The following is a 110347-nucleotide window of genomic DNA, read 5'->3' as shown; positions in this document are numbered from 1 at the left end:
CCACGTTGCCGCCATGGCGAGGTTCACGCTGCTGCTCGATGAAAGCCAACACATCCGCCGTGCCCACCCCAACCGGTGGCTTGCCCACCACCGTGAAGAAGACCTTCAAGTCGAAGGCCTGCGCCAACACCGAATTGGGTCGCAGACGCGCCGCGGTGAACCTCAGATACTCGTCCACCCACTGCTCACCCAACCTGGGTGGCTGCCCCTCCACGAAGACCAGCTGTGGCACGAACCCATCCATCACTGGCCCCCAGCCACTCGAAGACACCACCATCGTCACCGCCGCATCGACGGCCTGCTTCTTCGGGGTCCAGATCACCTACATATCAAGCCCTTCTTCGCGGCGAAGAACACTCCCGGCAGGAGTGCTTCGAGATGATCGATGCGGAGAAGGCGAACTACACGATCACCCGCATGTGCCGGCTGTTGGAGGTGGACCGGCGCCGCTACTACGAGTGGCGCCGACGCCAGGCTGCCGGCCCGACCGCGCGGGAGCAGCGGCTGGCCGAGTTGACCGTGCGGATCAAGGCCCATCACAAGGCCTCGGACGGCACCTACGGGGCGCCCAGGATCCTGCACGACCTGCGCGAGGAGGGTGAGACGGTGTCGGTCAAGACGGTCGCGAAATGCATGCGGCAAGCCGAGATAGCCGGGATCAGCCCGCGTACCTGGCATCCGCCGACCACCACTGTCGGGCCGAACCCTGACCCGGCACCGGACCGGGTCCAGCGGGTCTTCGATCAGGGCCTGCCGAACATCGTGTGGCACTCTGACATCACCTACCTGGCCACCGGCGAGGGCTGGGCCTACCTGTGCACGATCCGGGACGGTCACACCCGCCGGGTCCTGGGCAGGACAGTCGCCGACCACCTCCGCGCCGATCTGGTCGAGGATGCCCTACGCCAAGCTGTCGCCCTGCGCGGTCACCTGCCCGGCAACGTCATTTTCCACGCCGACAGGGGCTGTCAATACACCAGCGAGCAGATCGCCAAGGCCGCCGGCGAGTTGGGCCTGCTGCGGTCGATGGGACGCACCGGCGTGTGCTGGGACAACGCCGCCGCGGAATCGTTCTGGTCCACGTTCAAGAACGAGTACTACCACCGGCACGTGTTCCCCACGATCGCCGCCGCCCGGCAGGGCGCCTACACCTGGATCGACTCCTGGTACAACGCCCGCCGACGCCACTCAGCGATCGGCTACATCAGCCCGCTACAGTACGAACACCACCTGGCCCGACAGGCCAACCAGACGGCTCCCAAGGCCGCCTGACCAAACAACCACCTGTCCGGAATCCGGGGTCAACCTCACAAGGGATTTGCTACGCGTCGTGGTTGGCGAACTCCAGCCAGATGTCGGCGTGGCAGGCGACGTCGAGGGAGCAGGTGCAGGCCAGGTTCAGACCCCGCAATTGCATGCTGCCTTGTTCGGCCAACAGCGGGTTCCGTTCGAGGTAGCAGCGGAAGTGCGCCACCGCCGAGGCGTGGCCGGCCGGAGACCGTGAGGCAACCGGGTAAGGGTTGGCCCACCTGGTTGGGGTGGACACGTTGACCGTCGCCCCCACCAGGACATGGAGCTCCCCGCGTGGAGTGCGGATCCGGGTCGGGGTGTTTGGCCTGGGTTGAGTCCTAGCGGCATCCACCAGGCGATCGGCGAAGGCTGCCGCGTCGAGCCGTACCTGCCTGAGGTCGAAGGGAACCTGCAGCCGGCGGGCGTCGACCAACAGGTTCACCTCGGTCAAGGTCAACACGGTCACGTCCTCGGTTGCTTGGAGGGTGCGTCGCTGTCGTTGGGTGAGTTCGACGATGCGGTCAGCAGGCGTGCCGGCGGCCAGACGCTGCCGATGGCTTGCTCCCAGGCGGATCCCCGCGGTCTGCAGTTCCCCGGGGGTGTCGGCAAACAGGTCGGGTCCTCCCATGTAGAGCATTCAGCGGTCCGCTTGCTCGAGCAGCAGGGACGGCTGTGCGGGGTGGCGTAACCAGCGTCCTGCTCGGTAGTTGGCGAGGCGCCAGTCGTTTCGCTCGCTCAGCCAAGGGGTGATGTGCTGATCGCAGCACCACATGACGCCGTCGACATACTCGCATCCGCACCGCTGTCTGCGAACATGAGCCCCCGCATAGTAGCCGGTCATCGCGTCGTGGGGACGATAGCCGGTGCCCACCTCGGTGTGGGTGCACCAGGGGCAGCGCACCGTCACGTCGACGTCCTGGCTCATCATGCGAACCTCCAGTCAGTGGTGATGGTCTTGAGTGCGGCACGCGATCGCGGGGGTTCAGGACGCAATGGGTTCGACGGCGTCCGGCTCGCGGACGTCGGGGTCCTTGGGTGACCTGGTCAGGCGGACACGTTCGGTGTCGGAGACCTCGTAGCCCAACTGCTCCAGCAGCCCGTAGAAGTCGGCCAGGTCGAGGTCAATGTCGGGCCACGCGTACGGGTTGCGTTCGCTCGCGTGAAGTTGCACCAGCAGGACGTGCTCGGGCGTGGCCCTGGGGAACCGGGCCCGCCACTGGTCGATCGTCGGTTGACCGGTGTCGAAACCCATGAGGCGATCGAGGTCCCAAGTTGACCAGTGACTGCGCCGCAGGGTGGCGTCCGCGAACGCCGCGGTAATGATGGCCCGTTCCGGTGCGGTCAACTTGCGGGTGAGGGTGTCGAGCACGAACTGGTCACGCAGGGCGAGGGCCTGTTCGCCTTCGGCCTGGTGGGCGTCGCGCTGGGCTCGTTCGCGGGCGCGTTCGGCAGCATCCTCTGCTTCCTGGGCGGCGAACTCGTCGGCGTCCGGCTTCGGCTGCCACAGCGACACTGAAGCGCTGTAGCGTCCGGCCTCGAACACGGCGTCGGCGGGGTACTCGTCGGCGTCCCCGATCTCGTCGGTCTTCTGGAACTGTGCGACCAGCTGGTAGTCCCGCCACGTTGTCGCCTCCGGTGGGAGGGGATCGAACCCGAGCGCGGCCAGCTTGTCGACGACCGGCTGCTGGGCCTTGCGCTTGTTGCGGAGGTCGCGTGCGTTCGCGAGTTGCCAGCCCCAGTTCGACGTGCCGGCGGCGTGCATCAGGAGGGTCACGGTTTCGACGTCGTCGAACTCCCCGATCGCTGCAGCGTCCTCGAGCGAGAGTAGGCGGGCGTGGACCTTCTCGCGGGCCGGTTCGGGCAGGGCGAGGAGCTTCAGGCGGCTGTCGATCGTCTTCCGGGTGCGGCCGGTGCGTCGGGCGATCGCGGTGCCCTTCACGCCGAGGTCGAGGAGCTGCTGGTAGCCCTCTGCCTCCTCGATCGCGCTGAGGTCGCAGCGTTGCAAGTTCTCGATGAGCATCAACTCGACCTGGGCAGTGGCGGTGAGGTCGGGGTCGACGGCGGCGGGGACCTCATTGAGGCCAGCCAGGGAGGAGGCTGCCAGACGGCGGTGGCCCATCACGGCCCGGTAGCGGTCGGCGCCGGCGGGGACCAGGAGAAGGTTCTGACGAATGCCCTGGGCGCGGATGCTGTCGGCGAGTTCGGTGAGGTCACCAAGATCTCGGCGCGGGTTCCGTGGATGGGGATCGATCAGGTGGACGGGGATCAACTGGATGTCAAGCATGAGCAAGCCTTCCGGGGGGCAGGGACTCGCTCCGCCGCCACCCGGCGAGCGGAGCCGGTGATCGCAAGGGCGGCCTCTGAGGCGAGCAGGAGCAGGCCGGGCACGGCCCAGCCCCAGAGCGGCGAGAGCAGGGCCCCGGTGAGGCACAGCGTCGCCACCATGATCCATCCGATCCACTGCCGGATCTTGGTGGGCCGCTGGCTCACATAGCGGATCCACAACAGGAGCGGTGCGGCCACCAAGACGGCGGGTATGAGGGCGGACGTCACGGCATCCCACACGCCGAACTGGGCGAGGGTGCCTAGCAGGGCGAGTGCCGCGAACGCGGCCGGCACCCCGAACACGAGGTAGCCGGTCCACGTGTTGATGTGGGTCCAGGCCTTCATCAGGTGGCGCCCTCTCCGGAGGGGACCAGGTCGGCGACCTCGTTGGCGTCGCAGCGCTTGCAGAAGTGGATGATCAGGGCGGGTTCCCCCAAGAAGTCCAGAGGCTTCCAGTTCCCCCACCGATGGCCCTGCTCCTCACAGATCGCTGCTGCGCGGCAGCCAGGGCAGGTGGCGTGATCGGGGGTGAGGTGCCAAGGTTCGGGCCTGCCGCTCAGGTCATGGATGGCGGCCTCAATGGACGGCCAGTAGTGGAGGCGGCCCGCAGCGTCCTGGACGACCACAGGGCAGTGATCGCAGCGAACCGAAACACACAGCTCGAGGTCGATCGCCATGGTCAGGCTTCCCATCGGCGGGAACTCTGGGAGGCAGCGGGAGCCACGCTCAGGCCGCCGCCCCCCAGACGTGCCGGGTTGCTGGTGATGAGGGGTTTGTGGTGGGTCATCTCGAGCTCACTTCCGGGACGGCTGCTTTCGTCCACCAGAAGGTGCCAGACGAGGGGGCGCGGTGACGCGTGCGGGCTCAGCGGCCCGAACACCCGCGGGGCCGGGCACCGATACCACTCGGTGTGATTCCCGGTCCCATCGGGTGACAGGTCAGGCAGCTCACGGGCACCACCCCGCTGCGCCGGCCTGGCCTGGGGGGCCAGACGAATCCGGCCGCGACCAGTGTAGGGGCCCACCACTGGCGCGGTCATGCTCCGAACCGGTCGTCATGGTGCCGGTACTCGGTGAACTCACGATCAGGCGAGTTCAATTGGTCGAGCAGCCAGGGCTCGCAGGCGGGCCACAGCAGCACCAGCGCCTGCATGTCCAGGGTCACCAAGGCGTTCCACACCGACTCCTGGTCGTCGCCGTCGGACAGGACGAACACGCCGGCGCGAGGCTTCAGTGCGGGTGGCGCCTCCAGTGCGGCGGGAACGGTGAAGATGACGACCGGCGCGGCTTCCCAGTGCGCGGCGATCGCCTGCGGTTCGACCCAGCGCAGGCCGGGGATCGTGGGGTGCTGGTCGCCGAGTGCCACACCGATCGGGTCACCGGAGCGCAGCAGCGGACGGGTCCACAGCCACGGCGCCTCGGCGTAACCGTCGATGCGCAGGATTGCCGCCCTCAGCACAGCGTCGATGAGCCTCTTGACGGGGCTTCCCGCCCAGCTGGGGCTGGGTTCGCATGCCGAGGTGGCAGCGTGGGCGGCCTTGACCACCTCGACGGGGTCCAGGTGTTCGACCGGTTGGAACCGGTAGGGGGCGGGCTGGTGGCGGTCGACGAGCTTGGTGCGGCCGTGCTCGGCCAGCCATCCCAGTGCATGGGTGTTCTCCTGGCGGATGAGGTTGCCGACCTCGTTGGCCGCCCCGATCACGAAGTGCTCCTGCAGCAGGCCCTCGTTGAAGGCTGCCATGGTGCGCGGGATCAGGACTCGCCACTCGCGTGCGGCGGTGACGAGCAGATCGAGGTGGTCATCGGTGAGGAGGGTGGCGTCGGTCATCAGGATCAGCTCCTGTGCTCGGGGCGGTGGTGAGTCGCCCGCAGGGGTTGGTGTGTTGTTCTGCTGCTCCTCAGTCCAGCAGCCCGTTCTTGGCCGGTCCATCGCATGTGGGGCAGCCCCGGGGTGAGGTGTCAGCTGGCGAGTTTGCGGGGCGGATGCCCGGGGACCCAGTGCGGGGATCTTTCTTTACCATCCGACCACGCCGTGCCGGCGGCAATCCCGGTGTAGGAGTCGGCGCGTGCCCAGGCGCGGCACTCGGCGGTGATTGGGCACCAGCTGCATACCCGCAGCAGCGGGGCGGCGGCCTGTTCGGCTTCGGCTTGGTCGCTGGCTTGGGTGTGCAGCTGCTCCTGGGTGTCCCACAGGTGCTTCATGCCGCGGCATGCGGCGGCCACCAGGTGCCAGGCGGCCGCTTGTGCTTGGGCCTCCCTGCCCTTGGCCGGCGCCACGATCAGACCACCTCGGCGTGCCGGAACCAGGATCGCCGCACGGCGCTGATGGCCGCAGCAAGCCCGATCAACCCGGCGCCGGCCAGGATCGCTAGGCGGGGCAGATCCAGGCCTGCGCCGTCCGCACCGGGGATGGCCAGCAGCGGGTGGTTAGCGGCGGCCACCAAGATTCCGTGGTCGACCAGGTAGGAGGCGCCCATGAGCCACAGGCTGCCGGCGCTGGCGGCGGCCGCGCCGAAGGCCACCGCCCCGACGATCACCAGGATCACCTCTTCCTCGGGGCTGTCGGCCCAGCCGTGACTGCTTGGTGCGGTGCTCACAGGTCCTCCTCGGGTCGTCTTACCAGTAGGCGTTCGTCATCGGATACGGACAGGGATCCGCTCTCGTCGCCGTCGCCGCGCCAGGACAGCGCGACACAGCCGGGGGCGGCCAGGTCGTCGTCGGGCATCTCGTCGATAACCGCCCAAGATCCGCTGCCCTCGTCGACTTCGATGAGGTCTCCGACCATCAGGTCGCGCGGTGAGCAGTGGACGGGCTCTCCGTAGCCCAGATAGTCATCCTGCGCCTCCGGCGTGTAGCCGGCTGCCGTCAGCGGGCCATCGCCGTCGGGGGTGTCCAGTCCGGTCAGGTCGGGATGCCGAACCCTCCGCCCGCCGCCGTCCGGGGTGGTGATGCCCAGGGACGCCATGGCAGAGGCGAGCTCACGTCCGTCAGGCCGTTCTTGGTCGGGGTCGAAAGCAAGCGGGTCCAGGTCGGGCCGCTCCGACGCCAGAGCGAACTCGGCCCCCAGGTAGTCGGTGAACGTCGGGGGCGTGCCCTCATCGTTGGGCTCGGGAGGGACGATGACCAGACGTGGCCACTTCGCGCGGGGGGGCCGGATCTGCTGCAGCAGCGTGTACTCCTCGGATCCTTCCTCGGCGTCCATGTCGGGGAACCGGTAGCACTGGACCTCGACGGCGCGCCCCTCTGCGTTGGTGGCGATCGCCCGGCCGGTGCGATCGCGGGGCAGGGAGACGCCGGTGGCCGGGTTCTCCCACATCATCATGGCGCCCTGAGGGCTGAGCCGGCCCATGCTGACCCGGAAGCCGAAGTTGTCCCGCATCTCCCCGCCCAAGAACTCAGCGTCGGGTCGTTGGGTGAACACCACCAGGTGGATCCGGGCGGTGCGCCCCTTACGGGCCAGGCTGGCGACCTGTTCGAACGTGACCGGCTTGGTCGGGTCGCCCTTGACCTTGATGCGCTGGTACCAGGCCAGCAGGTTGGCGCGGAAGTCGGTGTATTCGTCAACGAAGACGAACAGCGGCTCGAAGTCGTTGACGGTCGCCAGGCCGTCCTCGATGAGCTGGTAGCGGTATTCCATCAGCTCCCACGCGCGATGGATCACCGCAACCTGTTGCGTGACCGCGCCGGCGATGATCTGCACATTGGGCCAGTCCCGGAACGCCAGGAACTCCACACGCTTGCCGTCGACCACCCACACCGGCCAGGCGCGGCGGGTGATCTCCCCCAGCATGCCGTGGCCGGTGCTGGTCTTGCCGGTACCCGTGCCGCCGATCACCAGAGCCTGCGGGACGATCGCGGGACGCCACTTGATCACCTCGCCGTCCTCGTCGATGGCCAGGGGGATCCACGCGTTGCGGTAGTTCTTCAGCACCTCGTCGGGATCATCCAGGGGTGTGGGTTGCAGCCACACGCTCTGCGGGAGGGTGGGGCGGATTTCGAAGCGGACGGTGTCGTTCTCCAGGTCCCATCGGGCGCGCCACCGACCCGGCATCATCGTCGAGATCGTCCGCTCGATCCGGTTGCGGTACCCCGACGCTGCCAGCTTCGGTCCGGCCTCATGGGTGACCGTGATGGCCGACAGCGTGTCCCCGTCGAGCTCGGCGTCGATCGTCTTGGCCGTGGGGCCCATCAGCTCCTTGATGGCTCGCTCACACCGCACCTGCGAGTACGGCGGTTCGTCGACTTCCAAGTCTGCGTTGGTGGCCCGGCGCAGCTCCAGCAACCCCTTGGCGCGGCGATGCTGGCGGACCACGTACGGCGCCAGCAGGTTCGCCTCGACCACGGCCAGTACCTCGGACACCCACAGCGGGTCATCGGCAGGCGCCGCTGGCGCGTACTGCAGTTGGATGCGAATCGGGGCACCCAGCCAGCCACCCTTCCACCGGGACGTGCGCAACACGCGACGATCAAGTTGCCGGATCCTCAACAGGGGTGCCAACGCCTCCAGCAGTCGGTCCTCCAACTTGCGTCGCTGGTGGGTCCTCTCCCCCACCACGCCGGTCCCCATTCCGGCAAACGCCGCTGCGACGAGTGCCGGCACTGCCAGATGGTCGGCCGCAACCAGGGGAGCAGCCCCGAACGCGGCCACCCCGCAGCCGGCCACGACCATCGAGTCTCGCCAGTGCGTCGCCGGCCGGGGCGGAACGCGCACCGCCGGCTCTGCCGGCGTCACCGGCCTACGGGCGGGTGGTCGCCGGGTCATGGCCATAGGGTTCCTCACCTCGGTTGTTCTGGTCTCACCACGAAGAAGGTGCCCCTCAGCTGCCTCTGGTGACACGCCGGTGCCGAAGTGGTGTGCTCTCGGTGGGACATCGTGAGGGGTGCGTTGGCAGTCAACAGCCGCAGTGTGCCGAGCCTGCTGGTCCGCACCTGTCCGTCCGTAGCATGCGAGCTCGGGGGCAAGGGACCGCTACTTGGCGCCTTGACACCCCACCTAGAGTCGCCCTCGACGGGTTCTCGGAGAGGTTCGGACGAGGGCGCCCCTAGATGAGGCGCGGCAGGGCAACGATGCTGCTGCCTGCAAGGTTCTCGCGCAATTTGTCAGTGTCTCGCCTTCTTGTCAGCGCGATTGACAGGCTCTTGGCACCTTTTACGAGGCTGCCCGCGCGACTCGGATCCCCGAGCGATTGGATTGGCGGGCCCGCAGTTTCGCGCTCAGCTGGCCACTTGCCAAAGCGCCTGGAACGGCTGCGGTGATCGCGGGCAGGTGCTGACCCGGCCACGTCTGGCAGGCGGTCCGGCTTCGCCAGTTGTTGTCCTGAGACACCGTTGCGTGCCCGGCTGGGATGCCTTGCCAGACATCGGGCTAGGTCAGGGCTCACGCACGAAGATCCTGACAGCTCGGATGAGAAGGTTCATTCGGGCGGCTCGATCCCCTCCGGCTTGGGGGTCTCGTCAGCACGCCCGACCCAGCTAGCCAACCGGGGAAACATGAATGCGAGCATCACCACGATGACTTCCAGCGTCACTACCTAAGAGGACACCTCCACGACGAACTGGGCGATATCACGAGGGATCTCGGTTCCCCCCACGAACGCCGTCAAGACCGTTACGATCTCAATCTCCGCAAAAGCTGCGGCACCGAAAACAAGAACATGCAGCGTCGCCACCAACCAGTCGGTGACGTCCGGTCTGTAGGCGCGACGCCGCGGGATTGTGGTGAAAGCGAGAACCAGCCAGATGGTCGCGATGATCTGAGCCATGTTGAGCAGGAACGTGTACTGATCGGGCGTCACCGCCGCAACCCCGTGATGCGACCCACCGGCGGCTGGAAGTCGGTCGTCGACGTCGAGATCGCCGTCGCCGAGTACGTCGACTGGTACAACCACCGACGCCTCCACGGCGAAATCGGACTCGTCCCACCCGCCGAGTACGAGACCCACCACTGGGCAACAACCACGATCCAGCACTACCGTAAGAACCAGGTCCTCACCGAGGCCGGAACCAACTAACCGAGCCTCCACGAAACCCGGGGCGATTCATCAGAACCGACTCAAGGAGCGTCAGATCCTCGTGTGCCAACGCATCGACCAGCGGAGCGGCCGGGCAGGCTGACGGTGGCCGGCGGCGGCCCAAAGCTCCTGCAATCAGGTCTAGCAACCTCCTAGCCTGCTCGCTGACGTGTACCCGCGGGTCCACGCATGGGAATGCCGAGAGGGGTGACGAAGAGCGGCTCAGCCGGCCGGATCACCGGCAGGTCCAGCCAGGCGGTAAACACCTCTGCAGCGTGGGGGAAAGAACTCGAGCCGCCGACCAGATAGACCACCGGGACGTCCTGTCCACCCAGCACAGACGCCGCGATCGACGCCATCTTCTGCAGGGTCGGCCGAATCAGGCTGAGCACACCGTCGTACTCCGCGGCATCCTTCTTCACCGCCTCAGCCGCGTCGTAGTCGATCTTGCGGCGGCCGGCGACGACGAGGGTCATGTGGTGGCCACCGGTGGCCTCGTCCATTGAGCGGACCACCTCGCCTCCGGCCAGGATGGACACCCCAGTGGTGCCGTGGCCGATGTCGATCACACAGCCGTCGGTGATCCCGAGCGCCCGGGCAGCCGCCACCGGCTCGTCCACGACACACTCGACGTCGAGGTCGGCAGCCTCCGCAACATTGCGGAAGACCTGGATATCGCCCTGGCTGATGCCCGGTGGGATCGATAGCGATGCCCTCGTGAACCGAAAGCCCAGCCGATGCTCGACCTCTGCGGCGAGGCTCCTGACCGCACTGGTCGCACCAACCCAGTCCACCACGACGCCGTCCCGGACGACGGTGGAGTGGAGCCAGGCTCCGGTAACCGGGCGGTCGAGTTGGTCAACGACGGACGCCACGATGTTCGCGGTGCCGAGGTCGATGCCCAGCCTGGGTTCGCCGCGCGGCTCATCAACCGCCCCAGTGCGGGTCAGCTCCGCGAAGCGACGAATGGCCGCTTCCGGCTCGCTGGCCACAGGGATTGACGACTCCATACTCACCGACACTCCTTGACTCCTCACCTGACCCTTCGTTCGGCCACCCGTAACCGGATGCCGGGCACTCTGGCGGAGCCCCTTCCCGATCGGAACGCGCCCGCTGACCGATCGCACCGCAGAGAGCCCGGCATCCGGCGTCCGAGGCGATCCCGCGCCCGCGGCGCATCAGCGCACGTTGAGGTCTCCGATCAGGACGCACCGGCGCACCCTTGCGAAGTTGCGGGTCCGGGTCAGTCCCTCGCCGGTCGGGCCTGCGATGGTGAAGGTCGGGAAGCCCTCGCCGCCGATACCGAGGCCGTTGAACGAGGGTCCGTTCTTCACGAAGATCGTGGTCTGTATCTCTCGTCCCATCCGGGTGAGGGCCTTGACGTCCCTCGAATGCATGACCGCGGTGTGCCGGTAGCCGTGCTCCAACTCGACAGCGAGCGCGATGGCCGCGTCCACATCTGGCACCCGGACCAGCCCAATCACCGGCATCATTAGTTCGTGGACCACGAACGGGTGACTGGCGTCCACCTCGCACACGATCAACCGCACGCCTGCCGGCGGCTCGACGCCGATGGCGCGGAGGATCTCGGCCGCGGGCTTTCCCACCCAGTCGGTGTCCGGACCGGTTCGCTTCTGGTTCAGGACGAGCGCCTCAATACGGCGCACCTCCTCGGCAGAGGCCTCATAGGCACCTCGCTTGACCATCTCGAACTTGAGCAGGTCAGCCACCGCGTCGACGGCCACGATCTCCTTCTCGGCGGTACACGGCACGTTGTTGTCGAAGCTCGCACCATCGACGATGCACTTGGCCGCGTACCCGATGTCGGCGGTGGCGTCGACCACGACCGGCGGATTGCCGGCGCCCGCGCCGATCGCCTTCTTGCCGGAACTGAGCACCGTCTTCACGATCCCCGGTCCACCGGTTGCCACCAGCATCTTCACGCCCGGGTGGGCGATCATCTTGTTCGTGTTCTCGATCGACGGTTCGGAGACGGTGACGATCAGGTTCTCCGGCGCACCGGCGGCGCGCAGCGCCTGATTCAACTGCCGGACCTGCCACAGAGTCAGGTTCTTGGCCCGGGGATGGGGGCTGAACACCACGGCGTTGCCTGCCGCGAGCATGCCGATCGAGTTGCAGGTGACCGTCTCCGTCGGGTTGGTGGTCGGGGTGATCGCGCCGATCACGCCGTAGGCGGAGTACTCCACGGTGGTGAGGCCTTCGTCGCCTGACCATGCCGTCGTCTCCAGATCCTCGACCCCGGGGGTTCCCTCTGCGGCGGCCTTGTTCTTCAGGTACTTATGTTCGGCGTTGCCCATTCCGGTCTCGATCACGGCCTGGACCGACATGTAGTCGAGGTTCTCCGGCTTGAGCATGACCTCGCGAATGGCAGAGACGAAGCGTCTCCGGTCGGCCATCGTGCACCGGCGATACGCCTGGGCAGCCGCCGCCGCAGCGTTGACAGCGCCGTCCATGTCGGCGAACACACCGTCGCCCTCGACGCCGGGCCGCGGCGCGGACGGCGCAGCGGCGTGGAGTGGCCCGCCGTCGTGTTCGGCCAGCACCTCTCGGATAACTGCAACGAGCTGAGCAGTGTCAATCGTCATTCCTGTACTCCCATCACGCTGTTGATTGCTTCGTTCATCACGGCGATGTCCTCTTCGACGGTGCCGCCGGAGATGCCCAGGGCGCCCACGATCGCGCCCTGGGTAACCAGGGGCGCACCGCCGCCGAAGAGGACGACCCGGCCCGAGTTGCCACTGGCAAGGCCCGGCAACGGCCCACCCTGTGCGGCGAGCGCACCGACGGCCGCACTGCTCTGTTTGAAGGCATTCGCGGTCCATGCCTTGTTCGGTGCGAGTTCCAGGCTCGCCAGCAGCGAGCCGGGCATGCGGTGGAGAAGGACAAGGTTCCCCGAAGTGTCGACGACGGCGATCACCATCGGAACCCCACGAGCCTGGGCCGCCTGCTCGGCGGCGGCGGCAAGCCGCTGGGCCAGGTCGAGCGTGAGCCCGGCTGTCGCCGGCTCCGGGTCACCCGCCGGCGGGGCCTCGCCAGGCAGCAGCTTGGCTACGGCATCGCGGACTGCCCGCTCGACCCGGGCGCGATCGTGCCAGGTCTCGGCCAGCCGGGCCAAGGCATAGACCGCGTCCGAAAGCCGGTTGAGGTAGGTCACCAGCTCGGGTCGCACCGGCTCCTGCTCGGCCAACGTCAAGGTGCGGCGCTCAGCACGACGCACGATGGTGCGCGCCAGGTGAAGCCGGGCGGACAGCGGGTCGCGTCCGGGCACCACGAAGGCCCGCTGCGGGCCGGTGATCTCCAGACACTCGTCGATGAGCCGCTCAAGGCCGGCGACGTCGGCGGCGGAGATCGTGTTGCCCAACTGGCCCGCGCCCTGGGCGTCGGAGGCCAGTTCGGCGGCCACCACGAACAGGCGTAGCTGGATGGCATGCAGATGGTTCCGCCAGCGACCGGGCTCGAACACCGCCCTCGCTTCGCCGAGCGCGGCGTTCGCCTCGTCCACGGTGCCGTAGGCCTCCACGCGGAGGCTCTGCTTGGCCACTCGTGAACCGCCGAACAGGCCGGTGTCACCCTTGTCACCGGTGCGGGTGTAGACCGCGGGCATGGCTAGGCCTCTATCTCTACGGTGTCCACGATCCCGACGATCGTGGAGTCGATGGGGCTGCTCTGGCGGTCCGCGGCGAACCGGGCGGAGGATCCCTTCGTGACGATGACCGTCTCGCCACTGCCGGCACCGACGGTGTCGACGCAGACCTCGGGCACCCCGACTAGCTCGTGGAGTTCGTTCAGCCGCCTCACCAGCAGGAGCTTGAAGCCCACCAGCCGTTCATCCTTGCTGGTGGAGACAACATTGCCGATCACCTTGGCCAGATACATCGTCAGCTCACTCTCTCAAAGGCGATACTTCGCGCGGCTGCGGTCTCCCGAGCCAGCGGCGTGATCAGCGCGGCCGGCGCGAGACGCACTACGGTGCCCGGTGGGACCGCGCGGAGCAGGGCTTCATGTACCACCGGCTCGGTGCACCTGATTACGGGATTCTCCTGTTTGGCGTCACTGGGCAGCGAAGCTGTCTTCGTCAGCTGCCGCCGCACTGCCCGATCCAGCTGTTCGGCCGAGGTCAACCGGACCCCGAACGACCGCACCCGCTCCAGGTTCCCCCGCAACAGATCCCGGTAGCCCGGGGGAATGTCCGGGAACCAGCCCCGCTTGTCGGCGCTGTCCGGGCAGGCCGCGTTCACGGCCACCACGACCGGCTTGTTGCTCATGATGAACTCCGCCATCACATTCGACGCCAGACAGTCACAGACACCGTGGGCGACCTTTGCCAGCAGGTTGACTGTCGCGGTGGGCACAATCAGCACGTCATGCGCCTGCACCAGCGACTGGCTGGCCGGGGTCATCCCCGAGGCGGCGATCGCGTCCTGATCCAGGATGTGCTCGGCGGCCGGGGTCTGGATCCAGTCGAGACCCATCTCCGGAGCGAGTCGCGCCAGGGAGCCCAACGCCGCCTCGAAGCCGAGCGAGGCACCGCTGAACAGCACCAGCGCGTTCGGACCGCGCCGCGGCTGCAGCATGTCCGACACAATCTGGCGGATCAGCCCGCGCAGTTCCCGCTCGTCCACTGTCACGCCTACGGTGAGGTCCGCCGGGGCACGTCGCAGATCGTCACGTAGTCCCCCGTCCGGGCGCCGATCGCATTTCCCTCGTCGGTGTCGAGGTGCAACTCCAGCAGGAAGCTCTCCTTCACTCGCACCAGGAACTGGTCGAGCCGACCGCCGCGCTCGCCGCCGAAGACAACGCTGACCCGGTCCTGGTCCTTGACGCCCAGCCTGGCGGCATCGTCCGGGCCCATGTGGATGTGACGGCCGGCGACGATCGCCGCATGGGCCTTCACCACCCGGCCGACCGGGCCCTCGATCTCGATCGGCCCGGCCTCGGCCAGATTCCCCGACTGCGCCATCGGTGCTGCCACGCCGAGCGCGAAGCAGTCGGTACGGCTGAGTTCCACCTGGGTGGCCGGACGGTTCGGGCCCATCACCCGAACCCGGTCCATGTGGCCCCGGGGTCCGTGCAGGGTTACTGTCTCCTCTGCGGCGAACTCGCCGCGCTGGCGCACGTACTTCTTCACCGTCGGCTTGGCGTAGCCGAAGAGGGTGTGGAAGTCGGCATCGTCGAGGTGGACGTGCCGGTTGGAGATCCCGACGATGGTCTGGGCGGGGTCCGCCTCGGCGATTCTCTGCAGAACTCGCTCGACGATCTCATCGATCAGAAGTGTCCCGGGCATGGTCATCACCTCGGCAGGAGCTTCTCGACATCGCGGTGCGGCCGCGGGATGACGTGGCGAGCCACGACGGTACCGACCCGTTCCGCCGCTGCGGCACCCGCGTCCACGGCCGCCCTGACCGCTCCGACATCGCCGCGGACCAGCACCGTGACGAGCGCGGAGCCGATCCGGACCGACCCGATCAGGCTGACATTCGCAGCCTTGGCCATGGCGTCGGCAGCCTCAACGGCGCCGACGAAGCCCCTGGTCTCGATAATGCCGAGCGCCTGGCTCATGCTTGGTCTCCTTTCTGGGTGGGTGCCGGTCGCGCGCCAGCCTTCGGTGCAGCGCTTCGTGCGGCGCCCCTGCGGGGCGTCTCCACATCCGGCGTGTCGGCGGCATCCTCAACTTCGGTGTCGGGCGGAGGGGCAGTCTCCGCCGGAGTGGCTGTCTCCGACGGAGCTGCCGGCTCCGGCGGCGGCGCCGCTTCCTCCGGGGTATCGACCACCGGGACCGGGTCGAACCCGATCGTCGCGGCATTCCGGACCAGAGACCCCACTCCCGAGGCCGGCCGCGGGATGACCAGTGAACTCACCACCTGGTTGAGTCGTCCCGCCGCGGAGACAGCGGCTGCGACAGCGGCGTTGACCGCTCCGACCTGGCCGAGCACTTTGATGGTGACGTAGCCGCTGCCCCTGGCCAGCTCGTAGCCGACCAACTCCACATCTGCGGTCTTGCACGCGACGTCGGCCGCCTCAAGGCCAGCGGTCAGCCCCACAACCTCAATCAGCCCCAAGGCTTGCATGGTGATTCCCTTCTCTGGTGGTGGCGCGCAGCGGGATGCGCTTGACGATTCGAGCGGCGTTGGATCCGACGATGCGGTCACTGACCCCCAGCCATTCCGCGATGTACGGCCGCCCTTCAGGGAGCTTCTCGGTGGTGACCACGGCGTAGTCGAGCGCGACACCGACCCCGATTCCCAGCCTGGACTCGAGGGAAGCAGCGTGGGCGAGCGCGAGCGGGTTGAGTTCGTCGCGGCGGGTCACCTCCGCGGGCACTCCTTCCTCTTCCATGCCGAGCAGCAGACCGGTCAGCGCGGTCTCGGGCACGTCCAGGTGAACGTGCAGTGCGATGGCCGGAGGCGTCGGCTTGGTCATGACTGCTCCTGCCAACTGAGAGCAAGCCCGGTCGCGACCGCGTTACGCGGACCTTCGGTGCCCCGCACGTTGGCGCGCCCGGCGACGACTCGGTACTCGGCCAGTGCCGCGGTGACCAACTGCGGGATCTCGAAATCGAGCGCCGAGCCACCGACCAAGACGACGAAGTCGATGTCGCGTACGTTGTCGGTCGGGCTCACCCGGCGGAGCGCACGAATGGCGTTGGTGACGAAGACGCGTTCCTTCGCCCGGATCCGCACCTGACGAATGGTCTCCACCGGCAGATCAAGATCGAGCGGCACCATTCCCTCAGGTTTGAGGATGACCACCCGCGCGTAGACCTCAGGCGGAAGCGGCTCCTCGAAGAACTGCACCGTGCCGTCTTCGTGCCGGATGTTGAACACCGTCTCGACCTTGGCCAGCGGGTGGCGTTTGAGATCCTCGGCGAGTTCGAAGTTCTCCAGGCCCAACTCCGACTGAATCATCAGCGTCACCATGTTGCCGGCCCCGGCCAGGTGGATCGACTCACCGGTTCCGTCGGCCCGCATCACGGAAGCGTCGGTGGAACCGGCTCCCATATCGAGGATCGCGATCGGCGCGGCGGTGCCCGGCGTGGTCAGCGCACCGCGGATGGCCATGTCGGCCTCGACCCCGCCCACCTCGATCGCGACAGCCAGCTTGGCTTCGAGTCCGGCCGCGATCCGCTGCATCTGCAGCCGGTCGGTCTTGACCATGACCGCGATGCCGACCGCAGCCTCCATCGAGAATTCGTTGGCGATTCCGCCGGCCACCCGCCGGGGTACCTGGGTATCGACCGCTAGCAGATCGGTGACATTCACGTCCCGCGGCTGAAGGTTGGTCAGCTGCGCCATGGTGACGCGCACCTTCTCCATCATGCCGCCCACGTTGGTGCCGGGTTCGCCGGTGACGTCGTTGACCTGGCGCACCCGACCAACCGCCGACATGATCTCCTCGGCGCCTCGTTCGACATCCACTTCCAGCCGGCTCGCAGCGCCGTGCACGGTCAGCTTGCCGGCCGGGATGCGCCGCTCCTGGACGTCCCCCTGGGGAGTCTTGATCACTACCGCGGATCGATTGCCCACCAGCGAGCGGGCGAGCGGCACGACCTGCTTGGTGTCCTCGGCGTCCAGCCCGAACAGGGTCGCGATGCCGAACGGGTTCGCCAGGGTCTCGACGATTCGTCCGGCCTCGGCGACCTCGATGGCCGCGAGCATGCCCAGCGGGACCTTCTCGATCAGGTGCACCTCATCGACGATCGGGATCTTGCGGTTGAGCCGGTTGTGGACCAGGACGCCGTCGTCGGACTGCAGGATCGCACCGGCCACCTCGGCGGTAGCCTCGTTGAGCCGGCGGGCGATGTCGTCGTAGGGGTGGGTCCGGCCGGCCACGACGATGCACGAGCCCGGCGGCGCCGCGGACAGTTCGTCGATGGGAACGGTTACGCCCACACCGATCCCCAGCCCTCCCGGCGTCGCCGGATTGTGTCCGATCATGGTCGACTCGGTGATGATGGTTTCGGTGATCGTCTCCATCGCGACGTCGCCGATCACCGGGGCCGCCTCGTTGATCCGGACGAGTTCAAGGTCCGAGAGCGAGCGCCCGGCCGCCTTCACCGCATCCTGCAGGGCGTGAAAGATACCGGTCAGATTGGCATCGGTGCCCTTGATGCCCGTTGTCGGGATGGTGCCGCTGGCCACGAACCGTAGGTCCGCGCCGTCAACCTCGGCAAGTGCGACCTCAGTGGTCGCATTGCCGATGTCGATCCCGGCGATCAGCTTCACGGGTTCCTCTCTGGTGCGGTCGGTCATCAATGGGGAACCTCCCCGGCCACGGCGGCAGGTTGGTTCCTGGGAGGACGGGCGTGGCGGCGGGTATCCGCCTCCACGCCCGTCAGCACGTGCTCAGTCGACTCGCAGCCGGCCACGCGCCTGGTAGACCTCGGCGGCCTCGCGGACGAATATCCCCGCGGCCTTCGCGTCGTAGGTACCTTCGAGTTCGGCGGCGATATCCAGCAGCTCCTTCTTGGTGGACCGGTATGGCCGAAGGGCGTCGTAGATGGCCAGCAGCCGATCGTCCGGCACCGCAACCAACTCCGCCGCGCGGCGCAGGTTGCGAGCCAGCGAACCGCGTCCGACATCGTCGGCCACCTGCGCTTGCAGCTCGAGCGTGTCAGCCGAGATCTTGAAATCCGACGGCTTCAGGTCCCCCGACTTCAGCCGCTCGAACGTCAGCTCGGCCAGTCGCGCGCCGCTGTCGGTGCGCACCAGCTCAGGGCGTCGTTCGGCCAGCGGATAGTCGGCTACGCCCACCGTGGCTCCGGCCGGCACCGGCTTCTTCTCGAACGCAACCTGGTTCTCGCTGCCGAGATTCTTCATGACCTCGGTCATGATCTGACGAATCAGTTCCTCTTGATCCATGACCTTGCCCTCCTAGCCGATGGTTACCTGAAGCGCTTGCGGCTTCTTGGACGGATCACACAACGTCGTCTCCTTGTTGTGCAGGAGCGCCGCGATGGCCTGGTACTTCGGTCGGGTGCTCGGATCGTTGCGGACCGGGACCGGCTCGGGGTTCTCCCCCTTGGCGTACCGGGCCGCGTTCTTGCCGATCGCCCTGAAGGTGGCCTCGTCGATCAGCGGCGACTGACTGAACAACTCGACATTCGACAACGGCGGCAGATCCTTCTGATGAATCACCGTCGTCCCGCGGGACTGGATTCCGACCCCGATGCCGGAGCCGGACAACTTGGCCGCTTCGTGCGCCACGAAACCGACATCGGCCGTCTTGTAGATACGCACGAAGCGGTACCTCATGCCCTCCTCCTCCAGGCCGGCACAGAGCTCCTTGAGCGCCGTGGCGTGCGGAATCCCGATGATGGTCCGGTGGATCCCAGTGCTGAACGCCGGCGAGAGCGCGATGACGACCTCCTTCGGGTCGGTTCCGCGCTGAGCGTCTCCGGCTTCCACGATCCGCAGTTCGCCGACGTTCGCCGCAGGTGCCGCGGTGCCAGCAGCCGTCACGGGGTTCGGTGCCGACGCCGTCCCACCAACGACCTCACGGATGACCTGCTCGACCAGACTCTTGAGTGTGGCTTGATCCATGACTGTCACCTCAGATGCTTTCCGGGCTGACGGCCTGACGGATCGTCTTGATCTGATCCCAGCGTTCCGGCGACATCTGGTAGCCGGTCATCGGGCCCGCGTAGTCGTTGGGGTTGTTCACTGCCGAATCGATCCGGAAATCACCATCGAAGATGGCCGCGGTCTGCAGGTAGTCGCCTGCCATGCGGTGCTTGATCAGGTTGAACACTGCCTCAGCTACGTCATCGAAGCCGCTGCGGATCAGCGCCTGCACCACATCGAGACCGGTGATCTCGCGCTTCATCAGGTCGTCGGCCGCCACCAGGTCCTCCACCACATTGCGGGCGGGGAGATCTCGAGAGCCGTGTCCGTAGGTCGCCGCCTCCACCTCGGCGTCGGTGATCTCGGGCAACCCCAGTTCCTTGAAGACTGCCTGGATGGCGCGGGTCGCCTTCCGGCGGATCGCGATCACGTCCTCTTCCGACACCGGGGACAACGCACCGTCCACCCGCATGTCACGCTGCAGGATGAGCCAGTCGTCGAAGTCCTCGGCGTCCCAGTGCCCGCCACCGAACATGTTGTCGTAGTTCGGCACCGTCGAGTAGCCGGAGCAGATGAAGTCAGTGCCGGGCACGAACTGCATCAGCGACCGCGCAACCCGCCGCAGATCGGACTGCGACATCGACTGGTCGTTGGCGGAGGCGCACTCCAGGTCCAGCATCATCGCGATCAGGTTCTCTGCGAGGAAGGCACGGACGCCCTGTGGCACTCCTCCGACCACACCCACGCAGGAGACCGAGCCGTTCTGAGTGCCCTGCGAACCGGCCGCCCGGGTGATGAACTGACAGCGGGATTCGAGATAGAGCATGCTCATGCCCTCGGCGAATCCCATCTGCACCTCGGAGCCGGTGCCGGAGGTGAACCGCATCTTCAGGCCACGGGAGGCGTAGCAGGAAGCCAGGAACGCCTTCGACCACGGGGTGTCGTCGCCATCCATGAATACCGCTTCGGTGCCGTAGACCGAGACCGTCTCCGCGTAGGACGTGAGCCCGCGCATCCCGAGCTGGAGTTCGGTGGCTTCCTCCACCGCGCACTGGGAGAGGATTCCCGGCCTGCCGGTCTGCGAACCGACCAGAACAGCGAGCGCGTTGAGCGGCGCGTAGCGCACGATCCCGACGGTGGTCTCCTCCTCGGCGAAGCCGCGGATTCCGGCCTCAGCCGCATCCGCGGCCAACTGCACCGGGTTGTCCGTCACGCTGGTGACGTGCCCCTGCATGGCCGGCCGTTTGCGGGCACGCAGCTTGGTCACCGCGGCCATCATCTCCAGCACGCTCATCCTGGAGACCACCTCGGCGGCCTTCGCGGGCGTCAGGGCCGTGGTCAACGGGATCAACTCATGGCGTGGGATGTTGATGTCGCACAGCATGTGGGCCAGGCGCACCGAGTCGATCGCGTTCGCCTCCACCGCTCGCTCCAGGTTGATGCCGTAGCTGGCGATGAAGGTGTCGAGCATGTCGAAGTCGGCACGTTGCCTGCCGTCGAGTTCGACGATCTCCCCGTTCTCGATCCTGATCGACGGCTTGGGATCGTTCGGACCGTCCATGGCGATCAGGCCCACCTCGGGCCATTCGCTGACGTAGCCGTCCTGGTTGACTGGACGCGCGTCCAGTATTTCGAATCTCTTTGACCTCATGGCTCGTCCTAGATGTAGGGGGTGGAGGCCGACTCGGGCTGTGTCCCGAGCGCCGCGAGTAGTGGCATGCCGACCTCTCGGGCCGCGATGATCGCCTGCCGGACGGCACCGGAGTCACCGGAGAACGCGGCGATCACCTCGTTGGTGAGGCTGGTTCCCCGCGCCGGGCTGGAGTAGCCGATCAGGTCGATGGTCGATGCCTTGACGGCCGTATCGGCGAGCACGACGCCGATCGCGGCCGGAGCCCCGACGGTGATACCGAACGCCTTGCCCAGCGGGGCGCCGAATGCCTTCTGCAACGCATAGCTGGCACGCGCGGTGTACTGGAATTCCAGGTGGCCCGCGTCGTTGGCATAGATGTCACCAAAGGTACGGTCCAGTTCGGTGAGCGCGACCTCAACGGCCCTGCGGGCATCGGAGACGTCCTCAGCCCCGAACACCACCAGCGAGCCGTGACCGGCCCCGCCCTTGGTGTCACGGGCCATTTCGATGCTCAGCACCTCGGCATTGGTCGCCTTGACGGCTTCATCGGCGGCAAAGATCTGCGGGCCGGCACCCGTCCGGGCGCCCAGGATCCCGAGAGACTTGTACTCCCGCTCCAGCTTCATCATCGCGAGAAGGTCGGAGTCGACGTTCGCAATGACGAGGCCGATGGAATCACCGAGTCGGTTCGTACCGACGAACTCGGTGACGGCGGGCTGTGCTGACAGCGCGCCCTCTCCCAACCGAGGCGACACCTTCTTCATGACTTCCGCCATGACCTTGTCGACCAGGTCCTCAGACATCGTTCAGCTCACTTCGCGCCGGGAAGGATCTTCTCGACATCGGTGTGCGGGCGCGGGATCACGTGGACGGAGACCAGCTCGCCCACCTTTGCCGCTGCCGCCGCGCCGGCGTCGGTGGCCGCCTTCACCGCACCGACGTCGCCCCGGACCATGACCGTCACCAAGCCGGCTCCGACCTTCTCGTTGCCGATCAGCTGCACGTTCGCCGACTTGACCATCGCGTCAGCGGCCTCGACCGCGCCCACGAACCCCTTGGTCTCGACCATGCCCAGTGCATCCTGCATGTTGGACTCCTTCGTCTAGCGAGGCCGGTTGATGACCTCCCGGCAAGGGTAGCAGCATCGAGGGACACGATTTGCGCAAGCGGCTACACAAAGCCGCCCTCAGTATCTGCCGCCCCTAGAGATGGGAGGCAAGGTCTGCCTAAGATGGCGACAAAGTTCCGGGGTCCGGGACCAGGTGTACCGCTGTCACCGTCGGGCCAGCGTACGCCTGCGAATTGTCACCGCCGCATTGCCGGTGTCAACAAGAGAATCTGAGAACGCCAAGATCAAAGGGGGATGAGCATTGTCGAACATCGTTCTGGGCGACGGTGACTACGGCGCTCTCGATCTCCGTCACCTCGTCGACGTCGAACGCCTCCAGAAGATACAGGACGAGTTCGCGGCGGACACCGGGCTCGGTGTCATCACCGTGGACTCCACCGGCGCCCCGGTAACCGACCCGTCCCATTTCACCGACTTGTGCCAGTTCCTGAGGAACAACCCGGCGACCAGGCAACTCTGCTACGGCTGCGACGCGCACGGTGGGTTCCAGAGCTCGCTCGAAGGTAAGCCTGTGGTGTACCAGTGCCACGCCGGGCTGGTCGACTTCTCGGTCTCCATCATCATGGGCAACCAGTTCCTCGGCGCGGTAGCAGCCGGACAGGTGCTCCTGACCAGGGGCCAGTACGACCTACGGCAACTGCTGGCTGCTCATTCCACACCGAGCGCGGACCCTGGACTGCAGCATCTGGCCAGCGAGATCAGGACGATCGACGTAGACAAGCTGCACCGAGCCGCCAATGCGATTGCGCAGCTCGTGAACGAGACCCTGTCCAAGCGGTCGCACACCTTCGGCGGCCTGGTCACGACGGGGCCCAACCTGGGGAGGCTGCCGGTCGCAGCCACGGCCGATCTGGTTCCGCTGGTCGACGGCCTTTCCAGGCCGATCCCACTGATCCCGGCCCGACGGCGAGACCAGCTTGACGTGGTAGCCATCAGGCGCAATCTGCACGCCCAGAACGTAGGCGGCAATCTCGAACTACTCGGCTCCTACCTGGACGGTCTGCTGCCCCGATGGAGCCAGAAAGTACCCCGCGACGACCTGCGGAGCCTTGAGGACGCGTTGATCGCGGTTGCCCAGCGCGAGGGCGCGCAGTACGGACGGGAGATGACGATCGCGGTGGCGAGCCGCAATGGGAATCGCCGGGCTGCGATGAACCGCTACGAGTGCCAAGTTCACTGCGAGCGGCTGCTGATCCAGCTGCACGACCTGGTCGAACCGAAACTGGCGGTGAAGGACCGCACGATGGCGAGTCTCCTCAACGAGATCGAAAAGGACCCGACGGTGTTCCTTTCTATTTCCTCAGCGGCACAGTACCTGGCGATATCCGAATCTCACTATTCTCGCCAGTTCAAACAGCACACCGGCCGGAGCCACACCGCCTATGTGACGGCCAAGCGGCTGGAGCGGGCAAAGCTGATGCTGACACACACCGTCAAGCCCATCATGCGCATCGCCACCGAACTCGAGTTCCAGCCTCCCAACTATTTCTCTCGAACGTTCAAGAAGCATGTCGGTCTCACGCCGGGTGAATATCGGCAGCAACAACGTGCCGAACGGCTCGCCGCTGCCGGTTGACCAACGTGGCCCGTCGACGCGCCTCCGCCTCTGATGAATCGTAAGGATCTTCACAATGACCACATTCCAGCTCGACACGTCGATCCGCTTCGGGGCCAACGCCCTCGAAGCGCTGGACAAGCACCGCGATCAACGGGTGTTCCTGGTGACGGACCCCTTCCTGGCGTCCACCGACCTGTTCCGCAAGGCCCGCGCCAGGCTCGGCTCCCAGGTCACCGTGTTCGATGAGGTCGAACCGAACCCGACAGTCGCGCTGGTCGGAAGAGGGACGACGTGCTACCTGAAGGCCGACCCCGAGGTCGTGGTGGCGCTGGGCGGTGGGTCGCCAATCGATGCGGCCAAGGCGATGCATCAGGCTGCGCTTGAAGTCGGCCGTGCCGCGCAGCACGGTTTGGTGGTCGTGCCCACGACGAGCGGATCGGGCTCGGAGGTGACCTCGTTCTCGGTGATCACCGACGAAGTGACGCACGCCAAGATCGCCATGGTGTCGCCAGCCATGCGCCCAGCTGTCGCCATTCTCGACCCGCGCGCGGTCTTGGGCGTTCCGCCCAAGGTCACCGCGGACGCGGGCATGGATGTGCTCACCCACGGTCTCGAGGCCTATGTGGCCACGAACGCCAGCGACTTCTCCGACGCCTTCGCCGAGAAGTCCGTTCGGATGGTGTTCGAGAGCCTCGCCCGCTGCTACGGTCACGGCTCCGATCTCGATGCGCGCGAGCGCATGCACAACGCGTCAACGCTGGCGGCTCTCGCCTTTGACCACGCCGGCCTCGGCATCGTGCACAGCCTGTCCCACGCGCTCGGTGGCCGATACCCGGTGGCGCACGGACGGATCAACGCACTGTTGCTGCCTCATGTGATGGCGTTCAACGCAGCGGAATCGCCAAAGGTCGCGGCGAGGTACGCCCGGCTGGCACGCCTGATGGGCATGGCCAGCGGCAGCACCAAGGCGGGGGTCCTGTCGCTCATCGGCGCTGTCGAACGACTTCGCTCCGAACTGGACATGCCCGCTCGGATCAGCGAAGCCGGCGTCTCGGTCGCCGATCTCCAGGCTTCGACTGACGACATCGCAACCACAGCGCTGAACGACCGCTGCACACCAACCAATCCGGTTCAGCCGACAACAGCTCAACTGACCGCGATCCTGCGTCAGATCCTGTGATGGAACCACTTCCGTTGTGAGCATGTGGGCAACCTCTCCGCCCTACCCGCAGCGGGCCGAAGGAAGGCTAATGATCGACACCGAGAAGACCCGGATCATCCAGGAGTTCGTGCCCGGTAAACAGGTGACACTGGCACACATCATGGCCAATGCCGATCCGCAGCTCCTGCCGAAGATCGGCATTCAGGACAAGGCCTCCGGTTCCGTCGCGGTGATGACACTCACCCCTGGCGAGGCAGCGATCATCGGTGGGGACATCGCCGCGAAGGCTGCGGACGTGGAACTCGCCTACGTCGATCGCTTCTCGGGCTCGCTACTCCTGGTTGGACAACTCGCCGACATCGAGGCCGGTGTGCAGGCCGTGGTAGAGACGCTGGTCGGCGTGCTCGGCTTCACGCCCTGCCCGATCACCCGGACGTAAGGCCCTGGCGTGCGCTCGATTCTGCTGATTGGGAGCGTCGGTGTCGGGAAGACCACCCTGCGACAGCGGCTGCATGGCCACAAACTCAGCTACGCCAAGACCCAGGCTCTCGAGACCGAGCACGGAGTGGTTGACACTCCCGGGGAGTTCCTCGAGTCCCGCATCTACAAGAGCGCACTGATCAACGCCTCATACGCGGTTGATCTCGTTGTCCTGGTGCAAGCCGCGGACGTGCGCGGCACCCGCTTTCCGCCGGGCTTCTCCTCAGCTTTCAACCGTGAGGTCATCGGGGTCGTCACAAAATGCGGGCTGGCGAAGGGACGCCGCGACGACGCCGTCTGGCATCTCAGGCTCGCCGGCGCCAGCAAGGTGTTCTGCGTCGACTCGCTGACCGGTGACGGTCTCGAAGAACTGATAGCCGAACTCCATCGTGACGATGGGACTGCCCACGACCTGGCTCCGACTAAGCCCCGTGCTGGTAGGTGATCCGTCCTTAGCGGTCCGCCGCCGCAGCCCAATTGCGCGACGCGCGCCGGGCCACGAGAGGGTCGGCGCGCGTAGCTGGGCAGGCTGCGCCATCACTCGAGGTTGGCGTGGCGTTCGATGAGTTCGTCATTGGACTGGCCCGTCCGTTCGCGCAACAGCACGACGAGGGAGTCGCAGGCCAACCAAGCCAGCTGCTCAAAGAGAGTGCCGACCGGCTGAATCGACCTGGCCGCAGTTGGCTGGTTGTCTGCGCCGAGGCGGGTCTGGCCGGGCAAGGCGAGATGGGCCGAGGCAATCCGGCTCTTCGTACTTGCGGTGGGTGTGGGCGACACGCCGGGTGAGGCTGGTGGGCTGAGGTAGGGGTCGAGGCCCTCAGGATCAGGAGTTACCACACTCCCTGCCCACGAGGACCTCGACGATGAACCAGCCTACGGGCTGCACGACGTGCTGCCACGCGTCCGATGCCTACTGTGACCGCTGCGACCTGTTGGTGGGCCTTCCCGGCCTCCATGTCATCGGGGTCGAGCGCGACCCGGGCCGATTGCAGATCACCGTCGAGTCGCCGTCCACGGTGATGGGCTGTCCCTCGTGCGGGGTCGTGGCCGGCTCCCACGGTCGACGGACCGTGCGTCTGATCGACACACCCTGCTTCGGCGCACCGAACCGACCGTGGTGTGGTGGCGCAAGCGCACCTGGTCGTGTCCCGAGCCGTCGTGTCCGGTGGGGGTGTTCACCGAGCAGGACGAGCAGGTCGCCCAGCCCCGCGCGATGCTCACCACCCGGGCCTGCCGCTGGGCGACCGAACAAGTCCGACGCGAGCACGCCAGCATCGCCGGGCTGGCCCGCCAGTTGGGCACCACCTGGCGAACGGTGTGGACCAGCATCGAGCCGATCCTGGCCCGTGCCGCCGCCGATGAGTCGCGGTTCGCGGGCGTGACCACCCTCGGCGTGGATGAGCACCTGTGGCACCACGTCAGCCCCCGCCGGCGCGGCCCGAAGGAACTCACCGGCATGGTCGACCTGACCCGTGACAAGGACGGACGCGTCCACGCGCGACTGTTGGACCTCGTGCCGGGCCGCTCGGGCACGGTGTACAAGACGTGGCTCGACCAACGCGGCAAGACGTTCAAGGCTGGGGTGGAAGTCGCCACGTTGGATCCGTTCCGGGGCTACAAGAACGCCATCGACGACAAACTCGCCGACGCCACCGCAGTGCTCGACGCCTTTCATGTGGTCGCTCTCGCCGGCCGGGCTGTCGATGAAGTCCGCCGCCGCGTCCAGCAGGAGATCCACGGCCACCGCGGCCGGTCCGGCAACCCCTTGTACGGGATCCGGAACATCCTCCGCTGTGCGGCCGAGCGGCTCACCGACAAGCAACACGCCCGCCTCACTGCAGCCATCGGCGCTGATGAACGGCACGACGCCGTCTACGTTGCTTGGCAGTGCGCCCAGAAGGTGCGGGCCGCGTACGCCCACCCCGACCCGGCTCGAGGACGCGAGCTCGCCGAGCAAGTCGTCGCCGGCTTCCCCACCTGTCCCATCCCCGCGGCGCAGCGGGAGGCACGACCAGATCGCGCGGCTGGGTCGGACCCTGCGCCAGTGGAAGGACGCCTTCCTGGCCTACTTCGACACCGGCCGAGCATCCAACGGCGGCACCGAAAGCATCAACGGTTTGATCGAGCTCCACCGCCGCATCGCCCGCGGCTTCCGCAACCACAACAACTACCGGCTACGGATGCTCCTCATCGGCGGCGGACTCACCCTCGACCCACCGCAGGTATGAAGAGCCGGCAATCCGTCCGATCGGCCCCGCCGGGTCCGTGGTGATGGTCGCCACCGCAGCACCAGCAGTGTTTGCCTTCTCCGCCATGTTGACCAGGCCGGCGGTGCGTCCGGATCCGGAGATCACCACCAGTAGATCGCCCGTCCTGATTGGTGGAGTGGTTGGTTCACCGACGTAACTGACAGTCTGAATCGCCCCGGGTCTGATGGAGGCTCTCGAACCTGTGAAGGATGATGAGAGTCAAGGGAGCACCGAGGAAGTACAGCGTGGAGTTGCAGCAGCGGGCCACGCGGATGGCGGTCGACGCGCGGAAGGACCCGGAGTCGTCGCGTGGGGCGATCAAACGGGTCGCTGATCAGTTGGGGGTGCATCCGGAGGCGTTGAGGAACTGGGTGCGCCAGGCCGAGGTCGACGGCGGGCTGCGGCCCGGCACGACGACCGATGACTCGCAGCGGCTGGCCGAACTCGAACGTGAGGTTCGCGAGTTGCGCCGGGCCAACGAGATCCTGAAGACGTCGGCCGCTTATGTGGGTGATGTCTGTCAAGCGGGGGTTTGATCGAGGCGTTCGAGGAGGTTGGTGTAGACCTCGGCGCGGCGGGTTTGGCCTTTGGCGCAGGCGTCGTCGCGTTGGGCTTGCAGGGTGGGGCGGTGTTCGATGGTGGTGAAGAACATGGTGCAGGACTCGCAGATGGTTTCGTAGCGGCAGTCGAGCTCGATCGGGCGGGCGCAGTAGCCGTTGCCGAGTAGACGCTTGCTTACCTCAGCGTGCAGGCTGGTCATGGCTGGTCCGGCCGCGTCGGCGGGTAGGCGCACACCTGTTGCGCGCTTGGTGCCGGTGGCGCTCTTTGCGACATCTGTCGTGGTGGGTGTGGTCGTGGCGTAGAGGGACTCGATCTTGCGGGTGACGTTGAAGTATTGGTCGGCGACGGTGCGGTCCCCGATCCGGGCGTAGACCATGGTCATGGACAGGTCAGCGTGTCCGAGCAGAGCGGCGATGGCTTCCAGGCTCATGCCGCGGTTGATGGCTTGGGTGGCAAGGGTGTGACGCAGTTGGTGGGGGTGGACGTGGCCGAGCCCGGCACCGGATGCGGCCTTCGCGACGGCCTTGTCGATGCGGGTCGGTGGGATCGGGCGGCCCCGGTCGAGTAGGAGCAGGTCGCTGGCCTGCCAGTCGGGACGGTCGGCGAGCCAGTCGTCGATCAGGGTCTTCAGCTGCGGGTCCAAGGGGATGTACCGGTCGTTGTGGAGCTTGCCGATGGGGGTGCGCAGCCAATAGCCGGTGCCGATCTGGACGACGGCGTCGATGGTGAGGCCGAGCAGTTCACCGCGCCGCATCCCGGTACGGGCCAGGGTCTGCACGATGAGCCGGTCGAGTCGGTTCGGCAGTGCTCGGGCGGCAGCCATGAACGCGGCTGCCTGGGCGTCGTCGAGGAACTTCGGAAGTGGCTTGTCCAGGCGGGGACGGTCGTCGCGGTACACGGGTACCCGGGCGGGGACGTCGTCGTAGCCCCACTCGATGATCCGGGTGAAGAACGAGCGCAGGTGGCCCATGCGCATGGCCAGGGTCGTCTTGGTCAGCGGCTTGCCTCGGTGTCCCGGCCGTGCTGCGAGCCAGGTCTTGTAGCCCTCGACGTGTGCGCGATCGATGTCCGCGACCCGCACCACCAGGTGAACGTCGCCGTCGCCGCCGGGATCGGTGCCGTGCTGGTCGGCGCTGTGGTGGTGGATGAGGTAACCGGCGAACTGGCGGAGCGTGGTGTCGAACAAGGTGACCGACGCCGGGCGTAGTGACAGGGAGCATTGATGCAGGTAGCGACGCATTGTTGCGGTCATGACCGGGGCGTGGGCTTCGAGGTGGTCCCAGTCGACTTCGGCGACGGGCCGGTGAATCCAGCGTCGTCGCTTGTCCGGGGAGGGTGCTTGGCCACGGTGATGCATGAGCGCGTCGAGCCCGAACAGTGGGGTGGACAGTGACTTGTGCGGGATGGCGTCCTTGCCTGCGGTCACGGACTCGAAGAACACTGTTCGTGCCCGCTGGTAGGCGGCGGGGGTGAGCGCGTCGGGACCCGTACCGGCGATCACGGCAATGCGGGACAGGTGGGTCCACATGCGGCCGATCTCTTTGTCGCAGAACCCGAGCTGAGCGGCCTGGCCGTTGAACCGGTCGTACTGGTCGGGATAGGCGGTACGCAGGTAGACGCCCCAGCGGCATCCAGACCCCGTCACGAAGGCAGGATCGACACACAGGCCAGTCGCCACAGCAGCGTGGGCGGCAAACGACATGACCTCGCTTCGTACGGCCCGCCGGGTCATGACGTCGGCCGCGTTCCAAGCGGCAAGAGTGGTGAAACGCCGGTCGAACCCAGCCACGCCCTGGCGGCGGGTCTGGCGGGCTGCGGGCGTCGCGCCGGCCGCGATGTACGCGTCCGCGAACCAGCGCAGCACGTCGACCGCCTCAGCCACAGCACGGTCCGGCGATGACGTCGGCGCCGGGGACGCACTCACTGGGCCTGTAGAGGGGGTCACGACACCGCTCCGTTGTTGTCGTAGATGTCGGCGAGCACGGTCATGGCGTCGCGATACTGGTCGGCGAGCCAGTCGTTGGACAAGTGCAGGTAAAGGCGAGTCGTGTCGAGGTTCGCGTGCCCCGCCTGGGCCTGGATTGCTTCCAGGCTCATCCCAGCCTCACGCAGGCGAGTGAAGCACGTATGACGCAACTCGTGGCACGTCGCATGAGCGAGCCCGGCTCGGCGGCGGGCTCCGGCGAGGACCTCGTCAAGCCCCGCCGCCGTGAGCGGACGACCCCGGTTGGGGCCCTTCAACACCACGAACACGCGCTCGCCGTCGCCGTCGCGTGGCCGCTCGAGGGACAGGTAGGCGTGTAGGTGAGTGAAGAACAACGGATCGACCGGGACGATCCGTTCGTGACCGCCCTTGCCCGCACAGATGAACACGCGCTGGTCGCCTGGCTGGATATCGGTGAACCGCACGCCGAGGACTTCGCAACGCCGTAGCCCGGCGCGCAGCATGAGCGTGACCATCGCCAGGTCCCGTTGCGTGCGCAGCGCGTTCGTCAGCGCGACGGCCTCACCCGGAGCGAGGATGCGCGGCAGACGCTTCGGGGCCCGGACCAGCGGTGCCCCTCGCAGCGACCGTGTCCTAGGGGTGATCGATCGCGGGACGGGCTGGCGCTCGCACACGCCACGCGCGATGAGGTAGTCGAACAACGAGGTCACCGTCGCCAACCGGCGCTTGATCGTGGAGGCCGCCAACCCCTGCTCGCCATCGGACAGGCGCACCACGTTCCCACCACGTCGTGGCTGGCGTTGTGCCTCGATGAACGCCAACACGTCCGCAGTCCCCACGGCCAGCGGCCGCTTACCCACCACGGTAAAGAAGACCTTCAAGTCGAAAGCCTGCGCCGTCACCGAGTTCGGACGCAGCCGCGCCGCAGTGAACCGCAGATACTCATCCAACAGCGCGTCACCCAACTCGGGAGCGGCGCCGCGCGAGCGGGCAAGGACAGGCACGAACAACTCCATCAACAGCTCCAGCCACGAGAACGACGACCACATCGTCGACCCCGTCACGAACCGCCATCCACCCGGAGTCGAGATCACCTACATATCAAGCCTTTCTTCGCGGCGGAGCTCGACCGCCCCTCACCACGCTGATCGACTACATCGACCAGCACAAGGACCGTTTCGGGGTCGAGCCGATCTGCACCGTCCTGACCCAGGCCGGCGCTCAGATCGCCCCGAGCACCTACTACGCGGCGAAGACGCGCCCGCCCTCGCAGCGGGCGCTGGCCGACGCAGCGTTGGATGAGCGCATCAAGGCGACCTACCAGTCGAACTACCAGGTCTACGGGGTGATGAAGATGTGGAAGGTCCTCAACCGCCAGGAGGTCCGAGACGAGCACGGCCAGCCCACGGGAGTGCGCTACCCACCGGTCGCGCGCTGCACCGTGGCGCGCAGGATGAAGGCGCTGACCGGCGCGATCGCCGGTGACCACAAGCGACCCCGCACGACCCTGCCGGCGAAGGACGTACACCCTGCCGATCAACTCAACCGTGACTTCACCGCCCCAGCGCCGGACAACCGTTGGGTGGCCGACATCACCTACGTCCCTACCTGGGCCGGGTTCGTCTACGTGGCGTTCGTGATGGACCTGTTCTCCCGCAGGATCGTCGGATGGCGGGTCGCCGGCTCACTCCACACCGACCTGGCCCTCGACGCGCTTGAGCAGGCCATCTGGCAACGTCAGCGCGACGGGCGCGTGCTGACCGGTCTGGTCCACCACGCCGACCGCGGCGTTCAGGGCGGATTCAACTGGTCGTCGCAACGCGTTGTTGTGTGAGTGATTCTAGATGTTGGTTCCAGACTTCGGCGGGTGTGCGCCAGCCGAGTCTCTTGCGGGGGCGTGTGTTGAGAGCGTGGGCGACGGCGGTGAGGTCCTCTGGTCCCCACCTAGCCAGGTCGGTTCCTTTGGGGAAGTACTGGCGCAAGAGCCCGTTGGTGTTCTCGTTCGTGCCTCGTTGCCAGGGGCTTCGGGGGTCGGCGAAGTAGACCTTGAGGCCGGTGTCGATGGTGAACTGGGCATGGGCCGACATCTCCTTGCCGCGGTCCCAGGTCAGCGACCGTTTGAGCTCGTCGGGCATGGATGCCAGCGCCGCCGCGAGCGCCTTGTTCATCGAGGTGGCCCCGTAGCCTGACAGAGCGGCCCCGTTCTTGACGATTGGCTGTTCGCGCCATCCGTCTTCTCGCGGGAGATGGACCAGGGTCGTGAAGCCCGTGGTGCGCTCGACGACGGTGCCGATCGCTGACCTGTTGGTCCCGATGATCAGATCCCCCTCATGGTGGCCTGGGATCGCCCGGTCCTCGGCCTCTGCAGGGCGCTCGCTGATCAAGACTTCCTGGGTTACGTGGGCCCAGGCCACACGTTTCGATCTGGCCCGGGGCATCCGCAGGGCCCGCCCGGTGCGCAGGCAGAGGATGAGTTCCCGGTTCAGCGCGCCCCTGGCCTGGATGAACAAGGCCTGGTAGATCGCCTCGTGGCTGATCCGCATGGACTCATCATCGGGGAAGTCGACCTTGAGCCGGTTGGAGATCTGCTCGGGGCTCCACGCTCTGACCCATCGACGATCTTCACGGTGTGGCTTGTTCAAGCCCTTCCATTCCCGCTCCGTGGGGCCAGCGACGGTCACGCCGCTCGGCAAGCGGATCTGACCGGAGAGCCGATCTTCGACGTAGCGAAGCAGCCGCTGATTGCTCACGAGTTTCGCGGTCTTGGGCCGGCGGGCGTACAGCTCCGCCTTCCACTGAGCCACCGAGGCCCGGTACTCGAGCTTCCCGCTTCTGGTCGCCGCGTTCCGGCGCAACTCCCTTGAGATCGTCGACGGACTCCTCCTGAGCGTGGCGGCGATCTCGCGGACGCCTTTGCCGAGCGCTCTCAGGATCGCGATCTCCTCTCGCTCCGCGAACGACAGGTACCTGCCTGACGGGGCAGGCCAGGAGTACGGCGTCATCCCGCCAGCATGACGGAACCACCGCTGCCCCACGGCCTGAGCCACGCCCACCGCCTCGGCGGCCTCCCGCGGCAACTTCCCCGTGGCCACCTCGTCCCAGAACTCACGCTCCTTCGCGCGGTGGTGACCCGGATGCCCCGGTGACCGCATCGGCCCACGCTTGGCAACCTCCGTCTCCCACATCGACGGTCGACCCACGACACCCTCCTGACCTCAGGTGTTGCGACGACCGGTTGAACCTGCGCAGTACCGAGCTATCCGCTACACCGAACGCCTTGAGGAACTCGGCATCGTCGCTTCCGTCGGATCCAAGGGCGACTCCTACGACAACGCCGCCGCCGAGGCGCTCAACAGGGTCTTCAAGACCGAACTGATCCGTCGCCAAGGCCCGTGGCGCACCCTCGAGCATGTCGAGCTCGAGGTCCTGAGATGGGTCGACTGGTACAACACGACCCGACCTCACACCTGGTGCGACTACCTCGCACCCGCCGCATACGAGCACGCCTACGATGCTGCCCAGAACCCTTCGACAGCGACTGCCGCCGAAGCACACACGACTCTCCACTGAACCCGGGGTGGTTCAGATGGTGGACCTGGATGAACTGGACGAGCTCGTGGTTGCGAGCGCCGGCGGCCTCAAGACCCTGGCTGGGTGACCGCATTGCAGGTGTCGGCTTCGTGGGCACAGACCCGTCAGATCGAGGGATGCTCGGTGCCGAAGATGGGGTCAAGGAGTGCTGCGACCAAGGCGATCTGATCGTCGAGCAGCGCCTCCGAGACTGCTTCGAGCCGCTGTCTGCGTCGCCAGGCGGCCCATTTGACCTGGCCGATGGCGCCGTAGCCCTCGAGGTGCTGGCTGATGGGTTCAAGGGTGACCTGGCGGTACTGGGCGACGGCTTCCGCAGCCCGGCGCAGTTCGGCTACATCGACGCCGGCCTGAGCGAGTTGCACAATGTCGATGTAGTCGCGCCAACGAGTGCTGGTGATACCTCTCTCGAGAATGGTCACGCCCTTCTCTGCAATGGATGTCTCGGCCGCGTAGCCCAGCACTTCGATGGGTTCGCCGATGACGCGGGGAATCTTGACGAGCTGAGGTGGGGGAACCACCGGGTCGCCTGTGGACACATCCCAGGTGAGGCTCCCAGCCCAGGATGCGATAGATGCTTGGGCTCGGATGCGGAAGCCGGGGTAGTCGCCCTCTTCGCGGATCTCCTGGATCGTGATCGTGTCAGGGTGGATTTCGACTCCGTCGGGCACGTCAGCGGCTGCGGCGTCCCTGAGGACGGTGGATAGGTGCTCTGCTGTGACGTCGGCGCTGACCGCGTTGGCGTCGATGTCCTTGGTGGGGCGACGCGCGCCATAGGCGGTGAGCAGGATGCCGCCCTTCAGGATGAAGTCTGGAGCGTGCTCGGTCCGGCTGAGCCGGTCGAGGAATGATTCAAGGAGATGCCGAGTCAGAAGCTCCTGCGTGGGCGCCGACTGGCCAGTCTTGTCCGCCGTCGAACGAGCTGCAGCTCTCAGCTTCCGCAGCACATCTTGGCCGGTGGTCATGTCAGCGTCTCCAAGGCCGCGATGAGGGGGCCCTGCGAGCGGGGGAGTTGCCTCGCGAGTGCGATGAGGCGGTTGGGCTTGCCTCCGCGGCGTAGCCACTCTTTGAGGGCTTCGAGGGGGAGCTCGTAGCCGATCGTGCCCCTCAGTCGGAACGCGTCGACGATGGATCGCTCGGGGGTGTAGAGCCCGATCGTCTGGTCTGTGCCGGGGATGGGTACCTCGTCTCGACCCAGATCGAAGGTTGCCGTGTGGAAGCGGTGCCAGGTGATTGCCGAGGTGCCGGCTGGGATGCGTGCTTCCCGGTGGATGGCCACATTGAGCGTGGCGGGGATTTCGTCTGTGAGGTCATGGCGGGCCAAGGCAGAGGTGAGGCAGATCGTGGCCTCTGGGCGCCGGCTGGCGGCTTCGATCCATTCCCAGTCCGCGTTGTTGGCGTCGGCGGGCAGGTAGATTCCACGTGCGATGCGTTCCAGTGTGCCGTCGCGGGCGGCACGGTGGAGGGTGCTTCGGGACATCCCCTGCTGCCGCGCGGTGGCGGGTGTGAGTGGTGCCATGCCCGGCGCCCTCCTTATCTGAAACAAAACGTATCCCGATAAGTCTATGTGAGGACGGTTTGTTTCACCACGTCTCAGGGGTGCCCACGGCGACGTATGGGCGCTCTGACGGTGCGGGCCGTCATCGACGGGGACCTGCGGAGTGTCGTGATGGACGTCGTAGGAGTTCGGGCCGCGGCCGGGATGTTGGCTGATCGACGTGCGGCTCGACGGCGTAGGCCACCGACGGCTCGGCGTCCGCCTGGCGCTGCAGGATCCGCCAGTAGAGGGCCGCGGCGGGTCGCTCTGCGGGGAGTGGTCCCTCTGCCAGCGCGTTGGCGACGAGGGCCCCAGCTGGGATCCCGCGTCCGCCGAGCAGAGCGAGGTGCCTGGCCAGCCCGGTGACGCCGGGGTCGTGGTCCAGGCCCTGGCCCAGGGCGCGCAGTTGCGCGACGTCCAGGCTCGGCATCGCGGTCAGGAGTTCCCTGTCGAGCTGGTCCTGGTAGTGCCGCGCGGCTCCGGCCTGCGCGCGTCCTCCGGTGGGGTGGCGGTCCTCCGGGTCGACGTCCGCGGCGGCTCGCCACACGGCCACATCGCCGAGCAGGTGCTCTGGGAGTTCCGTGTCGCTGGGTGCCCAGCTCGGGGTCGGGGCCTGCAGCGCGTCGAGGCGGACCTGTGCGGCGATGGTGGTCACGTGCTGGGCGCGTGCGGTGAGGTAGGGACCCCAGCGTTCGTCGTCGGCAACGGAGGCAGGGATGCGGGGGAGCCAGGGGAGGGGCCCTCCCGTGCGTTCGGGGATGAGCGTGGCCAGGAAAGCTGCAGGGTCTGCAATGTCCTCGAAGCGGTGGCCGGCTGCGATCCGGCGCAGCTCATCGAGCGGCGCTTTACCGTCGGTGGCCGCGAGGAGCCGGTGCCGCAGAGTTGGCCAGGCGTTGGCGTCGGTGAGCCCTGGTACGACATCGTCGGCTCCATGCTCGAGGATCTCCAGCTCGGGGGCGTGGCGATGCTCGAGGGCGACGGTCAGCGCGTCGCGGTACCGGTTGACTGCGTCCGCGAGCCGCACGGCCGCGTCGTGGGCGTGCGCAATTTCGCTGGTGACGGAGCGGGCGGCGCCGTCCCGGGCGAGTACGGATTCGAGGATCTCGACGGCGGTGGGCGGCCGCAGCGTCTCCGGCACGAAGGCGGAGTGTGAGTCACCGTGCCCGACGGTGGTGACGTAGCTGTGGTTCGCCTGCCGCCCTCGGGTCATGGCGACGTAGAGAAGTTGGCGGGTCTCCGTGCCGCTGAGGACGGTGTGGGCGGTGTCGACCGTCGAGCCCTGGGCGGTATGGGTGGTGGTGGCGTAGCCGAGTTCCGTTTGGTCGGCGACGTAGGCAGCCGGTAGCCACGCGCGGTGCCCGGTGGTGCGGTGCCGAACCAGGAGCCCACCGTCGCGGTTGACGGTCTGGACGATCCAGCGGTCGCCGTTCATGACGAAGCCAGTGGTGGAGGTCCGGAGGCGTCGATCGTTGCGCCTGGTGAGGATCACATCGCCGACGCCTGCCAAGTTTCCGTCGGACAACGGCACGCCGCCGGCATCCTCGCCCGCGAGCACCTGGCGGGCACGGCGGTTGAGTTCCGCGACGTCCTGCCGGGTGCTGGCCAGCATCAGCGAGTCGAGGCCACGGTCGGTGTCGGCCTTCCACGCTTGAAGCGCGCCGTCCAGCGCCGTGTCGGAGCTGCCCGCATGGATACGGCCATGGTCGAGGTACCAGCCCAGCGCGGTGGGGTCCCCCTGCCGGAGGGCGAGGGAGGCGGCCTTCTCCCCATCGTTGACGAAGCGCAGCACCTCGTCGAGCTCGACGGCGCCGTGCACGCGGCGCAGGTCGCGCAGCACGCCGCCGGCGCCGATGGCGGATAGCTGCCGGTCGTCGCCGATCAGGCGGACGGAGGCGCCTCGGGGGAGGGCGAAGTCGAGGAGCTCGGCGAGGGAGAGAGTGTCGGCCATTCCTGCCTCGTCCACGATGATCAGTGTCGCCACATCCACCTCGTCGGTATCGCCGTGGTGGAGGTCCCAGAGCAGTTTGGCGATGGTGGTGGCGTCACCCGTCGCCTCTGCGAGGACCGCGGCCGCGGCAGCCGACGGCGCCAGGCCCAGGACTCTGCCGCCGGACTCCTCCCAGGCCCGGGTGAGGACACGCATCGCGGTCGTCTTCCCCGTGCCCGCGGCGGCCAATCCGAGCTGCAGTTGGGCCCCGCTGGTGGCCATGGCCCGCACCAAGCGTGCCTGTCCGTCGTTCAGAGAGACGCCGTTGGCGGTCGACTCCAGCAACGCGATCTCCACCGCGAAATCGGGAGCCCGACGGCCCGCGGAGAGCGAGCCGGCTGCCACGATTCGCCGCTCCGCGTCGAGCACGGCCTGCGAGGTGTAGAGGCGAGATCCTGCGACCTCGTACATTGAGGAGCCGTCGACTCGGCGCAGCTCTGGGGGCTCTTCGATCCCGTCCCCGACGACGGTCAAGGGAACCGAGATGGCGAGTGCTCGGTCGAGGAGTTCCGTGGTGAGGAGTTCAGCCTGACCCGAGGTGGTGGCGAGTTCGCGGGACCGCCGGGACGCCTCACCGCGCAGGTGCCAGACCTGCCACGAAGCCCGCGACCGGGCGACCCGGTCCACCACTTCACCCGCCACGCGGTCCAACAGGACCTCCGTGATGTCGACGCGCGACGTAGTGGCGCGACCAAGCGAGTGGGTGAGGGTGCGCCCGATCCCTTCCACGCCGATCGCTGCTTCTGCCTGTGCCCGCCAGGTTCTGCGTTGCTCCACATGCGAGCGGGGTGGGTGCTTCGCTTCCCTGGTTTCGAGGGTGGCCTGCTGGGCCAGCCGGATCGCTTCCGCCGGCGTGGGAGGACGATCATGGCGCGTCTGAAACTCAGCCGCAAGCTCCGACTGACGAGACTCGATCAGCGCTCTGCGTGAGGACCACAGTTCCACCAGCTCGGAGGGAATCCCGACAACCTCCCGGACCGCTCGTCGCTCCAACGTTCCGGGCTCGCGTTCGACGAACTCGAGCCCGAGCGCCTCACGCAGGTGCGCCTCCAGCTGCGTGTTGTACGTCTCGCTCACGGCCACCCGGGCCTGGTAGATGAGGCGGCCATCGATGGAGCGCCACTTCCCGTCCAACCCCTGCACCTTGTTCGCAATCGCGACGTGGGTGTGAAGGTTCGGATCGCCGGCGCGGGAATCGCGATGTGTGAATGAGGCTGCGATGAGGCCGCGGACATCGATCTGCCGCACACCCGCGTGACCGGCGCGCGAGTACAACGCCTCGTCCTCCAGGAAGCGCAGCGCGTCGTCGACCGCTGCGTCGTGGGCCCGTTCGATCGCCTCGGCGACGTCACGCGGGGCGATCGCCCAGAGTGCCGAGACCGACTTCACCGGAGTGAACGTCATGTCGAATCCGGCGCACGCAGTCGACGGTTGCCGGCTCAACCGGGACACCTCCGCGGCCAGTTCTGGGGCCGTTGGCAGGCGGCCGATGCGCGCCTCGAACGTCTCCCTCGCGACGTGATTCACGATGTCGGCTCGGACGTCGGTGGGCACCGTTGCCGTTGTCGGCACCCCCTCCGAGACGCGCCATGCTGCGGTGCGCTTCTCCACCTCCAGGCGGAACTCGTTGACCGCCCCGTGCACAGGGAAGGGCTGGCCGAGGCGGGCAGCCTCGGTGACCATCGCCTTTGTCGCGTCGCTCGGCAATGCGGACAGGCGGGCCTGCATGTTCGGGTGGAAGCCGGCGCCGAACAGGGCACTCATCTGCTCCGCTGTGACGACGTCACCGACGGAAAGGTCGCCGAGGCCCGCGAGCCCACGGCCGCGCCACGACCCGGGTGCCTCGCCGCGTTCCGAGTAGTAGGAGGCCAGCGTCGCGTGGCCCTTCTCCGTCGTGTCGTGCGCAGCAACTTGCCGGGTCAGGTAGTCATACCCCGACCCAGCGGTGAGCTTGTGCAACGACACAACCATGCCCACTAGAACCCCGGACTCGGCCGCCTAACGCGCACAGACCCTCCGAAGGTGCAGTGGGTGTGTGCGACTTCACAGCGGGGTACGTGGCTGAGCGGGCGGGAGACCGGACTCCGCACGAGTCTCGAGGGGTGAGGTGGGGCCGGCTCAGCGTGGATGGGTGGAACTGGCTCCGGGAAGGGACCCGGACTCTAGGGGCCGTCCGCGAGCCTGCATCATGACGATGAGGACCCAGAGAGTGGAGCCGCCCTGCGTCACGGCTGCTCGAAGTCGTGGCCCCTCGCATCATGACCTTCAATGCCCCGGTGTCTGGATCGCACGTGGTGTCGATAGGCTCAACTCCAACAGTAAAGGGGGCTCACTTGTTCAAGAATTTCGCCGCGCCAATCGCGACACTACTCACGCTCGGCCTCACGGCCTGCAGCGCCAACGGTTCACCCGAACCAGCCCCGACGGTGACGGTAACTGCAACAGCCACAGTCACGCAGACTGTCGCTCCATCGGTGCAGCCAGCGTCTACCTTGGAAGAGACTCCCCCGAGCTCCACCGCCCAGATTGGGATGGTGTGGGCGTCTCGGGTGGACCCGGGGCGCATCAACCAACCCATCGATAGCCAGCCGACCTTCGACGGCGGTGATGGGATAGCGGTTCGCATCGAGAACCTTCTCTACGTTGACACAGCGGTCTCCGGCGACTTGGCGGATGAGTGTGCCGACGAGATCAGACTCTTTGGTACGGCCAGTGACACACACTGCCTCTACGTTCAATGGTCGTTCGATGTGCCGGCAGACTATGAGGGTGATGCAGCAGGGTTGACGCCTGGACCACTTCTCACGCCCGCTGGGCGCCAGATTGACCAAGCCAGCATCACAGAAGGCGTGCCAGGTGCGAAGAACGTAGTCATGAGCGCTTACTACCCCGGAGGCGAGCCCGGGTCCACCCTCCGGTGGGAGATTGGCAGCAACGAGGGAGAGTGGGAACCCCTCCAGTATGAGGTTCCGGACTCGGACGGCTTCCTCCCCCTCAACTTCGACTGAGTCACAGAGGGCTTCCGCAGTACGAATGGCCAGGGCGGAAGATCCTGCTGGGGTTTCCCGCTACTGGATCATCTCTCGACGATCGGTTTCGGCGAGTTTCGAGCCCCTGAGGGCAGCCTCGAAGACTATGTGTCCGGAGCAGGCATAGCAGCCCGCTACGAAGCGCTCACCGGACAAGCCACAACCGCCCGAGAAGTGGCCGCCCGAGCCCAGGGCGGGGCACAAGTAGCGCTCAACCTGCTGCAAACAGCCGGCGAGGCACTCGGCGACGCATTGGCAGACCTTGCGGCCGTCCTCGACCCCGAACGAATCATCATCGGCGGAGGATGGGGCGCCGCCGACACACCCTTAGCGAGCACCGCACACGCGGTCTATGCACGCCGCACCGGGCGCAGAGCCGACGCGGCCCGCCTTGTCCCCGCGTTGCTCGGACAGCGATCAGGCCTCCTCGGCGGCGGCGCGGCAGGAATTCGCGCTCTCACCCAGACTGGATCTGGGTGCGTGGACTCCGCCCGGATCCACTGGAGCTGAGTCGCTGAGGCCTGTTGGCCCTGCGCCGCAAAGATCCCGTAGGCGCCAGCCTCCGTGCCGCGGATAGCGGCATCACCGGATGTTGGTGGGCGCCGCTTTCGGCGCGTCGCTGGAATGAATGGCCCGGCGGATCCCGCATCCCAGCGCCAGGCACTTCGGAGGCGAGGCTGATGCGGCCGCCGCCGACCTGACCCACCTCCGTGGGAGAGTCGATCACTATCAGGTCGAAGGCATCGGCTGAACAGACCCCATCGAGAGGACCGGGCGCGAGCAGAACCATGACTGAGTATGCAGAGACATCACCCGGCCTTGCGATAGTCGCTCTGCTGCTGCTCCCCACGCTGGTCATCGCTTGCACAGTGGCTGGCATGGTGTCCCTGCGGCGCGTTGGCCTAGGCCTACGGCGGTGGCGACTCGCCCTGGCAGGAGGCCTCCTCGGGCTCACGGTCTTCGTGATCATGCTCTGGGCTCCTGTAGTGCCGCAGGAAACGGGCGTCGACCTGTACTGCGATCAAGCCTTCCTGGCCATCACCCTGCACGGTTCATCAGGCAATGCCTTCCCGAAGTGGGCCGTCATGTGCCGATCGGCCGCCGTTGGGCACCTGGTTGTCAGCTCCGGACTTACCGTCGCGTGGTTGGCATGGTGCCTACTTCAGACGGTCAGTGGTCGGAGGCGCTGAGCGGATTCCTGATGTCCCGCGTGAGTGCCCGCACCAGCTAGAAGGCTTGTGCTGTGCCGCCTCGACCGCCAAGTCCGCGGCATGACCGGATGTTGATGGGCGCCGGTTTCGGCGCGTCGCTGGAATGAATGGCCCGGGGGCCAGCCGATCCCGCATCCCAGCGCCCGGCGCTTCGGAGGCGGAGATGATGCGGCCACCGCAGACCTGACCCACCTCCGTGAGAGAGTCGATCACTATCAAGTCGAAGGCACCGACTGAACAGACCCCATCGAGAGGACCCTGCGCGAGCACAACCATGACTGAGTGTGCGGATACATCACCCGGCATTGCGATAGTCGCACTGCTGCTGCTCCCCACCCTGGTCATCGCTTCTACGGCGGCCAGCCTGGTGTCCCTGCGGCGCGTGGGTCAGACCCGACGGCGGTGGCGGCTCGCCGTGATGGGAGGTCTGCTGGGGCTGATCGTCTTCGCCATCATGCTCTGGGCTCCTGTGGTCCCGCAGGAAACGGGCGTCGACCTGTACTGCGATCAAGCGTTCAGGGCCATCACCCGAAATGGTTCATCCGGCAATGCCGTTCCGCAGTGGGCCGTCATGTGCAGATCAGCCGCAGGTGAGCACCTAGTTGCCGGTGCCGGACTTACCGTCGCGTGGTTGGCATGGTGCCTAGTTCAGACAGTCCGCGGTCGGAGGCGCTGAGCGGATTCTGGTGTCCCGCGTGAGTCCCCGCATCAGATAGAAGGCTTGTGCTGTGCGGCCTCGACGACTCCTCTGAGCGTGGGTTTTCCAGGCAGGTTCACTACCAGACAGCCGCGCCAACAATCGCTCTAGCTCCGCTGGCTGGGTTCGTACGCACTCCATTTCGGGCGCTTGAGTCAAGTTGTTGAGTTGGCCTGCTCCACGTTCCCGCTCAGATGCCTGCGATGCTCGGGCCCGTGCGTCCAGGCTCCCAGAGCTCCCAGCCGACCTTCGTCCCGAGTTCCCCGAGGCATCCCTGGACGCCCAGCCGGTGCACACAGAACCACCAGGTCTCCAGCTCGCCTGCGATGCGGCGGCGCAGGCGAGATTGGTATCGCTCGTGGGCCTCGTTGTCGTTGAAGGGGACGCCGTTGAACTCCGGCTCCGTGTCCCGGAGCCTCTGTTCGACACGCTCCCAGTACTGGGCAGGCGCCACATCCTCTTGGGGCGAGTCGGTCGCGAGGATGTCGAGGTGGTGGAAGCGTCCTGACTTGCCGTACCGAGAGAACGTCTCGAAGATCAGCGGCAGCGTCTGGCTGTCGCGGATGCGAGTAGCGAGCGTCGCGGCGTAGCCGCCGCTCTTCGCCTTCGACAGGCCGCCTTGGAGCGCTGCGGACAGGCGCTGATCGAGCGTCTCGAGGTCGTGTCCCCAGCCCCTCAGTGTGGCCTGGGTCGGCCACGCGCCGACGAGCTCGACCTCAGCGCAGCCGAGCATGATCTTCATAGCCTTCTCGACGCCGATGCTGCCCAGCGTGAACACTGCGTCACCCTGCAGTGAGATGTAGCGCATCCCTCGGATGGCCTCGATGCAGTCTCTCAGAAGGTTACGAGCCGACGATGCCTCTGCCAGCAGGGCGAACCCCTGTTGCTGGGATAAGGCTGGGTGCAGACCCGGAGGGCGTATGGGCGAGGCGCTGGTCATGTGTGGGTTTATCCCTGAGCGTCGGGTGGATCAATTGAAGTGGAAGGTGCGGTAGGACGACCCCACATTAAAACGACGCCCTTCCTTCCGGCGCTGCAGGTAGCCCGAGATGGTGTCGACGTCCTCTCCGCGCATGCCCAGGTCATGGCACCTGGCACGGATCTGCTCCACCGTGACTGACACCCAGCGGTCGGGCCGGTTCATCATGTCAGCCTTGAGCTTGTCCTCCTCATTCCACTTGAGCCCCGCGGAATAGCCGGCGGCCATCGCCGCAATATGCCTGAGGATGGCATCAACGTCCTCGGGAAGCGGGGCAACTGCAGGACGCTGCGGTGACGACGGCTCGATCCTGTTCCCCGGAAGCAGCTGCACCGGGTTCATGTGGGAGATCCATTCGGCGGTCTCATCAACGCTCCACTCGATCACAGCGATCGCATCGGCGTCCACGTTCCAGACGTCATTCAGATGCTTGCGATCGGGCCACGCCTGGAGGACCCGGTGGCCGCTGTAGTAGCCGCCGTGGTGCCCGCGCCAAGCGTGGTGTTGCACACCGGGTTGAGCGATCAGCCGAGCGATGCTAGCACTCTCCACAGCTCGCTGTGGGGTTACGACTACCACAGGCCCGCCAGGTTGGGAGAGCAGCCACTTCACAGCCCGCAGGTTCTGGGCTTCGCGGGAATCATCCTCGCCGAGTCGCGAGATCGCGACGGGAACGTCAGGCACGGCCACTTCTCCTTGCGTTGCATTCGTTATCGCAGCATATCGAGGAGGTCCGACAAGTCGGCTCGAGCGGAACCCGGGAGGCGACGGTCGCGACCACGAGCGCTCGCACGGCCAGGCCTTCACCGAGCTCCTCAACACCAAGCTGGTATACCTGTCCCGCAGGGGCGGGTTCCTGGTGCTCGACGAGCCCGAGGCCGGGCTCTCGTTCATGACCCAGATCAAGCCGGCCAACCTCCTGGCGGAACTACGCCACGACGCCATCCAGGTGCTGATGGCCACCCCCTCCCCGAATCCTCCGCCACCCAGGCGCCCGAATCATCGAACTAGACGAGGACGGACTACAGATCCGTGCCTGGAAGGACCTGATGACCGTGGCGCTGTACCGGCGGTTCCTCGCCGACCCCGGCTACTTCGGCATGGAATGAGCACGCGCCACCGCGGAGGAGCCATCCGCTCCAATCGCGGCAGTTGCGGATGTTCGGCAATTGCTCAGTTCTCTGCCTCTGCGGCAGGAGACTTCAGGGCGGCGTGGTGGCCCTCATCCTCGGCCCGGCGCCACTCGTGAAATGGGGTCAATGAGACCTTGCCGCGCGTCGGTGACAATTTCCCGCTTGCCAACTGACGCACGACGTAGTCCAAGTAGGTGATGCTGATGTCCCACCAATATGGGTCGTGGGGGGAACGGGGTTCGTCCCTCAGGTGAGGGCTGAGAGCGTAGCCCGCTGCACCACCGAGGTAGTTACCCGCGGCTTCCCGCACGGAGTGGCCGACGGCTCCAAGGGCAGGGATGGTGCCGGCGTACCGCCTGCACTCACGGTCGACGCTAGAGATCCGTTCCGAGATCGCCTCGGGATCCGGATCTTGGCGAGCAGCAGCCCAAACCGCAGTACGCAGGTCTTGGATGGCGTCAACGACTGCATCGGTCGCCTCTGCTGTCCGGTCCAAACGCCTGGCCCAAAGATGCTGGCGCGCGGACACGATGAGGGAGCCGAGAGAAACGACGGCCGAGAAGGCCGAGACGGCTAGTGAGAGATCCACGTCTCTAGCGTGCCCCCGGGGACTGACAATCCTCGCAATCGGGGGGCGCGCTGCGCCTCTAAGGGCGGCAGATGAGTGCGTTACGAGCAGATTAGAGGACGCCGCCGAGACTCTGCACCAAGGAATCTTGTCCTCACTAGAGCGGCGTACTCGCGTCTCGCGGACCAACCGTTGAGAGGAAGCCTCCGACTGGAGAACACTCTCTTCTGATGACCTGGCCTTGAACGAGAGCTTGGACAGAATTCAACAACTGGCATGACCATCGGGCACGTTGGCCGAGCTCACTGAGCCATTGGCGCCGATTCTCGTACCACGACCTCAAGGCCTGTACCCCCTCCATCGATGACTTTACTCGTCGTCGCTTGTGGGAGAGCAGGTGATGTCTCCGATTGGTTGATCGGGTTGTCCTTGGTGCAGTGCATCGGCGGTGAATTCCTCGGTGACCAGGACGTCGACGATGGCGTCGTTCCGGCTCAGCTCGCCGCCACCACCACCAAACCAAGTGCCCACCAGTTCTATCTCCCGGTGCTGATTGCTGCCGCGAAGGATGATTGGGCCACCGAGGCTCTTAAGCGCCTTCTCGCCGGTCACCGTTACCGCGAAGCCTGCTTGTCGCAAATGCGCCGCGGCGGCGGCAACGGCCGTATCGTCGCCGCCCGCGGAATAGACATGCACCTGGACATCTGCGGTGGTCTGTCGCGGCGGCCGGACGCAGTGGCCCGTGGCGACGATCTCGGACCGCATCCGTTCGAGCAGCTCGGGGCTCGGTCGCCACTCCATCAGTCCCTCGCCCGTCGGCTCGTACCAGTTGAACCTGCCGTCTTCGACCGAGCCGACGAGTGAACGGACATCCCCAGCAGCAGTGCGCAACGCGAGGCCATGCGCGTTCGTGGCCGAGATGCCTGGTAGCAGTCCGAGAAGAAAGGCATTCATCTGCAGCTCTGACACAATGTCGACAGTCAGGTCACTTGAGAAGGCCACCTGCACAAACGAGGTGCCGCCGGGGTTCTCCGAGACACAGAAGAACGCGCCGGTGACATCAGGTAGCACTGCTACCGTCTGCTTCCACTCCACGCGGTCAGCGCAGGCGGTGACCGACGGCTCTGAGGTCGGCGTCGCTTCGGCCGGTTCAGTGGTGGACTCGGCGGGGGTGGCCAGGATCGTCGGCTGAGGGACATTGAGGAGGAGCATTCCTACGCCGACCACTGCTACCGCAGCCGCGCCCGCTACGACACCGGATGTCCGCACGCGACGACGACGGTGCTCCGTTCGCACCTTCGGGCCCCACCCCGACGCCTCGGGCGGCGTTGGCACCAGCCCGTCCAGCTCATCGGCAAGGTTGTCTCTGGTCATGAGTGCATGTCCTGTTCCAGTAGGTGTGGTGACCGCCGGAGGGCCACGAGGCCCCGACGTGCGTGGGATTTGACGGTGGACGTGGGCATCTGGAGGAGTTCCCCCACCTCGATCACCGTCATGTCTTCGAAGTAGCGCAGGACCAGTACCGCTCGCTGAGAGCGTGGCAGGCTGAACAGCGCCCGGCGGAGGTCCGACGCCTGCATCGGGGGGTCGTCGCCGACGTCGGCAACAGTGTCCGGTTCAAGCACGCTGGGCATCTCACTGCGCCAGTGGCGCCGCCGCCGCCAGGAGACGAACGTGCGGAAGAGCGTGGTCCGCACATAAGCCTCGAAATGCCGTTCGCTGTCGAAGGCCGCAAACCGGCCATACGTGCGGAGCAAGGCGGCCTGAACCAGATCCTCAGCATGGTGGACATCCCCAGTCAGCAACCATGCGGAACGCCAGAGCTCGCCGCCGCGTTCAGTGACATACGCGTCGAAACGTGCGGCGGCATCACTCGAAGGGGGCCCATTGTCTGCCTGCATGCTTACCTAGACGCTTTCATGACACCGAAGGGTTGCACGCGAACGCGTTCAGCGCACGCCACGCGTGGTCAGTGGGCTACCGCCGATCAATCGGAGTCACGTCGCCACGCCGCGGCGACCGGCCTATGCCGGCCCTCAGCGCCTTCGCGGATGTGGAGGCAGAAGCCAAGTCAAAAGAGTGCACAGGAGGGCAAGTCGATGTTGCTTGCGTCATGCTCTTGGTACACCAAAGCGATAGCTCGCAGGCATTGCTCCGTCTTCAACAGCCGGGTCTGCTGCGTGGACAGATAACAACCTCAACTGGCCCGCGCGAGCTGTCCCAACAACCTTGGCGTCTGCCGCTCGCGCACTCGGTGTCGAGATTCTGCACCATCCGCAGATCGGCATGAGCGCGCGAGCCGGCTCATGGCTCTCGGCTGGCGCGGGCGGTTCTTGAGGCTAACCGAGCCCGCGAGGGTGGTGTGGTCAGGGGCTACAAGGATCTGCTGGAGCCCATGGGCCGCTCAGCAGCAGTTCGGGTCGCGGGACAGAGCGGATCGGGACGCTGCGCGCGTGGAGGAGGAGAAGTGCCAGAGCCGGTTGTGTGGTGCCGGGAGTCCGCGAATCGTCTGGCTCGTAGCACACTCGCAGCACGGCGCTGCCTTCTCCTCGGTAAGCTCCTAGTCAGCAGCGTTTAGACAGGGGTTCGAGTCCCCTATGCTCCACTCCTCATCCGCCCTTGTCAGGCCCTTTTCTCGAGGACTTCGGTTGGCGTTTCGGGAGCGACCTGGGTCCCGTCATCACCCACCCTGGTGACTCGCATTGCGCACGATGTGGCCACCCGGGGGCGAGTGCCGGCCGTGAGTGACGACCAGGAGTTAACAGGCTCATCACAATCCAGGGTGTAGTCGGGGTCTGAATCCGCCGGTCTCGAGCAGTGATCTGGCGATGTAGTTGGTGAGGTTCCGGAAGCCGAGTGCTGATCCGCGGAGATGTTCCAGGCGGCCGTTGAGGGCCTCGGTGGGACCGTTCGAGGTGCCGGGCCGGTCGAAATAGGCCAGCACGTCGTCGGCTCGCTTCTTCAGCGTTCGGCCGAGTGTGATCACCTCGCTCAACGCGGCGGGGACGCCCTGGCTGACCGAGGCGATCAGGCTGGTCATCAGGGCCCGGCCTCTGGTCCGATCGGGTTCGCGGTAGGCGGCGATCATGCGTTGGTAGATGCCCCAGGTGGCTTCGACCTCGACATGGTCATCGCCGGCGAACAGGGCGGTGAGCCGGTCCTTCTGTCGGTCGGTGAGGAGGTCGGTGCCGGTGTGGAGGGTGCGGCGCGCCGAGTAGAGCGGGTCGCTGGTGCGGCCTCGGTGTCCGTGGATGGCTTGTTGGACGCGTCGGCGGCATCGGTCGAGGGCGTCGCCGGCGAGGCGGACCACGTGGAAGGGATCCATGACGGCGGTCGCGTCGGGCAGCTCTTCGGCGGTGGCGGTCTTGAACCCGGTGAACCCGTCCATCGCGACGACCTCAACTCTGTCGCGCCATGCCTGGTCGCGTTCGGACAGCCACTGCTTGAACGCCTGCTTGGAGCGCCCTTCGACCATGTCGAGCAGCCTGGCAGGCCCTGTCCGGGTGCGGATGCCGGTCAGGTCGATGATGACGGTGACGTACTTGTCACCGCGGCGGGTGTGGCGCCACACGTGCTCGTCCACGCCGATGGCCGTCACCCCGTCGAACCTGGTCGGGTCGTCGATCAGGACCCGCTTGCCTTCGGCCAGGACCGCCGTGTTGGCGGTGTTCCACGACACCCCCAGCCCTTCGGCGACCCGGGCGACGGTGAGGTGCTGCACGACCAGACCCTCCAACGCCCACCGCAGCCCGCGGCGTGACAGCTTCGCCCGCGGCTCCGCGGCGAGGCTGGTGTCTTGCCGCCACACATGCCCGCAGCCGGTGCAGCGGTAGCGACGGATCGTGACCAGCAACGTGGTCGGCCGCCAGCCGAACGGCTCGTGCGCCAACGCCCGCGTCACGGTGTCACGGGCCACGCCTTCGCAGCCGCAGCGTCGGCACCACTGATCCGGCTCCACCACCCGGCAGGCGAGCACCGCACGGCCAGGCTCCAGCAGTTGGCCGGTGACCTCCAGGCCGAGCTCATCGAGCCGACAGAACGAGGTCAGGTCAGGGCAGGCGAACCCCGCCCCAGGGGTAGCATCAGACACGTCGAGGTCTTCCAGATGGGCAGCGTGAGAACTTCCATCATCGGGAGACCTCGACCCCTACCCGGCCCGACGCGCCGAACAGCCTCCTACACCCTCATCTGTGATGAGCCAGTTAACAGGCGGATCTGGTACCGACTACGCAACCAGATCTGCCGCCGAAGCGCATCGCCCACGCTCGGAGCTCCATGACGACGCCGCCGTGCCCGATCGTGACGAGACTCGTGGCTGCCGGGCAGCTGTGGCCCGTCTCCGCGCTTGAGGAGTAACGTCCCGGTTGTTACTTTCTCAGTGGAGGGGGTGCCGGTGATGGCTTCGGTGGATGTGCTGGAGACATGGGAGCCGGTGGGTTCCACTCAGCGCGGTCTGGTCTCCACGGCTCAGGCCCGGGAGGCGGGGGTGTCCCGCGACATCGACCTGTTGTACACGCTCGCCCCTGGTGCGCGTCTGGGTTGGGAGATCGAGGACCTGTCGGACGAGCTGGCTGTCGTGTTCGGGCGCAGGGTGGATCTGGTCGCGCGAAGGGCTCTACACCCTGCGTTGCGAGAACACGTACTGCTGGAGGCGGAGCCGGTCCATGCCGCGGCGTGAACTGCTGCTCCTCGGAGAGATGATCGACGCGGCCGAGCAGGCGACACGACTTGTGGCGGACTGGAAGTCGAGTCGCTCACGCATGACCGTCAGCGCCGCGACGCTTTGCTGTGGAACTTCACTGTGCTCGGCGAGGCGGCGTCGCAGCTCCCGGAGTCAGTGAAGCAGGCGCACCCCGAGGTGAGGTGGTCGAGGCCCAGCCAGCTTCGGAATCGGATTGTCCATGGCTACTGGTCGGTCGACCTGGAGGTGTTGATCGCTACCGCCGTCGACGACCTCCCGGGGTTTGTCGCCGAGCTGCGTAAGGTGGCGGCCGAAATCAGCGACGGATGACGGCGTGATCGAGTGCAGACCGTAGATCCGTAGATTCGCGGTCCGGTATTCGTACCTTCGCGAGTCTCGCCTCCGCCTGGCCCAGTAGTGCCGAAGAACCGGTGATGACCAGCCCTGGTTCGGCGGATCTGGTGCCGACTACGCCATCAGATCCGCCCCCGAAGCACGCATCGTCTAGGCCCAGACCTCAATGACGACGCCGGCCCCGATCGGGCACACGGGCTCGGCAGGCTCAGGTGTTTTGTGAGATGCCTTGCCGCAAGGCTTTGAGTTGCTCCGCGACGAGCGAGCTTGGGGTGGTCGCCGTCTCGATGCAGGGTTGGCAAACCTATTCGTTTATGCGAAGCTCTCTGTTGTGGGGTTGATGATGGTTTCCGAGGCGGCTGAGCGTCTTGGGGTGTCCACACGACAGGTGCAGCATCTGGTCGCGCAGGGAGAGCTGCGCCAATTGGCGCGAGGGGTCGTGGACGGGACCTCGGTTGAGCGGCTGGTGGCGGTGCGTGGTGGATCACATCAGCGGGCATGGTCAGAGTCCACGGCGTGGGCGGCGGTGTCGCTGCTGTCGGGTGGGCATGGGCCATGGTTGGGGCTGACGCAGCGGTCGCGTCTGAGGTCGCGGCTTCGGGGACTGACTGCGTCCGAGTTCGTGGAGCGTGCGCGCGGTCGTGCTGTCGTGAGGCGGTATCGGGCGCATTCGAGCGCGGGTCAGTACCTTATCAGCGTGCTCGTGTGCGCCACGGATGCCGGGAGGCAGCTTGGGCTGGCCGAGACCACCAGTGTCGACGGCTATCTGGCGATCGACGAGGTCGAGGACGTGGTCCGTACTCATGGGTTGATCCGTGACGACGAGGGTCGAGTAACTCTGCGCGCCACGGGGATGGGGCTCGATATTGTCCGCGACCTCGCACAGCGCGGTGTTGTGTTGGCTGCCCTTGACTTGGCGGAGTCGCTCGATGTGCGGGAGAGGCGGGCCGGCCTGGGGGCCCTCGACAATGCGCTGGGATCCTTCCGTGATTGAGCGTCGGATCATCGATGTGCCGAGTCCGCCTGGTGGGTGGGGTGCCCCGTGGCCGAACGTTGCGGAGATCGAGGCGGTCCTGCCGCATGGGAAGTGGACGCTGGTTGGCGGGTTGATGGCCCAGCTGCATGGCGTCTACCGAGGTATCGACGCCCTTCGCCCCACTGATGATGTCGACATCGTGGTCCACGTCGAGACAACCCGGGGTGTCGCGGCTGAGACCGCCCGGGCGCTGGAGTCGCTGGGGTACAGGTTCACGCCCTCGATCGATGAGCGAAGCAACACCGCGCACAGATTCAGACGCGGGCAGTCGAAGATCGATGTGGTGATCGGGGAGGATGTGGTCGATGTCCTGATCGCAGACCATCCGGCACCGCGGGTGGTGGAGACGCTGCACGGCAAGACGATGGTCGCAATCGAAGGCGGCACCCAGGCCCTGAGGCGAACGATCAGCGCCCGGCTTGAGATCGTGCCCGGGGAGAACACCACAGTCAGTGTTCCTTCTCCTTTCGGAGCGGTGATCCTCAAGGCCGCGGCCTATCAGAGCGACACGCGCGACAGGGAGCGCCACCTTCAGGACGCCGCGCTGCTGCTGGCCGTGATTGAGGACCCGCTCGCGGAGCGGGCAGGGTTCGCAGGTTCCGATCGGGGGCGCCTGAACGTGCTCGCGCGGGCTCTCCCTGACACCGCCCCGTCGTGGCGGCTGCTCCCCGAGGCGTGGCGTGTCAACGGCCAGATCGCGCTACGCATCCTGACCGCCTGAGCACTCTGATGCTGTGGGCTCAGATTGGGCTTGGGGAAGATATGGCGGTTGGTCGAACGTTGTCGGAGCCAGTTTGAACAGGGGTTCGAGTCCCCCATGCTCCATGGCTGAACTCTCTAGTCAAACGCCCTTGACTAGAGAGTTTGTATGTTCACCTCGGACCCAAGTGCACTCAGAGGGACAGAAGAGAGCTTTCAGATCGCAGGTTCATCGGACGCGCGAGGGGCAGTCTGGCGAACTGGACGACGACGGACTCCACACCCGTGCCTGGAAAGACCTGATGACCGTGGCGCTCTCATCGGCGCGTGCACGCGCCGCGCCCGCGCCGCCGGCCGTGATGCGTCCGCGGGTGGGCTGGGCGCATCCGTTGTGGGGGGCCGGGGGCTTCAGGCGTTCTTACGCTCGAACCAGAGCCAAGCCGTCGTCAGGATCGCGATGCCGACGCCCGCCGCGAGGAACGTCCATGCGGGGATGAACATCGACGCGGTGCTGACCGCGTAGGGCGCGAGGAAGCCGATGTAGGTGAGGCTGTAGGCGACGGCGGTCGTGGGGGCGATGAGGTGCTGCGGCGTGTGATGCTCGACGATCGTGATGCTGCCGACCATGAGGAGGCCGTGCGCGGCCCCCAGCACGACCGCGGCGGGCATCAGCCAGAGCGGGTGGGGGAACAGCGCGGCTGCGGTCGCAATCATCATGCCGAGGGTCAGGACGGCCATGCCCAGCGGTGGCGTCCGGCCCGGGTCATGCTGGGCGTAGCGTCGGACCGACGGCTGCACCATCACGCTCGTGCCGAGGGTGAGTCCTGCGGTCAGGCCCGCGGCGGCCACCCGCGGCAAGCCAGGGACAGGGCCCACCAGGGCTGGGGTCACCGCGAACGCGACGGTCGCGGCCCCGAACACCCAGGGCGCCGAGGGCACGATCAGCTTCCAGAACCAGCCGTGCATCACGTGCCGCGCGGCGGCTGCGACCGTCGGTCTGGGCTGGTCTGACGTGTCGAGCTCGGGCGCATTCCAGACGATGGCCGCAGCGACGGCCTGCACGATCAGGTGCACCGCGTAGGCGAGCTGGAGCGGTGCCGGGAACCACTGCGCGAGGACGCCGGAGCCCATGGGCCCGATCGCGAAGCCCGCCGTCAACGCGACCGTCGACCGCCGGGCACCTGTGCCCAGCGGCAACCCGGCAGACAACTCCTTCACCCACGCCGTGCCGGGCGCCATGACGAACCCGACGCCGACCCCGGACGCGATGCGCCCGGCGAACAGCAGCCCGGGGGAGTCAGCACCGAGCAGCAACAGGAGGCTGCCCACCAGCATCAGCACCGAAGAGATCCGAACCAACGGACGCTTGCCCTTGTGCTGCGACACCCACGCAGCGGCGAGCAGGGCGGGCACGAGGCCCCCGACGTACGCGGCGAACATCCCCGTCACCAGTTGCTCGGACAGCCCTCGCTCGTCCCGGTAGACGAGCAGCATCGGCGCGAACTGGTTGGCGCCCCAGCCGGCGGCCAGCATGGCCAGCGCTACCCGCCGCCAGGTGCGGGGGGTGGCGGTGGCGTGCAGGGCGTCCATGCGCCCATCCTTCCGCAAGGAATCAGCTGTCGATCGGCAGGGCTTCCACGGCGGGGTGGCGGCCTCGATCGACCGGTCACGGCCGCTCACTCGGCCCCGTCACGCGGCTCAGGTCGTCGTCCCGCCCTTGATCAGGTTCTGCTGACGACCAACCAGCGGTCGAGGAAGTCTGCCACCAGAGCGATGTAGGCCGCCCGATCCGCGAAGTAGCCTCCGCAGTGGTCCGCCCCGTCGAAGGATACGAGCTCGACCGGCCCCGGGGCCGCGGCCGCGGCCAACTGCAACGCATGGTCGTAGGGGATGACCCTGTCGTTGGTCCCGTGTAGCAGCAGCAGTGGACGAGGCGAGATCGCGCCGATCCTGTCGAGGGGACGGACCTCGGAGAAGGCGTAGCCGTAGCGCAATCGGTTCACCAGGTCGGCAACCGGGATGAGCGGCTCGCTCGGCAGGCGGTGGCGGCGATATCCCGTGGCGACGACGTCACTGAGGGTTGCGAAGGGTGAATCGGCGACGAGAGCCTCAATCCGGGAATCCTGCGCCGCAGTGAGGATGGCCGTGGAAGCGCCCATCGAGAATGACACGACGGCGATCCGGGCGTCGGGCCGGCGCTCGCGCACCAGGTCCAAGGCGGCGCTCAGGTCCCGCTGCTCGTGGTGAGCCAGGGACTGTGGGCCATCACCGGAGTCTCCGTTGCCACGGAAATCGAAGAGCAGGACGCTGTGGCCAGCCCGCCACAGACCTGAGCCGATCCCCAGCATGTCAGACTTGTTGCCTCGGTGGCCGTGGGCGCAGACGACGACGGTGGACGACGCAGGTTGGTCGAGCCACCAGCCTGCCAAGGGAACTCCGTCGGCTGCGGTAAAGGCGACATCCTCCGACCGAGCCCTCACCTCGAACGGAGTGAATGTGTAGTTGGGCCACGGGCGCCTCGGCCCATTCAGGGTCCAGGCGGTGAACCCGCCGAGCGCGCCGACTCCGAGCCCGACGCCCATCACCACCCACCCTGCGGCGCCCAACATCCTCTTCATCCGCATCCACCTTCTAGGTGCAAACCAACTTAGTTCACCGCCCAGCAGGGCTGGGACCTGAACTGTGCAGCAAAGCCATCCACGGAGGGCACCGTTCCGGTGCTTTCCTGTCACACCGAACCGAACCGGGCGGTCCCGACCAGCGATCAACGAACCTCTGATGCCGCGCGGAGCGATGACGAGCATTGAGGTCGTGGGTGTGGGTGATCCGGCGGCCCGGTTGGGAATCTCAAGGGTGGCGTTGAGCAGGGTGTTGCACGGTCACGCCCGGGTCAGTCCGAACCTCGCAGTCCGATTGGAGGAGGCGGGAGTGGGGTCCGCCCGGGTGTGGTTGGCCATGCAGACCGCCTTCGACCTGGCTGCCGAACGTGCCGCTGGGCTGCCGAAGGTCCGCCGCCTGGATGACGTCGCCTGACCACCCCACGACGAGCTGCACCAGACCCGCCACCGTAGCCGCGTGGCGCCCCCGGATCATGACCAGTCGGCTGCCCGCGACTCGCGTCGCTCCCGCAATGCCGCGCCAAGGAACCGGTAAGTCCATTCCTGGGCGAGTTGGCGTGTCTCGGCGAAGATGACCGGCACATTCGGCACCCGTACCTGGCACTCGGCCAAGGCTTCGGCGACCGTCGACGCCTTCACGTGCGTCAGCTTGAAGATCGCTGAGTAGCGCTCCTCGACGACGACCGCGGCCCGCGGCACCGTCGCCAACTCTTCGAGCCGGTAGATCAGGCGGCCACCGGCCAGCGAGCCAGCCAGATCCTGCAGGCTCTTCCGCTCGACCACCGCAACCACCTCGTCCTCGTCGACGACGCCGTAGTCACCCACCCGGAGCGCCTCACGTCGGGTAACAGCCTGTTGGGCCGTGAACTTCCAGGCGTACTTTTCGCGGGTGTCGACGACGATCTCGAGGTCGTCGAAGCCGGAGGCGCGCGCCGTCGGGAGGGCGACATTCGGTCGCGCGGCCTTCGTGGTGCGGGCGTTCTGCCAGAAGATCATCTCCCGCCCCCGAGCCTGGGTGATGACGAACTGCGAGCGCGACTCGCGGGTGCGGTCGGCCTCGACGCTGATGGCGGCACCGCGCCGGACGCAAGAGCGCAGCGGAATGCGTTCGACGATGTCGGGGTCGTCCGGCCAGGGCAGGCCGTGTCGGTGGCAGTAGATCTTGGCGGTGCGGGGCCAGGTGTCCTTGGCGCGCAGGACGATGCCGCCATCGATGGGGATGAGGAGGATGAACGGCAGCGTGGAGTCCTCGGGATTGCGCGCGATCAGCAGCTCCATGTCACTCCCCACCTCTGACACCCGACTCTAGTGTCGTGCGTCATGAGTTCGTTGGTGAGTGCACGGGATGCCACGCAGAGCCGCCACACTCCGTCGGGGGGGGCGCGGCCTGACTGGCGTGTCGAGTCTGCCCCGACGGGGATCCTGTCGTAAGCGCGGTGCGACTCGCGCTTGAGAACTACCATCGCACTACTGCTGTGTCCATGCGGCCGAGGACGGCCACACCACCAGGAGGATCGATGACAGTCGGCGAGCACCGGAACGCCCCGCGCGGGGGTGGCAGGTCATTCAGTGGCGGAGTGATGCTTCTGATCGGGCTCCTTGCAGGAATTGCGCTGGCCGCGGCTGGCGGCGTCTTCCTCCTCGGCATCGGGTGGGCGACCCCGTTGGAGGCGCAGTCGGTCATCAGCGCCAGCCCGAGCCCATCGCCGTCGCCGACGCCGGACGACGTGACGACGCAGCCCGGCGACGTGTCCGAGGCGTGCGTGCGGGCGGCGGAGTACAACGCCGTGGTCGACGACGCCGTCGACGACCTCGCCAGGGGTGCGGAGGCACAGGACGCGCGCGCACTGCAGGAGACCCTCGACCGCCTCCAGGATGCCCGTGAAACGGCCGACGGGGCGTCCGAGGAGTGCCTCGCCCAAGCTGGGAAGACCCCGCAGACCAGTCAGTCGGCCTCTCCGGAGCCCAGCCCCAGCCCCACGTCATGACCGCAGCACCTGCGCCGGTCGAAGCGGAGCCGCGCCGCGGCCTCATGGCCACACTCTGGTACGGCTACGCCCGCGTGACGGTCGCGCTGCGCTGGGTCATCGTCGTGGGATGGGTGGCGGCGGCGATCGCGGCGACGTTGCTTCTGCCTCCCATGCAGAGCACGGCCAATGACATCGAAGCGCTCGGGGCCGACGACGCCAGTTTCGCGGCCGAGCAGCGGTCGATGGAGCTGTTCGGGTTTCCCCTCCTGAGTCGAGCGGCGATCGTGCAACGCAACCCCGAGGGTCTGCCCCCATTGGTTCAGGCCGAAGCCGTCATGCGTGGCATCGCCGTCAGCCAGGGGAAGCACGACACGGAAATACTCGGCGCGATCCCGGTGCCGAACGCCGAGGGAGCGTTCCCCGGTGCCGCCGAGAAGAACACCACCGTCGTCACCTTCGTGTTCGCGGACCCCTCCCTGAACTTCTTCGAGCAGACCGCGGTGGTCGAGGACTTCGCGGCCGAGCAGCTCACGGACGCGTCCGACGCGTATGTGGGCGTCACAGGTTCCATCCCGGCGCGCGCCGCCCAGGGCAAGGTTCTGAACTCCTACGTCCACATCGTCGAGGCCGCGACAGTACTTGCGGTGCTGACGATCGTGGCGCTCACGTTCGGGTCGCTGGTGGCGCCGGCCCTGACGCTGATCTCCGTGGGCGCTGCCGTGTTCGTCACGCTCGGCGTCTCCGGATGGGCCGCGACCATCATGGATGTGTCGATCCCGGCCGACCTGAGGCCACTGATCGTCGCACTCCTCCTCGGCATCGTCACCGACTACTGCATCTTCTACCTCTCCGGGCTCCGCACCCGGCTCCGGGAAGGCCACGATCGCCTCGAGGCGGCCCGACTGGCCACCGCTTCCGTCACGCCGATCGTCACCGTCGCCGGCGTGACGGTCGCGGCGGGAACAGCGTCGCTGCTGGTTGCCGAGTCCCCACTCTTCAGCGGGTTCGGGCCCGCGCTCGCGCTCACCGTCCTGACCGGACTCGTAGTGGCCGTCACCCTCGTGCCGGCCTTGCTCGCCATTCTCGGCCGAGCGGCGTTCTGGCCGCGAGCCCTCGTCGCCGAGCCCGCGAAGGTGCGCGAACGCCCTTCGCTCCTCACCCGGGCGGTCGCGCACCGGGGCTCCGCCTTCGTGCTCGTGCTGCTGTGCGTGGTTGGCCTGGGCGCCGCCGCCTACCAGGCGCGCAATCTCGACCTCGGCCTCGGGTTCGTCCAATCCCTGCCGGAGACCACGAGTGCGCAGCGGGCGGCAGATGCTGCCGGCAAGGGCTTTTCTCCGGGCATCGTTTCCCCGACAGAGATCGTGCTCGAAGGCCCGGGAGTCGGGGAGAAGGCCGATGAGGTGGCCCAGTTCGGGGAGGCCCTCAAGGCTCAATCGGGGGTTGCGGGGGTGATCGGCCCCGGGGACCTCCGCGCCGCGGACGAGGTCGGAGCCTTCACCGCTGAGTCGGGGGACGCCGTCCGCTTCCTGGTCGTCCTCGACAGCACGCCGCTCGAGGCGACGGCGATCGACACGCTCGGGCGGGTCGAAGCGGCGCTTCCGCAGCTCGCCGCCGACGCGAACCTCGGCGAGGTCACCACCCACGTCGGCGGCGACACCGCGCTCGCCTCGGGCATCATCACCGACACCACCAACGACCTCCTCCGGATCGGGCTCGTCGCGCTTGCCGTGAACCTGCTCCTGCTGGTCATCTTCCTGCGTGCGCTGATCGCCCCCCTGTACCTCCTCGCGTCGAGCGTTCTCGCGCTGGGGGCGACGCTGGGTCTGTCGGTGCTGTTCTTCCAGGACTTCCTTGGTCACGACGACCTCACGTTCTACGTCCCGTTCGCGGGGTCGGTCCTCCTGCTGTCCCTCGGGTCCGACTACAACATCTTCGCCGTCGGCCACGTCTGGCAGGAGGCCCGCAACCGGTCGCTGAAGGACGCCCTGCTCGTCGCCACCCCGGAGTCGACAAGAGCGATCACCTCCGCGGGCCTGGCGCTGGCTGCCAGCTTCGGGCTGCTTGCACTGGTTCCGCTGGGACCGTTCCGCGAACTGGGCTTCCTGCTGGGGGTCGGTATCCTGATTGACGTGTTCATCGTCCGAGCGCTGCTCGTGCCGTCACTGATCACGCTGGTGGGCCCGCTGAGCAGTTGGCCGTCAGGCATCCTGCAGCGCGAGAGGCGCACTCGCGTCAGGAAGGCACGTGCGAATGCCTGACCAGTACCCAGTCCAGCCGGACGGCAACCACGCCGTCACTCCATCGCGTCGACGGCTGCGTGGGCGCGTGCTCGACTGGGCCATCGGCGCCGTCGGAATGCTCGGCATCGTGGTCCTGGCGCTGCTGCTGTTCTGGCTGTCGATCACGCGGCCGGTCGACAGTACCGATGCCACGCCGATCGACGGCACGCCGACCGCCTCCTCAGCCGGACCCATCGCAGAAGCCACCCCGCCTCCGGATCTCGCCGAGAACGAGGTCTGGTTCGGTGACGTCTCGCTCAACGCCAGTTCCGTCCTCGCCGCGGGAACGCCGCTCCGCGACGTCGTCGGCACCGGTACCGACGTCACGTCGGGGCCGGAGGGACTCGTCGCCCGCCACCTCGAACTCACGGCCACGGTCCCGTTCCACGTCGTGGCCGCGCAAGTCGGCCCGGACGCCACCCTGAGTGCCGCCGATGATGGTGAGGTGCGTGTTGACACCCGGGTGGAGGCACTGGGACGCACTCTCCCCGTCGGGGCCACCGGTACGGTCACGGTTGTGGGCGGCAAGCTGGTGATGGTGCCGACGTCCATCGACATCGGAGGGCCCCAGTTCGTCTCAGAGTTGCTGGGAGATGTGCTGCGCGAGTTGATCACGTTCGAGCACCGTATCGAGGGTCTGCCCGACGGGGTCGTCCTGCGGAGCGTGAAGGTGGTGGACGGCGGATTCCGCGCCAATCTCACCGGGGACAACGTCCGACTCGTGCAGTGAGTCGGCCGCTCCTGCGAACCAGTCCGCAAGGCTGCCTTGCCGCATACTTCGTCAGTGGGCCGATATCGGTCGTTACGAGCGAGTCATAGGCCGACTTTAGGCTGAGGGCGATGCGACAACCAGGCCCGCGCCTCATTCACTCACTGAGCGGTGGATCTGGTGGGGACTACACAACCAGATCCACCGCACAGCGCCGCGGTCCGGCGGGACGCGGTCCGGCCAGGGCCCCGTGCTACTTCTTGGCAGCCTTCGTCGGCTTGGCCTTGGTGGTCGGTGCCTTTGTCGTCGTCGCCTTCTTCTCCTCCGACTTGCCCCGTCCAGGCGTCTCGTCGACCGCCTTGCCTGGCGGTGTGGTGTCCTGCGCTTCGTCGTCATGGGTGGCGGGCTGCGCCGTCGACGCTACGGGTGCGGCCGACGCGGAGGGCGTGACCGAGGCCGATGGGGTCGTCGAGGGCGACGGCGAGACGCTGGTCGTCGGTGTGCCGGGATCCCCCTCCGAAGTCGGGTTCTGGGTCCAGGCCATCGCGGCCAGGACACCACTGGAGACAAGGACGGCGCCCGCCACCCACCAGGCGCGGTCGGCGCGGGTGCTCGACGGTGGGGACGCCGGCGCACCCGGCTGGAGCGCGGCCGCAGCCGCAGAGGCGGCGGTGGTCATCACCGCGGTGGCGCCGGGCAGCCGCGCGGTGCTGTCGTCCGGAATGAGGGCGGGGACGGCGGCGGTATCCCGCGCGGATGACTCGATGTCCCTCAGCCGGGCGGCGACCTCGGCCGCCGACGCCGGTCGATCGTCGGGCTGCTTGGCCAGTAGTTCGCCGATCAACGCCTCCAAGGCCGCGCTCGCCTCGGGCCGTCGCGCGCGAAGCAGGGGAGGGTCGATCTGCACATGCTGGTGGAGTGCCCCGATGACGTGCTCGCTCTCGAACGGGGGCAGCCCCGTCGCGAGAGTCATGAGGACGCAGCCCAGGGCGTAGAGATCGCTGCGCTCATCGGCGGGCGCCCCGGCCGCCTGCTCCGGAGACACGTAGAGGGCGCTGCCCACGACGGTGTTGGTCGCGGTGAGCGCGGGGGCGGCCGACTGGGAAAGCCGGGCCACTCCGAAGTCGACCACCTTCAACTCGCCGGAGGGCCCGAGCATCAGGTTGCCGGGCTTGATGTCGCGGTGAACGATCCCGGCCCTGTGCGCCGCAGCGAGGCCGGCAGCGACCTGCGCCCCGAGACCTGCCACCTCCGCCTCCGGGAGCGGTCCGCGAGACGCGACCAACTGCGCGAGCGTTGGCCCCGGGAGCAGTTCCATGACGATGTAGGTCCACGCTTGGTGGGTTCCGATGTCGAAGACCAGAACGGTGTTCGGGTGCTGGAGCGCCGCCATGGCCACGGCCTCGCGGCGGAACCGCTCCAATGCCGCGGGGTCGCTGGAGCCCGCGGACAGCAGCTTCACCGCGACCTCCCGGCCCAGGACGGCATCGTGGGCCTGCCACACCTGGCCCATGCCCCCGGAGGCGAGCAGGTGCGAGAGACGGTAGCGGTTGCCCAGAACGGCGTCGGCTTGCATGCTCTCATTTTCTCCCGCGGGCAAGCCCAGCCCAACTCGCAGGCAGTGTTCCCGACGGGTCAGGCTGGCATGCCCATGCCGGCGTTGGCCTCTGTCTCGGCGATCTTGGTCAGGAGCTCGTCGGTGCGCGACTCCTCGTCCAGCGACTGCGTGAGCAGGTCGTAACCGTCGGAGAGCCCGAGCATCTTCGCCCAGCGGCGCATGGTGCCGTAGCGGGTGATCTCGTAGTGCTCCACGGCCTGGGCGGACGCGATGAGCGCGGCGTCTGCGGCGGGGCTGCCCTGGTACTCCTCGAGGTGCTCGTCACCCTCCTTGAGGATGCCGTCGATGGCGTCGCAGCGCTTGCTGGTGGGCTTGCGGTCGATCATCGCGAACACCTTCTCCAGCCGCTCGACCTGACCCTCGGTCTCGGTCAGGTGATGCGCGAACGCGGCCTTGAGCTCGTCGGAGACGGCGGCCTCCTGCAGCTTCGGCAACGTCTTGAGGATGTGCCGCTCCGCGTAGTACATGTCGCGCATGGTCTCGTAGAAGAGACCGTCCAGGTTCTTGTCTGCCATTGTCGTGCCTCTCGTAGATTCTTGACCGCTTGCCCCTATATCTACCCATTCCCCGGTGACCTGAAACATGTGGCGAGGCGATACGTTGGTTATGAAAAGAAGACGTTCGTATCTGATGGGGAGGATGTCCGTGTCTGGTGGAGAGGAACGACGGGTGCGTCGCCCCCGTCGCCCGCGACGACCGGCACCGGAGGAACGACAGTCGTGAGACAGACGATCGTGATGACGGGGGCTTCGCGCGGTATCGGGCGCGTCGCCGTCGAACGCATCCTCACCGAGGAGCCCGAAACGCATCTGGTGCTGCTGGCCCGTGGGCCGGCAGACGAACTGGCCGCAGGGCTGGGAGCGGGACGAGCGAGGGTGTCCGTGATCCAGGCAGACCTCACGTCGTTGCGCAGCACCGCCGATGCTGCCGCCGAAGTCGTCGACCGGCTCGACGCGGGTGAGTTCCCGCCGCTGCGGGCACTGGTGTGCAACGCCGGGATCCAGCACACGAACGACCTCACCAAGACCGTCGACGGCTTCGAGGCGACCTTTGCCGTCAACGTGCTCGCCAACCGTGTACTCGTGCGGCACCTCCACCCTCGCCTACAGGTACCGGCGAGGATCGTCATCACCGTCAGCGACACCCACTTCGGCGACCTGCGCCACAACCTCGGCATGGTGCCGGGGCCGCAATGGGCCTCGGCCGATGTGCTGGCCCGCACAGGGGCCTTCCGGAATCCGGAGACCACGGCAGCCGGGCGCACTGCTTACTCGACCAGCAAGCTCGCCGCGATCCATCTCGTGCATGAGTACGCCAGGCGGCTCCCCTCCGTCGCGGTCATCGGCTACAACCCCGGCTTCGTGCCCGGCACCGACCTCGCCCGCGACGCGGACCCGTTCTCACGGTTCGCCATGCGGCGGATAATGCCGTGCCTGGCCGCGACCCCGTTGGCGACGACCCCGGCAAGGGCCGGGCGGTACCTCGCCGATGTCACGCTGGGCATCATCGACGCACCCAGCGGGGCGTACGTCGACCGAAACCGGGTTGCCTCATCGTCACCCGAGTCGTACGACCCCCAACGGGAGCAGGACACCTGGAACACCGTCGAATTCCTCACCGCCGCATGGTGACGGATCACGAACCCTGAGCGCTCCACCGTGCCGGCTCACTTCGGTGACAGCCTTCTGGTCGATCACGACGGCGGAGTCAGGCAGTCCGGGCCCTCGCCGGGTCCAAGGGTCATGTGGGGGAGCACCAGGGGGTTCCCCCGATGGGAAAGTCTACGCCGTAGAGTTAGGGTCATTGCATGATCTACACCGTAGAAACACCCGCCCCGCCGACCCATCTCGAGTCGGTCGTCTCCCGCTACCGGCACCCCTTGACCTTCTACCTGCTGGCGACGTCCATCCCGTGGGCGCTCTGGCTCACGGCAGGGTATCTGTCGCGGTTGCCCGAGCAGACGTCCCCTCTGTCGGCACTCATCGCGATCCTGAGCCTCGGTGGCCTGGTCGCCCCGGTCGCCGTGGCCTGGGCCCTGGTGGCCCGTGACCCGATTCTGCGTCGCGACGTCCTCCACCGGCTCGTGAACGTGCGGGACGTGCCGGCATGGGCCGCGCTCCTTTCGCTCGTCCTGCTCCCCGGGGCGCTGCTGCTGGCCACCGCCATCTCGATCCCGCTGGGCTACCCACTCGAGCAGTTCGCCTTCCGGGGCGGCGCATCGTTCACCACGGGCGCGGTACCCGCCCTGCTGACGCTGATTCTGGCTCCGGTGCTGGAGGAGCTGGCGTGGCACAGCTATGGCACCGACTCGCTGGCGTCGCGCTGGACGGTGTGGCGGACGTCGCTGGTCTTCGCCGTGGTCTGGGCGATGTGGCACCTGCCCCTGGCGACGATCCAGGGCAACTATCAGGCGGAGGTGGTGGAGACCGGCTGGCTGGCCACCGCGAACTTCGCCCTGTCGATGTTTCCCTTCATCATCCTGATGAACTGGCTCTACTACCGCAGCGGTCGCAACATCGTCCTACCGATCGTCTTCCACGCCGCCGCCAACGTCGGCAACGAGCTGTTCCTGACCCACTCCGACACCAAAGCGATCCAGACGGCCATCCTTCTGGTAGTTTGCGGAATCGTGCTGTGGCGGGAGCGGGAGTTGTTCTTCACCCGGCCGGAGCGCGCCCTGACATGACGCCGGCTCCGTCGCTGCTCAGCCGCCAGCAGATCGTCCGTGCGGCGATCGTGTTGCTGGACCGCGACGGGGTCGACGCCTTCTCGATGAGGCGCCTCGGCGGGGAGCTGGGCGTCGACCCGATGGCGATCTACCACCACCTCCCCAACAAGGCTTCCCTGTTCGATGCCGTGGTCGACACCGTCTGGTCCGAGACCGCGGTCGAGTGGCCTGAGGCCGGGGCGCCGTGGCAGCAGGTGGTGGGGATCGTAGCCCGGGCCCTGCGCCGGGAACTGCTCGTGCACCCTCGGCTGGTCCCGATCATCGCCACCCGACCCATCGTCACGCAGGCCATGCTGAAGCTGGTCGACGAGACGCTCGGGTACCTGGCCGACGGTGGTCTTGCCCCTGCGTCCGCGATGCAGCTGCTCGACTGCCTGGTGGCCTACACCGTGGGCAAGGTGCAGGGCGAGGTCCGTGACCCGGTGGGCGGGGAGGGTGTCTCTCCGGAGTCCGTCTACGCCGCGCTCACCCCCGAGTCTCACCCACACCTCGCAGACGCCATGGCAGCCGGCTACGGCTGGGCCCCCGAGGACGAGTTCGAACGCGGCCTGGTGGCCATGATCGCCGGGTGGGGCACCACCTCGGCCTGGTGACCGAAGTCTGGAGTCTTTGCCAGAAATCCGGCCCGGTTCGGCACGTCCCTAACGGACGCGCTGTGTTTCGCCCAATCCGTAGGCCCGGTGCACGAACACGATCGGGTGGACCGTTTCGACGCCGCTCGACTTCTCGATCTGCCACCGACACGTCTCGGTGTCGCAGGCCGCGAGGCCGTCGTTGTTGGCCTGCACCATGTCGAACAAGGGCTGGCCGACCGCCTGCGCGATGTCGTACTTCTCCTTCTTCAACCCGTACGTGCCCGCGATCCCGCAGCAGGTGACGCCGCTGTCGATGACCTCGAGGCCCGGGATGAGGCGCAGCAGGTCCGACGCGGGGGTCCCGATGCCTTGGCTCTTCAGTTGGCACGGGGCGTGATAGGGCAGCCGCATCTCGACGGGCTGGAAGTCCGTGGGCAGTTCGCCCGCCTCGTACAGCTCCATGAGGAACTCGGAGATCTCCCGGATCCGGGTGCCGACGTCGAGCAGCTCGGCGTCGTCGATCCCGAGGATCATGTGCGCCTCGTGCTTGAGCATCCCGGTGCAACTGCCGGCAGTGCTGATGATCGTCAGGTCGGTGCCCGGTGTGCGGAGTTGTTCGACGAGCCGGCGCACGGAGGCACTGGCCTGCTCGAACAGGCCGTTGCTCTGCTCGGCGAGACCGCAGCAGCCCTGTTGCGGCACGATGACCTCGTAGCCGATGTGCTCCAGCACCTCGATGGCCTTCTTGGCGGCGTCCACCTCGAAGTAGCCGCCGGCGCAGCCGTGGAAGTAGACCAGGGCGCCGCGGGTGGGCGTCCGGGTGGGCGCCGGGCGCTTCTTCAGCCACGAATGAAGCGACTGCGTGCGCGCCGTCGGCATGGGGGCGTCGCGGTGCACGCCGACGATCTTCTCCATGGCGTAGCGCGCCAGCTTGTTGTCCAGCACCGCGTTGGCCAGCGGCGCGATCGGCGTCATCGCCTGGCCCATGAGGACCGTCTGCGTGATCACCCGGTCCCGCACCGGGACCCCGTGCTCGGCTTTCATGACGGCTCGGGCAAGCGAGTTGAGCTCGGCCACGTTGACGCCCTGCGGGCACACGACGCTGCACGTGCCGCAGCTGGAGCAGTAGTCAACCGAATGGTCCACGGACTCGTCGTCGCGGAAGCGCTCCGCCTGCGGCCCGACGAACTTCGGGCCCGAGAACAGCGGGGTGACCGCGGACACCGGGCAGCTCGTCTCGCAGATGGTGCACTTGACGCACATGTCCAGGCTCATCCGGTTGAGCTCGTTGTTGAGCCGTTCCCGGAGGGCCTTGGCCCGCTCGTCCCGCGACTTCTCGCTCATCGTGCACCTCCGGTGATCTGGTCTGCGGCCCGGACGGCCGTGGCGACGGCGATCCCGTCGCCGGACTTCTCGCGCCAGCGTTCGGCGCCGGCGATGATGCCGCCGGCGACATACAGGTTGGGGCGGACGACGGTGCCTGCCGCGTCCACCGGCCGGCCGGCCTCGTCGGTGCGAACCCCCACCTCGAAGAGCGCGTGGGGCCCCCAGTACACCGACGGGATCAGGGGGGCGGCGTCGGTGGCCGTCAGGGGAAGCCCGAAGACCGGCTCGGTGATCGTGCCGTAGGAGTCCACCTCGAGGGCGCCGCTCTCGAACCCGCCGGGCGCGAACACGAAGGCCCCGGCCGTCAGCTGGCGAGGCCCGCCGGCCGCGGCGAGCGTGACAGAGGCGACACCGTCGCCGCTAGCGGTGAACCCGACGATGCGGCTGCCCTGGATGAACCGGACACCGGCGGCGCGCACCAGGCCGAGCAGGGCGTCGTAGAGACGGATGCCCGGCACCGACGGCGGGGGCAGCGGGATCTCGCAGACGTCGCGGCCGAGGGCCTCGGCCACCTGCCGCCACACACCGCGGCGGTGCACGCCCAGCACCGCGGGCAGGGCGACCACGTCGGCCTTCCCCGCGACGGCGGACACGGCGCTGGCGAACGCTGCCGCGAAGGCCTTGTCGTCCATGGCGCGGGCGTAGGTGAGCGGGGTGGGGTCGGCCTCACCGGCGCGGGCCGGCAGGTCGATCCACGCTGAGTTCGCGCTCAGGGGACCCCCGTCGGGGGCCGTCGACCGGGCCAGGTTGCCGGCGACGAGGTCCGCCGGGAAGTCCTTGAGCTGGCGCACCCCCACGACGGCGTAGCTGCGCCCACCGACGGCGTCGCCGGCCACCATGGACGGCTGGGCCAGCGCGGTGGGGCGCAGGGCCCCGACCGCCGTCGGCAGGTGGAAGTTGCGGGCCGGGTTCCCCGTGAGGAGCTCGGGACCCAGTTCCCCGGCCAGCCAGGACACGGCCGAGCCCACGGCGTCGGAGCCGAGCGACGCGTACGGGTGCTCTGCGGGTACGGAGGCCACGGCCTCCAAGGGGCTGCTGACCCGCTCCGGCGTGTAGCCGAGGATGTCGACGGTGCCCTGGGACAGGTGCAGACCACCCGGCCCCTTGGCGACCAGGGTGACGGAGCGCCCGGCGCGGGCCAGCCTCAGCGCCGCGGTGAGACCGGCGAGGCCGGCCCCGATGACGACGACGTCGCTCATCGCACAATCTCCTCTTCAGGCTGGGGCAGGTGCTCGACGTCGAGGGTGCCGGCGAAGATCCAATGGTCCAGGGCGGTTTGCCGGACCTGTTGGCCGTACAGGATGGGCCAGATCCCGATCCAGCGGTGCTTGAGGAACAGCCTCAGCAGGCCGGAGGCGCGTTCGGCGTCTGCAACCTTCTCGGAGCAGGCCAGCCCGGCGGCCCGCGCCGCGCAGAAGCCGCCCTGACACGGTCCCATGCCGAGGCGGAGCTGCCGGCGCAGGTCGTCGAGGGTGGCATCGGGCTGCTCCTTGAGCAGGCGGACGAACATCGAGCGGTTCATCAGCTCGCACTCGCAGATGATCTGATCCTCCAGCCGGTCCTTCTCGCGGTCCTCGAGCCGGTGGGTGACGGTGTAGAGCTTGCGGTCCTCGCTGCCGGGCACCACCTCGTCGGCGGTGGTGCAGGGGCGGGTCTCTCCGAGCTGCTCGTTCATCGCGTCGACGATGTGCTCGGCCATCAGCCGGTAGGTGGTCAGCTTGCCGCCGCCGATGGTGAGCATGCCCAGCAGGCCGTCGCGCGTCGAGTGGTCGATGACTGCCATGCCGCGGCTCATGTGGCGGGTGTCCTCGACGGAGACCCGCTTGTCCTTGATCAGCGGTCGCGAGCCGGACCAGGCGTGCAGCGCGCGCGCCTTGCGGAAACCGGGGATCATCGCCTCGCCGGCGTCGAGCATCTGCTGCACCTCGGCGTGAGGGATGGGCAGGTGGTCGGGGTCGGTCTCGTGGATGTCCGTGGTGCCGATGATGGAGACGGTGTGGACGGGGACGAGGATGTCGCCGTCGGTGGGGTAGACGCAGCGGTTGATGACCGTGTTCACCAGCCGGTGGTTCATCGCGATCATGATTCCGCGCCCGGGGACGACCTCGACCGGGTGGGCGCCGGCCATCTCCGAGATCTGTCCGGCCCATGGGCCGGCGCAGTTGAGCACGAAGGTGCAGCCGATGCGGACGTCCTCGCCGCCCTTCTCGTCGCGGCAGATCACGGCCGCGACCCTGTCGCCGTCGCGCTCGATCCTCGTGACCCGGTGGTAGGTGAGCACCTTCGCGCCGTGTGCCATCGCGGAGCGCGCGGCGCCCCAGACGAGCTGCCATCCGTCGACCGACCCGTCGGCTACCTCGATGGCGCGCTGGATGTGCGGGTCGAGACGCGGCTCGCGGCGTAGGGCCTCCTTGACGGAGATCTCTGTGGCCGGAACCCCGGTGGCGGCTGCGCCCGCGAGGAACTTGTCCGCGTAGGCGGGATCGTCGCCGGCGAGGGTGACGAAGAAGCCGCCGGTGTCCTCGACGGCGTCGGCCTGGATGCGACGCAGGATCGCGTTCTCCTCGGCGCACTCGGTGGCTGAACCCGGGTCGCTGACCACGTAGCGGCCGCCGGAGTGGAGCAGGCCGTGGAAGCGTCCCGTGGTGCCCTGGCCGAGGTCGACGCGCTCCACCAACACCGCGCGGTAGCCGCGCATGGCCGCGTCGCGTACCACTCCGAGCCCGGTCGACCCACCCCCGATGACGACGACGTCGGTCTCGAGACGCTTCATTGTGTCCCCTCCTTGGGCCCTGCAGTGGTTTCTACCATCTTCCTCCGGGAGGGGTCGCGGCAAGGGGCATTAGGTCGCATTCGTGCAGCGGGGAGGTCGCGGGGCCAACCTATTGTGCAGCGCCTCGACGCGCCTCCCTCCGTGCACGACACGCCGTCGCGATGTGCCGCCGACCCTCTATGCGGGGTCCGGGGCCGGCTCAGACGGCGTTTCATGCCCGGCACGCAGCGCCAACGCGGCCGAGCGCACGTCTGCCAGCGGTACCCGAGCCCCCACCGCGACACTCAAGGCTCCAGCGAGCACCTCGTCGACGACCGGGGCGCTGAAGTCTGCCTGCCTGAACAAGAACGCCACGTCGAGGAGTTCATAGCGGAGGCCACCGTCGTCGAGCTGCTCCTCGAAGCGTGAACCCCCCTCCACGAACGCGCATTCGACGGCGGGGAACGTGCGCTGGGCGTCGGCCGCCCGGTCCCAGGTCCGGACAGACGCGACGGTTTCCGCGACCCCCTGACCGTGTGCGACGGAGTTCGCCCGGACGACGTCGGCCACCGTGCCCGGAACACCCGACAGTGCCTCCACTCCCGTCCACCCCTCGACGACCGCGCGTTCGACGAGCCCGTCCCAGCCTTCGACGGCGGCCACCGTCACCTGGACGCCGCCGCAGAAGGCGAGATCGTCGGCGTCGCAGGCCGAGTCGTCGATGACCAACCCGGCGATGGGAAGGGAATACAGGGAGTTGCTCATCCACCCATTGCACGCCGCCGCGACCCTCAACTCAAGGGCCGCCCGGTTTCGCTGCCTAGAGTGGGAACATGTCCACCCAGAAGGTCGACGACCACGTGATGCAGTGGCTGCTGGCGGGGGATGGCGCGGTGCGGTTCCAGACGCACCGCGACCTCCTGGCCGACGAGCGCCCAGACCTCGAGCAGCTCGTCGCCTCCGACGGCGACGCCGCGACCATCTTCGACGCGCGGGGTGCCGACGGGCACTGGGGTCGCGGGTTCTACCAGCCCAAGTGGACCTCGAGCCACTACTCGCTGCTCGAGATGCGCGACCTGGGGGTCGCCCCCGGCCACGCGGCGTGCGCGGCCACGGTCGCGCTGATCGCGCGCCAGAAGGGCGGCGACGGGGGAGTCAACCCTTCGGGCAGCAGGGGTGTCGCGGGACCCGCGGATGGACGATGCCCTGGCTGTGCTCGAGCGCAGGCGTCGCCGCGACGGGCGGTGGGCTGCGTCGGCGCAATTCCCTGGCGAGACCCACGTCGAGTACCCGGCCGCCGGCGCGCCAAACAGGTGGGTGACGGTGCGAGCTCTCCGGGTGCTCCGCCACTTCGGCTGAGGGCGCTTGAGCCTGACACGGCTCTCGCTGGGGGTGCTTGAGCCTGACACGGCTTTCCCTGGGGGTGCTTGAGCCTGACACGGGTCTCAATGTCGCTTTGCACGATCAAATCCCTTCCGCCGACTGTCGAGACTCGGATCCGGCTCAACACCCGTCAGCGAGAGCCGTGTCAGGCTCAAACCCATAGCCCGGCAGGGGCCGCAACAAGAACTCCGACGAGCGCGAGGCCGACAGGGCGTCCGACAGGCCGGTGTGGACCAGGGAGTCGCAGGGCACGCCCGTGGTCAACGCTGGCTCGCTGTACATACAAGCAGCGGCGCGACGTCAGGGCAGGTCATGATGACCGGACGTGTGGCGGTGCTGCTCAGGCCCGACCCCGCCGTCATCGAGCCCGCGGCACCCCGTGCGCGGCCACAAGGTCAGCCACGGCGTCAGGGGACGTGAGCACGGGCTGGGTGATCACCGCCCTGTCGCACCTGATCACCAGCTGCGTGAAGCTGGGCGGCGAGGTCTTCTCGGGGTGGTGGATCTCGAACGCCGTCATCCTGCGGAACGGGATCCGCGTCACGTTGTAGGCGTAGTTGGGGCGGCGGAAGAGCGGCTCGGCACTCCTGTTGCGGTCGATGATCACCAGGTCCATCGACGACGCGAGGATCATCACCCCGGCGGAGCGGCGCCGGCGACCCCGATCGTTCAGGCAGGACTGGCCGGGCTCGTCGACATGGATCGGCTGGAGGCGCTCACTGGCGCCGGCGTTGAGGGCCAGGACGAGTGAGCCGAAGAAGTGGTCCCGGGGCTGCGCGCTTCGCGGGGATACGACGGGGGCCGGCGGCCTGAGGTCGTGCGGCCCGGGGGACAGGACGTAGCGATCCACTTCCGCGATCGTCGGGTGCGACACGGCGTTGTACTCGACCTCCATCGCGTCTCCGTCGGACAGGAGCAGCGTCCATCTGGCCGCGAGGAGGTTGGTGTGCAGGATGGTCGCGACGACGTCGACGCGAGAAGCCGTGCGGCTGGTGACTTCTCCCGGTCCCGCCCGCAGCACGCGCACCTTGTCCGGGGAGACGGCGATCACCGACTCGTACAGGTCCATCCCGGGGCGGACCTTGGCGCGATCGATGGGGCGGGGCACCTTGAGGAGATGGCGTGCACCCTCGAGCTCGGGCCACCATCGGTTGAACCGGCGGGGGAGGTCTGCCGGGTCCTTGACCTCGCCGATCCACGGCCCGAAGGCGTCAAACTCCCGCAGGTCGTCGGGGTCTGCCGCCGCTCGCCAGTTCGGGATCTTCGCAGCCATGATGGGTCTCCCAGGTGCGCGACGGTGAGGTCGTCGTCGGCCCGTCCCAGAGGCGCGGTACCTACCCGATTCTACCGTCGCGGCTCAATGGGGCCAACCCCCCCGGCCGGGTCAGGCGTCCTGGCTGTAGATGAGCACCGAGTAGGGGCCCACTGAGATGTTCGCGTGCGCCCCCATCCCGTCCTCGTCCTCCTCGAACGCGGTTACGTCGAAGGAGTCGTGGTCACCGAACAACGAGCTGTAGAGCCTGGCGTCGCTGTTGAACCGCAACCTCCACAGCCCGCCGTGCGGCATCCCGATCCGGTAGTCGGTGTAGGTCTCCGTGCTGAGATTGACCACCACCACGACGTCGTCTCCTGCCCCGTGGTCCATCCAGCGCTGGAAGGCGATGACGTTGTCCACCTCGTTGACGTGGTAGATGTTCAGCCCGCGCCCGGTCAGCCCGCGGGTCACGCCGCCGCGGTTGAGGCGCAGGTCGATCAGGGTCTTGTACAGCGTCGTGATCCCCTCGAAGCGCTCGATCCGGTCCCAGTCCAGGGGGTCGTCGTCGGAGAACCAGCCGCCCTCCAGCGCCTCCTGGCCCTGGAAGATCATCGGGATTCCGGGGCTGGTCATCACGAGCGCGCCGCCGACGGTGGAGCGCTTCTGCGCGAACCATCCGTCCGCGTTCTCCGGGTCGATCTCGTGCGGCACCCGCGCGGAGCCGTTGGCCACCTCGTCGTGCGACTCGGTGTACACGACGCGGCGGAACGGGTCGCCGTCGTAGTTGTGCGCGATCGCGTCGGCGATGGAGGACAGCGAGCGCTCCTCGTCGGTCATCGCCGTGATGGCGTGCCGGACGGGGTGCACGAACTCGGCGTCCCACTGCGCGTGGAAGCCGGCGCCGTCGCCCTCGAGACCGACGATCCGGTCGTGCCCGTGGAGGTCCTCGGCTATCGAGATTCGGCCCGGGTACTCGTCGCGCATGGACTGGGTGATCCAGCGCATGAGCCCGAAGCCCTCCTCAAGCTCGAACCCGCCACCGGACACCGAGCGCATGTAGGGCGTCATGTCCAGGCGCAGGCCGTCGACGCGGTAGTCACGCAGCCACATCATCGCGTTGTCGTGGATGAAGCGACGCACCTCCTCTCGCCCGTAGTCAGGTCGGGTGTCACCCCACGGGGTGGAGGCGCGGTCATCGTTGTAGAAGTAGATGCCGCCCCTTCCGTTCTCGCCCCACCCGTCGAACTGCCAGAGATCCAGATCCGAGGGGCCGAAGTGGTTGTAGACCACGTCGAGGATCACCGCGAAACCGCGCTGGTGGGCCGTCTTGATGAGGGTCTTGAACGCGTCCGGGCCGCCGTAGGCGCTCTCGACGGCGAAGATGTGCGCCGGGTTGTACCCCCACGACTGGTCACCTGCGAACTCCGCCACGGGCATGATCTGCAACGTGTTGACGCCCAGCTCCTGCAGGTAGTCCAGCTGCTCGATGACGTCGTGGAAGCCGCCCACGCCGCCGTCCGACGGGGCGAACGAGCCCACGTGCATCTCGTAGATGACCATCTCGTGGTGCGGCGGGCAGTGCGCGGCCCGGCCCTGCCAGTCGAAGGCGCTGTGGTCGTAGATGACGCCGTTGCCCACCGAGTTGGTGACCTGCTGGGCGTAGGGGTCGATCCGATCGAAGGCGTCCTCCCCGTTGGTGAGCCAGTACTTGTACTCGTCACCCGGCCCGGCGCCGTCGACGAAGGTGTACCAGTACCCGTTGCCCTCGTCCCCCAGGGGTGTGGCGGAATGGCTCCAGTCGTTGAAGTCGCCCATGACGGCCACGCTGTCCGCGTGGGGCGCCCAGAGCCGGAAGCCGACGCCTCCGTCGGCGATGATCGCACCCATTCCAGCCAGTGTCTTGTGCTCGGCCACGTGCCCCCCGATCGTTGGATGTCCAGCGCATCGAGTGTGCCCGACACACCCCCGCATCCGCCAACGGATGAGAGATTCTCAGGTTGCGTTTGACGCGAGCGTGTTCTGGGTACGTCGTTGGTAGGGAGCAGTAGCTCTTGACGACCATCGAACGTAATGGAGGATCACCATGGCGTACCCGAACGAGGCGCCCATCACCGGTGGGCAGAACGAGTACGGCGCACCGCAGGCGCCCAACTCCATGACAGGTCAGCCCGGCACCACCAGCTGGGACGCGCCGCCTTCCGGCGAGCAGTCGAAGAGTGATCAGGCCAAGGAGGTCGCCTTCCACACCGGCGACAGGGCCAAGGATGTGGCGGCCACCGCCCAGGACGAGGCGAGGGCCGTCAAGGACACGGCAGCCGACGCCGGCGGCCACGTCGTCGAGACGGCCAAGCAGGAGGCCGGACAGGTGCTCGAGGAGGCCAAGTTCCAGGGCAGGCGCCTGCTGGACGAGTCGGTGACCGAGCTTCGGACGCAGGCCGGGACCGGACAGCACATGATCGCTGAGTTGGCGCGCTCGCTGAGCGGCGAGCTGAAGTCCATGGCTGACGCGGACCAGGGCGGGATGCTGAGCGACTACGTCGGGCAGGCCCAGCGCCTGAGCGACGACGCGGCCTCCTGGCTGGACAGCAGGCAGCCCGACGAGGTGCTGGACTCGGTACGACGGTACGCCGCCCGAAACCCGGTGCAGTTCCTGGCCATCTCCGCGGGCGTCGGCTTCATCGGGGCGCGGATCTTCCGCGGCCTCCAGGGCGCCAAGGCCGACGAGGAGAAGCTGGGTGAGTCCGCCAGCAGGTACGGGGTCTCGACGCAGCCTCCGGCGTCCTATGCGACGCCAGTGGCTGACGACTATTCCCTGGCCACGCCCTCGGGTGCGGCGCCCCGGCGCGAGTCGCCCGTGGGCAACGCCACCTTCGTGGAGCCGGAATCCCGGTACGAGGATCTCACGCCAGAAGGTGGGGATCCGTGGCGGGAGGGGCTGCGATGACCTCCCCTCACCTGGACCCCACCCCCACCGCCCGCGACCCCTACGGCACCGGGCACCCGGATGAGTCGAACCCCGCCGCGCCCCGGACCATCCCCCTGGGAATGGATCCCGAGGAGGCGGAGAAGGAGGCGAGCTATCTCCGCTACAAGGCAGAGGATCGCTCGCTCGGCGAGATCGCCAGTGACCTGATCGACAACGCCACGACGCTGATCCGTCAGGAAGTGGAGTTGGCCAAGGTCGAGGCGAAGCAGTCGGCCTCCAAGGCCGGTAAGGGTGCGGGCATGCTGGCCGGAGCAGGCGTGACCGCGTTCCTGGGCCTCATCGCCCTGACCCTCGCCCTGTGGTGGGGCCTGGCGGTGCTGATGGGCACCCGCGCTGAGCCGGCACTCGGCTGGAGCGGCGTGATCGTCGCCGTCCTCTGGTTCGCCGTCGCCGCCATCCTGGCGGTGGCCGGCAAGAACGAGTTCACCAAGATGCGTGGCCTGCCGCGCACCGCTGACACCGTCAAGAAGATTCCCAACGCTGCTGCAGGCAATGAGGAGAGGAACCGATGAGCACGAACCCAGAAGAGATCCGCCGCGACATCGAGCGCACCCGGGCGGAGCTGAGCGAGAACGTCAACGCCCTCAGTGACAGCGCCAAGCCGAGCAACGTCGTCCGTGAGCAGGTGGACAACGTCAAGGACAGCGTTCACGGCATCAAAGAGCGCATCTTCGGCTCCGACTCCAATCCGTACGACGACGGCGCCGTCGGTGCGGTCGCGGACAAGGCTGGTGGCGCTGTGACCGACGCGCGGGAGGCCGTGGCCGGCGCTCCGCGCCAGGTGAAGTCCGCCACGAGGGGCAATCCGTTGGCCGCCGGCCTGATCGCTGCCGGCCTCGGTGCCCTGATCGGCGGCCTGCTCCCCCCGTCGCAGATGGAGAAGGAGCGCGCGACGCAACTCAAGGACGCCGCTGAGCCGGCCCTGGAGCAGATCAAGGAGATGGCGACGGAGGCCAAGGACCACCTTCAGCCGCTGGCCCAGGATGTGGCTGAGAACGTCAAGAGCGCGGCCCAGACGGCGGGCGAGAATCTCAAGGCCGACGCGCAGGTGGCCAAGTACGAGGTGGCCGAGCAGGCCCAGCTCTCGGCCGAGACCGTGAAGGGCGATGCCCAGGCCAAGGTCGACGAGACCAGGGTCGAGGTCGAGGAGACGCGCTACCCGTGAGGTCGGGGCGTCAGCCCTGGCCTACGCACCGACGAGGTCCCGCCCCCTCCCCCCCGGGGGGCGGGACCTTTCTGCGAGCCCGTCAGGCACCGTCGTGGATCGGCGCCGCGCCGCGCAACGGCTGGATCTCCGGGTTGCCGTGCCGCGCCGGGGGCAGGGGAGCCGCGAGGCGAATGCCAGGCGGAATCTCCGTAGGGCGATGCTGCGCCAGGTAGCGCGCGACCACCTCGGTCACGTCGAGCGGATCGTCGCGGCCCCGCACCACCAGGACCTCGCCGTCGGCGTCCATCGGGCCGACTTTGCCGGGCGTCGCTTCGTAGAAGTAGCCGGCTACCCGGTAGGTGGCGTCCGCGTCGAGCGGTTCCTGGCCCGCTGACCCTGCCCGCCGTACGGCGGCGTCTGAGGTCCGCGCTCCCGTGGCTGCGCCAGGATCCAGGCTGTAGGTGAGGCCGGCGGTGGCGTGCAGCCACCCGCCCTTCCACTCCCACGGGTCCGGGTTGAGGGCGCCGTCGGCGGAGTTCTCCAGGAGCGCCGCGACCTTCGAACCCCGAACCTCCCCGACGCCCACCTGGGCGCCCACCGGCAGGTAGTGGAAAAGATCCTCGAGGCGGATGGGGCCGGGCGCCACGTGGGTGCCGTAGCGGAAGCCGCGAAGGTGCCCGATGTCCGCGCCGGCCTCCACGCGGATCGCCTCGGCGATGACGTCGTGCGAGGTGCCGGAGATGACCGCCGGCCGGTCACCGTCGGCGAAGTCGCTGCGGTGCAGCGCCACGTCGGTGTGCCCCACCACCTCGTCGATCGGCCGGCTGAGCACCGAGTGATTGATCGGATTCACATGCGGCCGGAAGTGCGGGCCCGCCAGGAAGGGGCGGCGGGCATCCTCGACCAGGGCCGCGACCACCGGGTCCGGCTCGAGGGCCTCGTCGACGGTGTGCAGGGTGTAGGACCAGGCGGCGACGCCGCCGTCGCCGAGCGTGACGTCGAGCACGCCGACGCGCGTGCCGTCCTGCCCCACCTCGGAGACCAGGGCGCCGGTCGAGGTCCGGACCAGCTCGCGCGTCTCCTCATGCATGTCGGAGGAGAGCACCACGTCGATGCCCGGATTGTCCTCCGCGATCATGATGTTCTTCGCCAGGCCGAACTCGGAGATCAAGACCACGGCGTCGACCCCCGCGTCGCGCAGTGCCGCCACATGCGTGGGGATCTCGTGCGCATCGCCGCTGAACCTGATGCCCTCGGTGACCCAGGGCCCGAGCGCGTTGATGGCGCGCTCCGAGGAGAGGCTGACGACACCGACGCGGGCTCTTCCGGCCTGGAGGATTCGGGTGGGCGGGAGAAGAAGGGCCTCGGTGCCGGCGTGGTAGACGTTGCAGGCCATCGCGCCCCAGCGGTGCGAGGGCACCGTGGTGCCCGGTAGCCCGGTGCCCGGCCCGAACAGCTCGAGGAATCGCTCCTTGCCGTAGATGTAGTCCCAGTTGCCGGGGGCGTACACGTCCACCCCGAGGGCGTCGACCATCTGGACGAGCGCCTGCCCGCGGGTGTAGAGCGCCTCAGCACTGCCCTGGATCGTGTCGCCCGTGTTCACCAGGATGCTGGTGGGCTGCTCCGCGCGCAGGCGCGCGATCAGGGTGGCCATGCGGGCCAGCCCACCCTCGAGCGAGCCCGTTGCGTCGCGGCGCACGTTCGGCCGCGGGAGGAGATGGCCATGGATGTCACCGATGTGGATGAAGCGGATCTGTGCCATGGCACCACTGTGCAGCAGAAGCGTCAGGCCATGCCGTAGATCACGAACAACGCGCGCGCCCCCAGGACCGCGACCGCAAGGGCGGCGAAGCGCGCGCGCCAGGTGCTGAGCAGGCCGAGCGCCAGCGCGAGGAGCAACGCCGCGCCGGCGGCGGCCTGGGCCCACCAGTAGGCGGGCGGGGTGGTGTCCGAGATGCGGGCCAGCCCGTGCGCGGCCTCACCCAGCGCCACGGCGGGGAGGAATGCCGCCGCGACCCCGCGCATCACCGCCGGCCCGCGTCCCTTCAGCAGCCACACCGCCACCCCCATCGCGCCGCCGCTGATCACGCCCGCGAGCGCCCAGAGCACCATCATCTGCAGGCCGACGGGGAAGCCCCGCAGGTGCGTGGTGGCGTAGTAGCCCACCATGACGAGAGGCCCTGCGCTCGCCCCCAGGAGGGCGTGGGCCGCCCAACCGCCCCTGGTGGCCGCGGCAACGCCTGCCGCGAGGACTACCACCGGGGTGGCGGAGTTGAACAATGGCGCCAGTACCGCCGGGGAGTAGGTCTGGCCGAAGGACATGGCGACACCCGCGGCCACGGAACCGGTCAGCGCAACGGGGAGACACCTGTGCATGACGGCGATGCTAGGCGGTCGAGGGACCATGTCGGCCCTCTGCGGCCGCCGCCCAGGGGCGAGCCAGGGCGGAATCGGGGGAATGCCAGGGGGTGGCCCGGGGACCGGTCGCTCCTGGTCGGGTAGACCAGCACAACGAGCGACCGACCGCGCGTGGACGTGCGGTAATCGGGCTCATCACAGATGAGGGTGTAGGAGGCTGTTCGGCGCGTCGGGCCGGGTAGGGGTCGAGGTCTCCCGATGATGGAAGTTCTCACGCTGCCCATCTGGAAGACCTCGACGTGTCTGATGCTACCCCTGGGGCGGGGTTCGCCTGCCCTGACCTGACCTCGTTCTGTCGGCTCGATGAGCTCGGCCTGGAGGTCACCGGCCAACTGCTGGAGCCTGGCCGTGCGGTGCTCGCCTGCCGGGTGGTGGAGCCGGATCAGTGGTGCCGACGCTGCGGCTGCGAAGGCGTGGCCCGTGACACCGTGACGCGGGCGTTGGCGCACGAGCCGTTCGGCTGGCGGCCGACCACGTTGCTGGTCACGATCCGTCGCTACCGCTGCACCGGCTGCGGGCATGTGTGGCGGCAAGACACCAGCCTCGCCGCGGAGCCGCGGGCGAAGCTGTCACGCCGCGGGCTGCGGTGGGCGTTGGAGGGTCTGGTCGTGCAGCACCTCACCGTCGCCCGGGTCGCCGAAGGGCTGGGGGTGTCGTGGAACACCGCCAACACGGCGGTCCTGGCCGAAGGCAAGCGGGTCCTGATCGACGACCCGACCAGGTTCGACGGGGTGACGGCCATCGGCGTGGACGAGCACGTGTGGCGCCACACCCGCCGCGGTGACAAGTACGTCACCGTCATCATCGACCTGACCGGCATCCGCACCCGGACAGGGCCTGCCAGGCTGCTCGACATGGTCGAAGGGCGCTCCAAGCAGGCGTTCAAGCAGTGGCTGTCCGAACGCGACCAGGCATGGCGCGACAGAGTTGAGGTCGTCGCGATGGACGGGTTCACCGGGTTCAAGACCGCCACCGCCGAAGAGCTGCCCGACGCGACCGCCGTCATGGATCCCTTCCACGTGGTCCGCCTCGCCGGCGACGCCCTCGACCGATGCCGCCGACGCGTCCAACAAGCCATCCACGGACACCGAGGCCGCACCAGCGACCCGCTCTACTCGGCGCGCCGCACCCTCCACACCGGCACCGACCTCCTCACCGACCGACAGAAGGACCGGCTCACCGCCCTGTTCGCCGGCGATGACCATGTCGAGGTCGAAGCCACCTGGGGCATCTACCAACGCATGATCGCCGCCTACCGCGAACCCGATCGGACCAGAGGCCGGGCCCTGATGACCAGCCTGATCGCCTCGGTCAGCCAGGGCGTCCCCGCCGCGTTGAGCGAGGTGATCACACTCGGCCGAACGCTGAAGAAGCGAGCCGACGACGTGCTGGCCTATTTCGACCGGCCCGGCACCTCGAACGGTCCCACCGAGGCCCTCAACGGCCGCCTGGAACATCTCCGCGGATCAGCACTCGGCTTCCGGAACCTCACCAACTACATCGCCAGATCACTGCTCGAGACCGGCGGATTCAGACCCCGACTACACCCTGGATTGTGATGAGCCGGTAATCGTTCCTCCAGGTGGCCCTCCGACGCCTGTGGAGGGCCGGGAGTCGGTCTGGAGGAACAATCGCCGCAGGTCGAGGCCCTGAACCGTCAGTGGCCGGGGATGTCCCGGTGGGAGAACCGCCACAGCGCGAACGCGGCCAGGGCCGCCGCGACCGCCAACTGGACCAGGATCGGCGCCAGCGCGAACTCCTCGGCAGGCATGGCCGGGGTGTGCTCGAACGGCGAGATCTGGCGAACCCAGTCCGGAAGCTGCATGACGTCGCCGAACAGTTCGATGAGGCCGCCCGCCACCACCGGGATCCAGGCGAGTGTCACCAACCGCGGGGCGAGGGCGTGCAGCGCCGCCGCCAGCGCGAGCACCACCAGGATGGCCGGGATGCCGGTGGCAGCGCCGGCCAGGGCATCACCGATGAGCGAGTCGACGTCGCCGGGCACGTAGGCGATGCGTCGGTGGAGGTCGACGGCGTTGCGGACGGGTCAGGGCGCCGCGGGAGGATCCGGGTCCGTGACGCCGTCGGCTGGGCGGCGTGCGGGGTCGTCGACGGGGGTGAAGGCGGCGCGGATCTGCCGGAGGAACGTGTCGTCGGTGAACAGCCCGTGGGTGAAGAGCTCCATCGACGCCAACGAGTACCGCGGCAGCACGGCTGGGTCGAGGAGGTGTGTGCCACCGAGACGGCGGGCAACCTGACTCTCGAGGACGGTGGCGCCCAGGCTCCTGTTGCTGTCACCAGCGGTCGTGGACGTACTCGCGGATGTACTCGTCGTAGATCCGCTCGCAGGCCGCGAGCTGGTCGTCGGTCAGCGACGGCAGCGAGCCCGCCGCCGCGTTGGCCGCTGCCTGCTCGGGGCGGCTCGCGCCGGGGATGACGACGGAGACGCCGGGCTGGTCGATGATCCACCGGAGCGCGAACTGCGCCGGCGTCACGCCGTCGGGCACGATCGACGCGAACTCCCGCGCCGCCTGCACGCCCACGCCGTAGGGAACGCCGCTGAACGTCTCACCCTGGTCGAACGCCTCGCCGTGCCGGTTGTAGGTGCGGTGGTCCTCCGGCGCGAACGTCGTGTCCTCGGTGAACTTGCCGGTGAGCAGGCCGCTCGCCAGCGGCACTCGGGCGATGATCCCGACGCCGGCCGCGGCGGCCGCGGGCAGCACCCGCTCGAGCGGCTTGCGGCGGAACACGTTGAGGATGATCTGGATGCTCGCAACGCCAGACCGTTCCAGCGCAGTGAGGGCCTCCTCGACCGTCTCAACCGACACGCCGTAGTTGCGGATCCAGCCCTGCTCCACCATCTCGTCGAGCGCGTCGTACACGGCGTCGTCGGAGTAGACCGTGCTGGGCGGGCAGTGAAGCTGGGTGAGGTCGATGGTGTCGACGCCCAGCAACCGCCGCGAGCGGTCCGTCCACGCCCGCAGGTTCTCCCGCGTGAACTGCTCCGGCGTGTGCGGATCGGCGCGGCGGCCCAGCTTGGTGGCCACCATGACCGACCCGTCGGCGCGCTCGCGCAGGAACCGTCCGACGAGCTCCTCGCTGTGGCCGTCGCCGTAGACGTCTGCGGTGTCGAAGAACGTGACGCCCGCGTCGGCCGCGGCGTGGAGCACGCCCATCGAGGCGTCGTCGCTGACGTCACCCCAGTCCCCGCCGAACTGCCAGCAGCCCTGGCCCACCACACCGACCTCGCGGCCGGTCCTACCCAATGTTGACTTCTGCATGGATCCACCTTGGCACAGCCGACCTAGCCCGCGGAGGTGCCGGAGGCGGAGGCGCCGACGAGTTCGGCAGCCGACCCCGCCATGTGGCGCGCTCCGCGGAGACCGAAGACCGCCGCCGGGCCGATCGTCGAGCCGGGGCCGGGGTACGTCCGTCCCATCACCGAGGCCGAGTTGTTGCCCGCCGCGTACAGGCCCTCGATCACCGAGCCATCCTCCCGCAGCGCCCGCGCGTGCTCGTCGGTCAAGACGCCGCCCTTCGTTCCCAGGTCGCCGATCACCACGCGGTACGCCGTGAACGGGCCCTTCTCCAGCGGGCCGAGGTTGGGGTTCGGGATCACCGACGGGTCGCCGTAGTAGCGGTCGTAGGCGGACTTGCCGCGGCCGAAGTCGTCGTCGACCCCCGCGCGTGCGAAGGCGTTGAACCGGTCGACGGTGGCGCGCAGCTTCGCCGGCTCCATCCTGATCCTGCGCGCCAGCAGCTCGACGGTGTCCGCCTTCGCCATCGACCCCTCCGCAGCCAGCTTCTTGTTGGCCCTGGGATCCAGGGCGTAGGCGCGCATGTAACGCCGCGCGTGCCGGGCCTCGCCGATGAGCCAGAAGTCCCCGTCCCTGTCGTGCTCCAGCATGTGGTGGCCCAGGTCGACGTAGGACTCCGCCTCGTTGGCGAACCGCGACCCCTCGCGATCCACCATGATCGAGTACGGCAACGCCCGCTCGCCCACCAGGAACGACGGCCCGCCGCCCTGCGCGGGGGCCACAGACGCGCCCCACCACGCGTCGTCCATGAGCTCCACCGCGGCCCCTGCGCGCTGCGCCATGACGATCGGGCCACCCAGGTTGCCGGGGTTACCGGAACTGTCTCCCTGGATCCCGTGATACTGAAGGCGCATCTGCGTGTTGTGGTCGAACCCACCGCCGGCCAGCATCACGCCGCGACGGGCGCCCACGGTCTGTGTGCGACCCTCGTGCGTGATCCGCACGCCCACGACGCGGTCGCCGTCGATGATCAGGTCCTCGACGGGGCTGCTCAGCCACAGTTTCGCGCCGCCCTTCTGCACCACGCCCGCGAACATCGCCGTGGCCAGCGCCGCGCCGATCCCCACGCCGCGTCGGCCGGTGCCGACGAAGCTCAGCAACCGGAACACGAGCTCGGCGCCACGCTTGAAGCCGCTCCACGTGGACCACGCGCGCTGCAGCAACCACACATCGTCGGTCTTGATCGGCAGCGGCGCGGTGAGCCTCATCGTGTGGTACCACTCGCCCAGCACCTTGGAATCCAGAGGCTTAACCTCGATCGCGCGCCCGATCCGGCCCCCTGGCAGCTCCGGGTAGTAGTCCGGGTATTCCCCAGCGCGGACGAACTGCACGCCGTAGCGCTCCGCTGTGGTGACGAAGTCCGCCACCGAATCAACGAAGGCCTCCTTGCGCTCCCGCGAGGTGGCGCGGCCGGCGTCGCCGATGCACGCCTCCATGTACTCAAGCGCCGATTCGCGGGAGTCGGCCACCCGCTCGCGCCGCATCAGCGGGTTGTTGGGCAGCCACATGCCTCCGCCGGACATGGCGGTGCTGCCGCCCCACTTGTCGGTGCTCTCCAGCATCACCACGTCGAGCTTCTCGTCGACGGCGCCCAGCGCGGTGGCCATGGCGGCCCCGCCCGAGCCGACGACCACCACATCGAACGAATGGTCAAAGGTCTGAGACACGGTTCCTCCTCGATATCCGGACAACTGTGTCCGGTTCTATGCTGTCCAGCATGCCCGCCCACATGCGCAGGATCAATAGGGGACCGGCCGCCGCAGCCGAGAATCGTCGTGCTCTGCTGGCCGCGGCGCGGGATCTGTTCGCCGAGCGCGGGTTCGACGTGCCGCTCCAGGCCATCGCCAAGAGGGCACGGGTGGGGCAGGGGGTCCTGTACCGGCACTTCCCCAGGCGGATGGATCTCGCGCTGGCCGTGTTCGAGGAGAACTTCCTGCGGCTCGAGGCGGCCGGGGCCGACGTCGGGCCCGGGTCCTTCGCGCGCTTGTGGGGGCTGCTCGTCGACGAGGTGGTGGACTCAGCGGCCTTCGTCGAGATGGCGGTGGAGGCCAGGCGTGAGCTGCCGGACTTCGGCGGGACTGCGCGGCTGCTGGCCATCTTCGGCCCTCACGTCGAGGCGGCGCTCCGCGGCGGGGAGGTGCGGGCGGACCTCGTCGTCGAAGACGTCCCCACCGGTGTGCGGATGGTCTACGGGCTGGTGGTCACCAGCGGGGGGCGAAGCAGATTGTCCGCGACCATCGACGACGTGTCGCGGCGGTGGTTCGGGCTGGCGTGAGCGCCAGGTGAGGCACCACGAGGTCCGGTGTTCAACGCAGCGGGCACGGAAGGGCAACAGATGGCCAAGCCGCGCCCTGCGGTCCGCGCGGGCCTACGCTTGGACCCATCGGATGAGAGGCGGCCCCATGGCTGGCATCAAGCACAACATCGCCCTGGTGGCCCACGACAACAAGAAGGCCGAGCTGCTCAGCTGGGCCAACTTCAACCGCGGCACCCTCAGCGGCCACACGCTCTTCGCCACGGGAACCACAGGCACCATGCTCGAGTACGAGCTCGGGCTGCCCGTCACCCGCCTGCTGTCCGGCCCCGTGGGTGGGGACCAGCAGATCGGCGCCATGATCGCCGAGGGACGGATCGACACGCTCATCTTCTTCTGGGACCCGCTCGAGCCGCAGCCGCACGACCCAGACGTCAAGGCGCTGTTGCGCATCGGCGCCGTGTGGAACGTGCCCATGGCCTGCAACATCGCGACCGCTGACCTGCTGATCTCCTCGCCGCTGCTGGACCAGCCGTGGGCGAACAAGCCGGACATCTCGCCGCGTGCCTGGGAGCCCAGCGAGCCGGAGTGACGCCTACGGCAAACCTTGACCGTCTCCGTACGGAGCCTTGACGAAGCCGCTTCGAATCCGGCAGGTGTGGAAAGCTTGGCGACGTGATGCCCCTTGAGCTGCCGTTCCCAGACATCAATCCCGTCGCCGTCAACATCTTCGGACTGAAGATCCACTGGTACGCAATCATGTACCTGCTCGCGTTCGGGCTGGGCTACCTCCTCATGGTCCGACGGCTCCGCCACGAGCCGTACCGGTCCGTCACGACGCCCGAGCCGTGGACGCGCGCGGATATCGAGGACATCCTCCTCTACGCGATCTTCGGTGTCCTGGCCGGCGGACGGCTGGGCTACACCCTCTTCTACAATCCGGCCTACTACTTCGCCAACCCCCTGGAGATCGTTCAGATCTGGGACGGTGGCATGAGCTTCCACGGTGGCGCCATCGGTGTCGCTCTCGGCCTGGCCTGGTACGCGTGGCGCAAGAAGCGTCCCTTCCTCCAGGTGGGGGACTTCCTCGTCCCCGCAGCGCCGCTCGGCCTGGCCGCGGGCCGCTTCGGCAACTTCATCAACGGTGAGCTCTGGGGCCGTGAGGCCTCCTCAGACCTGCCCTGGGCCATGCGATTCCCCACGGGGGGCGACGTGCTGCGCCACCCGTCGCAGCTGTACCAGATGCTCCTCGAAGGCCTGCTCCTGTTCGTGCTGCTGTGGCTCTATGCCCGCAAGCCCCGCTTCCGGGGACAGGTGACCGGCATGTTCATCGCCGGGTACGGCCTGTTCCGGTTCATCGCCGAGTTCTGGCGCGAACCGGACGCGCAACTGGGGTTCCTGTCGCTCGGCCTCAGCATGGGCCAATGGCTCTCGCTGCCCATGGTGCTCGTCGGGCTCGTGCTGTGGTCCTGGTCGCGGATGCGGGCCCTCAGCGACGTCGAGGCCGAGCCTGTGGACAACTCGGCGGATAACTCCGACGGGCCGGGGGAGCGCTGATCGCACGCCGCCCGACGGCGACACCCTGTCCACAGATTGACTGTGGATAAGTGTGTGTATGCGCAGCGCTACCCGCGGGGCCCCGGGGTAAGCCAGGCCTCTGGATCCTTCACCACGGGCCCCATCGCGGCAAGCCCTGCACCCATCGCCGGGCGCAGCGGTGCGTCGGTCAGCGGGGCGATGTCCAACGCACACTTGCGCGCCCACACCACACGTCCGCTGAGTTGCCGGTGCAGCGGCTCCCGCAACCACGGCTCCAACCGGGCGAAGTGGCCCGACAGGCGCACCGTCGACACGTCGGCGAGGTTGATCGCCGCACCGAGAGCGATGCCCAGCGCGCCGGCGGTGCGTCGCATGACCGACAGGGCGCGTTCGTCGTGGTGGGCCAAAGCGTGGAGCAGGGACTCGAGGGTGGGCTGGCGCGCCGCCGAGAGCAGGGCGTGCAGGCCCACCACCGTCTCCAGGCAGCCGATGGAGCCGCACGGACACGGGGCCCCGCGCGGATCGACGCACACGTGGCCGATCTCTCCGGCCCACCCATGCTCGCCCAGGTGCAGGATGCCCTGGACGACGATGGCGCCGCCCACCCCGGCATCCCCGCCGAGCATGATGAACGAGCGGCCATTGAGTTCCCGCATCAGCGTCACCGCTGAGCAGTCGGCATCGTTGGCGATGTTGAGTGCCAGGGGTGAGCCGGCGTGGTCCAGCCTCCAGTGATCCGCCGGGCGCCGCCCGTCCCACCCCAACGGGCTCGACTTGACCACCCTCCCCGTCCGACGGTCCACCAGGGCCGGCACCGCCACGTAGGCCCCGATCACTCGACCGGTGTTTGGCAGGGCCTCCAGCACTTCGCCGCCGAGGCGAGCCAACTCCGCCATGGTGCCCTCGATCCCCAGCATCTTGACGTCCGCCGTAATTTCGCGCCACGAACGCACCGTCATGGTGAGATCCACGAGCGCGGCCACGAGGCGGCCCGCGCCGACGAAGAGGCCGAGCCCGAACGTCGCGCCCGGCCTGATCGACAGGGGGACGGCCGGCCTGCCGCGACCCACGCTCGCCGCCTCACCCTCGCTGACCAGGCCTCCGTTGATCAGGTCGTCGACAAGCCGCGACACCGTCGAGCGCGTCATCCCCAACTGATGGGCGATCCCGGCGCGCGACACCCGTCCACTCTGGTCGACCACCTGGCGGAACACCAGCTTCAGGTTCGACGAGCGCATCGCCGCCTGCGTCATCCCCGACGCGTGGTCCGGATCCGATTCGGTCATCGGTTCCACCCCCCTCCCACACTGGATGCGAAGCGTGCGCCCGCGGGTCCGGTGACCCGATCAGTCTGCCACGCGGGGGACCGGGTACCTGGGTTGTTCAGGAAAGATCGGCGACGGCGGCATGGTAGTCAGCGGCGAGTTGGGCGAAGTCAGCGCGGCATCGGCTGATCAGGCAGCGATCCCCGTCGGACGGGACGCCTTCGCGTTGCCACTGCTTGCGCGCCAGCGGCAGCAGGTGCTCGGGCATCCGCCCGGCGGCGTTGGTGACCCGCCACCACGACACCTCGCCGCCCCAGTTGCTCATGATGGTGCCCACCCTGCGCGCGGAGGTGCCGACGAGCGACGCGACGTCTCCGTAGGCCACCACCCGCCCGGCCGGAACCTGCTCCACGGCCCGCAGCACGCGCTCCACCATCTCGTCACTCATCCGCGACCCCGAGCAGCGCCGGTAACAGGTCGTCCAACTGCCCGCGCAGCACCTGATCGGCCTCGCGGTCGAAGGCGGTGTCTGTGGCGTTGACGATCACCCCGAAAGCGCCCTGCTCCAGCGCGATGGGGAACAGCCCGGCCACCGGGTAGACGCCCAGTGTGGTGCCCACCGCGACGATCGCGTCGCAGTCCTCCGCCGCGGCCACCGATGCCGCCAGCACGTCCGGGTCCAGCACCTCCTCGAACAGCACGACGGTGGCCCGGGTGATGCCGCCGCACGCGGGGCAGCGCGGGTCCTCGTCGCCGGCCGCGACGCGGGCCAGCATCTCCTGCATGGGGCCCGTCCTGCCGCACATCTCGCAGCGCCACGTCCGCGCCGAGCCGTGGATCTCGTGCACCAACTCCGGGCTGCTGCCGGCCAGCTGGTGCAGGCCGTCGGTGTTCTGCGTGACGATGGCCCGCAGCCGGCCCGCCCGCTCCAGTTCGACGATGGCGCGATGGGATCGGGTGGGCTGCGCGGCCCACATCGCCGGGTGGGCCCGACGGCGCCAGGCGGATTTGCGGACGTCGTCGTCGCGGAGGTACCAGGAGAGGGTGGAGACCAGCTCCGCGTACGGGTCGCGGGTCCAGATGCCCTCGGGGCCGCGGAAGTCCGGGATGCCCGCCGCTGTGGACAGCCCGGCTCCGCTGAGGATGAGGATCCGCTGGGCCTCGTCGAGGCTGGCGATCTTGGCCATGGCCACAGTCTGCCCCACGGGCAGTACCGCTGCTGAAAACGCGGAAATCGTCCCCCAGTGCGGCCAACCCCGTGTGGGTGTGAGCGGGGAGGACGGCACTGGGGGACGATTTCCGCGGGCTGGGGTGGGAGAGGGTCAGCTCACCAGGCGTAGGCCTCGGGCGCGGCACCGCCGGGGCCGGGGAAGATCTCGTCGAGGCGACCCAGGGCCGCATCGTCGAGGGTGATCTCCAGAGCCCGGAGTGCGCTATCGAGTTGCTCCATGGTGCGGGGGCCGATGATGGGGCCGGTGATCCCGTCCTGGTGCAGCAGCCAGGCGAGGGCGACGTCGCCTGGCTCGTGGCCAAGCTCGTCGCAGAACGCCTCCCACTGCTCCAGCTGGGGGCGCTGCTTCTCGATGCGCTTCAGCATGCCCTCGTCTGCGCGGCGGCCGGACTCGATCTTCTTCAGCACCCCGCCGAGGAGGCCGCCGCCGAGCGGCGACCACGGGATCACGCCCAGGCCGTAGTGGCGGGCTGCGGGCAGGACCTCGAGCTCGATGGTGCGGGCGCCCAGGTGGTAGAGCGACTGCTCGCTGACCAGGCCGAGCGAGTGGCGCGCCCTGGCGGCCTCGACGGCCGCGGCGATGTGCCAGCCGGCGAAGTTCGACGAGCCCACGTAGACGATGTCACCGGAGGAGACCAGGCGGTCCATGGACTGCCAGACCTCCTCCCAGGAGGTGGCCCGGTCCACGTGGTGCATCTGGTACAGGTCAATGTGCTCGGTCTGCAGGCGGCGCAGCGAGGCGATGGCGGAGCGGCGGACGTTGACCGCGGAGAGCTTCGAGAAGTTGGGCACGTCCTCGTCGAGGGTGCTGCCGTAGCACTTGGTGGCCAGCACCACCTCGTCGCGGCGGCCGGTCTTGGCGAACCAGCGCCCGACGATCTCCTCGGTGCGGCCGCGGTGGCCCTGGCCGCCGTAGCCGTTGGCGGTGTCGAAGAAGTTGATGCCCGCGTCGAGGGCGCGGTCCATGATGGCGTGCGAGTCCTCCTCCGAGGTGTGCGGGCCGAAGTTCATGGTGCCGAGCACGATGCGTGAGACGAGAAGGCCGGTCCGGCCGAGGTGGGTGTACTGCATGTGTCCTCCAAATTGACTGCTCCTCCACCCTATCCACCGGCCGGGGCGCGCGGCCGTGGTCGCGGCGATCGGCACGGTTAGGGCAGCCTCAGCTCATAACCGACCCCCATGGCCACAATTGACAAGCCCGGTGTTAGCTTATTTGCATGACCCTCGTGGACCGCTTCGTGAGCCGCCGGTGCGTCACCGCCCAGCAGCTCGACTCAGGATCCTCGCGCGGCCTGGATTCGCTGAGCATCGGCGAAGTGGCCACCATCGTCGCGTTCGACGCGGACGACACCGTGGCGCGCCGCCTCTTCGACCTCGGCTTCATGCCCGGAGAGCACGTGACCCGGCTCCGCAAAGCCCCTCTCGGCGACCCGTTGATGTTCCGCGTGGGCGGCATCGAGATCGTGCTGAGGCGCGCGGAGGCCCGCCGCATCCACGTCACGGCATGACACACCACCACGGAGGTGTTCCCACTCCGACCCTCCCAGGAGCCGCTCGCGTCGCGCTCGTGGGGAGCCCCAACGCCGGCAAGACCACCCTCTTCAACGGGCTCACCGGGTTGCGCGCCAAGACGGGCAACTATCCCGGGGTGACGGTGTCGAGGTACGAGGGGCGGGTGGATACGCCGGTCGGCCCCGTCGTCGTCGAGGACCTGCCCGGCACCTACTCGCTGGACCCGATCAGCCCTGACGAGGAGATCGTCGCGCAGGTGCTCGAGGAGGCCGACGAACTGGCGGGCGTCGTCGTGGTGGTGGACGCCACCAACCTGCGCCGCGGCCTCGGCCTCGTCTCGCAGGTGCAGCAGGCGGCGCTGCCCACCGTCGTGGTGCTGACCTTCGTCGACGAGCTGCTCCGGCGCGGCGGCCGCGTGGACCCCGAACGGCTCGGCCGTGCGCTGGGCGTCAAGGTGTTACCCGTGGTGGCCGGGGAGCGACGGGGGGTCGAGGCGTTGCGCGAGGTGCTCGCGGCGCCCGCTGCCTGGCCCGCGCCGCCCATGCTTCCTCCTACCGAGCCGGACGAGGTCACCGGCTGGGCGCGCTCCCTCCTGCACGCCGCTCACTTCGCGCCCCCGGACCCGGATTCGCGCACCGGGCGGCTCGACGGCGTGCTGCTCCACCCCCTATGGGGGACGCTGGTGTTCTTCGCCACGATGTTCGCGTTCTTCCAGACCATCTTCCTGGTGGCGGCACCCCTGCAGGGGTGGATCGAGACCGTGTTCGCGTGGCTGGGGGACGTGGCCCGTGCCTCGATTCCCGTGGAGTGGGTGGGCCGGTTCGTCGCCGACGCGCTGCTCGCCGGCGTGGGCGGGGTACTGGTGTTCCTGCCTCAGATCGCGCTCCTGTTCGTGCTGATCTCGCTGCTGGAGGGGTCGGGGTACCTGTCGCGAGCGGCGTACCTGATGGACAGGGTGATGGCGACCGCGGGGCTGGAGGGTCGCGCATTCGTGGCGCTGCTCAGCTCCATGGCCTGCGCCATCCCGGGGATCATGGCCACCCGGACCCTGCCGTCCGCGAAGGACCGGCTGGCGACGATGATGGCCGCGCCGCTCATGACCTGTTCCGCCAGGCTGCCGGTGTACGTGCTGCTGATCGGGATGCTAGTTCCGGCCGACCTGCGCTGGGGGCCGATCGGCGCGCAAGGGCTGCTGATGTTCGCGCTGTACGTGGTGGGGGCGGCGTCGGCGATGACGTCGGCGTGGTTCTGGAAGCGCATTGTGGGACGCTCCGGGATGGGGCTGCCGTTCTACATGGAGATGCCCTCCTACCGGCTGCCCCGGCTGCGCACGGTGTTGATCTCGGTATGGGACGCGTGCAAGGCGTTCCTGCGGAAGATCACCTCCATCATCCTGGTCACCACCGTCGTGCTGTGGGCACTGCTAAACCTGCCGCTTCGGGGCGAGGCTGAGCTCCGGGCCGCAGGCGTCGACCCGACGGACACTGTGGCCGTGACCGCCTACACGCTCGACCACTCGGCCGCCGCCGCCGTGGGGCGGGCCATCGGGCCGGTCTTCGAGCCGCTCGGCTTCGACTGGCGCGTCAACGTCGGCGTCATCTCCTCGCTGGCCGCTCGCGAGGTGTTCGTCTCGACGCTGGGTCAGGTGGCCGCAGCGTCCGACCCCGAGGACCCCACGTCAGCGCTGGAGTCCATGACCCACGGCGACGGCCCGCGGGCCGGCGAGAAGGTCTTCACCCCGCCCACGATCGCCGCCCTGCTGGTGTTCTTCGTCTACGCGCTCCAGTGCATGTCCACGCTCGCGGTGATGCGCCGCGAAACCGGCACGTGGCGCTGGCCGCTGATCGCCTTCGTGCACCTCGGCGTCGTCGCCTGGGTGATGGCTTTCCTTGCCCATTCGATCGTCGGAGCCCTCCTGTGAAGCGCGCCATCCACCCCCAGGCCGTCCCCGGCCAGCAGTCGGCCGTGCGCTGGGTGACCGAGGTGGACCTGCCGGTGGGGCGCGGGACCTCCGCGCCCGGCACGCTCGGCCCGCTGATGCAGTACGGCGTGCTGACCAGGGTGTTCGTCGAACGCGGCGGGGTGTGGACCTGGCTGGCGCCGGACCATTCATGGACTGAGCACGGGCCGCGGATCCGGGACGCTGTGGCCGCTGCGGTGGAGATCGGCGGCTGGGAGATCGAACCGGGCTCCGACGAGCTGCTGGGCCTCATCGCCCGGGAGATCCTCGAGGGCGAGCTGGCGGGCTACGTGGAGTCACACGGGGGCGTGATCGCCGTGGCCGGTGCCGCCGACAACGTGCTGATCCTCGACTTCGGCGGCGCCTGCGAGGACTGCCCCGCGGCGGGCGCCACCCTGCACGACCGCATCGAGACGACGGTGCGGGCCCGCTACCCGATGCTCGCCCGCGTCGAGCGGGTCGGGGGCGCCCACCATAAGCCGCGCGGCTGGTTGGGGCTGCCGGTCCCCGGCCGCGGCCGTTAGCGTCCGTCGGGCGGGCGGCGCGTCGACGGGGGGCAGCCGGGCAGCTGGCCTCGACGGATAGCCGGGCAGGCGAGCAGCCGGGCTCCTCCTTCTTGAGCACGACACGCCGTCGATGTCGCCCCCTCGGGGCGCATGAGAGCCTCCAGCCGCGACCTTGTAGCACATTCGTGCTCGACGAGGGGCGCGGTCGGGCGCGGTCTCAGTCGACGGCAGGCGCCGCGGCGCCGTCGCTGTGCTTGGGCGGCCCCGAGGGCACCTTCGCCGGGCCGACGGTGAGCGCCGCGATCCCCGTGGTGATCGGGACCGACAGGATGAGCCCGATCGCCGACGCGAACGTGCGCACCCCTTCCCCGGCGAACATCTCCAGCCCGAACAGGTCCAGTGGCTCCCTGGTGGTGAAGAACAGCAGCAGGAGGATGGTCAGCGCGCCGCCGGCGTAGGCGAACACGATGGTGTAGATGGTCGACGCGATGTGGTCGCGCCCGATCCGCATGCCAGCGGCGAAGACCCTGGCCCGCGTCCAGTCGGGCGCGGCCGCCCGTAGCTCCCACACGGCGGACGCCTGCGTGATGGTGACGTCGTTGAGCACGCCCAGGCCGCCGATGATGATGCCCACCATGAGCAGTTCCTGGAAGTTGATGCCCGGCGCGAGTTGGGCGAGGTCGTACTCGTTCTCCTCCGCGAACCCGGAGAGGCGGGCGGCGCCGACGGCGAGGCTGCCCAAGGTGGTGATGACCGACAGCCCGAGAAGTGTCCCGGCGAGTGCCGCCGAGGTGCGCAGCGACACCCCGTGCGCCACGTAGAGGACGATGAACATGATCACCGTGGAGCCGGACAGGGCTACCGCCAGCCCAGGCTTGCCGACGATGATGGCCGGCAGCATGAAGCCCAGCAGGATCCCGCCGGCGATGACGAGACCCAGCAGCGCGAACAACCCCCGCCACCGCGCGACGATCAGCACCGCCACGGTGAACAGCACGCCCAGGATGAGCAGCACCGGCAGGCGGTTGATGCCGCTGAATGAGTAGTGGATGCCGTCCGAGGTCGGCACACGGGCCACCTCGATGTCGTCCCCCGCGCGCAGGCCGTTGTGCACGTTGGGCCCGGTGAGCTCAACCGAAGCCTGCTCGCCCGCGTCGGCGCCCGTGGTGAGCGTGACGGTGGCTGTCAGGCAGGCAGCCGTCCCCGTCGGGATTTCGAAGGCCGATTCGCATCCGTCGGCCACCTCGTCGATGGTGGCCTGCTCGTAGGTGACGCCCGGGGCATCGGAGATCTTGTTGAGCGCCGCGGAGACCTCGGCTCCGGTGGGCCACAGCCAGATCAGCCCGGCGACGGCCAGCACGCCGAACACGGCCAGAAGCCCGATGAGCAGCATGCGGGCGCGCTGCCCCACCTCGACGACCCCATGACTGCCGTGCCCGTGCCCGTGACCCATGGGCACAACTTACCGGCCCGCCCGCCGGGCGAGAGCCCCGATGTCGCGGCGTACCATGGGTGGCACGATGCTCAAGCTCGACCAGACCGCCACACCGCGACGACGCCCGGACGCCAAGTGCCCACTCCGGCCCGGTGACCCGTGCACCCTGTGCCAGGCCAGCGTGACCGGTCCTCAGGACTGCGGCCTGGTCTACCTCGTGATGGACGACCCGGAGTACCGCGAGGCGCTCGCCGCGTCCCGCCGGCGCTGACCGCCGAGGGTCCGCCTTCGGTCCCTCGGTACGCTCGTCGCATGGAATCCGACGCGCCGACGTGTTATCGGCACCCCGATCACCCGACGCGCATCGCGTGCCAACGCTGTGACCGGCCCATCTGCCCGCAGTGCATGATCCCCGGATCAGTCGGCTTCCAGTGCCCCGAGTGCGTGCAGCGCGGCCACCGCGAGACACGCCAGCTGCGGTTGCCCTACGGCGGCACCCGCGTGGCCAACACTCGGGCCACGTCGGTCACGCTGATCGTGATCAACGCGGTGGTGTTCGTGGCGGTACTGCTGACGGGCGGCTCGTTCGCGGGCCTGTTCAACCTCCTGGCGCTGACCCCCCAAGGCGTCTGTCCGGTGGGGGACCAGATTCTTCTCACGGACGCGGCCGGCTGCGTGGCCGAGGGCTACGCCTGGCAGCCGGGCGTTGCCTCGGGGGCACCGTGGCAGGTGATCACGTCAGGATTTACCCACTCGTCGCCGCTGCACATTCTCTTCAACATGCTGGTGTTGTGGATGCTGGGGCCCACCATTGAGAACGTCTTCGGCCGTGCCCGTTACCTGGCGGTATATCTGGTGGCCCTGCTCGGCGGATCCGCCGGCGTGATGCTCTTCTCGCCGCCCTTCATCTCCACCATCGGCGCCTCGGGGGCGATCTACGGACTGATGGGCGCACTGCTGCTCCTGGCCGTTAAGCACAAGGGCGACGTTCGCGGCATCATGTTCTGGCTTGGGCTCAACGTCGTGTTGTCGTTCACCTGGTCAGGTATTTCATGGGAGGGCCACCTGGGTGGCCTGCTCGGCGGGGCGGCCACCGCGGCTGTGCTCATGTACCTGCCGAAGGAGCGCCGCGCCACCTGGCAGTGGCCGCTCGTGGGGCTCCTGGCAGCCCTCTTCGTCGCCATCATCGTGGCCCGCGCGGTGCAGCTCGGCTCGTGACCGTGCTCCGGCAGGCCGGGGGACGCGCCGGTGGTAGGTTGCCTGGCATGTCCGACGACACCCGCGCCCCGCTGGACCCCGTCCTGCACCGGGCACGCTACGGGCCACGCGACGACGGCGACAGATTCGTCGGGTTCTGGCTGAATCTCGTGGTCGACGGGCGCCAGCAGCGCCTGACCCCGAGCCTCACCCGCGTGCGGCGCACCATCGAGCAGTTCTTCGCCGGCCGTGAGGTGCGGAGCGCGCGGGAGGCGCTCGGTGACGACGCCGTCAACGCCCAGCTGCGCGACGCGGCCACGGTGTATTTCCAGACCTGCCTGACCGACCCTAACTATTCGGCCGGGGTGTGGGGAATGAACCGGCTTCAGCCGGAGCAGTTGCGGGTGAAGGCGGCCAAGGATGCGGCGGTTACCCTGACCGCGATCGTGGAGAGCCGCGGAGCGACGGGTCCGGCGGCATCCCTGCCCTCACTACTGGTCGACGGTTTCGTCCAGGTCTTCGGTGACCCGGGGCGCGCGGCTCTGCGCGACGCCGTGGCCACGAAGCCGGCTCTGTCCGGGTTGACTCTCTAGCCCCGTCAGGAACTGACCCGTCCCGACTCCGACGAGGCCCCGCCAGCCACGCGCCGCGCAGGCGATCCGTGCAGGGCCAGTTGGACGCGGCGGGCCAGATCCGGCGCAAGATCCCTGCCCTCGGCCCGGGCGGCGCGGGTGAGCGTCACCGCGGCGGACCCCGCCTCCGAGCTGCGGCCCGCCAGGGCCAACGCCAGGATCTCCCTGGCTGCGAGCGCGTCATCTGCCGGGGCGGCGGTGCGGCCCCGGCGGACGGCCCACAGTGCGGCCGCGGCGTCTCCCCGGTCCAGGGAGCGGTCCGCCAGCACGCAGGCGGCGTCCACGATCATCCCCACCATGTCTGCCTTGAGTTGCTCGGCCCACACCCACTGGAACGCGAACGAGCCGAGGGGCTCCCCCCGGACCATGCGGAGGGCCGCGGCCAGGGCAGCGTCCGACGACATGTTGACCCCGCCACTGAGCATGGCGCGGAACTGGTCCCAGTCCGACGTGACCCGCGGATCCAGAGACACCCGGCCGGAGTAGGCATCGGGCAGGTAGCGCAACCCATCGGGGGCCGTCCCGAGCCAGCTGCGAAGCCGGCTCACATTGGAGCGCCGGGTGGTCTCAGCGATCATCAGGGCCCGCGTCATGGCGGTGGGTGTGAAGCCCGGATGTTCCACCAGCCATGCGCAGTACTCCAGGCACTGGCCCGTCGCCCGGCCGGGCCTGGTGCCGGCCGCGCCGACGAGCTCGACATCGCCGAGCAGCAGGAGGGTGGGGTGCTCCGGCTCAGCGAAACGTCCGGTCATGGGAGGCTCCTCGATCGGTCCGGAAGGGTGGTGGAGCGGCCGCACATTGGCGGGGAGTTCCTCGTCCGTGCGCCACCACGGTGCCGGTTCCGTCTCCTGGGTCCCGGTGGCCTCGAACAGGTCGATCAGGGCCCGGCGGGCGGGCTGAGTGATCAGCTGTGGGGTGAAGGTGTGCCCCGCCCAACGTCCTGTCTGCGCGTCGACGGAGACCGTGGCCGCGTGCACGTGGGGCGCGGCGCCCGCTCGGCCGATCACGCTGACCCCCACCTCACCCAGAGCGAGGGCATCAGAGATGGCATCCCAATGGGCGGGCCCCAGCGGGCTGGTGAACGTCACCACCAGCGGCTCCCAGAGGGCGCCGAGATCCGGATCCGCGCGCAACTCCGGAAGCGCACGTCCACCCATGGAGAGGCGGCGCTCGCTGCAGATCCGGGTGAGGTGCGCGATGCCCTCCTCGATGCGTGGGAGGGCGGTGATCCGAGGGTCATCCACGGCATCCGCCCAGTCCTGGCCGCCGACGACGACGAGCAGGGTGTCCGATGACCAGGGAGCGCAGGTCAGGCCGGTGAGTGCCGCGGCGACGGCCGCCTCGGCCTCCTGACCCGTGAACGCCACGGCCCTGGCGCGCTCCACGTCCAGCGGAACGGCGGCGTCGTCATCCGTCCACCCCAGCACGATCGTGGTGGGGCCGCACCCGGCCCCCAGTGGTTCCTCAGCGTGCCGCGCGAGGGCCGTCCAGAACCGGGCGAGCGACGGGGCCACCGGGACCACCCGCCGTCCCAAGGCGCGGCCCAGGACCTGCAGCCGACGACGGGACGCCAGCCCGGCCACCAGGCCGCCCGCGAGGACAGCGCTCATCGGGCCGAGCAGGCCGGCAACGCCGTCGTCCGCCTCCTGGACGTCCGCCTCGGATGCGGGGCCCTCGACTCCTGGTTCAGAGGCATCGGCCGCCGCGGGCGGTTCGAGGCCGACGGCGACCGCGGGGAGAGCCGGCACGGAGACCGGCTCCGCGAGCAGGTGACCAGACGGGGGCCTGAGCTCCACCGCTGCGGGGACGACCGCCTCGAGGACGACCGCCTCGGGTGCCGACGGCGATGCCGGCACCTCGAGCGTCCAGCCCGCCTCGATGAGGTCCGGGTCCGTGATCCGGTCCTCGTTGAGCTGATGGACCTCAGGCCAACGCTGCGGGTCACCCAGCTCCCGGCCTGCGATGGACCAGAGCGAATCGCCTGGCTGCACCACGACCACGGCCTGCTGCGCCGCCACGTCCGGCAGCGCCAACACAGCGCCGGGTTCAAGGCGAGGCGACTCGGCAAGGACGGGATTCAAGGCGACGATCTCCCGCCACCGGTCCCCGGAGCCGAGTTGGCTCTCCGCGACGCTCCAGAGTTCGTCGCCCGCCTGAACCACATACGTGTGTGCCGAGTCGGCCACCTGGGCCTGCTGCTGGGCGAACGAGGCGGCAGCTGACAGCCCGAACGTCGTTCCGGCGGCGGGCGGGGCGGGAGCAACCGCCCCGGAGTCCGCAGCGGCGACGGTGGGGGCTGCGACCGCCGCAACCACCAGCGCGCCGACGAGCGGGCGGAGCCAGCCGGTGCCAGGCAGGGTCATCGTGACCCTGTGGCGCGTCAGCACGGCCACGACCTCGAGGACGATGGTGAGGCTGAGCGCGCCCCAGGCTACCCAGCCGGCCATGCTCAGAAGCCCGATGAGCAGCCGGCTGTCCAGGGCGACCAACAGCGACGTGGCCCAGTCGGCGTCCAGCAGGGCGCCGGGGTGGGCCACCTGGAGCAGGACCCAGGGGACTCCGGCGACGACGAGCAGTAGCACGACGCCCGACCCCGCTGCGCGCATGATTCTCATGGTCTCACCCCCGGCGGGTGCGTCTGCGTGACCATGTCAGCTGGGGAGGCGGTCGGTGACATAGGCGGTGATGGCGGTGATGATGATCAGCGCGATTGCTGCGGCGCCGGCCAGGAGTATGGCGTTCTCCGTGCTCTGGCTGAGCCCGCGCTCATCCCTGCGGCGCGATGCCGGATGCAGGATGACGACGAGTCCGATGAGGTGATGGATGAGTGACATGGGGACCTCCTGATGAAGAGTCTGGTGGGCGACGGTGTCAGTAATCGGGTTATCCACAGGGGGGAGATGGATCGGTGAAATGTGTCCACAGCAGGCAGCCGGGCCTTGACATCACGACCCCAGCAGCTTCAGCAGCGGTGGAACGAGTAGCGCGACTCCCAGCAGGAGAGCCGGGATGGTCATCCACAGGGTCATCGCCTCGCTGGCCTCCTGCGCCCGGGCGCGCTGGGCGCCCAGATGCGCGTCGCGCAGTTCCCGGACGCGCGCCTGCAGCACGTCGGCCAGACCTGCGCCCTGTTCCTCGAGCTGCATCACGTCCGCGAAGTCCGCCAGCTCCGGAACGTTCCACTCCCGGGCGATGTCCCGGAGCTCCTGCCACGGCTGCGTCTGTTCCATCCGCGCTCGTTCCACACCAGAGGTGATCCGGCGGAACAGGGGCGTGTCAGCGACTGCCGCAGCATTGGCCGTGGCTTGCGCCGCAGAGGAGTTGGCCAGGCGCTCCAGGACCACGAGATCGAAGAAGGTGTGGATGCCGTCCGTGGCCGCCCGGCGCTCCTGCGCCGCCCCGCCCCGCAGCCTCAGGTCCGCGACGAAATACCCCACCACCGCGCCCCCGAGCGCCACGCCCACGGGTGCGATGCCCGGTGCGTTGCCGAGAATCACATGGGACGCCGCCCACACCGCGGGCAGGGCCAGGCCCGCCAGCGTCCACACCATCTTCTCCACGAAGAAGTCACCGACGCTTCGGCCCTGCATCAGGAGCAACTGCTGCTGATGGGCGGTCAGGGGTAGGCGGAGCCTCCGCTGGACCCTCTCGCCCCACGCTTCGGCCCCGGACTCGGAGGCTGTCTGGACAGGGCGGTGCTGCCGGTGGTCCAGCACCGTCATCGCGTCGCTCAGCCGGACGGGTGCCCGGATGGCGCCCCGGAGGATCAGCGCGGCACCCAGCCCCGCCACCATGCCGCACGCGACGGCGAGGGTCATCACGCCGCGCTCCTCAGGAAGCGCGGCGCCAGGGGTGGCACCGTCATGCGCCGCACCATCACCAGGCAGCCCAGGTACGCGCCGGCCAGGGCGAACGCGATGACCTGCCCGAGGGGCGTGGTGTAGGGGATGAAGAACTGGGGGTTGAGCACCAGCGCACCGCCGAGCACCCCGAGGGTGATCAGCGTGACCTGCTTGACGACCACGCGCGGCTTCGAGCGCTCCGCGGCGATCTCGCGGAGCGCCGCGAGCCGAGCCTGGATGCTGTCGGAGACGGCGCCGAGCGTGACCCGCGCGCCGGCTCCGCCCTTGGCGGCGGCGATCGCAAGCGCCGCCACCACCGCGTCCGCATCCGCGGAGCCCAGTTCGTCGGCCATCGCGAAGAGGGCGTCGCGGGTGTGCCAGCGCTGATCCAGGCGCGTGCAGAGATGCGCCACCGGCTCCCGGAGCACAGCGGGTACCTGGCTGCGCGTGGCGAAGATGGCGTCGCGGATGGATTTGCCTGACGAGAGCGACGTGGAGATGAGGCGCACCCAACGGTCCAGCCCCGCAAGCACCTCCACCTCGCGGTTCGGTGGCGCGCTGAGGAGCAGGGGGATGGCCACCAGTGCCGTGGGTAGCAGCACAAGCCCGATCACCGAGGCGCTCGCGACGCCGGCCACCAGCCCCGTCACCAGAGCCCCGCCGAACCACCCGCGCCTGGCGCTGGAGAGCCCCGTCCACCACCGACCGAGCTTTATCCACAGGCCTGTGGGTAAAGCTGTGGAAGAGCGGTGGACGCGCTGCGCGCCGAGCGCGAACACGAGGAGGCCGAGCCCCGCCGTCGACCCGGCCAGCGCCGCCAGGATCACCCCCATGGGACCGCCCCCTCGAAGGGCGCGAGCTCCGAGGCCATGGCCGCCTCCGGCTGGAAGAACTCCGGCTGAGTGGCCGTGGCGGCGCGGTAGACGAGGTGCGTGGACGGCCGGCCCGCCTCCACGGCACCCGTCAGCTGCCGCACCTCTGAGACGAACCGGTGCCGCGTGCCGCCACGCCACGACTCATCAAGGAGGGTGACGTGCACGATGAAGGCCAGGTGGTGGGCGATCTGGTGCATGGCATCCTCCACACTCAGCACCCGGCCCTGGGCCACGCGGGCGGCGAGGCGGTCGATCGTCGAGGAGGCGGAATGCGAATGGGTGGTGGCGAGGCAGCCCGCGCCGGACTGCATGGCCTCGAACATGGCCCCGGCCTCAGAGCCGCGCACCTCGCCCACGACGATCCGCGTCAGGTTCTGGCGCAGCGCCTCCGGGATCAGGTCCGCGACCGTGTAGGACCCGACGCCCACTCCACCGGACGTCTCTCCCATGCCCACCCGCGCCTGCAGCGCCAGGATGTTGCGGCGATGGCCCAACAGGTGGGTCAACAACTCGTAGTCCGTCTCCAGCGTGCCGAACCGCTCGGACGGGTGGATGGCGGCGATGAGCGCCCGGAGGAGCGTGGTCTTCCCGGCCCCCTGGTCCCCGGAGATGACGATCGACTTCCGCGCCAGTACGGCCGACTCGAGCAGCCGCGCCACGTACGGGGGCAGCATGCCGTCGGCGGCCAATTCCGCGAGGCTCACATCCGTGAGCAGGTGTTGCCGGATCACCACGCTGGGGCGAAACGACAGCCCGAACCCGATGGCGTGCAGGCGGAACCGGTTCCCCAGGGCCAGCGTCATGGTGGGGTGAAGGTCGTCGAACGGCCGCGGCGGCGTGGCCGTCTCGCCGAGGAAGCGGATGGCGTCCACCAGCTCGTCGTCTGTGTCCGCGACGGCGGGGTGCGCCTCCCTGCGGCCGTCGCCGTACTGCACGGTGACGGTGTCGCAGCCATGGATCTCGATGTTCTCCGCGTCCGGGATCTCGAAGAGGGGCTGGAGCCGGCCGTACCCGAAGATGGCGTTCTCGACCGCGTCGGCGTAGCGCAGCTCGAGCTCCACCGGCCACAGTGCCTCCCCCGCCTCGCCCAGGCTCTGGGCACGGGCATGGACGACGCTGCGGATGATCGCCCGCCCGCGCACCCGCCGGTCATCCTCCGGCATGGGTTGGCCCCTGCCGGCCTGCCACTCCGCCGACGCCCGGGTGATCAGGTCAACCGCCTCGCGCCGGAGCCCGACCACCACCTGCCAATCCACGTCCTGAGCGGCGAGCGGCATGGCGGGGGAGGGTGGCGGTGCACCCCTCCGGGCGCCAGTGGACGGCTCGGCCGCCTCGGTGGGACCGTCCGCCGCCGGGGCCAGCCCCAGCCGTCCCAGGGCGCCGGCGAGCGGGGGGAGCTGCCCGATGCTCATCGTGCGAGCCCCGCGACTGCGGCCGTGGCCTGGCGGCTCCGGGCCAGCCGCTCCGAGAGCGCCTTCGCCTCCGCCCGGAATCGTCCCATGAACGCGCCGTCGTGGAAGCGGCGGGGCTCGAGGGCGCCGTCGCTGAGCACCTCCGCGGCGCGGGGATCCCAGCCGGGCTCCAGCCAGCACGGGAGGCCGAACTGGGCGGAGATCTCACCCGCGGCGTAAGGACGCCCTGGGCCGACCACCGCCAGCGCGGCCACCGGGGGCGAGGGCAGCGTGCGGAGCTGGTCCTGGACGGTGGTGAGGTGGATCCGCGCCCCAGCCAGCGAGCGCAGCGACGAGCGCACGCAGACCAGCACGACGTCCGCCGCGCTGAGGAGCCCCAAGGGCAGTCCCGTCGTGGTGATCCGCCCAGCGTCGATCAGGACGTCGATCCCGCGCTCGTCCAGTGCCGCCAGCGCCTCCCCTAGAGTCCCCCACACATGCTCGAACAACCGGGAGGCGCCCGCCGTGGTGAATCCCGGCAGGAATCGCCGTTCACGGTCTCCCGATTCCGTGAGCGCGACCGTGTGCAACCACAGCTCCGACGCCACGGCCGCGCCCTCGCGGTGAAGGTGGGCCAACGACATCAGGCCCCGCCCGCCGTGATCCACCCCACGCAGATAACCGGCCTGCACCGCCTGGGAGGGTGTGCGGTCACAGTCCGCAAGCAGGGCATGCCTGGGCCAGCTCAGGGTGAGCGCCAGGGCGGAGGTTGTCACCCCCGGAGACCCGGCCGCCGACGCCAGCAGGACCACCGCCATCACGCACCACCCACGACGACGAGCGCCACCATGTCCGAAGCCGACAGGCGTGCCACCTCGTCTGCGCGACCGTCCTGGACGCTCACGTCCAGTGAGTAGCTCGCGCCGTCATCGAGGAGGACCGGTGCGCTGCCCACCACCGCGTCCACGGAGGTCTCGACGCCCTCGACCAGCCCGACGAGCCGCACCGCCGTTCCGGGGGGCATGTCCGCGGTGGGGAGCTTGCCGAGCGGTAGACGTAGCCCGACGAGGGACTGGCCGGCCGGCAGCGGGTCCTCACCGACGTGGCGCGTCAGCGGGAAGGCACCCCGCGGCAGATCCGTCAGCGAACGCTGACCGACGAGGGCCGGCAGGTCCGCCGCGCCCAGCGCGTCGACGGTGAGGCTGGCGGGGATCTCCAGGACGGCAAGGTCCTCCCTGGCGATGGCGTCACCGCGGCGCACGTCCGAGGCCATCACCACCACCGCACGGTGCTCGGCGTTCATCGAGTACAACGCGGCGGCGCCCAGACCGCCCACAGCGATGAGCAGGGCACCTGAGGCCATGATCTTGGGGCTGCGCCTCGCGCGCAGCTGAACTGCTGCGGGCCGGGTGGGCGCGGGCGCTGGGTTTTCCGGCCTACTCGGCCGCTTCTGGTCGTGCATCGGGGCTCCCTTCCGGCGTCACTGTAAGAGCAGGAGGGGGTCATGTCCGCGGTCAAATGGTGAGCCTGTGGACAAGAACCCGACCAGTGGCGGCTTCATCCACACAGTTGTCCCCAGGTCGGCAGGACGGCGACGGCGCCCAGGCCAGTCAGCTGCTCGCCATCGTCTCGTCGGGCGAAGCCCACGACAAGGACTTATCCACAGCGGCGCCGGTCGGTTTGACTCGCTGAGAATCCTGAGAGATTCTTGGGAGCGTTATGCAGTGAAGGGTGGGAGAGCCGGTGCGCAGATGGATCGCAGCGCTGATGGCCACGGTGGCCGTCGCCGCGGGTTCCGTCGTCGCCTCCACCGCCCAGGCCCTGCCCATCGCGCCCACGCCCGTGTTGCCCGTGACCGGCATCCCAGCACCGTGCGCGTCCACCAGGCCATACCCGGCGGACGCCTCCGTCGACGAGCTCGCCGCCCAGCTAGCGACCACCTTCGGCTTCAAGCTCTCCGGCTCCCAGTGGACCGAGGAGCGCCGCGCCTCGATCAAGATTCTGTGGGAAACGCTGGACGCCATGGAGTGCACGCCCTACCGGGCGGATCTGCAGGCCAACGTCAGCGGCACGCTGGGGCTCAACGCCGCCCGCATCTCGGGGTACGCCTGGGGTGACTGGAGCCTCACGAAGACTGGTTACGTGACCCTGGACTTCTCCAAGTTCCAGCGCGCCCTGGACAGTGGCGACGAAGGCCGCCTCGTGCGGCTGGTCGTCCACGAGCTCGGGCACGTGCGAAACTCCACCCGGTACCAGGAACCCGAGTACTGGACGGTGTTCCGCAAGCTCTTCGCCCGGGAGGGACGCTTCAGCGACTACGCGGGTCGGAGCGTGACGGAGACCTTCGCGGATGTGGTGGGCTACTACGTGGGCCGCTGTGCACTTGAGAACCCGTATGACACGGGCAACCACGACGCCTATTACGAATACGCCAAGACCTACATCTTCGGCGGCAAGGAATTCGGCCCGGAGCCCGGCGTCAAGCCCAGCTGCACCGTGCCCGATGAGGGTGCGGAGGAGCCGGCCCCTGGCGCCGCCCCCGCGGCCTGGTTGGAAGGCCTCGGCGGCGCGTAGGTCCGCGCCGGGGTAGCATCGCAGGCGTCCCGTCCGCTCCCTGGAGGAAGCCATGCCAGACGTCGCCGCCTATGCCATCGACTCGCCCACCGGCCGGTACCGCAAGACCACGATCACCCGGCGCGATCCCGGCCCCACCGAGGTGTTCTTCGACATCCACTACACGGGCATCTGCCACTCGGACATCCACACCGCCCGGGGGGAGTGGGGCAGCATCCACTACCCGTTCGTCGGGGGGCACGAGATCGCCGGGGTCGTGAGCCGCGTGGGCTCCGAGGTGACCGGGTTCGCGCCCGGAGATCGCGTGGGCGTCGGCTGTTTCGTCGATTCCTGCCGGGAGTGCGAGATGTGCCGGCATGGTGAGGAGCAGTTCTGCACCGGCCGGCCCGGCGCCGTCTGGACCTACAACGGCACCGGCCGCGACGGCCTCCCCACCGCAGGCGGCTATTCGCAGGGCATCACCGTGGAGCAGGACTACCTCCTGCGGGTGCCGGACGCGATGACCCTGGAGCACGCCGCCCCGCTGATGTGTGCGGGCATCACGCTGTACTCCCCGCTCAAGCGCTGGGGTGCCGGCCCCGGCAAGCGCGTGGGCATCGTCGGCATGGGTGGACTCGGGCACATGGGCGTGCAGATCTCGGCCGCGCTGGGGGCGGAGACCATCGTGCTGGGCCGCACCCTGGCCAAGCGCGACGACGGGCTCAAGCTGGGCGCGACCGACTACGTCTCCACGGCAGACCGCGGCGTCATGAAGGAGCTGCGCGGCACGTTCGACCTCATCGTCACCACCGTCTCCGACGGTGTGGACCTCGACGGGCTGCTCAAACTCCTCAAGGCCCACGGCGTGCTCGTCAACGTGGGCCTGCCGGAGCACGCGACGTCCGTCCACCTGGGGATCCTCACCGGCCAGGCGCGCGTGCTGGCGGGATCCAACATCGGCGGCATCCGGGAGACCCAGGAGATGCTGGACTTCTGCGCGGACCACTCCCTGGCCCCGGTGATCGAGATGATCAATGCGGACCAGATCGACGAGGCCTACGACAACGTGGTGGCCTCCAAGGTGCGCTACCGATACGTCATCGACATCTCCACCCTTTGACACCCTCCTCCGGAGGGGAGCCGACGGTGGGCGCGGTCGCCGCCGTCGGTCCCGCGTCACTAAGATCCCTGTCGGGAGGTCTCACGTGGTGACGAGCGGGTACGGCCGGGCGGCGTGGGTCGTCTGGGGCGTCGCCCTCTTCGGCTACGCGCTGGCGGTGATGCACCGCAGTTCCCTCGGCGTGGCGGGCCTGGAGGCCGCGGCCCACTTCGGCACCACCCCGGGCATCATCTCCACGTTCGTCGTCCTGCAGCTGGCCACCTACGCCCTCGCCCAGGTGCCCGTCGGGCTGATGCTGGACCGGTACGGCTCGCGGGTCGTACTCACCGCGGGCACCCTGGTCGTCGCGCTCGGGCAGGGCATGCTCGCCCTCGCCGAGGACCTGTCGATCGCCTATGTGGCGCGCATCCTGCTCGGTATCGGCGACGCCTGCATGTTCAACTCGGTCCTCCGGCTCCTTCCGCGATGGTTCGATCCGCGCCGCATCCCGGTGCTGAGCCAGGTCACCGGCATGATCGGCGCACTCGGCCAGATCGCCGCCGTGGGCGCGGTCCTGCCTCTGATCCAGGTCGCCGGCTGGCGCACGGGACTCCTCATCACGGTGGGCTTCAGCGTGCTGGCCGCCGTCCTCATCGCGGCCTGGGTGCGCGACGCGCCGGCGGGGGAGGCGTCCAGCGTCGTGGTGGACCCGTTGCGCGAGATCCCCGCACGGATCCGGGGTGTCTCGATGCACCCCGCCACCCAGCTCGGCTTCTGGGTGCACTTCACCTCCGGGTTCTCGTCCATCGCGTTCGTGTTCATGTGGGGCATCCCGTACCTCGTCGTCGGGCAGGGACTGTCGCAGGCTGAGGCCGGAGGCCTGTTCGCGCTGCTGTCGGTGGCCTCGATGGTGGCCGGGCCTGTCGTCGGCTCGCTGACCGCCCGCCACCCGCTGCGGCGCAGCACGCTGGTGCTCATCTTCGTGTGGGCCGTGATCGCGTGCTGGGCGGCGGTGCTGCTGTGGCCCGGCCGCACGCCGCTCCCGCTGCTCATCTGCCTCGTGCTCGCGCTCGCCGTGGCGGGGCCCGGCACCGGCGTGGGCTTCGACTTCCCGCGCACCAACCTGCCAGTCACCCGCCTGGGGGCGGCCAACGGCATCGTCATCGCCGGCGGGTTCCTGGGCGGAACCATCCTGATCCTGGTCATGGGGGTCTTCCTCGACTGGATCGCGCGGGGCGACGCCTACACCCCGGAACACCTGCGGCTCGCGTGGCTTCTGCAGATCCCCTTCTTCGTAGTCGGGATCGGCGGAATCCTCCTCAGCCGTCGTCGATTGCGGCGCCTGATGTCCCGCGAGGGCACGGTCGTCCCGTCGTGGCGTGAGGTGGCGGAGCGAATCCGCCGGCGGCGCGCGGAGGACTAGAAGAGCCCCTCGGGCTGCGGCGGCGGGGCGTAGGACGGGTCCACGTCATTGAACAGCTTGCTCACCGAGCGTCCGTTGTGGATGCGGTCGATCGCGTCGGCGAACAGCCCCGCCACGCTCAGCACGGTGAGGCCCGGGAAGTCCTGCGGAGCGGGCACCGTGTTGGTCGAGACCACCTCCACGATGCGCGACACGGTGGTCAGCTTCTCCACCGCCTTCCCGGCGAAGAGCCCGTGCGTACAGGCCACGGACACGTCGCCGCAGCCGTAGTCTCCCAGCCGGTTGACGATCTCGACGATGGATCCGCCGGTGGCGATCTCGTCGTCGAGCACGATGGCGCGCTTGCCGGCCACGTCGCCGACGATGGCGTCGATGACCACACGGTCGTCTGCCAGGCGCTGCTTGGAACCCGCGGCGACCGGCAGGTTGAGCAGCCGCGCCAGCAGGGTGGCCTGCTTGGCGTTGCCCAGATCCGGGGAGACCACGACGGTGTTGCTCAGGTCCCTGTCCCGGTAATGGTCGGCGATGACCCCGAGGGCGGTGAGGTGGTCCACGGGCACCGAGAAGAAGCCGTGCACCTGAGGTGCGTGCAGCGCCATCGTCAGCACCCGGTCCACGCCTGCCGTCGAAAGCATGTCCGCGACCAGCTTGCCGCCGATCGAGATGCGTGAGGCGTCCTTCTTGTCCGAGCGCGCGTAGGCGTAGTGCGGGATCACGGCGGTGATCTGGCCCGCGGAGGCGCCGCGGGCGGCGTCGATCATGAGGAGCAGTTCCATCAGGTGGTCCTGCGTCGGCGGCACCAGCGGCTGCACGATGTAGACGTCGCGCTGCCGGCAGTTGGCCAGCAGTTGCGCCTGCAGGCAGTCGTTGCTGAATCGGGAGATCTTCACCCCAGAGCGACGTAGCCCCAGGTGGGCGCAGATCTCATCGGCGAATGCGGCATGGGCCGAGCCGGAAAACACGACGACACCCTTCACGGACTCCCCTTTCCAGGTTGGCCACAGCCTAGTGGTCATCGCGGCTGGTTCACCGGGGTCTTGGCGGCACAGGCACGCTCACTGATCGTTGTCGCTCTGGCAACGATGCCGAGACGGCGACGCGTGGCCCGGGCGTGTTCCTTGCCCCGGCCGCGGCCGCCGTCGTCGGGAGCGTTGTTCTGCTGTCACGCCCGGGTCACGCGGCGTTCACCCGAGGCCCCCCGGCCGTTTCCCGGCGCCCCCTAGGTTGCGTGATGGCCACCCGGCCACTGTCTCCCTGAGAGAAGGACCCTCAATGCGTGGAATCCGTACGGCCGCCCTGGCGGGCCTGGCCGCAGCCTCCCTGGCGCTGGCCGCCTGTGGCGGCACCACCTCCGCCACCACCTCGTCCGCCGGCTCCGAGTCCTCGTCGGCCGTTGCCGCTGTGGACGCCGCGACCGCCACCTCCGCCGCCGACTTCGGTGGTATGGAGGGCCTGATCGAGGCCGCCAAGGCCGAAGGCCAACTCAACGTCATCGCCCTCCCGCACGACTGGGCCAACTACGGCGCCGTCATCGAGGGCTTCAAGGCCAAGTACGGAATCCAGGTCAACGAGCAGGCCCCCGACTCGTCGTCGAAGGAGGAGATCGCCGCCGCCGACGCCAACAAGGGCACCGACAAGGCCCCTGACGTGTTCGACCTCGGCACCAACGTGGCGCTCGAGTCCACCAGCTACTTCGCCCCCTACCAGGTGGAGCGCTTCGCCGACATCCCCGAGGACCAGAAGGACCCCGAGGGCCTGTGGGTCTCCGACTACACCGGCGTCATGGTGGTGGGCTACAACAAGACCAAGTACGGCGAGATCACGTCGCTGGATCAGCTGACCGACCCGAAGTTCGCCGGCTCCGTCGCGCTCAACGGCAAGCCCGCCGAGGCGGGGGCCGCGTTCAATGGCTTCCTGCTGGGGGCGCTCGCCAACGGCGGCTCCTTCGACGACCTGCAGCCCGGCCTGGACTACTTCAAGTCCCTCAACGACGCCGGCTCGCTGAACCTCACCGACGTCACCCCCGGCACGATCGAGTCCGGTGAGCACGGCGTGGTCTTCGACTGGTCCTACAACATGGTGCCCGTCACCAACAGCCTCGCCGAGCAGGGCGTCGAGTGGGCCACCTTCCTTCCGGAGGGCATCGCGCTGGGCTCCTACTACAAGCAGGCCATCAACAACGACGCCCCGAATCCCGCCGCCGCCCGGCTGTGGCAGGAGTACCTGTTCTCCGCCGAGGCGCAGAACCTGTGGGCCGAGGGCGGCGCCGTGCCGGTGCTGAGCCCGGTCTTCGCAGACGAGTTCTCCGACGAGGCCAGGGCCGCCGCCCCGGTCGTCGACGAGCTGCTCGCGCCCACCGCCGAGCAGGCCGAGGCCGCCACCGCGTTCCTGCAGGACAACTGGGACGCGACGATCAGCTGATGACAGCACAGGTGGCGGGCGTGACGGCGCCGGGTGCGCGTCTCACGCGCACCGCACGGGACGCGGCAGTGACCCTGCCCTTCTTCGGATACCTCGCAGTGTTCCTGTTCCTCCCGACGGTGCTGGTGGTCGTCGGGGCGTTCCGGAACCGCGAGGGGCGGTTCTCGCTCGACGGGGTCTCGAAGCTGTTCACGCCCGCCACCGCCCAGATCTTCCTCACCACCGCGTGGCTGAGCCTCGCCTCGGCGCTGATCGGCGCCGTGGTGGGGGCTGTCGCGGCCTACGCCCTGTCGACGGTGGCCGTGGACTCGCCGCTGCGTCGCGTCTACACGGCCGTCTCCTCCGTGCTGGCCCAGTTCGGCGGCGTCATGCTGGCATTCGCCTTCATCTCGGTGCTCGGCAAGAACGGCAACTTCACCCGGCTGATCGCCGACGCGTTCGGACTCACCGTGCCGGGTGACTTCCTCCCCTCCGTGCCCGGCCTCGTCGTGGTGTACAGCTACTTCCAGATCCCGCTCATGATCATCGTGTTCCTGCCCGCGGTCGACGGACTGCGCCAGGAGTGGCGCGACGCCACCGAGAACCTGGGGGGCTCCACCTGGACGTTCTGGAGCCGCGTGGCCGGGCCCATCCTGCTGCCGAGCTTCCTCGGCAGCCTCCTGCTGTTGTTCGCCAACGCCTTCTCGGCCTATGCGACGGCGGCCGCGCTCATCTCGCAGCGCACCATCATCGTGCCCATGGCCATCGAGGGCGCCATCCGGAACGAGAACAACACCGACATGGACTCCTACGCCCAGGCCCTGGCCGCCGGCATGATCGTGGTCATCGCCGTCGTGATGGCCCTGTACGCGGCCCTGCAGCGCCGCACCGCCCGGTGGACCCGATGAGCCGCGCGGCCGTGAAGCTGACGCGGCAGAGGCGGCTGAGGGCTGCCGTGCTGGGGGCCGTGGGGCTGTTCCTGGCCTACCCGCTGTACGCGCTGCTCGAGTTCTCCATCCGCTTCCCGCTCACCGGCCGGTACTCGGCGGACGCCTGGGCGCGTCTCTTCGGCGGCGGTGACGGCGCCCGCCTGCAGCCGCTCTACACGGGGCTGGTCAACTCGCTGGCCATCGCCGCGATGACGCTGGTGATGATGTTCGTGCTGCTTCTCCCGACGATGGTGTGGGTGCGGCTGCGGCTGCCGCGGCTGAGCCGGGTGGTGGAGTTCGTCTGCCTGCTGCCGCTCACGCTGCCCGCCATCGTGCTGGTCGTCGGCCTCGTGCCGGTCTACCGGTTCATCGCGACCCAGGTGCTGGACACGCACGCCATCTGGCTCAGCTTCGCCTACGTGGTGCTGGTGCTGCCGTTCGCGTACCGCGCGCTGGACTCCGGCCTCTCCGCCATCGACGTGCGCACCCTGGTTGCCGCGGCCCGCTCCATGGGCGCCTCGTGGCCAGTCGTGATCGCCCGTGTGCTGCTGCCCAACCTGCGCAGCGCCGTCGCGTCGGCCGGGTTCATCTCCATCGCGGTGGTGCTCGGCGAGTTCACCATCGCCCGCATGCTGGCGCGCGAGAACCTCCAGACCGGCGTCATGCTGGTCAACCAGGCGGCCCCGCAGGTGGCTGCCGCCGTGTCCCTCCTGACGCTGTTGTTCGGCATCGTGCTGCTCGTCGGCCTCAGTTACGTCACCCATCCCCAGCGCGCGAAGAATAGGTCCTGAACCATGAGCGAGAGCACACCCGCCGTCGGCGTGGAACTGCGCGGTCTGACCCGCACCTTCGGCACGGTCGTAGCCCTGGATCACCTGGACCTGGACATCCGGCCCGGGGAGCTCGTCGCACTCCTCGGCCCGTCGGGGTGCGGGAAGACCACCGCTCTGCGCGTCCTGTCCGGATTGGAGGAGGCAGACGCCGGCTCTGTGGTGGTGGGCGGCCACGACGTCACACAGGTCCCGCCCAACAAGCGCAACATGGCCATGGTCTTCCAGAGCTACTCGCTGTTCCCACACCTCACCGTGGCGGGAAACATCGACTTCGCGCTCTCGATGCGCAAGGTGGACAGGTCACGGCGCAAGTCGATCATCGACCACCACCTGGAGCTCGTCGGCCTGGGCAGCCACCACTCGCGCCTGCCGACGGAGCTGTCCGGCGGGCAACAGCAGCGGGTTGCGCTGGCGAGGGCGCTGGCGTCGAATCCGGACGTGTTGCTGCTCGACGAGCCCCTCTCCGCGCTCGACGCGAAAGTGCGCGTGCAACTGCGTGACGAGATCCGCCGCATTCAGCTGGAACTCGGCACCACCACGCTGTTCGTCACCCACGACCAGGGTGAGGCTCTCGCCATGGCGGACCGGGTCGGTGTCATGCGCGAAGGTAGGCTCGAGCAGCTCTCGGACCCGCGGGAGCTGTACGAGCGTCCCGCCAACGAGTTCGTGGCGCAGTTCATCGGCTCCACCAATCGGGTGCATGGCCAGGTCGAGGGCGGCCGCGTCAAGGTGCTGGGGGAGTGGGTGCCCACGCTTCCCGGCTCGGTGACGGAGGGGAGCGGCGTGGCACTCGTGCGGCCGGAGCGGTTGTCCCTCATGCCGCTGGCGCACGCCGATGCGACGGGAGCACAGGGCTTCGAGGCCACCATCCGGCAGCTGTCCTTCCTCGGCGATCACGCCCGGGTCTA

General features: G+C 68.4%; 114 protein-coding genes, 3 pseudogenes and 1 other annotated feature (2 of these 118 running past the window's edge). Of the genes and pseudogenes, 47 read left to right on the top strand and 70 right to left on the bottom strand.

Annotated elements, in window-relative coordinates; translation table 11 throughout:
* Positions 1–322: the beginning of a tyrosine-type recombinase/integrase gene (locus ACX1D0_RS12885; protein ID WP_459018380.1), read on the bottom strand. It extends 782 nt beyond the left edge of the window; 322 of the gene's 1104 nt are visible here — the first part of the coding sequence; its start codon is at positions 320–322; the stop codon falls past the left edge of the window.
* Here ACX1D0_RS12885 and ACX1D0_RS12880 point away from each other — a divergent pair.
* On the top strand, positions 226–1272 hold the full coding sequence (locus ACX1D0_RS12880) for an IS3 family transposase (RefSeq protein WP_459018379.1): 1047 nt from the start codon (positions 226–228) through the stop codon (positions 1270–1272). The genes ACX1D0_RS12885 and ACX1D0_RS12880 overlap by 97 nt on opposite strands.
* 49 nt (positions 1273–1321) lie before the next feature.
* Here ACX1D0_RS12880 and ACX1D0_RS12875 read toward each other — a convergent pair whose 3' ends face one another.
* From ACX1D0_RS12875 to ACX1D0_RS12830, 10 genes are all read right to left on the bottom strand, one after another.
* A complete protein-coding gene (locus ACX1D0_RS12875; RefSeq protein WP_459018377.1) occupies positions 1322–1918 on the bottom strand; it encodes a DUF4326 domain-containing protein in 597 nt (198 codons plus the stop codon).
* A gap of 9 nt (positions 1919–1927) precedes the next feature.
* Positions 1928–2218, bottom strand: a complete 291-nt coding sequence (locus ACX1D0_RS12870; RefSeq protein WP_459018375.1) for a hypothetical protein — start codon at positions 2216–2218, stop codon at positions 1928–1930.
* Between the two features lie 54 nt (positions 2219–2272).
* A complete protein-coding gene (locus ACX1D0_RS12865) occupies positions 2273–3574 on the bottom strand; it encodes a ParB/RepB/Spo0J family partition protein (protein ID WP_459018373.1) in 1302 nt (433 codons plus the stop codon).
* Complete coding sequence (locus ACX1D0_RS12860; RefSeq protein ID WP_459018372.1) at positions 3556–3960, bottom strand: hypothetical protein; 405 nt, start codon at positions 3958–3960, stop codon at positions 3556–3558. The genes ACX1D0_RS12865 and ACX1D0_RS12860 overlap by 19 nt, the downstream gene beginning before the upstream one ends.
* Positions 3960–4307, bottom strand: coding sequence for a hypothetical protein (locus tag ACX1D0_RS12855; RefSeq protein ID WP_459018371.1), 348 nt, complete (start codon positions 4305–4307; stop codon positions 3960–3962). Before ACX1D0_RS12855 ends, ACX1D0_RS12860 begins: the two co-directional genes overlap by 1 nt.
* Before the next feature lie 343 nt (positions 4308–4650).
* A complete protein-coding gene (locus ACX1D0_RS12850) occupies positions 4651–5442 on the bottom strand; it encodes a hypothetical protein (RefSeq protein WP_459018370.1) in 792 nt (263 codons plus the stop codon).
* A 131-nt stretch (positions 5443–5573) separates the two neighbouring features.
* Positions 5574–5891 (bottom strand): hypothetical protein, encoded by a 318-nt coding sequence (locus tag ACX1D0_RS12845; RefSeq protein WP_459018369.1) that lies wholly within the window; start codon positions 5889–5891, stop codon positions 5574–5576.
* Between the two features lie 2 nt (positions 5892–5893).
* A complete protein-coding gene (locus tag ACX1D0_RS12840) occupies positions 5894–6211 on the bottom strand; it encodes a hypothetical protein (RefSeq protein ID WP_459018367.1) in 318 nt (105 codons plus the stop codon).
* Positions 6208–8376 (bottom strand): hypothetical protein, encoded by a 2169-nt coding sequence (locus ACX1D0_RS12835; RefSeq protein ID WP_459018366.1) that lies wholly within the window; start codon positions 8374–8376, stop codon positions 6208–6210. The genes ACX1D0_RS12840 and ACX1D0_RS12835 overlap by 4 nt, the downstream gene beginning before the upstream one ends.
* 769 nt (positions 8377–9145) lie before the next feature.
* Positions 9146–9409, bottom strand: coding sequence for a hypothetical protein (locus tag ACX1D0_RS12830; RefSeq protein ID WP_459018365.1), 264 nt, complete (start codon positions 9407–9409; stop codon positions 9146–9148).
* Positions 9410–9424: 15 nt separating this feature from the next.
* Between ACX1D0_RS12830 and ACX1D0_RS12825 the strand changes: the two genes are divergently transcribed.
* Entirely contained in the window at positions 9425–9625 is a 201-nt protein-coding gene (locus ACX1D0_RS12825; RefSeq protein ID WP_459020448.1) for an IS3 family transposase, read from the top strand.
* Positions 9626–9777: 152 nt separating this feature from the next.
* Here the strand turns inward: ACX1D0_RS12825 and eutJ are convergent, their stop codons facing one another.
* The 15 genes from eutJ to pduA form a co-directional block, all read right to left on the bottom strand.
* Positions 9778–10635 carry an ethanolamine utilization protein EutJ gene (gene eutJ / locus ACX1D0_RS12820; protein ID WP_459018364.1) on the bottom strand — a complete coding sequence of 286 codons (858 nt, stop codon included), beginning with the start codon at positions 10633–10635 and terminating at the stop codon, positions 9778–9780.
* A 168-nt stretch (positions 10636–10803) separates the two neighbouring features.
* Positions 10804–12231, bottom strand: a complete 1428-nt coding sequence (locus ACX1D0_RS12815; protein ID WP_459018362.1) for an aldehyde dehydrogenase family protein — start codon at positions 12229–12231, stop codon at positions 10804–10806.
* A complete protein-coding gene (locus tag ACX1D0_RS12810) occupies positions 12228–13250 on the bottom strand; it encodes a cob(I)yrinic acid a,c-diamide adenosyltransferase (protein WP_459018361.1) in 1023 nt (340 codons plus the stop codon). The genes ACX1D0_RS12815 and ACX1D0_RS12810 overlap by 4 nt, the downstream gene beginning before the upstream one ends.
* Positions 13251–13252: 2 nt before the next feature.
* Positions 13253–13522, bottom strand: coding sequence for a EutN/CcmL family microcompartment protein (locus tag ACX1D0_RS12805; protein WP_459018360.1), 270 nt, complete (start codon positions 13520–13522; stop codon positions 13253–13255).
* 2 nt (positions 13523–13524) lie between these two features.
* Positions 13525–14268: a flavoprotein gene (locus ACX1D0_RS12800; protein ID WP_459018359.1), complete on the bottom strand. Its 744-nt coding sequence runs from the start codon at positions 14266–14268 to the stop codon at positions 13525–13527.
* 8 nt (positions 14269–14276) lie between these two features.
* Positions 14277–14930: a phosphate propanoyltransferase gene (gene pduL / locus ACX1D0_RS12795; protein ID WP_459018358.1), complete on the bottom strand. Its 654-nt coding sequence runs from the start codon at positions 14928–14930 to the stop codon at positions 14277–14279.
* Positions 14931–14935: 5 nt separating this feature from the next.
* Complete coding sequence (locus tag ACX1D0_RS12790; RefSeq protein ID WP_345045348.1) at positions 14936–15205, bottom strand: BMC domain-containing protein; 270 nt, start codon at positions 15203–15205, stop codon at positions 14936–14938.
* Positions 15202–15705 carry a BMC domain-containing protein gene (locus tag ACX1D0_RS12785; RefSeq protein ID WP_459018356.1) on the bottom strand — a complete coding sequence of 168 codons (504 nt, stop codon included), beginning with the start codon at positions 15703–15705 and terminating at the stop codon, positions 15202–15204. Before ACX1D0_RS12785 ends, ACX1D0_RS12790 begins: the two co-directional genes overlap by 4 nt.
* On the bottom strand, positions 15692–16066 hold the full coding sequence (locus ACX1D0_RS12780) for a glycerol dehydratase reactivase beta/small subunit family protein (protein ID WP_459018354.1): 375 nt from the start codon (positions 16064–16066) through the stop codon (positions 15692–15694). The genes ACX1D0_RS12785 and ACX1D0_RS12780 overlap by 14 nt, the downstream gene beginning before the upstream one ends.
* Positions 16063–17895, bottom strand: a complete 1833-nt coding sequence (locus ACX1D0_RS12775) for a diol dehydratase reactivase subunit alpha (protein ID WP_345045354.1) — start codon at positions 17893–17895, stop codon at positions 16063–16065. The genes ACX1D0_RS12780 and ACX1D0_RS12775 overlap by 4 nt, the downstream gene beginning before the upstream one ends.
* 93 nt (positions 17896–17988) lie before the next feature.
* Positions 17989–18504: a diol dehydratase small subunit gene (locus ACX1D0_RS12770; protein ID WP_459018352.1), complete on the bottom strand. Its 516-nt coding sequence runs from the start codon at positions 18502–18504 to the stop codon at positions 17989–17991.
* Positions 18505–18516: 12 nt separating this feature from the next.
* Complete coding sequence (locus ACX1D0_RS12765; protein WP_345045358.1) at positions 18517–19185, bottom strand: propanediol/glycerol family dehydratase medium subunit; 669 nt, start codon at positions 19183–19185, stop codon at positions 18517–18519.
* A gap of 10 nt (positions 19186–19195) precedes the next feature.
* Positions 19196–20857 carry a propanediol/glycerol family dehydratase large subunit gene (locus ACX1D0_RS12760; protein WP_459018350.1) on the bottom strand — a complete coding sequence of 554 codons (1662 nt, stop codon included), beginning with the start codon at positions 20855–20857 and terminating at the stop codon, positions 19196–19198.
* 8 nt (positions 20858–20865) lie between these two features.
* Complete coding sequence (pduB, locus tag ACX1D0_RS12755; RefSeq protein ID WP_459018348.1) at positions 20866–21642, bottom strand: propanediol utilization microcompartment protein PduB; 777 nt, start codon at positions 21640–21642, stop codon at positions 20866–20868.
* A gap of 8 nt (positions 21643–21650) precedes the next feature.
* Positions 21651–21926, bottom strand: a complete 276-nt coding sequence (gene pduA, locus ACX1D0_RS12750) for a propanediol utilization microcompartment protein PduA (protein ID WP_459018346.1) — start codon at positions 21924–21926, stop codon at positions 21651–21653.
* Between the two features lie 283 nt (positions 21927–22209).
* Between pduA and ACX1D0_RS12745 the strand changes: the two genes are divergently transcribed.
* The 4 genes from ACX1D0_RS12745 (at position 22210) to ACX1D0_RS12730 (ending at position 25613) form a co-directional block, all read left to right on the top strand.
* The gene (locus ACX1D0_RS12745; protein ID WP_459018344.1) at positions 22210–23544 is read left to right on the top strand and encodes a PocR ligand-binding domain-containing protein; all 1335 of its coding nucleotides are present in this window, start codon (positions 22210–22212) and stop codon (positions 23542–23544) included.
* A 55-nt stretch (positions 23545–23599) separates the two neighbouring features.
* Positions 23600–24706: a 1-propanol dehydrogenase PduQ gene (locus ACX1D0_RS12740; RefSeq protein ID WP_459018342.1), complete on the top strand. Its 1107-nt coding sequence runs from the start codon at positions 23600–23602 to the stop codon at positions 24704–24706.
* 70 nt (positions 24707–24776) lie between these two features.
* On the top strand, positions 24777–25127 hold the full coding sequence (locus tag ACX1D0_RS12735) for a BMC domain-containing protein (RefSeq protein ID WP_345045374.1): 351 nt from the start codon (positions 24777–24779) through the stop codon (positions 25125–25127).
* 9 nt (positions 25128–25136) lie between these two features.
* Positions 25137–25613: a EutP/PduV family microcompartment system protein gene (locus ACX1D0_RS12730; RefSeq protein WP_459018340.1), complete on the top strand. Its 477-nt coding sequence runs from the start codon at positions 25137–25139 to the stop codon at positions 25611–25613.
* Positions 25614–25705: 92 nt separating this feature from the next.
* On the opposite strand, the gene ACX1D0_RS12725 is transcribed toward ACX1D0_RS12730, so the two are convergent.
* Complete coding sequence (locus ACX1D0_RS12725; protein WP_459018338.1) at positions 25706–25945, bottom strand: phosphoheptose isomerase family protein; 240 nt, start codon at positions 25943–25945, stop codon at positions 25706–25708.
* Between the two features lie 436 nt (positions 25946–26381).
* On the opposite strand from ACX1D0_RS12725, the pseudogene ACX1D0_RS12720 reads away from it, so the two are divergent.
* Together ACX1D0_RS12720 and ACX1D0_RS12715 are read left to right on the top strand one after the other, a co-directional pair.
* Positions 26382–27158 (top strand): annotated as a pseudogene (locus tag ACX1D0_RS12720) (ISL3 family transposase); the annotation flags it as partial.
* Positions 27046–27396: a transposase gene (locus tag ACX1D0_RS12715; RefSeq protein WP_459020447.1), complete on the top strand. Its 351-nt coding sequence runs from the start codon at positions 27046–27048 to the stop codon at positions 27394–27396. The pseudogene ACX1D0_RS12720 and the gene ACX1D0_RS12715, both read left to right, overlap by 113 nt.
* Here ACX1D0_RS12715 and ACX1D0_RS12710 read toward each other — a convergent pair.
* Entirely contained in the window at positions 27343–27522 is a 180-nt protein-coding gene (locus ACX1D0_RS12710; RefSeq protein ID WP_459020446.1) for a phosphoheptose isomerase family protein, read from the bottom strand. The two genes, ACX1D0_RS12715 and ACX1D0_RS12710, sit on opposite strands and share 54 nt — an antisense overlap.
* Positions 27523–27626: 104 nt before the next feature.
* On the opposite strand from ACX1D0_RS12710, the gene ACX1D0_RS12705 reads away from it, so the two are divergent.
* On the top strand, positions 27627–27953 hold the full coding sequence (locus ACX1D0_RS12705) for a transposase (RefSeq protein ID WP_459018336.1): 327 nt from the start codon (positions 27627–27629) through the stop codon (positions 27951–27953).
* Here the strand turns inward: ACX1D0_RS12705 and ACX1D0_RS12700 are convergent.
* Both ACX1D0_RS12700 and ACX1D0_RS12695 read right to left on the bottom strand, forming a co-directional pair.
* Complete coding sequence (locus ACX1D0_RS12700; protein WP_459018334.1) at positions 27938–29860, bottom strand: tyrosine-type recombinase/integrase; 1923 nt, start codon at positions 29858–29860, stop codon at positions 27938–27940. The two genes, ACX1D0_RS12705 and ACX1D0_RS12700, sit on opposite strands and share 16 nt — an antisense overlap.
* A 59-nt stretch (positions 29861–29919) precedes the next feature.
* Complete coding sequence (locus ACX1D0_RS12695) at positions 29920–30939, bottom strand: tyrosine-type recombinase/integrase (protein ID WP_459018333.1); 1020 nt, start codon at positions 30937–30939, stop codon at positions 29920–29922.
* A gap of 56 nt (positions 30940–30995) precedes the next feature.
* Here ACX1D0_RS12695 and ACX1D0_RS12690 point away from each other — a divergent pair, with 56 nt between their 5' ends.
* Complete coding sequence (locus ACX1D0_RS12690) at positions 30996–31757, top strand: IS3 family transposase (protein WP_459020445.1); 762 nt, start codon at positions 30996–30998, stop codon at positions 31755–31757.
* Positions 31028–31157: a sequence feature (AL1L pseudoknot), on the top strand. Its footprint overlaps the gene before it by 130 nt.
* Here ACX1D0_RS12690 and ACX1D0_RS12685 read toward each other — a convergent pair.
* Positions 31726–32958 carry an IS30 family transposase gene (locus tag ACX1D0_RS12685; RefSeq protein WP_459020444.1) on the bottom strand — a complete coding sequence of 411 codons (1233 nt, stop codon included), beginning with the start codon at positions 32956–32958 and terminating at the stop codon, positions 31726–31728. The genes ACX1D0_RS12690 and ACX1D0_RS12685 overlap by 32 nt on opposite strands.
* Between ACX1D0_RS12685 and ACX1D0_RS12680 the strand changes: the two genes are divergently transcribed.
* On the top strand, positions 32935–33069 hold the full coding sequence (locus ACX1D0_RS12680; protein ID WP_459020468.1) for a hypothetical protein: 135 nt from the start codon (positions 32935–32937) through the stop codon (positions 33067–33069). The two genes, ACX1D0_RS12685 and ACX1D0_RS12680, sit on opposite strands and share 24 nt — an antisense overlap.
* Positions 33070–33148: 79 nt before the next feature.
* Positions 33149–33493, top strand: a pseudogene (locus ACX1D0_RS12675) (integrase core domain-containing protein); the annotation flags it as partial.
* 125 nt (positions 33494–33618) lie between these two features.
* Here ACX1D0_RS12675 and ACX1D0_RS12670 read toward each other — a convergent pair.
* From ACX1D0_RS12670 to mobF, 3 genes are all read right to left on the bottom strand, one after another.
* Entirely contained in the window at positions 33619–34476 is an 858-nt protein-coding gene (locus ACX1D0_RS12670; protein ID WP_459018332.1) for a nucleotidyl transferase AbiEii/AbiGii toxin family protein, read from the bottom strand.
* Positions 34473–35030: a type IV toxin-antitoxin system AbiEi family antitoxin domain-containing protein gene (locus ACX1D0_RS12665; protein ID WP_459018330.1), complete on the bottom strand. Its 558-nt coding sequence runs from the start codon at positions 35028–35030 to the stop codon at positions 34473–34475. Before ACX1D0_RS12665 ends, ACX1D0_RS12670 begins: the two co-directional genes overlap by 4 nt.
* A 121-nt stretch (positions 35031–35151) precedes the next feature.
* Positions 35152–38994 carry a MobF family relaxase gene (gene mobF, locus ACX1D0_RS12660; protein WP_459018328.1) on the bottom strand — a complete coding sequence of 1281 codons (3843 nt, stop codon included), beginning with the start codon at positions 38992–38994 and terminating at the stop codon, positions 35152–35154.
* Positions 38995–39368: 374 nt separating this feature from the next.
* On the opposite strand from mobF, the gene ACX1D0_RS12655 reads away from it, so the two are divergent.
* Complete coding sequence (locus ACX1D0_RS12655; protein WP_353082386.1) at positions 39369–40043, top strand: hypothetical protein; 675 nt, start codon at positions 39369–39371, stop codon at positions 40041–40043.
* A gap of 63 nt (positions 40044–40106) precedes the next feature.
* Complete coding sequence (locus ACX1D0_RS12650; protein WP_459020443.1) at positions 40107–40574, top strand: ROK family protein; 468 nt, start codon at positions 40107–40109, stop codon at positions 40572–40574.
* A gap of 1588 nt (positions 40575–42162) precedes the next feature.
* Here ACX1D0_RS12650 and ACX1D0_RS12645 read toward each other — a convergent pair.
* The 6 genes from ACX1D0_RS12645 to ACX1D0_RS12620 form a co-directional block, all read right to left on the bottom strand.
* Positions 42163–42780: a hypothetical protein gene (locus ACX1D0_RS12645; protein WP_459018326.1), complete on the bottom strand. Its 618-nt coding sequence runs from the start codon at positions 42778–42780 to the stop codon at positions 42163–42165.
* A gap of 162 nt (positions 42781–42942) precedes the next feature.
* A complete protein-coding gene (locus ACX1D0_RS12640; RefSeq protein ID WP_459018325.1) occupies positions 42943–43635 on the bottom strand; it encodes a hypothetical protein in 693 nt (230 codons plus the stop codon).
* A 489-nt stretch (positions 43636–44124) separates the two neighbouring features.
* Positions 44125–44673 carry a hypothetical protein gene (locus ACX1D0_RS12635; RefSeq protein WP_459018323.1) on the bottom strand — a complete coding sequence of 183 codons (549 nt, stop codon included), beginning with the start codon at positions 44671–44673 and terminating at the stop codon, positions 44125–44127.
* Between the two features lie 348 nt (positions 44674–45021).
* Positions 45022–46026, bottom strand: a complete 1005-nt coding sequence (locus ACX1D0_RS12630; RefSeq protein WP_459018321.1) for a hypothetical protein — start codon at positions 46024–46026, stop codon at positions 45022–45024.
* On the bottom strand, positions 46023–46553 hold the full coding sequence (locus tag ACX1D0_RS12625; RefSeq protein WP_459018319.1) for a SigE family RNA polymerase sigma factor: 531 nt from the start codon (positions 46551–46553) through the stop codon (positions 46023–46025). Before ACX1D0_RS12625 ends, ACX1D0_RS12630 begins: the two co-directional genes overlap by 4 nt.
* A gap of 869 nt (positions 46554–47422) precedes the next feature.
* Complete coding sequence (locus tag ACX1D0_RS12620; RefSeq protein ID WP_459018268.1) at positions 47423–48742, bottom strand: ISL3 family transposase; 1320 nt, start codon at positions 48740–48742, stop codon at positions 47423–47425.
* Between the two features lie 306 nt (positions 48743–49048).
* On the opposite strand from ACX1D0_RS12620, the gene ACX1D0_RS12615 reads away from it, so the two are divergent.
* From ACX1D0_RS12615 to ACX1D0_RS12600, 4 genes are all read left to right on the top strand, one after another.
* Positions 49049–49330 carry a nucleotidyltransferase family protein gene (locus ACX1D0_RS12615; protein WP_459018317.1) on the top strand — a complete coding sequence of 94 codons (282 nt, stop codon included), beginning with the start codon at positions 49049–49051 and terminating at the stop codon, positions 49328–49330.
* 60 nt (positions 49331–49390) lie between these two features.
* Positions 49391–49663: a HepT-like ribonuclease domain-containing protein gene (locus ACX1D0_RS12610; protein WP_459020442.1), complete on the top strand. Its 273-nt coding sequence runs from the start codon at positions 49391–49393 to the stop codon at positions 49661–49663.
* A gap of 319 nt (positions 49664–49982) precedes the next feature.
* Complete coding sequence (locus ACX1D0_RS12605; RefSeq protein ID WP_459018315.1) at positions 49983–50681, top strand: hypothetical protein; 699 nt, start codon at positions 49983–49985, stop codon at positions 50679–50681.
* Positions 50682–50796: 115 nt separating this feature from the next.
* A complete protein-coding gene (locus ACX1D0_RS12600; RefSeq protein ID WP_459018313.1) occupies positions 50797–51444 on the top strand; it encodes a hypothetical protein in 648 nt (215 codons plus the stop codon).
* A 386-nt stretch (positions 51445–51830) separates the two neighbouring features.
* Here the strand turns inward: ACX1D0_RS12600 and ACX1D0_RS12595 are convergent, their stop codons facing one another.
* Together ACX1D0_RS12595 and ACX1D0_RS12590 are read right to left on the bottom strand one after the other, a co-directional pair.
* Positions 51831–53012, bottom strand: a complete 1182-nt coding sequence (locus tag ACX1D0_RS12595) for an MFS transporter (protein ID WP_459018311.1) — start codon at positions 53010–53012, stop codon at positions 51831–51833.
* A 131-nt stretch (positions 53013–53143) separates the two neighbouring features.
* Positions 53144–54040, bottom strand: a complete 897-nt coding sequence (locus ACX1D0_RS12590; protein WP_459018309.1) for an alpha/beta hydrolase — start codon at positions 54038–54040, stop codon at positions 53144–53146.
* 175 nt (positions 54041–54215) lie between these two features.
* Between ACX1D0_RS12590 and ACX1D0_RS12585 the strand changes: the two genes are divergently transcribed.
* Positions 54216–54455 carry a HigA family addiction module antitoxin gene (locus ACX1D0_RS12585; protein ID WP_459018307.1) on the top strand — a complete coding sequence of 80 codons (240 nt, stop codon included), beginning with the start codon at positions 54216–54218 and terminating at the stop codon, positions 54453–54455.
* Between the two features lie 56 nt (positions 54456–54511).
* On the opposite strand, the gene ACX1D0_RS12580 is transcribed toward ACX1D0_RS12585, so the two are convergent.
* A complete protein-coding gene (locus tag ACX1D0_RS12580) occupies positions 54512–55318 on the bottom strand; it encodes an ERCC4 domain-containing protein (protein ID WP_459018305.1) in 807 nt (268 codons plus the stop codon).
* 299 nt (positions 55319–55617) lie between these two features.
* On the opposite strand from ACX1D0_RS12580, the gene ACX1D0_RS12575 reads away from it, so the two are divergent.
* The 3 genes from ACX1D0_RS12575 to ACX1D0_RS12565 are packed head-to-tail and all read left to right on the top strand — an operon-like array spanning position 55618 to position 59019.
* Entirely contained in the window at positions 55618–56028 is a 411-nt protein-coding gene (locus ACX1D0_RS12575; protein ID WP_459018303.1) for a hypothetical protein, read from the top strand.
* Positions 56025–58268: an MMPL family transporter gene (locus ACX1D0_RS12570; RefSeq protein ID WP_459018301.1), complete on the top strand. Its 2244-nt coding sequence runs from the start codon at positions 56025–56027 to the stop codon at positions 58266–58268. The genes ACX1D0_RS12575 and ACX1D0_RS12570 overlap by 4 nt, the downstream gene beginning before the upstream one ends.
* Entirely contained in the window at positions 58261–59019 is a 759-nt protein-coding gene (locus tag ACX1D0_RS12565; protein ID WP_459018299.1) for an LmeA family phospholipid-binding protein, read from the top strand. The genes ACX1D0_RS12570 and ACX1D0_RS12565 overlap by 8 nt, the downstream gene beginning before the upstream one ends.
* Before the next feature lie 232 nt (positions 59020–59251).
* On the opposite strand, the gene ACX1D0_RS12560 is transcribed toward ACX1D0_RS12565, so the two are convergent.
* Together ACX1D0_RS12560 and ACX1D0_RS12555 are read right to left on the bottom strand one after the other, a co-directional pair.
* On the bottom strand, positions 59252–60574 hold the full coding sequence (locus ACX1D0_RS12560) for a serine/threonine-protein kinase (RefSeq protein WP_459018297.1): 1323 nt from the start codon (positions 60572–60574) through the stop codon (positions 59252–59254).
* 59 nt (positions 60575–60633) lie between these two features.
* Positions 60634–61131: a YciE/YciF ferroxidase family protein gene (locus ACX1D0_RS12555; protein WP_459018295.1), complete on the bottom strand. Its 498-nt coding sequence runs from the start codon at positions 61129–61131 to the stop codon at positions 60634–60636.
* A 204-nt stretch (positions 61132–61335) separates the two neighbouring features.
* Here ACX1D0_RS12555 and ACX1D0_RS12550 point away from each other — a divergent pair, with 204 nt between their 5' ends.
* The 3 genes from ACX1D0_RS12550 (at position 61336) to ACX1D0_RS12540 (ending at position 63937) form a co-directional block, all read left to right on the top strand.
* Complete coding sequence (locus tag ACX1D0_RS12550) at positions 61336–62247, top strand: SDR family NAD(P)-dependent oxidoreductase (protein WP_459018293.1); 912 nt, start codon at positions 61336–61338, stop codon at positions 62245–62247.
* 176 nt (positions 62248–62423) lie between these two features.
* The gene (locus ACX1D0_RS12545) at positions 62424–63302 is read left to right on the top strand and encodes a CPBP family intramembrane glutamic endopeptidase (protein ID WP_459018291.1); all 879 of its coding nucleotides are present in this window, start codon (positions 62424–62426) and stop codon (positions 63300–63302) included.
* Positions 63299–63937 carry a TetR/AcrR family transcriptional regulator gene (locus ACX1D0_RS12540; RefSeq protein ID WP_459018289.1) on the top strand — a complete coding sequence of 213 codons (639 nt, stop codon included), beginning with the start codon at positions 63299–63301 and terminating at the stop codon, positions 63935–63937. Before ACX1D0_RS12545 ends, ACX1D0_RS12540 begins: the two co-directional genes overlap by 4 nt.
* Positions 63938–63985: 48 nt before the next feature.
* On the opposite strand, the gene ACX1D0_RS12535 is transcribed toward ACX1D0_RS12540, so the two are convergent.
* The 4 genes from ACX1D0_RS12535 to ACX1D0_RS12520 all read right to left on the bottom strand — a co-directional run bounded on the left by ACX1D0_RS12535 (position 63986) and on the right by ACX1D0_RS12520 (position 68822).
* A complete protein-coding gene (locus tag ACX1D0_RS12535; RefSeq protein ID WP_459018287.1) occupies positions 63986–65263 on the bottom strand; it encodes an anaerobic glycerol-3-phosphate dehydrogenase subunit C in 1278 nt (425 codons plus the stop codon).
* Positions 65260–66504, bottom strand: a complete 1245-nt coding sequence (gene glpB / locus ACX1D0_RS12530) for a glycerol-3-phosphate dehydrogenase subunit GlpB (protein ID WP_459018285.1) — start codon at positions 66502–66504, stop codon at positions 65260–65262. The genes ACX1D0_RS12535 and glpB overlap by 4 nt, the downstream gene beginning before the upstream one ends.
* Entirely contained in the window at positions 66501–68078 is a 1578-nt protein-coding gene (gene glpA / locus ACX1D0_RS12525; protein ID WP_459018283.1) for an anaerobic glycerol-3-phosphate dehydrogenase subunit GlpA, read from the bottom strand. The genes glpB and glpA overlap by 4 nt, the downstream gene beginning before the upstream one ends.
* Positions 68079–68255: 177 nt before the next feature.
* Positions 68256–68822, bottom strand: a complete 567-nt coding sequence (locus ACX1D0_RS12520) for a hypothetical protein (protein WP_459018281.1) — start codon at positions 68820–68822, stop codon at positions 68256–68258.
* A gap of 68 nt (positions 68823–68890) precedes the next feature.
* On the opposite strand from ACX1D0_RS12520, the gene ACX1D0_RS12515 reads away from it, so the two are divergent.
* Entirely contained in the window at positions 68891–69457 is a 567-nt protein-coding gene (locus ACX1D0_RS12515; protein WP_459018279.1) for a hypothetical protein, read from the top strand.
* Positions 69458–69798: 341 nt separating this feature from the next.
* On the opposite strand, the gene ACX1D0_RS12510 is transcribed toward ACX1D0_RS12515, so the two are convergent.
* Both ACX1D0_RS12510 and ACX1D0_RS12505 read right to left on the bottom strand, forming a co-directional pair.
* Positions 69799–70713, bottom strand: coding sequence for a hypothetical protein (locus ACX1D0_RS12510; RefSeq protein ID WP_459018278.1), 915 nt, complete (start codon positions 70711–70713; stop codon positions 69799–69801).
* Positions 70714–70824: 111 nt separating this feature from the next.
* Positions 70825–72582, bottom strand: coding sequence for an alpha-amylase family glycosyl hydrolase (locus tag ACX1D0_RS12505; protein WP_459018277.1), 1758 nt, complete (start codon positions 72580–72582; stop codon positions 70825–70827).
* A gap of 196 nt (positions 72583–72778) precedes the next feature.
* On the opposite strand from ACX1D0_RS12505, the gene ACX1D0_RS12500 reads away from it, so the two are divergent.
* Genes ACX1D0_RS12500 through ACX1D0_RS12490 form a run of 3 tightly spaced genes read left to right on the top strand, consistent with a single transcriptional unit; the run spans position 72779 to position 74846 of the window.
* A complete protein-coding gene (locus ACX1D0_RS12500; protein WP_459018276.1) occupies positions 72779–73639 on the top strand; it encodes a hypothetical protein in 861 nt (286 codons plus the stop codon).
* Complete coding sequence (locus ACX1D0_RS12495) at positions 73636–74193, top strand: phage holin family protein (protein WP_459018275.1); 558 nt, start codon at positions 73636–73638, stop codon at positions 74191–74193. The genes ACX1D0_RS12500 and ACX1D0_RS12495 overlap by 4 nt, the downstream gene beginning before the upstream one ends.
* A complete protein-coding gene (locus tag ACX1D0_RS12490; RefSeq protein WP_459018274.1) occupies positions 74190–74846 on the top strand; it encodes a DUF3618 domain-containing protein in 657 nt (218 codons plus the stop codon). The genes ACX1D0_RS12495 and ACX1D0_RS12490 overlap by 4 nt, the downstream gene beginning before the upstream one ends.
* 82 nt (positions 74847–74928) lie before the next feature.
* Here the strand turns inward: ACX1D0_RS12490 and ACX1D0_RS12485 are convergent, their stop codons facing one another.
* Both ACX1D0_RS12485 and ACX1D0_RS12480 read right to left on the bottom strand, forming a co-directional pair.
* Entirely contained in the window at positions 74929–76590 is a 1662-nt protein-coding gene (locus ACX1D0_RS12485; RefSeq protein ID WP_459018272.1) for a bifunctional metallophosphatase/5'-nucleotidase, read from the bottom strand.
* Between the two features lie 23 nt (positions 76591–76613).
* Entirely contained in the window at positions 76614–77204 is a 591-nt protein-coding gene (locus ACX1D0_RS12480) for a DUF6518 family protein (protein ID WP_459018270.1), read from the bottom strand.
* 281 nt (positions 77205–77485) lie between these two features.
* Between ACX1D0_RS12480 and ACX1D0_RS12475 the strand changes: the two genes are divergently transcribed.
* Positions 77486–78805: an ISL3 family transposase gene (locus tag ACX1D0_RS12475; RefSeq protein ID WP_459018268.1), complete on the top strand. Its 1320-nt coding sequence runs from the start codon at positions 77486–77488 to the stop codon at positions 78803–78805.
* A gap of 98 nt (positions 78806–78903) precedes the next feature.
* On the opposite strand, the gene ACX1D0_RS12470 is transcribed toward ACX1D0_RS12475, so the two are convergent.
* The 4 genes from ACX1D0_RS12470 to ACX1D0_RS12455 all read right to left on the bottom strand — a co-directional run bounded on the left by ACX1D0_RS12470 (position 78904) and on the right by ACX1D0_RS12455 (position 82230).
* A complete protein-coding gene (locus tag ACX1D0_RS12470; protein ID WP_459018266.1) occupies positions 78904–79251 on the bottom strand; it encodes an efflux permease Rv1217c-related protein in 348 nt (115 codons plus the stop codon).
* Positions 79252–79293: 42 nt separating this feature from the next.
* Positions 79294–79458 carry a hypothetical protein gene (locus tag ACX1D0_RS12465; RefSeq protein WP_459018265.1) on the bottom strand — a complete coding sequence of 55 codons (165 nt, stop codon included), beginning with the start codon at positions 79456–79458 and terminating at the stop codon, positions 79294–79296.
* Between the two features lie 82 nt (positions 79459–79540).
* A complete protein-coding gene (locus ACX1D0_RS12460; RefSeq protein WP_459018263.1) occupies positions 79541–80527 on the bottom strand; it encodes an aldo/keto reductase in 987 nt (328 codons plus the stop codon).
* Positions 80528–80550: 23 nt separating this feature from the next.
* Positions 80551–82230, bottom strand: coding sequence for an FAD-binding protein (locus tag ACX1D0_RS12455; RefSeq protein ID WP_459018261.1), 1680 nt, complete (start codon positions 82228–82230; stop codon positions 80551–80553).
* Positions 82231–82280: 50 nt separating this feature from the next.
* Here ACX1D0_RS12455 and ACX1D0_RS12450 point away from each other — a divergent pair, with 50 nt between their 5' ends.
* From ACX1D0_RS12450 to lgt, 3 genes are all read left to right on the top strand, one after another.
* Complete coding sequence (locus ACX1D0_RS12450) at positions 82281–82838, top strand: TetR/AcrR family transcriptional regulator (RefSeq protein ID WP_459018259.1); 558 nt, start codon at positions 82281–82283, stop codon at positions 82836–82838.
* Between the two features lie 127 nt (positions 82839–82965).
* On the top strand, positions 82966–83409 hold the full coding sequence (locus tag ACX1D0_RS12445; protein WP_459018257.1) for a methylglyoxal synthase: 444 nt from the start codon (positions 82966–82968) through the stop codon (positions 83407–83409).
* A gap of 86 nt (positions 83410–83495) precedes the next feature.
* Complete coding sequence (lgt, locus tag ACX1D0_RS12440; protein ID WP_459020441.1) at positions 83496–84374, top strand: prolipoprotein diacylglyceryl transferase; 879 nt, start codon at positions 83496–83498, stop codon at positions 84372–84374.
* 68 nt (positions 84375–84442) lie between these two features.
* On the opposite strand, the gene ACX1D0_RS12435 is transcribed toward lgt, so the two are convergent.
* From ACX1D0_RS12435 to ACX1D0_RS12420, 4 genes are all read right to left on the bottom strand, one after another.
* Positions 84443–85642 carry an ROK family protein gene (locus ACX1D0_RS12435; protein ID WP_459018255.1) on the bottom strand — a complete coding sequence of 400 codons (1200 nt, stop codon included), beginning with the start codon at positions 85640–85642 and terminating at the stop codon, positions 84443–84445.
* Between the two features lie 97 nt (positions 85643–85739).
* On the bottom strand, positions 85740–86069 hold the full coding sequence (locus ACX1D0_RS12430) for an MGMT family protein (protein WP_459018253.1): 330 nt from the start codon (positions 86067–86069) through the stop codon (positions 85740–85742).
* Positions 86062–86808 (bottom strand): SIR2 family NAD-dependent protein deacylase, encoded by a 747-nt coding sequence (locus tag ACX1D0_RS12425; RefSeq protein WP_459018252.1) that lies wholly within the window; start codon positions 86806–86808, stop codon positions 86062–86064. Before ACX1D0_RS12425 ends, ACX1D0_RS12430 begins: the two co-directional genes overlap by 8 nt.
* Before the next feature lie 140 nt (positions 86809–86948).
* On the bottom strand, positions 86949–87923 hold the full coding sequence (locus ACX1D0_RS12420; protein WP_459018251.1) for an aldo/keto reductase: 975 nt from the start codon (positions 87921–87923) through the stop codon (positions 86949–86951).
* Positions 87924–88069: 146 nt separating this feature from the next.
* Between ACX1D0_RS12420 and ACX1D0_RS12415 the strand changes: the two genes are divergently transcribed.
* Genes ACX1D0_RS12415 through ACX1D0_RS12405 form a run of 3 tightly spaced genes read left to right on the top strand, consistent with a single transcriptional unit; the run spans position 88070 to position 90848 of the window.
* A complete protein-coding gene (locus tag ACX1D0_RS12415; RefSeq protein WP_459018250.1) occupies positions 88070–88360 on the top strand; it encodes a FeoA family protein in 291 nt (96 codons plus the stop codon).
* 59 nt (positions 88361–88419) lie between these two features.
* On the top strand, positions 88420–90285 hold the full coding sequence (gene feoB, locus ACX1D0_RS12410; protein ID WP_459018248.1) for a ferrous iron transporter B: 1866 nt from the start codon (positions 88420–88422) through the stop codon (positions 90283–90285).
* Positions 90282–90848: a NifU family protein gene (locus tag ACX1D0_RS12405; protein WP_459018246.1), complete on the top strand. Its 567-nt coding sequence runs from the start codon at positions 90282–90284 to the stop codon at positions 90846–90848. The genes feoB and ACX1D0_RS12405 overlap by 4 nt, the downstream gene beginning before the upstream one ends.
* Before the next feature lie 199 nt (positions 90849–91047).
* Here the strand turns inward: ACX1D0_RS12405 and ACX1D0_RS12400 are convergent, their stop codons facing one another.
* Complete coding sequence (locus ACX1D0_RS12400) at positions 91048–92283, bottom strand: YibE/F family protein (protein ID WP_459018245.1); 1236 nt, start codon at positions 92281–92283, stop codon at positions 91048–91050.
* 67 nt (positions 92284–92350) lie between these two features.
* Here ACX1D0_RS12400 and ACX1D0_RS12395 point away from each other — a divergent pair, with 67 nt between their 5' ends.
* The 3 genes from ACX1D0_RS12395 to ACX1D0_RS12385 are packed head-to-tail and all read left to right on the top strand — an operon-like array spanning position 92351 to position 94055.
* A complete protein-coding gene (locus ACX1D0_RS12395; RefSeq protein ID WP_459018243.1) occupies positions 92351–92536 on the top strand; it encodes a DUF6767 domain-containing protein in 186 nt (61 codons plus the stop codon).
* Between the two features lie 41 nt (positions 92537–92577).
* Entirely contained in the window at positions 92578–93483 is a 906-nt protein-coding gene (locus ACX1D0_RS12390; RefSeq protein ID WP_459018241.1) for a rhomboid family intramembrane serine protease, read from the top strand.
* A 47-nt stretch (positions 93484–93530) separates the two neighbouring features.
* Positions 93531–94055, top strand: coding sequence for a DUF6553 family protein (locus ACX1D0_RS12385; RefSeq protein ID WP_459018239.1), 525 nt, complete (start codon positions 93531–93533; stop codon positions 94053–94055).
* A gap of 5 nt (positions 94056–94060) precedes the next feature.
* Here ACX1D0_RS12385 and ACX1D0_RS12380 read toward each other — a convergent pair whose 3' ends face one another.
* From ACX1D0_RS12380 to ACX1D0_RS12350, 7 genes are all read right to left on the bottom strand, one after another.
* Positions 94061–96700, bottom strand: a complete 2640-nt coding sequence (locus ACX1D0_RS12380; protein WP_459018238.1) for a LysM peptidoglycan-binding domain-containing protein — start codon at positions 96698–96700, stop codon at positions 94061–94063.
* A gap of 45 nt (positions 96701–96745) precedes the next feature.
* Positions 96746–96928 (bottom strand): hypothetical protein, encoded by a 183-nt coding sequence (locus ACX1D0_RS12375; protein WP_459018236.1) that lies wholly within the window; start codon positions 96926–96928, stop codon positions 96746–96748.
* Between the two features lie 111 nt (positions 96929–97039).
* The gene (locus ACX1D0_RS12370) at positions 97040–97915 is read right to left on the bottom strand and encodes a type II secretion system F family protein (protein ID WP_459018234.1); all 876 of its coding nucleotides are present in this window, start codon (positions 97913–97915) and stop codon (positions 97040–97042) included.
* Positions 97912–98769, bottom strand: a complete 858-nt coding sequence (locus tag ACX1D0_RS12365; RefSeq protein ID WP_459018232.1) for a type II secretion system F family protein — start codon at positions 98767–98769, stop codon at positions 97912–97914. The genes ACX1D0_RS12370 and ACX1D0_RS12365 overlap by 4 nt, the downstream gene beginning before the upstream one ends.
* Positions 98760–100223, bottom strand: a complete 1464-nt coding sequence (locus ACX1D0_RS12360; RefSeq protein ID WP_459018231.1) for a TadA family conjugal transfer-associated ATPase — start codon at positions 100221–100223, stop codon at positions 98760–98762. Before ACX1D0_RS12360 ends, ACX1D0_RS12365 begins: the two co-directional genes overlap by 10 nt.
* Positions 100220–101020: a hypothetical protein gene (locus ACX1D0_RS12355; RefSeq protein WP_459018230.1), complete on the bottom strand. Its 801-nt coding sequence runs from the start codon at positions 101018–101020 to the stop codon at positions 100220–100222. The genes ACX1D0_RS12360 and ACX1D0_RS12355 overlap by 4 nt, the downstream gene beginning before the upstream one ends.
* Positions 101020–101565: an SAF domain-containing protein gene (locus ACX1D0_RS12350; protein WP_459018229.1), complete on the bottom strand. Its 546-nt coding sequence runs from the start codon at positions 101563–101565 to the stop codon at positions 101020–101022. The genes ACX1D0_RS12355 and ACX1D0_RS12350 overlap by 1 nt, the downstream gene beginning before the upstream one ends.
* A gap of 380 nt (positions 101566–101945) precedes the next feature.
* Here ACX1D0_RS12350 and ACX1D0_RS12345 point away from each other — a divergent pair, with 380 nt between their 5' ends.
* From ACX1D0_RS12345 to ACX1D0_RS12335, 3 genes are all read left to right on the top strand, one after another.
* Complete coding sequence (locus tag ACX1D0_RS12345; RefSeq protein ID WP_459018227.1) at positions 101946–102776, top strand: hypothetical protein; 831 nt, start codon at positions 101946–101948, stop codon at positions 102774–102776.
* Between the two features lie 52 nt (positions 102777–102828).
* Entirely contained in the window at positions 102829–103875 is a 1047-nt protein-coding gene (locus ACX1D0_RS12340) for an NAD(P)-dependent alcohol dehydrogenase (RefSeq protein ID WP_459018226.1), read from the top strand.
* 88 nt (positions 103876–103963) lie between these two features.
* A complete protein-coding gene (locus tag ACX1D0_RS12335; protein WP_459018224.1) occupies positions 103964–105277 on the top strand; it encodes an MFS transporter in 1314 nt (437 codons plus the stop codon).
* Here the strand turns inward: ACX1D0_RS12335 and ACX1D0_RS12330 are convergent.
* Positions 105274–106254, bottom strand: coding sequence for a ribose-phosphate diphosphokinase (locus ACX1D0_RS12330; protein WP_459018222.1), 981 nt, complete (start codon positions 106252–106254; stop codon positions 105274–105276). The genes ACX1D0_RS12335 and ACX1D0_RS12330 overlap by 4 nt on opposite strands.
* A gap of 295 nt (positions 106255–106549) precedes the next feature.
* On the opposite strand from ACX1D0_RS12330, the gene ACX1D0_RS12325 reads away from it, so the two are divergent.
* The 5 genes and pseudogenes from ACX1D0_RS12325 to ACX1D0_RS12305 all read left to right on the top strand — a co-directional run.
* Entirely contained in the window at positions 106550–107698 is a 1149-nt protein-coding gene (locus ACX1D0_RS12325) for an ABC transporter substrate-binding protein (protein WP_459018221.1), read from the top strand.
* On the top strand, positions 107698–108585 hold the full coding sequence (locus tag ACX1D0_RS12320) for an ABC transporter permease (protein ID WP_459018220.1): 888 nt from the start codon (positions 107698–107700) through the stop codon (positions 108583–108585). The genes ACX1D0_RS12325 and ACX1D0_RS12320 overlap by 1 nt, the downstream gene beginning before the upstream one ends.
* Complete coding sequence (locus ACX1D0_RS12315) at positions 108582–109397, top strand: ABC transporter permease (RefSeq protein ID WP_459018219.1); 816 nt, start codon at positions 108582–108584, stop codon at positions 109395–109397. The genes ACX1D0_RS12320 and ACX1D0_RS12315 overlap by 4 nt, the downstream gene beginning before the upstream one ends.
* A gap of 3 nt (positions 109398–109400) precedes the next feature.
* Positions 109401–109889: pseudogene (locus ACX1D0_RS12310) on the top strand (ABC transporter ATP-binding protein); the annotation flags it as partial.
* A gap of 126 nt (positions 109890–110015) precedes the next feature.
* On the top strand, positions 110016–110347 hold the 5' portion of the coding sequence (locus tag ACX1D0_RS12305; RefSeq protein ID WP_459020440.1) for a TOBE domain-containing protein. It continues 124 nt past the right edge of the window; the window shows 332 of its 456 coding nt (coding positions 1–332); its start codon is at positions 110016–110018; its stop codon lies off the right edge, out of view.

This window comes from Tessaracoccus pujii (assembly GCF_054483895.1).
The sequence above is the reverse complement of the archived record's forward strand: the minus strand, read 5'-3'. Positions and strand labels throughout refer to the sequence as shown.

Excerpts from the sequence above, each read along its gene's own strand:
- ACX1D0_RS12875 (WP_459018377.1), bottom strand. The coding sequence starts at position 1,918 with ATGGGAGGACCCGACCTGTTTGCCGACACCCCCGGGGAACTGCAGACC.
- ACX1D0_RS12870 (WP_459018375.1), bottom strand. The coding sequence starts at position 2,218 with ATGATGAGCCAGGACGTCGACGTGACGGTGCGCTGCCCCTGGTGCACC.
- ACX1D0_RS12865 (WP_459018373.1), bottom strand. The coding sequence starts at position 3,574 with ATGCTTGACATCCAGTTGATCCCCGTCCACCTGATCGATCCCCATCCA.
- ACX1D0_RS12860 (WP_459018372.1), bottom strand. The coding sequence starts at position 3,960 with ATGAAGGCCTGGACCCACATCAACACGTGGACCGGCTACCTCGTGTTC.
- ACX1D0_RS12855 (WP_459018371.1), bottom strand. The coding sequence starts at position 4,307 with ATGGGAAGCCTGACCATGGCGATCGACCTCGAGCTGTGTGTTTCGGTT.
- ACX1D0_RS12850 (WP_459018370.1), bottom strand. The coding sequence starts at position 5,442 with ATGACCGACGCCACCCTCCTCACCGATGACCACCTCGATCTGCTCGTC.
- ACX1D0_RS12835 (WP_459018366.1), bottom strand. The coding sequence starts at position 8,376 with ATGACCCGGCGACCACCCGCCCGTAGGCCGGTGACGCCGGCAGAGCCG.
- ACX1D0_RS12825 (WP_459020448.1), top strand. The coding sequence starts at position 9,425 with ATGCGACCCACCGGCGGCTGGAAGTCGGTCGTCGACGTCGAGATCGCC.
- eutJ (WP_459018364.1), bottom strand. The coding sequence starts at position 10,635 with ATGGAGTCGTCAATCCCTGTGGCCAGCGAGCCGGAAGCGGCCATTCGT.
- ACX1D0_RS12815 (WP_459018362.1), bottom strand. The coding sequence starts at position 12,231 with ATGACGATTGACACTGCTCAGCTCGTTGCAGTTATCCGAGAGGTGCTG.
- ACX1D0_RS12810 (WP_459018361.1), bottom strand. The coding sequence starts at position 13,250 with ATGCCCGCGGTCTACACCCGCACCGGTGACAAGGGTGACACCGGCCTG.
- ACX1D0_RS12805 (WP_459018360.1), bottom strand. The coding sequence starts at position 13,522 with ATGTATCTGGCCAAGGTGATCGGCAATGTTGTCTCCACCAGCAAGGAT.
- pduL (WP_459018358.1), bottom strand. The coding sequence starts at position 14,930 with ATGCCCGGGACACTTCTGATCGATGAGATCGTCGAGCGAGTTCTGCAG.
- ACX1D0_RS12790 (WP_345045348.1), bottom strand. The coding sequence starts at position 15,205 with ATGAGCCAGGCGCTCGGCATTATCGAGACCAGGGGCTTCGTCGGCGCC.
- ACX1D0_RS12780 (WP_459018354.1), bottom strand. The coding sequence starts at position 16,066 with ATGACCAAGCCGACGCCTCCGGCCATCGCACTGCACGTTCACCTGGAC.
- ACX1D0_RS12775 (WP_345045354.1), bottom strand. The coding sequence starts at position 17,895 with ATGACCGACCGCACCAGAGAGGAACCCGTGAAGCTGATCGCCGGGATC.
- ACX1D0_RS12770 (WP_459018352.1), bottom strand. The coding sequence starts at position 18,504 with ATGGATCAAGAGGAACTGATTCGTCAGATCATGACCGAGGTCATGAAG.
- ACX1D0_RS12765 (WP_345045358.1), bottom strand. The coding sequence starts at position 19,185 with ATGGATCAAGCCACACTCAAGAGTCTGGTCGAGCAGGTCATCCGTGAG.
- ACX1D0_RS12760 (WP_459018350.1), bottom strand. The coding sequence starts at position 20,857 with ATGAGGTCAAAGAGATTCGAAATACTGGACGCGCGTCCAGTCAACCAG.
- pduB (WP_459018348.1), bottom strand. The coding sequence starts at position 21,642 with ATGTCTGAGGACCTGGTCGACAAGGTCATGGCGGAAGTCATGAAGAAG.
- pduA (WP_459018346.1), bottom strand. The coding sequence starts at position 21,926 with ATGCAGGATGCACTGGGCATGGTCGAGACCAAGGGGTTCGTGGGCGCG.
- ACX1D0_RS12740 (WP_459018342.1), top strand. The coding sequence starts at position 23,600 with ATGACCACATTCCAGCTCGACACGTCGATCCGCTTCGGGGCCAACGCC.
- ACX1D0_RS12735 (WP_345045374.1), top strand. The coding sequence starts at position 24,777 with ATGATCGACACCGAGAAGACCCGGATCATCCAGGAGTTCGTGCCCGGT.
- ACX1D0_RS12705 (WP_459018336.1), top strand. The coding sequence starts at position 27,627 with ATGATGAGAGTCAAGGGAGCACCGAGGAAGTACAGCGTGGAGTTGCAG.
- ACX1D0_RS12695 (WP_459018333.1), bottom strand. The coding sequence starts at position 30,939 with ATGGAGTTGTTCGTGCCTGTCCTTGCCCGCTCGCGCGGCGCCGCTCCC.
- ACX1D0_RS12680 (WP_459020468.1), top strand. The coding sequence starts at position 32,935 with ATGACGGAACCACCGCTGCCCCACGGCCTGAGCCACGCCCACCGCCTC.
- ACX1D0_RS12670 (WP_459018332.1), bottom strand. The coding sequence starts at position 34,476 with ATGACCACCGGCCAAGATGTGCTGCGGAAGCTGAGAGCTGCAGCTCGT.
- ACX1D0_RS12665 (WP_459018330.1), bottom strand. The coding sequence starts at position 35,030 with ATGGCACCACTCACACCCGCCACCGCGCGGCAGCAGGGGATGTCCCGA.
- ACX1D0_RS12645 (WP_459018326.1), bottom strand. The coding sequence starts at position 42,780 with ATGCGCTACATCTCACTGCAGGGTGACGCAGTGTTCACGCTGGGCAGC.
- ACX1D0_RS12630 (WP_459018321.1), bottom strand. The coding sequence starts at position 46,026 with ATGACCAGAGACAACCTTGCCGATGAGCTGGACGGGCTGGTGCCAACG.
- ACX1D0_RS12625 (WP_459018319.1), bottom strand. The coding sequence starts at position 46,553 with ATGCAGGCAGACAATGGGCCCCCTTCGAGTGATGCCGCCGCACGTTTC.
- ACX1D0_RS12615 (WP_459018317.1), top strand. The coding sequence starts at position 49,049 with ATGGCTTCGGTGGATGTGCTGGAGACATGGGAGCCGGTGGGTTCCACT.
- ACX1D0_RS12600 (WP_459018313.1), top strand. The coding sequence starts at position 50,797 with ATGGCCCAGCTGCATGGCGTCTACCGAGGTATCGACGCCCTTCGCCCC.
- ACX1D0_RS12595 (WP_459018311.1), bottom strand. The coding sequence starts at position 53,012 with ATGGACGCCCTGCACGCCACCGCCACCCCCCGCACCTGGCGGCGGGTA.
- ACX1D0_RS12590 (WP_459018309.1), bottom strand. The coding sequence starts at position 54,040 with ATGAAGAGGATGTTGGGCGCCGCAGGGTGGGTGGTGATGGGCGTCGGG.
- ACX1D0_RS12585 (WP_459018307.1), top strand. The coding sequence starts at position 54,216 with ATGACGAGCATTGAGGTCGTGGGTGTGGGTGATCCGGCGGCCCGGTTG.
- ACX1D0_RS12580 (WP_459018305.1), bottom strand. The coding sequence starts at position 55,318 with ATGGAGCTGCTGATCGCGCGCAATCCCGAGGACTCCACGCTGCCGTTC.
- ACX1D0_RS12570 (WP_459018301.1), top strand. The coding sequence starts at position 56,025 with ATGACCGCAGCACCTGCGCCGGTCGAAGCGGAGCCGCGCCGCGGCCTC.
- ACX1D0_RS12565 (WP_459018299.1), top strand. The coding sequence starts at position 58,261 with ATGCCTGACCAGTACCCAGTCCAGCCGGACGGCAACCACGCCGTCACT.
- ACX1D0_RS12560 (WP_459018297.1), bottom strand. The coding sequence starts at position 60,574 with ATGCAAGCCGACGCCGTTCTGGGCAACCGCTACCGTCTCTCGCACCTG.
- ACX1D0_RS12555 (WP_459018295.1), bottom strand. The coding sequence starts at position 61,131 with ATGGCAGACAAGAACCTGGACGGTCTCTTCTACGAGACCATGCGCGAC.
- ACX1D0_RS12545 (WP_459018291.1), top strand. The coding sequence starts at position 62,424 with ATGATCTACACCGTAGAAACACCCGCCCCGCCGACCCATCTCGAGTCG.
- ACX1D0_RS12540 (WP_459018289.1), top strand. The coding sequence starts at position 63,299 with ATGACGCCGGCTCCGTCGCTGCTCAGCCGCCAGCAGATCGTCCGTGCG.
- ACX1D0_RS12535 (WP_459018287.1), bottom strand. The coding sequence starts at position 65,263 with ATGAGCGAGAAGTCGCGGGACGAGCGGGCCAAGGCCCTCCGGGAACGG.
- glpB (WP_459018285.1), bottom strand. The coding sequence starts at position 66,504 with ATGAGCGACGTCGTCGTCATCGGGGCCGGCCTCGCCGGTCTCACCGCG.
- glpA (WP_459018283.1), bottom strand. The coding sequence starts at position 68,078 with ATGAAGCGTCTCGAGACCGACGTCGTCGTCATCGGGGGTGGGTCGACC.
- ACX1D0_RS12520 (WP_459018281.1), bottom strand. The coding sequence starts at position 68,822 with ATGAGCAACTCCCTGTATTCCCTTCCCATCGCCGGGTTGGTCATCGAC.
- ACX1D0_RS12515 (WP_459018279.1), top strand. The coding sequence starts at position 68,891 with ATGTCCACCCAGAAGGTCGACGACCACGTGATGCAGTGGCTGCTGGCG.
- ACX1D0_RS12510 (WP_459018278.1), bottom strand. The coding sequence starts at position 70,713 with ATGGCTGCGAAGATCCCGAACTGGCGAGCGGCGGCAGACCCCGACGAC.
- ACX1D0_RS12505 (WP_459018277.1), bottom strand. The coding sequence starts at position 72,582 with ATGGGTGCGATCATCGCCGACGGAGGCGTCGGCTTCCGGCTCTGGGCG.
- ACX1D0_RS12500 (WP_459018276.1), top strand. The coding sequence starts at position 72,779 with ATGGCGTACCCGAACGAGGCGCCCATCACCGGTGGGCAGAACGAGTAC.
- ACX1D0_RS12495 (WP_459018275.1), top strand. The coding sequence starts at position 73,636 with ATGACCTCCCCTCACCTGGACCCCACCCCCACCGCCCGCGACCCCTAC.
- ACX1D0_RS12490 (WP_459018274.1), top strand. The coding sequence starts at position 74,190 with ATGAGCACGAACCCAGAAGAGATCCGCCGCGACATCGAGCGCACCCGG.
- ACX1D0_RS12485 (WP_459018272.1), bottom strand. The coding sequence starts at position 76,590 with ATGGCACAGATCCGCTTCATCCACATCGGTGACATCCATGGCCATCTC.
- ACX1D0_RS12480 (WP_459018270.1), bottom strand. The coding sequence starts at position 77,204 with ATGCACAGGTGTCTCCCCGTTGCGCTGACCGGTTCCGTGGCCGCGGGT.
- ACX1D0_RS12460 (WP_459018263.1), bottom strand. The coding sequence starts at position 80,527 with ATGCAGAAGTCAACATTGGGTAGGACCGGCCGCGAGGTCGGTGTGGTG.
- ACX1D0_RS12450 (WP_459018259.1), top strand. The coding sequence starts at position 82,281 with ATGCCCGCCCACATGCGCAGGATCAATAGGGGACCGGCCGCCGCAGCC.
- ACX1D0_RS12445 (WP_459018257.1), top strand. The coding sequence starts at position 82,966 with ATGGCTGGCATCAAGCACAACATCGCCCTGGTGGCCCACGACAACAAG.
- lgt (WP_459020441.1), top strand. The coding sequence starts at position 83,496 with ATGCCCCTTGAGCTGCCGTTCCCAGACATCAATCCCGTCGCCGTCAAC.
- ACX1D0_RS12435 (WP_459018255.1), bottom strand. The coding sequence starts at position 85,642 with ATGACCGAATCGGATCCGGACCACGCGTCGGGGATGACGCAGGCGGCG.
- ACX1D0_RS12430 (WP_459018253.1), bottom strand. The coding sequence starts at position 86,069 with ATGAGTGACGAGATGGTGGAGCGCGTGCTGCGGGCCGTGGAGCAGGTT.
- ACX1D0_RS12425 (WP_459018252.1), bottom strand. The coding sequence starts at position 86,808 with ATGGCCAAGATCGCCAGCCTCGACGAGGCCCAGCGGATCCTCATCCTC.
- ACX1D0_RS12420 (WP_459018251.1), bottom strand. The coding sequence starts at position 87,923 with ATGCAGTACACCCACCTCGGCCGGACCGGCCTTCTCGTCTCACGCATC.
- ACX1D0_RS12415 (WP_459018250.1), top strand. The coding sequence starts at position 88,070 with ATGACCCTCGTGGACCGCTTCGTGAGCCGCCGGTGCGTCACCGCCCAG.
- ACX1D0_RS12400 (WP_459018245.1), bottom strand. The coding sequence starts at position 92,283 with ATGGGTCACGGGCACGGGCACGGCAGTCATGGGGTCGTCGAGGTGGGG.
- ACX1D0_RS12395 (WP_459018243.1), top strand. The coding sequence starts at position 92,351 with ATGCTCAAGCTCGACCAGACCGCCACACCGCGACGACGCCCGGACGCC.
- ACX1D0_RS12390 (WP_459018241.1), top strand. The coding sequence starts at position 92,578 with ATGGAATCCGACGCGCCGACGTGTTATCGGCACCCCGATCACCCGACG.
- ACX1D0_RS12385 (WP_459018239.1), top strand. The coding sequence starts at position 93,531 with ATGTCCGACGACACCCGCGCCCCGCTGGACCCCGTCCTGCACCGGGCA.
- ACX1D0_RS12380 (WP_459018238.1), bottom strand. The coding sequence starts at position 96,700 with ATGCGCGCAGCGGGGTCGGGCGTCGTGCTACTGCTCGTCGTCGCCGGA.
- ACX1D0_RS12375 (WP_459018236.1), bottom strand. The coding sequence starts at position 96,928 with ATGTCACTCATCCATCACCTCATCGGACTCGTCGTCATCCTGCATCCG.
- ACX1D0_RS12365 (WP_459018232.1), bottom strand. The coding sequence starts at position 98,769 with ATGGGGGTGATCCTGGCGGCGCTGGCCGGGTCGACGGCGGGGCTCGGC.
- ACX1D0_RS12360 (WP_459018231.1), bottom strand. The coding sequence starts at position 100,223 with ATGAGCATCGGGCAGCTCCCCCCGCTCGCCGGCGCCCTGGGACGGCTG.
- ACX1D0_RS12355 (WP_459018230.1), bottom strand. The coding sequence starts at position 101,020 with ATGGCGGTGGTCCTGCTGGCGTCGGCGGCCGGGTCTCCGGGGGTGACA.
- ACX1D0_RS12350 (WP_459018229.1), bottom strand. The coding sequence starts at position 101,565 with ATGGCCTCAGGTGCCCTGCTCATCGCTGTGGGCGGTCTGGGCGCCGCC.
- ACX1D0_RS12340 (WP_459018226.1), top strand. The coding sequence starts at position 102,829 with ATGCCAGACGTCGCCGCCTATGCCATCGACTCGCCCACCGGCCGGTAC.
- ACX1D0_RS12325 (WP_459018221.1), top strand. The coding sequence starts at position 106,550 with ATGCGTGGAATCCGTACGGCCGCCCTGGCGGGCCTGGCCGCAGCCTCC.
- ACX1D0_RS12320 (WP_459018220.1), top strand. The coding sequence starts at position 107,698 with ATGACAGCACAGGTGGCGGGCGTGACGGCGCCGGGTGCGCGTCTCACG.
- ACX1D0_RS12315 (WP_459018219.1), top strand. The coding sequence starts at position 108,582 with ATGAGCCGCGCGGCCGTGAAGCTGACGCGGCAGAGGCGGCTGAGGGCT.